The organism is Pseudoalteromonas sp. H105 (assembly GCF_001469215.1).
GTDB lineage: Bacteria > Pseudomonadota > Gammaproteobacteria > Enterobacterales > Alteromonadaceae > Pseudoalteromonas.
Genome location: NZ_LOFH01000008.1, coordinates 115343 through 230685 on the forward strand (window position 1 = coordinate 115343; position 115343 = coordinate 230685).

The 115343-nt window shown below is 41.5% G+C and carries 103 protein-coding genes and 2 tRNA genes (2 of these 105 running past the window's edge); 39 read left to right on the forward strand and 66 right to left on the reverse strand.

Features of this window, described 5'->3' with window-relative positions:
• On the forward strand, positions 1–3334 hold the 3' portion of the coding sequence (locus tag ATS75_RS14185) for a PAS-domain containing protein (protein ID WP_058561073.1). It extends 116 nt beyond the left edge of the window; 3334 of the gene's 3450 nt are visible here — the last part of the coding sequence; its start codon lies beyond the left edge, outside the window; the stop codon is at positions 3332–3334.
• Between the two features lie 19 nt (positions 3335–3353).
• Here the strand turns inward: ATS75_RS14185 and ATS75_RS14190 are convergent, their stop codons facing one another.
• Positions 3354–6302 carry a DUF3857 domain-containing transglutaminase family protein gene (locus ATS75_RS14190; RefSeq protein ID WP_058561074.1) on the reverse strand — a complete coding sequence of 983 codons (2949 nt, stop codon included), beginning with the start codon at positions 6300–6302 and terminating at the stop codon, positions 3354–3356.
• Between the two features lie 157 nt (positions 6303–6459).
• On the opposite strand from ATS75_RS14190, the gene ATS75_RS14195 reads away from it, so the two are divergent.
• The gene (locus ATS75_RS14195) at positions 6460–6969 is read left to right on the forward strand and encodes a DUF2569 domain-containing protein (RefSeq protein WP_058561075.1); all 510 of its coding nucleotides are present in this window, start codon (positions 6460–6462) and stop codon (positions 6967–6969) included.
• Here the strand turns inward: ATS75_RS14195 and ATS75_RS14200 are convergent.
• The 8 genes from ATS75_RS14200 to ATS75_RS14235 form a co-directional block, all read right to left on the reverse strand.
• Entirely contained in the window at positions 6966–8258 is a 1293-nt protein-coding gene (locus ATS75_RS14200; protein ID WP_058561076.1) for a sensor histidine kinase, read from the reverse strand. The genes ATS75_RS14195 and ATS75_RS14200 overlap by 4 nt on opposite strands.
• A complete protein-coding gene (locus ATS75_RS14205; RefSeq protein ID WP_058561077.1) occupies positions 8258–9637 on the reverse strand; it encodes a sigma-54-dependent transcriptional regulator in 1380 nt (459 codons plus the stop codon). Before ATS75_RS14205 ends, ATS75_RS14200 begins: the two co-directional genes overlap by 1 nt.
• Before the next feature lie 69 nt (positions 9638–9706).
• Positions 9707–12151, reverse strand: a complete 2445-nt coding sequence (locus ATS75_RS14210; protein WP_058561078.1) for an ABC transporter permease — start codon at positions 12149–12151, stop codon at positions 9707–9709.
• Between the two features lies 1 nt (position 12152).
• Complete coding sequence (locus ATS75_RS14215) at positions 12153–12905, reverse strand: ABC transporter ATP-binding protein (RefSeq protein ID WP_058561079.1); 753 nt, start codon at positions 12903–12905, stop codon at positions 12153–12155.
• Complete coding sequence (locus tag ATS75_RS14220; protein WP_058561080.1) at positions 12902–14179, reverse strand: HlyD family secretion protein; 1278 nt, start codon at positions 14177–14179, stop codon at positions 12902–12904. The genes ATS75_RS14215 and ATS75_RS14220 overlap by 4 nt, the downstream gene beginning before the upstream one ends.
• A 157-nt stretch (positions 14180–14336) precedes the next feature.
• Positions 14337–15821: a serine hydrolase domain-containing protein gene (locus ATS75_RS14225; protein WP_152996227.1), complete on the reverse strand. Its 1485-nt coding sequence runs from the start codon at positions 15819–15821 to the stop codon at positions 14337–14339.
• Positions 15822–16010: 189 nt separating this feature from the next.
• Entirely contained in the window at positions 16011–16673 is a 663-nt protein-coding gene (locus ATS75_RS14230; RefSeq protein ID WP_058561082.1) for a response regulator transcription factor, read from the reverse strand.
• 132 nt (positions 16674–16805) lie between these two features.
• Positions 16806–19091 carry a TonB-dependent receptor gene (locus ATS75_RS14235; protein WP_058561083.1) on the reverse strand — a complete coding sequence of 762 codons (2286 nt, stop codon included), beginning with the start codon at positions 19089–19091 and terminating at the stop codon, positions 16806–16808.
• 261 nt (positions 19092–19352) lie between these two features.
• Here ATS75_RS14235 and ATS75_RS14240 point away from each other — a divergent pair, with 261 nt between their 5' ends.
• From ATS75_RS14240 to ATS75_RS14270, 7 genes are all read left to right on the forward strand, one after another.
• On the forward strand, positions 19353–20654 hold the full coding sequence (locus ATS75_RS14240) for a GntP family permease (protein ID WP_058561084.1): 1302 nt from the start codon (positions 19353–19355) through the stop codon (positions 20652–20654).
• A 9-nt stretch (positions 20655–20663) separates the two neighbouring features.
• Positions 20664–21848, forward strand: a complete 1185-nt coding sequence (locus ATS75_RS14245) for an E22 family MetX-like putative esterase (RefSeq protein WP_058561085.1) — start codon at positions 20664–20666, stop codon at positions 21846–21848.
• A gap of 4 nt (positions 21849–21852) precedes the next feature.
• Positions 21853–22614 (forward strand): 3-hydroxybutyrate dehydrogenase, encoded by a 762-nt coding sequence (locus ATS75_RS14250; RefSeq protein ID WP_058561086.1) that lies wholly within the window; start codon positions 21853–21855, stop codon positions 22612–22614.
• Between the two features lie 8 nt (positions 22615–22622).
• Complete coding sequence (locus tag ATS75_RS14255) at positions 22623–23330, forward strand: CoA transferase subunit A (protein WP_058561087.1); 708 nt, start codon at positions 22623–22625, stop codon at positions 23328–23330.
• A gap of 10 nt (positions 23331–23340) precedes the next feature.
• Complete coding sequence (locus tag ATS75_RS14260) at positions 23341–24000, forward strand: CoA transferase subunit B (protein ID WP_058561088.1); 660 nt, start codon at positions 23341–23343, stop codon at positions 23998–24000.
• Between the two features lie 481 nt (positions 24001–24481).
• Positions 24482–26566, forward strand: a complete 2085-nt coding sequence (gene fusA / locus ATS75_RS14265; protein ID WP_058561089.1) for an elongation factor G — start codon at positions 24482–24484, stop codon at positions 26564–26566.
• A gap of 409 nt (positions 26567–26975) precedes the next feature.
• The gene (locus tag ATS75_RS14270; protein ID WP_058561090.1) at positions 26976–27383 is read left to right on the forward strand and encodes a hypothetical protein; all 408 of its coding nucleotides are present in this window, start codon (positions 26976–26978) and stop codon (positions 27381–27383) included.
• 85 nt (positions 27384–27468) lie between these two features.
• Here ATS75_RS14270 and ATS75_RS14275 read toward each other — a convergent pair whose 3' ends face one another.
• The 12 genes from ATS75_RS14275 to ATS75_RS14330 all read right to left on the reverse strand — a co-directional run bounded on the left by ATS75_RS14275 (position 27469) and on the right by ATS75_RS14330 (position 40052).
• Positions 27469–30204 carry an ExeM/NucH family extracellular endonuclease gene (locus ATS75_RS14275; protein WP_058561091.1) on the reverse strand — a complete coding sequence of 912 codons (2736 nt, stop codon included), beginning with the start codon at positions 30202–30204 and terminating at the stop codon, positions 27469–27471.
• A 142-nt stretch (positions 30205–30346) separates the two neighbouring features.
• Positions 30347–31354, reverse strand: a complete 1008-nt coding sequence (gene hemB, locus ATS75_RS14280; RefSeq protein ID WP_058561092.1) for a porphobilinogen synthase — start codon at positions 31352–31354, stop codon at positions 30347–30349.
• A gap of 9 nt (positions 31355–31363) precedes the next feature.
• Positions 31364–33211, reverse strand: coding sequence for a diguanylate cyclase (locus tag ATS75_RS14285; protein WP_058561093.1), 1848 nt, complete (start codon positions 33209–33211; stop codon positions 31364–31366).
• Positions 33212–33213: 2 nt separating this feature from the next.
• A complete protein-coding gene (locus ATS75_RS14290) occupies positions 33214–33996 on the reverse strand; it encodes a TatD family hydrolase (RefSeq protein ID WP_058561094.1) in 783 nt (260 codons plus the stop codon).
• On the reverse strand, positions 33996–34514 hold the full coding sequence (locus tag ATS75_RS14295; protein ID WP_058561095.1) for a hypothetical protein: 519 nt from the start codon (positions 34512–34514) through the stop codon (positions 33996–33998). The genes ATS75_RS14290 and ATS75_RS14295 overlap by 1 nt, the downstream gene beginning before the upstream one ends.
• Positions 34515–35258, reverse strand: a complete 744-nt coding sequence (tatC, locus tag ATS75_RS14300) for a twin-arginine translocase subunit TatC (RefSeq protein WP_058561096.1) — start codon at positions 35256–35258, stop codon at positions 34515–34517.
• Positions 35259–35303: 45 nt separating this feature from the next.
• Positions 35304–35636 carry a Sec-independent protein translocase protein TatB gene (gene tatB / locus ATS75_RS14305; RefSeq protein ID WP_058561097.1) on the reverse strand — a complete coding sequence of 111 codons (333 nt, stop codon included), beginning with the start codon at positions 35634–35636 and terminating at the stop codon, positions 35304–35306.
• A 4-nt stretch (positions 35637–35640) separates the two neighbouring features.
• Positions 35641–35880 carry a Sec-independent protein translocase subunit TatA gene (tatA, locus tag ATS75_RS14310; RefSeq protein ID WP_058561098.1) on the reverse strand — a complete coding sequence of 80 codons (240 nt, stop codon included), beginning with the start codon at positions 35878–35880 and terminating at the stop codon, positions 35641–35643.
• A gap of 68 nt (positions 35881–35948) precedes the next feature.
• On the reverse strand, positions 35949–37559 hold the full coding sequence (gene ubiB, locus ATS75_RS14315; RefSeq protein ID WP_058561099.1) for a ubiquinone biosynthesis regulatory protein kinase UbiB: 1611 nt from the start codon (positions 37557–37559) through the stop codon (positions 35949–35951).
• Between the two features lie 9 nt (positions 37560–37568).
• Positions 37569–38183: an SCP2 domain-containing protein gene (locus ATS75_RS14320; protein WP_058561100.1), complete on the reverse strand. Its 615-nt coding sequence runs from the start codon at positions 38181–38183 to the stop codon at positions 37569–37571.
• Between the two features lie 28 nt (positions 38184–38211).
• Positions 38212–38967: a bifunctional demethylmenaquinone methyltransferase/2-methoxy-6-polyprenyl-1,4-benzoquinol methylase UbiE gene (gene ubiE, locus ATS75_RS14325; protein WP_058561101.1), complete on the reverse strand. Its 756-nt coding sequence runs from the start codon at positions 38965–38967 to the stop codon at positions 38212–38214.
• 98 nt (positions 38968–39065) lie between these two features.
• Positions 39066–40052 (reverse strand): GGDEF domain-containing protein, encoded by a 987-nt coding sequence (locus tag ATS75_RS14330; RefSeq protein WP_058561102.1) that lies wholly within the window; start codon positions 40050–40052, stop codon positions 39066–39068.
• A gap of 335 nt (positions 40053–40387) precedes the next feature.
• Here ATS75_RS14330 and ATS75_RS14335 point away from each other — a divergent pair, with 335 nt between their 5' ends.
• Positions 40388–42178 carry a DUF885 domain-containing protein gene (locus ATS75_RS14335; protein ID WP_058561103.1) on the forward strand — a complete coding sequence of 597 codons (1791 nt, stop codon included), beginning with the start codon at positions 40388–40390 and terminating at the stop codon, positions 42176–42178.
• A 65-nt stretch (positions 42179–42243) separates the two neighbouring features.
• Here the strand turns inward: ATS75_RS14335 and mtnK are convergent, their stop codons facing one another.
• The gene (gene mtnK / locus ATS75_RS14340; RefSeq protein ID WP_058561104.1) at positions 42244–43461 is read right to left on the reverse strand and encodes an S-methyl-5-thioribose kinase; all 1218 of its coding nucleotides are present in this window, start codon (positions 43459–43461) and stop codon (positions 42244–42246) included.
• 132 nt (positions 43462–43593) lie between these two features.
• Here mtnK and mtnA point away from each other — a divergent pair, with 132 nt between their 5' ends.
• Positions 43594–44619, forward strand: a complete 1026-nt coding sequence (gene mtnA, locus ATS75_RS14345; protein ID WP_058561105.1) for an S-methyl-5-thioribose-1-phosphate isomerase — start codon at positions 43594–43596, stop codon at positions 44617–44619.
• On the opposite strand, the gene ATS75_RS14350 is transcribed toward mtnA, so the two are convergent.
• Genes ATS75_RS14350 through ATS75_RS14365 form a run of 4 tightly spaced genes read right to left on the reverse strand, consistent with a single transcriptional unit; the run spans position 44616 to position 46824 of the window.
• The gene (locus ATS75_RS14350) at positions 44616–44954 is read right to left on the reverse strand and encodes a gamma-glutamylcyclotransferase family protein (RefSeq protein ID WP_058561106.1); all 339 of its coding nucleotides are present in this window, start codon (positions 44952–44954) and stop codon (positions 44616–44618) included. The two genes, mtnA and ATS75_RS14350, sit on opposite strands and share 4 nt — an antisense overlap.
• A gap of 18 nt (positions 44955–44972) precedes the next feature.
• On the reverse strand, positions 44973–45515 hold the full coding sequence (locus ATS75_RS14355; protein WP_058561107.1) for a 1,2-dihydroxy-3-keto-5-methylthiopentene dioxygenase: 543 nt from the start codon (positions 45513–45515) through the stop codon (positions 44973–44975).
• A complete protein-coding gene (gene mtnC, locus ATS75_RS14360) occupies positions 45512–46198 on the reverse strand; it encodes an acireductone synthase (RefSeq protein ID WP_058561108.1) in 687 nt (228 codons plus the stop codon). Before mtnC ends, ATS75_RS14355 begins: the two co-directional genes overlap by 4 nt.
• Positions 46195–46824 carry a methylthioribulose 1-phosphate dehydratase gene (locus ATS75_RS14365; protein ID WP_058561109.1) on the reverse strand — a complete coding sequence of 210 codons (630 nt, stop codon included), beginning with the start codon at positions 46822–46824 and terminating at the stop codon, positions 46195–46197. Before ATS75_RS14365 ends, mtnC begins: the two co-directional genes overlap by 4 nt.
• A 98-nt stretch (positions 46825–46922) precedes the next feature.
• Between ATS75_RS14365 and ATS75_RS14370 the strand changes: the two genes are divergently transcribed.
• Positions 46923–48065: a methionine aminotransferase gene (locus tag ATS75_RS14370; RefSeq protein ID WP_058561110.1), complete on the forward strand. Its 1143-nt coding sequence runs from the start codon at positions 46923–46925 to the stop codon at positions 48063–48065.
• A complete protein-coding gene (locus ATS75_RS14375) occupies positions 48053–48829 on the forward strand; it encodes an amidohydrolase (RefSeq protein WP_058561111.1) in 777 nt (258 codons plus the stop codon). Before ATS75_RS14370 ends, ATS75_RS14375 begins: the two co-directional genes overlap by 13 nt.
• A gap of 516 nt (positions 48830–49345) precedes the next feature.
• Here ATS75_RS14375 and ATS75_RS14380 read toward each other — a convergent pair.
• The 3 genes from ATS75_RS14380 to ATS75_RS20500 all read right to left on the reverse strand — a co-directional run bounded on the left by ATS75_RS14380 (position 49346) and on the right by ATS75_RS20500 (position 49933).
• Positions 49346–49438: transfer RNA gene (locus tag ATS75_RS14380), tRNA-Ser, on the reverse strand.
• Positions 49439–49489: 51 nt separating this feature from the next.
• Positions 49490–49580 (reverse strand) — tRNA-Ser (locus tag ATS75_RS14385).
• Between the two features lie 212 nt (positions 49581–49792).
• Positions 49793–49933 carry a hypothetical protein gene (locus tag ATS75_RS20500; protein WP_167850806.1) on the reverse strand — a complete coding sequence of 47 codons (141 nt, stop codon included), beginning with the start codon at positions 49931–49933 and terminating at the stop codon, positions 49793–49795.
• 324 nt (positions 49934–50257) lie between these two features.
• Between ATS75_RS20500 and ATS75_RS14390 the strand changes: the two genes are divergently transcribed.
• Positions 50258–51115 (forward strand): diacylglycerol/lipid kinase family protein, encoded by an 858-nt coding sequence (locus ATS75_RS14390; RefSeq protein WP_082665492.1) that lies wholly within the window; start codon positions 50258–50260, stop codon positions 51113–51115.
• Between the two features lie 51 nt (positions 51116–51166).
• Here ATS75_RS14390 and ATS75_RS14395 read toward each other — a convergent pair whose 3' ends face one another.
• Complete coding sequence (locus ATS75_RS14395; protein WP_058561112.1) at positions 51167–52096, reverse strand: DMT family transporter; 930 nt, start codon at positions 52094–52096, stop codon at positions 51167–51169.
• Between the two features lie 138 nt (positions 52097–52234).
• On the opposite strand from ATS75_RS14395, the gene ATS75_RS14400 reads away from it, so the two are divergent.
• The gene (locus tag ATS75_RS14400) at positions 52235–53677 is read left to right on the forward strand and encodes a PLP-dependent aminotransferase family protein (protein ID WP_058561113.1); all 1443 of its coding nucleotides are present in this window, start codon (positions 52235–52237) and stop codon (positions 53675–53677) included.
• A 63-nt stretch (positions 53678–53740) separates the two neighbouring features.
• Here ATS75_RS14400 and ATS75_RS14405 read toward each other — a convergent pair whose 3' ends face one another.
• On the reverse strand, positions 53741–54538 hold the full coding sequence (locus ATS75_RS14405; RefSeq protein WP_058561114.1) for a YggN family protein: 798 nt from the start codon (positions 54536–54538) through the stop codon (positions 53741–53743).
• A gap of 390 nt (positions 54539–54928) precedes the next feature.
• Between ATS75_RS14405 and ATS75_RS14410 the strand changes: the two genes are divergently transcribed.
• Complete coding sequence (locus tag ATS75_RS14410; RefSeq protein ID WP_082665493.1) at positions 54929–55117, forward strand: PA3496 family putative envelope integrity protein; 189 nt, start codon at positions 54929–54931, stop codon at positions 55115–55117.
• Between the two features lie 35 nt (positions 55118–55152).
• Here the strand turns inward: ATS75_RS14410 and ATS75_RS14415 are convergent, their stop codons facing one another.
• A complete protein-coding gene (locus ATS75_RS14415; protein ID WP_058561116.1) occupies positions 55153–55635 on the reverse strand; it encodes a glutathione peroxidase in 483 nt (160 codons plus the stop codon).
• A 67-nt stretch (positions 55636–55702) separates the two neighbouring features.
• Complete coding sequence (locus tag ATS75_RS14420; protein WP_058561117.1) at positions 55703–56572, reverse strand: LysR family transcriptional regulator; 870 nt, start codon at positions 56570–56572, stop codon at positions 55703–55705.
• 169 nt (positions 56573–56741) lie between these two features.
• On the opposite strand from ATS75_RS14420, the gene ATS75_RS14425 reads away from it, so the two are divergent.
• On the forward strand, positions 56742–57896 hold the full coding sequence (locus tag ATS75_RS14425; RefSeq protein ID WP_058561192.1) for an iron-containing alcohol dehydrogenase: 1155 nt from the start codon (positions 56742–56744) through the stop codon (positions 57894–57896).
• A 10-nt stretch (positions 57897–57906) separates the two neighbouring features.
• Here the strand turns inward: ATS75_RS14425 and ATS75_RS14430 are convergent, their stop codons facing one another.
• The 3 genes from ATS75_RS14430 to ATS75_RS14440 are packed head-to-tail and all read right to left on the reverse strand — an operon-like array spanning position 57907 to position 59821.
• Entirely contained in the window at positions 57907–58206 is a 300-nt protein-coding gene (locus tag ATS75_RS14430; protein WP_058561118.1) for an AzlD domain-containing protein, read from the reverse strand.
• Positions 58203–58865, reverse strand: coding sequence for an AzlC family ABC transporter permease (locus ATS75_RS14435; RefSeq protein WP_058561193.1), 663 nt, complete (start codon positions 58863–58865; stop codon positions 58203–58205). The genes ATS75_RS14430 and ATS75_RS14435 overlap by 4 nt, the downstream gene beginning before the upstream one ends.
• 44 nt (positions 58866–58909) lie before the next feature.
• A complete protein-coding gene (locus ATS75_RS14440; RefSeq protein ID WP_414858290.1) occupies positions 58910–59821 on the reverse strand; it encodes an AraC family ligand binding domain-containing protein in 912 nt (303 codons plus the stop codon).
• A gap of 115 nt (positions 59822–59936) precedes the next feature.
• Between ATS75_RS14440 and ATS75_RS14445 the strand changes: the two genes are divergently transcribed.
• Entirely contained in the window at positions 59937–60593 is a 657-nt protein-coding gene (locus ATS75_RS14445; RefSeq protein ID WP_152996229.1) for a cytochrome b/b6 domain-containing protein, read from the forward strand.
• A gap of 60 nt (positions 60594–60653) precedes the next feature.
• On the opposite strand, the gene ATS75_RS14450 is transcribed toward ATS75_RS14445, so the two are convergent.
• Together ATS75_RS14450 and ATS75_RS14455 are read right to left on the reverse strand one after the other, a co-directional pair.
• The gene (locus ATS75_RS14450) at positions 60654–61106 is read right to left on the reverse strand and encodes a c-type cytochrome (protein WP_058561120.1); all 453 of its coding nucleotides are present in this window, start codon (positions 61104–61106) and stop codon (positions 60654–60656) included.
• Positions 61107–61229: 123 nt separating this feature from the next.
• Positions 61230–61700, reverse strand: coding sequence for a DUF2721 domain-containing protein (locus tag ATS75_RS14455; protein WP_058561121.1), 471 nt, complete (start codon positions 61698–61700; stop codon positions 61230–61232).
• Between the two features lie 249 nt (positions 61701–61949).
• Here ATS75_RS14455 and ATS75_RS14460 point away from each other — a divergent pair, with 249 nt between their 5' ends.
• Complete coding sequence (locus ATS75_RS14460; RefSeq protein WP_058561122.1) at positions 61950–66005, forward strand: S8 family serine peptidase; 4056 nt, start codon at positions 61950–61952, stop codon at positions 66003–66005.
• A gap of 140 nt (positions 66006–66145) precedes the next feature.
• Positions 66146–68341 carry a S9 family peptidase gene (locus tag ATS75_RS14465; RefSeq protein WP_058561123.1) on the forward strand — a complete coding sequence of 732 codons (2196 nt, stop codon included), beginning with the start codon at positions 66146–66148 and terminating at the stop codon, positions 68339–68341.
• Positions 68342–68374: 33 nt separating this feature from the next.
• On the opposite strand, the gene ATS75_RS14470 is transcribed toward ATS75_RS14465, so the two are convergent.
• From ATS75_RS14470 to ATS75_RS14490, 5 genes are all read right to left on the reverse strand, one after another.
• Entirely contained in the window at positions 68375–69868 is a 1494-nt protein-coding gene (locus ATS75_RS14470) for a sensor histidine kinase (protein WP_058561124.1), read from the reverse strand.
• A 3-nt stretch (positions 69869–69871) separates the two neighbouring features.
• Positions 69872–70600 carry a response regulator transcription factor gene (locus tag ATS75_RS14475; RefSeq protein WP_058561125.1) on the reverse strand — a complete coding sequence of 243 codons (729 nt, stop codon included), beginning with the start codon at positions 70598–70600 and terminating at the stop codon, positions 69872–69874.
• 48 nt (positions 70601–70648) lie between these two features.
• Positions 70649–71350 (reverse strand): spondin domain-containing protein, encoded by a 702-nt coding sequence (locus ATS75_RS14480; RefSeq protein ID WP_058561126.1) that lies wholly within the window; start codon positions 71348–71350, stop codon positions 70649–70651.
• A 10-nt stretch (positions 71351–71360) separates the two neighbouring features.
• Positions 71361–72062, reverse strand: a complete 702-nt coding sequence (locus ATS75_RS14485) for a spondin domain-containing protein (RefSeq protein WP_058561127.1) — start codon at positions 72060–72062, stop codon at positions 71361–71363.
• An 89-nt stretch (positions 72063–72151) separates the two neighbouring features.
• A complete protein-coding gene (locus tag ATS75_RS14490) occupies positions 72152–72673 on the reverse strand; it encodes a TlpA family protein disulfide reductase (protein ID WP_235591186.1) in 522 nt (173 codons plus the stop codon).
• An 81-nt stretch (positions 72674–72754) separates the two neighbouring features.
• On the opposite strand from ATS75_RS14490, the gene ATS75_RS14495 reads away from it, so the two are divergent.
• Positions 72755–73126 (forward strand): DUF4870 domain-containing protein, encoded by a 372-nt coding sequence (locus tag ATS75_RS14495; protein WP_058561128.1) that lies wholly within the window; start codon positions 72755–72757, stop codon positions 73124–73126.
• 66 nt (positions 73127–73192) lie between these two features.
• Complete coding sequence (locus ATS75_RS14500; protein WP_058561129.1) at positions 73193–73627, forward strand: YqaA family protein; 435 nt, start codon at positions 73193–73195, stop codon at positions 73625–73627.
• Here ATS75_RS14500 and folX read toward each other — a convergent pair.
• From folX to folM, 3 genes are read right to left on the reverse strand one after another with little or no spacing between them, the layout of a single operon-like run.
• Positions 73624–73983, reverse strand: a complete 360-nt coding sequence (folX, locus tag ATS75_RS14505) for a dihydroneopterin triphosphate 2'-epimerase (RefSeq protein ID WP_058561130.1) — start codon at positions 73981–73983, stop codon at positions 73624–73626. The genes ATS75_RS14500 and folX overlap by 4 nt on opposite strands.
• Before the next feature lie 3 nt (positions 73984–73986).
• Positions 73987–74541: a GTP cyclohydrolase I FolE gene (gene folE / locus ATS75_RS14510; RefSeq protein WP_058561131.1), complete on the reverse strand. Its 555-nt coding sequence runs from the start codon at positions 74539–74541 to the stop codon at positions 73987–73989.
• A gap of 22 nt (positions 74542–74563) precedes the next feature.
• Complete coding sequence (folM, locus tag ATS75_RS14515) at positions 74564–75283, reverse strand: dihydromonapterin reductase (RefSeq protein ID WP_058561132.1); 720 nt, start codon at positions 75281–75283, stop codon at positions 74564–74566.
• A 212-nt stretch (positions 75284–75495) separates the two neighbouring features.
• Here folM and ATS75_RS14520 point away from each other — a divergent pair, with 212 nt between their 5' ends.
• On the forward strand, positions 75496–76389 hold the full coding sequence (locus ATS75_RS14520) for a sulfite exporter TauE/SafE family protein (RefSeq protein ID WP_235591187.1): 894 nt from the start codon (positions 75496–75498) through the stop codon (positions 76387–76389).
• Here ATS75_RS14520 and nadE read toward each other — a convergent pair.
• Genes nadE through ATS75_RS14535 form a run of 3 tightly spaced genes read right to left on the reverse strand, consistent with a single transcriptional unit; the run spans position 76386 to position 81283 of the window.
• The gene (nadE, locus tag ATS75_RS14525; RefSeq protein ID WP_058561133.1) at positions 76386–77222 is read right to left on the reverse strand and encodes an ammonia-dependent NAD(+) synthetase; all 837 of its coding nucleotides are present in this window, start codon (positions 77220–77222) and stop codon (positions 76386–76388) included. The two genes, ATS75_RS14520 and nadE, sit on opposite strands and share 4 nt — an antisense overlap.
• A 59-nt stretch (positions 77223–77281) precedes the next feature.
• Positions 77282–77911, reverse strand: a complete 630-nt coding sequence (locus ATS75_RS14530; protein WP_058561134.1) for a YceH family protein — start codon at positions 77909–77911, stop codon at positions 77282–77284.
• 18 nt (positions 77912–77929) lie between these two features.
• Positions 77930–81283, reverse strand: a complete 3354-nt coding sequence (locus ATS75_RS14535) for an ATP-binding protein (protein ID WP_058561135.1) — start codon at positions 81281–81283, stop codon at positions 77930–77932.
• A 245-nt stretch (positions 81284–81528) separates the two neighbouring features.
• Here ATS75_RS14535 and ATS75_RS14540 point away from each other — a divergent pair, with 245 nt between their 5' ends.
• Complete coding sequence (locus tag ATS75_RS14540) at positions 81529–83817, forward strand: penicillin acylase family protein (protein WP_058561136.1); 2289 nt, start codon at positions 81529–81531, stop codon at positions 83815–83817.
• Positions 83818–83827: 10 nt separating this feature from the next.
• Here ATS75_RS14540 and ATS75_RS14545 read toward each other — a convergent pair whose 3' ends face one another.
• Positions 83828–84913: a GGDEF domain-containing protein gene (locus ATS75_RS14545; RefSeq protein ID WP_235591188.1), complete on the reverse strand. Its 1086-nt coding sequence runs from the start codon at positions 84911–84913 to the stop codon at positions 83828–83830.
• A gap of 422 nt (positions 84914–85335) precedes the next feature.
• Here ATS75_RS14545 and ATS75_RS14550 point away from each other — a divergent pair, with 422 nt between their 5' ends.
• The gene (locus ATS75_RS14550) at positions 85336–86868 is read left to right on the forward strand and encodes a carbon-nitrogen hydrolase family protein (protein ID WP_058561138.1); all 1533 of its coding nucleotides are present in this window, start codon (positions 85336–85338) and stop codon (positions 86866–86868) included.
• Positions 86869–87186, forward strand: a complete 318-nt coding sequence (locus ATS75_RS14555) for a DMT family transporter (RefSeq protein WP_058561139.1) — start codon at positions 86869–86871, stop codon at positions 87184–87186.
• A 301-nt stretch (positions 87187–87487) separates the two neighbouring features.
• On the opposite strand, the gene ATS75_RS14560 is transcribed toward ATS75_RS14555, so the two are convergent.
• Positions 87488–88369 carry a DMT family transporter gene (locus ATS75_RS14560; RefSeq protein WP_201020970.1) on the reverse strand — a complete coding sequence of 294 codons (882 nt, stop codon included), beginning with the start codon at positions 88367–88369 and terminating at the stop codon, positions 87488–87490.
• Between the two features lie 412 nt (positions 88370–88781).
• On the opposite strand from ATS75_RS14560, the gene ATS75_RS14565 reads away from it, so the two are divergent.
• Complete coding sequence (locus ATS75_RS14565; RefSeq protein ID WP_058561141.1) at positions 88782–89165, forward strand: MAPEG family protein; 384 nt, start codon at positions 88782–88784, stop codon at positions 89163–89165.
• A 92-nt stretch (positions 89166–89257) separates the two neighbouring features.
• On the opposite strand, the gene ATS75_RS14570 is transcribed toward ATS75_RS14565, so the two are convergent.
• From ATS75_RS14570 to ATS75_RS14580, 3 genes are all read right to left on the reverse strand, one after another.
• Positions 89258–90469 carry a TonB family protein gene (locus ATS75_RS14570; protein ID WP_058561142.1) on the reverse strand — a complete coding sequence of 404 codons (1212 nt, stop codon included), beginning with the start codon at positions 90467–90469 and terminating at the stop codon, positions 89258–89260.
• Positions 90470–90478: 9 nt separating this feature from the next.
• The gene (locus ATS75_RS14575) at positions 90479–90853 is read right to left on the reverse strand and encodes a BlaI/MecI/CopY family transcriptional regulator (protein WP_058561143.1); all 375 of its coding nucleotides are present in this window, start codon (positions 90851–90853) and stop codon (positions 90479–90481) included.
• Positions 90854–90914: 61 nt separating this feature from the next.
• Complete coding sequence (locus tag ATS75_RS14580) at positions 90915–91607, reverse strand: pseudouridine synthase (protein ID WP_058561144.1); 693 nt, start codon at positions 91605–91607, stop codon at positions 90915–90917.
• Between the two features lie 83 nt (positions 91608–91690).
• On the opposite strand from ATS75_RS14580, the gene ATS75_RS14585 reads away from it, so the two are divergent.
• Both ATS75_RS14585 and ATS75_RS14590 read left to right on the forward strand, forming a co-directional pair.
• Positions 91691–91996, forward strand: a complete 306-nt coding sequence (locus tag ATS75_RS14585) for a DUF6482 family protein (RefSeq protein ID WP_058561145.1) — start codon at positions 91691–91693, stop codon at positions 91994–91996.
• 40 nt (positions 91997–92036) lie between these two features.
• The gene (locus ATS75_RS14590; protein WP_058561146.1) at positions 92037–92441 is read left to right on the forward strand and encodes a GNAT family N-acetyltransferase; all 405 of its coding nucleotides are present in this window, start codon (positions 92037–92039) and stop codon (positions 92439–92441) included.
• Between the two features lie 53 nt (positions 92442–92494).
• Here ATS75_RS14590 and ATS75_RS14595 read toward each other — a convergent pair whose 3' ends face one another.
• From ATS75_RS14595 to ATS75_RS14605, 3 genes are all read right to left on the reverse strand, one after another.
• Entirely contained in the window at positions 92495–93796 is a 1302-nt protein-coding gene (locus tag ATS75_RS14595; protein ID WP_058561147.1) for a hypothetical protein, read from the reverse strand.
• Between the two features lie 178 nt (positions 93797–93974).
• On the reverse strand, positions 93975–94337 hold the full coding sequence (locus ATS75_RS14600) for a HopJ type III effector protein (RefSeq protein ID WP_058561148.1): 363 nt from the start codon (positions 94335–94337) through the stop codon (positions 93975–93977).
• Between the two features lie 13 nt (positions 94338–94350).
• Positions 94351–95418 carry a retropepsin-like aspartic protease gene (locus tag ATS75_RS14605; protein ID WP_161936906.1) on the reverse strand — a complete coding sequence of 356 codons (1068 nt, stop codon included), beginning with the start codon at positions 95416–95418 and terminating at the stop codon, positions 94351–94353.
• A gap of 344 nt (positions 95419–95762) precedes the next feature.
• Here ATS75_RS14605 and ATS75_RS14610 point away from each other — a divergent pair, with 344 nt between their 5' ends.
• Positions 95763–96800, forward strand: a complete 1038-nt coding sequence (locus ATS75_RS14610; RefSeq protein WP_058561150.1) for a hypothetical protein — start codon at positions 95763–95765, stop codon at positions 96798–96800.
• Between the two features lie 5 nt (positions 96801–96805).
• Here the strand turns inward: ATS75_RS14610 and ATS75_RS14615 are convergent, their stop codons facing one another.
• From ATS75_RS14615 to lptM, 6 genes are all read right to left on the reverse strand, one after another.
• A complete protein-coding gene (locus tag ATS75_RS14615) occupies positions 96806–97510 on the reverse strand; it encodes an HAD-IA family hydrolase (RefSeq protein ID WP_058561151.1) in 705 nt (234 codons plus the stop codon).
• A gap of 11 nt (positions 97511–97521) precedes the next feature.
• Positions 97522–98487 (reverse strand): tyrosine recombinase XerC, encoded by a 966-nt coding sequence (locus ATS75_RS14620; protein ID WP_058561152.1) that lies wholly within the window; start codon positions 98485–98487, stop codon positions 97522–97524.
• Positions 98484–99107 carry a DUF484 family protein gene (locus ATS75_RS14625; protein WP_058561153.1) on the reverse strand — a complete coding sequence of 208 codons (624 nt, stop codon included), beginning with the start codon at positions 99105–99107 and terminating at the stop codon, positions 98484–98486. The genes ATS75_RS14620 and ATS75_RS14625 overlap by 4 nt, the downstream gene beginning before the upstream one ends.
• A complete protein-coding gene (gene dapF / locus ATS75_RS14630) occupies positions 99104–99934 on the reverse strand; it encodes a diaminopimelate epimerase (protein ID WP_058561154.1) in 831 nt (276 codons plus the stop codon). The genes ATS75_RS14625 and dapF overlap by 4 nt, the downstream gene beginning before the upstream one ends.
• Before the next feature lie 63 nt (positions 99935–99997).
• On the reverse strand, positions 99998–101251 hold the full coding sequence (gene lysA, locus ATS75_RS14635; RefSeq protein ID WP_058561155.1) for a diaminopimelate decarboxylase: 1254 nt from the start codon (positions 101249–101251) through the stop codon (positions 99998–100000).
• A complete protein-coding gene (gene lptM / locus ATS75_RS14640) occupies positions 101252–101446 on the reverse strand; it encodes an LPS translocon maturation chaperone LptM (RefSeq protein ID WP_058561156.1) in 195 nt (64 codons plus the stop codon).
• Positions 101447–101580: 134 nt separating this feature from the next.
• On the opposite strand from lptM, the gene cyaY reads away from it, so the two are divergent.
• The 8 genes from cyaY to add all read left to right on the forward strand — a co-directional run bounded on the left by cyaY (position 101581) and on the right by add (position 111139).
• Positions 101581–101904 carry an iron donor protein CyaY gene (gene cyaY / locus ATS75_RS14645; RefSeq protein WP_058561157.1) on the forward strand — a complete coding sequence of 108 codons (324 nt, stop codon included), beginning with the start codon at positions 101581–101583 and terminating at the stop codon, positions 101902–101904.
• Positions 101901–102557, forward strand: coding sequence for an alpha/beta hydrolase (locus ATS75_RS14650; protein WP_058561158.1), 657 nt, complete (start codon positions 101901–101903; stop codon positions 102555–102557). The genes cyaY and ATS75_RS14650 overlap by 4 nt, the downstream gene beginning before the upstream one ends.
• Positions 102558–102579: 22 nt before the next feature.
• A complete protein-coding gene (locus ATS75_RS14655; RefSeq protein ID WP_058561159.1) occupies positions 102580–103416 on the forward strand; it encodes a DUF2914 domain-containing protein in 837 nt (278 codons plus the stop codon).
• Between the two features lie 38 nt (positions 103417–103454).
• Entirely contained in the window at positions 103455–104405 is a 951-nt protein-coding gene (gene hemC / locus ATS75_RS14660) for a hydroxymethylbilane synthase (RefSeq protein ID WP_058561160.1), read from the forward strand.
• A complete protein-coding gene (locus ATS75_RS14665) occupies positions 104406–106238 on the forward strand; it encodes a uroporphyrinogen-III synthase (protein ID WP_058561161.1) in 1833 nt (610 codons plus the stop codon).
• Positions 106235–107338 carry a heme biosynthesis HemY N-terminal domain-containing protein gene (locus ATS75_RS14670; protein WP_058561162.1) on the forward strand — a complete coding sequence of 368 codons (1104 nt, stop codon included), beginning with the start codon at positions 106235–106237 and terminating at the stop codon, positions 107336–107338. Before ATS75_RS14665 ends, ATS75_RS14670 begins: the two co-directional genes overlap by 4 nt.
• Positions 107339–107366: 28 nt before the next feature.
• On the forward strand, positions 107367–110048 hold the full coding sequence (locus ATS75_RS14675) for an ATP-binding protein (RefSeq protein ID WP_058561163.1): 2682 nt from the start codon (positions 107367–107369) through the stop codon (positions 110046–110048).
• Between the two features lie 89 nt (positions 110049–110137).
• Positions 110138–111139 (forward strand): adenosine deaminase, encoded by a 1002-nt coding sequence (gene add, locus ATS75_RS14680; RefSeq protein ID WP_058561164.1) that lies wholly within the window; start codon positions 110138–110140, stop codon positions 111137–111139.
• Positions 111140–111174: 35 nt separating this feature from the next.
• Here the strand turns inward: add and ATS75_RS14685 are convergent, their stop codons facing one another.
• From ATS75_RS14685 to ubiD, 3 genes are all read right to left on the reverse strand, one after another.
• Positions 111175–111585, reverse strand: a complete 411-nt coding sequence (locus tag ATS75_RS14685) for a CBS domain-containing protein (protein ID WP_058561165.1) — start codon at positions 111583–111585, stop codon at positions 111175–111177.
• 207 nt (positions 111586–111792) lie between these two features.
• Positions 111793–112506 (reverse strand): NAD(P)H-flavin reductase, encoded by a 714-nt coding sequence (fre, locus tag ATS75_RS14690; RefSeq protein WP_058561166.1) that lies wholly within the window; start codon positions 112504–112506, stop codon positions 111793–111795.
• A 75-nt stretch (positions 112507–112581) separates the two neighbouring features.
• Positions 112582–114048: a 4-hydroxy-3-polyprenylbenzoate decarboxylase gene (ubiD, locus tag ATS75_RS14695; RefSeq protein ID WP_058561167.1), complete on the reverse strand. Its 1467-nt coding sequence runs from the start codon at positions 114046–114048 to the stop codon at positions 112582–112584.
• A gap of 183 nt (positions 114049–114231) precedes the next feature.
• On the opposite strand from ubiD, the gene ATS75_RS14700 reads away from it, so the two are divergent.
• Positions 114232–115343: the 5' end (the start) of an EAL domain-containing protein gene (locus ATS75_RS14700; protein WP_235591189.1), read on the forward strand. Its footprint extends 1525 nt past the window's final position; 1112 of the gene's 2637 nt are visible here — the first part of the coding sequence; its start codon is at positions 114232–114234; its stop codon lies off the right edge, out of view.

Below are 115343 nucleotides of genomic sequence, written 5' to 3' on the forward strand. Positions count from 1 at the left end.
GCTATCGTTAGGTGTTTATTGTACCTCTTGGGCATTTTTTGGTACTACAGCGCAAGCAGCAAACAATGGCTGGTGGCTGGCGCCCACCTATGCAGGTACTATTTTATTGTTTATTTTTGGTTGGCAAATTTATTGTCGTATTGCGCATATCTGTCGTCAACAAAAACTAACATCAATGGCTGACTTTATTGCCACTCGTTATGGGCAATCTTCCAGTTTGTCTGGGTTGATCTCACTTATTTCAGTGATAGCAATTGTGCCATATATCTCTTTACAGTTGAGTGCTACGGCTCAAAGTATCAATCTGTTAACAGCGCAAAGGGCCTCACAAAACCCGCAAGTTTGGGCTGATAGCACCTTTTATATTACGTTGCTATTAGCGCTTTTTGCTATTTTATTTGGTGCCCGGCGCTTAAAGCCTAGTGAGCATAACCCAGGGCTTATTGCCAGTATTGCATTTGAATCAGTGGTTAAGCTGTTGGCGTTTATTATTGTAGGTTTGTATGTGTGTTTTGCACTATTTGACAGTCCTGTGGCATTGTTTAATAAGGCCACTGAACTCAATATAGATAAGCATGTTGCTGCAACGCAAAGCCCAACCTATGTGTATATTGCTCATACTGTTTTGGGTGTATTGGCGACGCTGTGTTTACCACGGCAATTTCATATGAGTTTTATTGAAAATAATAACAATAAGGAGCTTGCCACCGCCCGTTGGTTATTCCCTATTTATTTATTACTGATAAACCTATTTATACTGCCGATTGCTTATGCTGGGCTTATTTATTTTCAAGGAAGTGATGTCGGTTACGATACGTTTGTTCTGGCCTTACCTATGTCGGCTGATAATCCCTTTATTGCACTATTGGCGTTTTTAGGAGGGTTCTCTGCCGCGACCAGTATGGTGATAGTATCGGCCATTGTGCTCTCAGTGATGATCACCAATGATTTTATTAATCAGTTTATATTGCGCCGTTCACAGCTGACTTCTGGTAGCCGCGGGTTAGATAAAAACAACTTACTCCATGCCCGAAAAATTGTCATTGTGCTGATATTATTGCTGAGTTACTTTACGCACCGCGTGTTAGGCGAGACCAATACATTGGCGAATGTAGGCTTAATGTCGTTTACGCTTGTGGCACAGTTTGCTCCTGCAATGCTCATCGGACTATGGTGGCGACAAGCCTCATGTAAAGGTGCGCAACTGGGCATTTTGAGTGGCTTTGTTATTTGGGGTTATACCTTATTATTACCTAATTTAGCGAGCGGTTTAGGCGGTGATCACAATTGGTTAGTTAATGGCCCCTGGCAGGTTGCTTGGTTGGCGCCAACAGATCTATTTTCCCTTGGGCTGGAGAGTATTAGCCAAGCGCTAATTTTATCATTGGGTGCCAACTGCTTAGTTTATTTTTTAGTCCCCCTGTTTAGTCAAGCCACGTTAGCTGAGCGCTTGCAAAGTAATAAGTTTATTACCCAAGCAACGGATTCACGGTTAAATACAGCTTTGCAGCCATTAAATTACAATGACTTAAGCGCATTGCTACAGCGTTTTGCAGAAAAAGAGGCCAGCCAAGTACTGGTTAATGAACATTTCCCACCTGACAAAAACAAGTGGAAACAACCTGCTAATATTGAGCTTGAATTGCTAATTGAACGTGAAATGTCGGCAGTGATTGGCGGGGCGTCGGCGAGGCTTATTTTAGATGTGGCAAAGAATGAGCAGCGTCAGCCATTAGAGCAAGTAGCGGAGTTAGTTGACGAAGCCACCCAAGTTTTAAAGTTTAATCGTGACTTATTGCAATCCACCATTGAAAACATCCAACAAGGTATCAGCGTGGTTGACAGTGAATTACGTCTAGTTGCTTGGAATCAAGGCTATAAGCAGATGTTTGCCTATCCAGACGATGCACTTTATATTGGTCGTCCTGTCGCCGATATTATTCGCTTTAATGCTGAACGCGGCTTATTTAGTAGCAAAAATATTAATAATGAAGTTGAGAAACGGCTCGCATATTTAAAGCAAGGTAGCGCTTATAAATATCAACGCTCACACAATGATGGCCGAGTTTTTGAAATGCAAGGTAACCCCTTGCCTGGTGGGGGCTTTGCAACTACGTACACCGATATTACTGAGTTTGTTAAACAGCAAAAAGCACTCACCGAGGCCAATGTCAGTCTTGAAGAAAAAGTCGCGGCACGGACTACCGCGTTAACGCAAGCAAATCATGAACTATCACAAGCTAAGCAAGTCGCTGAGCAAGCCACGGTGAGTAAAACACGCTTTTTTGCTGCAGCGAGTCACGATTTACTGCAGCCATTTAATGCCGCTAGTTTGTTTTGCTCACTGATGAATGAAAAAGCGCAAAATACTGAGCTTAAAGAATTAGCACTTAATATTAAAAACTCACTGGGAAGTGCTGAAGAACTTTTATCCAGTATCTTAGAATTAACCAAGCTAGACTCGGGCTCGTTTAAAGTGCAAATCAGTGAATTTTTAGCGAGTAGCTTAATTGAACCACTACGCAATGACTATGCCGCGCTTGCTAAAGATAAAGGGTTGAGCTTTATTATTGAAACCTGTGATGTCCGTTTAACAACAGATAAAGCCTTGCTACGTCGAGTTCTTCGTAATTTACTGAGTAATGCAATTCGTTATACTGACCAAGGTGAAGTGCGGTTGAAAATGCAACTTCATGACGAGCACGTTTCGTTCATTGTTGAAGATACGGGTATTGGCATTGCAACGACCGATCAACAAAAAATATATCAAGAGTTTAAACAATTAGGCGCTAAGCATAACGCTGAAGGATTAGGTTTGGGTTTAGCCATTACTAAGCGTATTTGTGATTTACTTAATATCCCCCTCGTTATGGGCTCAGAGCTGGGCAAAGGCACGCAATTTACCTTAACTTTGCCTTGCAAAATAAACCATACCCATGATGCCGTTAGTAATAGCGAGCAAAGCCAAGAAACACAGTTAGGCCAATTACGAATTTGGTTAGTTGATAACGACAGTAATGTGCTCGAAGCGCTTAAGCAGCTACTTGAAAATTGGGGGTGTGCAATTGCCACCGCTACTAACCTAGCAGAGCTTGAGCAATTAAAAGTGAGTTATGACGTACCTCAATTACTCATAGTCGATTACCAGTTAGATAACGGGGTGACTGGGCTTGACGTTATTGAGCAGGCAGGTCTTGACTCGTTGCCCGCCATAGTTAATACAGCTAATCATGATGAAAGTATTCGTGAGCGGGTGCTAGATGCAGGCTACCCGCTGCTCTATAAACCACTCAAAGCGCCCGCCTTAAAACGGATGATAAAACGGCTAACATAAGTCATGTTAGCCGTATACTCTACTGATTTATTCTTTGCTTAATTTGTTGAACTAACCGCTTATCTTGGCCATTATCAGGGTCTACAAAGAGTAAGAAGTCATTGCCATCATTGGTAATAACATTGATGGTTGTATTGGTCAGTTTATTCTTGGAATAGTTTACTTCAACCTCTTTCACATCTTCAAAATGACTCATGCTAGACTCAATTTGACCTTGTTCATTCTTCCAGTAACTAAAGATAAAATTATCACTTATCCCATTACCATCATCGCGTATATCAAATACCGCATCACTGTAAAAGAATAAAACAGCTTCGTTACTGGGAATTAGTTGTTGGCGTTTTAGAAAGTTAACTTGGTGCGACCACAGTTGCTCTCCTTTTATAACTTTGGTACTGGGGATCAAGTAGCTTTCCTCAAGCAGGCCTAAAAACAAAAGGGGGCATAAAACAATAGAAATAATAATATTTCTGACTCGCCATTTTGAGTTGTATTTTACTGCTTTATCAGATTTATTTTGATGTTGTATATAATTAACAAGCGGCAGCCAAATAAGAGGAGCCAAACAGATGCTCAATGTTGAAAAATGATCTGAGCGTGAGGCAAGCGATAACAACAGCAACAAAATCCATGCACCAATAGCGATACCTGTCGGCATGATTGTATTTTTATTGAAATTCGTTTGGCTGTGAGTTTGCAAATGTTGAAAAAGTGAATAATAAAACAGTGGAGCAAAAATCCCCCGTGCAATAGGCATTATATTACTGTTTTCTTTGCTTTTAATTAAATGCCAAGTTCTGTAATTCCAATAACAGGTAAATAAACCAAGAGTAAATACGCTGTATAAGGTAAATTTAGTGTTTGAAATTGGATAAAACTCAGCGTCATCAAAGGTCGGGCGTTTTGCCGACTCTATGCGCCATGCAATAATGAATAGTATCAGTACTAGCGCATAGGCAGCTAGAATGATAATAACCCAATGACTGCTGTCAAACTCAGTCGACTCATCATTTGAACTTTCTAAATTAGGACCATATTTAACAATGCCAAACTGTGAATCTGTCATTAATTTATCTCGCTCAGAGAGGTATTCTTTGATTTTATTGGCAGGAATGTGATCAGTTTTTGCCTGAAAAAAATAGTGAAGTGTGAGCGTGTTATCGTCAAATTTAATGTCTTTTTTAAAGTTAAAAAAAGCATTGTTAATTTCACTTTTTTCATTATCAAAGTGCCAATTAGGCTCGTCAAACTTTATATTTATTGTTGTTTCGAGATTGTTTGGGTATTTAAAATACAGAGGTGCAGTACGATTAATTTGATCAGGTTCATAAACGCTATTTTGAATCTCAGAGGCGAAGAAGTCAGCTCTGTAATCCTTACCGTTGGCCTGCCAAAAATCATTAATTAAATAAAATTCATTCGTTCTAAGCTCACCTGTCTTTGCTATTTCATCAACCGTCATGGGCTTATCACGCGCAATATTTTTAAACTGCCCTTGGTAATATTCAAAATAGTTTTGCGCGGTCTTATCTAAACCGTTACGCGCAATGGCGCTGCGTCTATTAATCGCATCAAACCCACTGTATGTGTAATGTGTTTGGTAAAGTGTTGCTTGGTCAATTGTTTTGGCAACATGGTATAACTCATTAACCGAAAGAGAGGCAGTATTAACTTCGGTTTTCATTTCTGTCAGTTGTTGTTCCGAGGGGGCTACAATCAAAGCATACCCATAGTTAGGTTGTGCTAGATGCTGTAATTCCCCAGTTTGATAACTAATTGTTGGGTCTAGCCAGAAACGCTGATCTTTATGCTCTAAAGTAACAATGACATGGTCGAACTGATTTGCTGATGGTGGCAGTTTGGCAATACGCTTACTTTCTTGTGTGTTAACTAACGCTGGGTACGCTGTTATTCCCATTGCTTTTAATAATGAAATTAACAAAACGGTTTTGTCTTTACAGTCACCGTAGCGTAATTCAAGCGTTTCCAATGCAGGGGTCGGTTGATGAGAGTTGGTACCCATTTCTAGCCCTAAATAGCGCACTTCATCTTGAGCAAACTTAAGTGCCGCAGTTATACGATCAGGGATATTTTGATGGCGTGATGAGATATCTTGAGCTATTAATGCGACTTGATCATGTGTTTCAATAGCTGTTTGATATAAAGGGGTTGCCCAATCAACAACATCCGCCCATGTTTTAAACTCAGAGAAAAATACGTGTTTATGTGGGCTGTACCATCGAGGTGCTTGGCTTGAAGAAGCAATGGTAGGTTCGTTTGTTAATTGTATTTGGTAGTCATGGCCCAGCGTCAAAGGAGTGTCTTTTATTTCAACATCACCATTAACTGTGGAGATATGCAGAGGAGTGTGTTTTTGCCATAACACACGCATAAATTGCTGAGCCACAGGCACAGACCAGTTTAAGGTGCGAGAGACGCTAAAGTGTTTATAAACCGGATTTTGCCCCGTAATGGTGTAGCTATAATCAAGCTTATCCATCGTGCGCATATCATCGATGATGATATTTAAACTCAAACTACCATTATAAATACCATTTGCGAGCTCGGTTTCGCGCTGCAGCATTTTAAACTTGGCGCTGGTTAACTTATCGGTGTATTGACCATCACGAATAATTCCTAGGCTATTAAGCACAAGCGTTTCGTAGCTGGGATCAAACTCTAAATTCAGTTGGCTTATGTAGTCAATGCCCGTTTGATTCGCGGCTTGCATTACAGTTCGAGTAAATCGTTGTGTAGGCTGCGTTGTTGAAACTTTTATTTGAGTATCAAGTAATAAATAGTATGTGCCGTCGGCAATTTTCTCTGTGGGTATATCAGTAGTGATAAGAGATTGTTGGTTAACCCATTTGCCTGCTGGCTGTATTTGATAGTCTTGGCTGGTACATAGAAAGCTTATCGAGAGTAAAAAAATACAAAAAGTGTAGGCGGTTAATTGAGTCCATTTCATTATTATTCTTCTTATTGGTAATACTGGGGGCGTGCACTTAATAGAGGTAGATTACCAAGCAACGTGTTATAAGCCAAATAAGAGTCGTGCTTTTTGTTAAATTAAACGCTGGAAAATCGCCTCTAAATCTGCGATTTTAAAGAAAAAAGGAATTACCATGGAAGAAACAAAAATAACACCTGCAATACAAAGTAATATAACAAACGATTTAGCGGGTATTAAAGGGTGGCTCATATTGGTCGCTATTGGCGTCGTAGTCGCGCCATTTCGATTAATCACCTTTATGCTGAATACCTACCCTGATTTGTTCACTTCAGGTACGTGGCAATCTCTGACGTCTCAATTTGGTGAGTTTTATAACCCTTTTTGGGCTCCTCTACTGATCAGCGAAATGCTTTTCAATGCCGTGTTTATAATTGCATCTATGTATCTGATTCTTTTGTTTTTCAAGAAAAAAGTAGAATTTCCTAAGTGGTATATTGGCATTGCCGTATCGAGTTTGCTGTTTATTATTGTTGATGCTTTTGCAATTAGACTAGTCATACCGGATGCACCTATTTTTGATAAAGAAACAAACATGGAGGTAATACGAGGTGTAATCACTGTTGTCATTTGGGTGCCATATATGCTTATTTCTGAGCGGGTAAAGGCCACCTTTGTAAACTAACTCGGTTGTATCGATAACGTAATAATTGCTTGTGTGCCCACAGCATGTGGATTGGCCAGTAATTGCAACTCGCCCCCTTGGTTACGTATCAATTCACGACTGATTACGAGGCCGATTCCAGCGCCTTGTGCTTTGGTTGAATAAAACGGCACAAATAGGTTGTCAGGATTAGCAATGCCGGTTCCGCAGTCGGTCAATTTTATCACAATAGCGTGCGTATGTTGCTGCCAGCTTAGCGCAGGAGGGGTATTACCGCCCGCTTCAAAGGCATTCTTTATCAGGTTGATCAGTGCTTGCTCAAGCTGGCCTAAATCGGCTGTAAAATTAACTGGCTGAGATGAGTGAATCACGAGTTCTGGGAATATTGCCTGTAGCCGTAAGTTTACTTGCTCGTTATTGATTTGCTGTTTATTTGGCGTGGGTAGTTTTGAAAACGCACTGTAGCTACTGACAAAATCGAGCAAGTGTTGGGCGCGCTTTTCTATTACCTGAAGCATATCTTGGGCAAGGTCGGGCGAAGTGGTTATTTGCCCTTGTTGTTTCATGGTTTGCAGTGACTGACTCATGGAATAAATAGGCGTTAAGGAGTTGCGCACTTCATGGTTGAGTACGCGGATCAAACGTTGCCAAATGTCTTGTTCATTTTTACGCAGTTGCTGCTCAATCGAAAATAAAGTGAGTAATTCAAAGCACCGACCTGCACGCCAAAACACCTGAGACGAGAGTTGAAAACGCTGTTTAAACTGTGATTCTTCATGTTGCTGCCAACCTGTCGCCTGTTGAATTAAGCCAAGTTCTTCTGCGCTGAGTCCATCGATATTAGGGGTCGTTAAGCAGTTTAAGAATGCGTGATTGGTAAAGTAAACTTGCCCGTGAGGGTCTAAAATAACAATAGGTAAATCAAGCATGCTGGCAAACTCAAACACGAACTCTTCGGTTTGCATATAATGGCGCTTATTTTGCGCTATTTTATTACTCAGCTTAGTAAAGTCTTTTTTAAGGGTTGCAACACGTCCGCCTTGATATTGCGCTAAGTGCCAGCTATTACTCTCATTATTCGCCAATGCGTCAAGTTGAATGCCAAATCGTTCGATAACATCAACAGTCAATGTATAGCTTTTGACCAGCGCGGTTACCGTTATAGCTGCGATAGGCAGTAAAAGGCTGAAGCTTGCAAACCAATCGAAATCCCAGCTAAATGCGAGCAATATACATAATGTAAGCACGATAAAAACAATTAAAAAGCCGATGCGTTTTAGGCGCTGCTCTAAAGAGCGAACCGTTGGCATTATAAACCTGAGTCTTTTAAATCGATTTGATGTTTATCAATTCGTCTGTAGATGGCTGATTTACTTAGGCCTAAGAATTCACCCGCAGCAATCACGTTGCCATTAAACTGAGCCAATGCCTTTTGAATCATTTGTTTTTCTAATTCTTCAAGGGGCAGCAGCGGCAAAGTATTAGTGGTTGAATGGTTGATAGGGGCTTCGCTGCTAGGTTGTTCAAGGATCAAATCAGCAGCTAGAATGGTGTTATTATCGCTCATGATTACTGCACGTTCAATACAATGACTTAGCTCGCGAACATTGCCTGGCCAAGGGTATTGAGTTAGAGCAGTGGTTGCCTCAGATGAAAGCGACATGCCTTGGCGTTGGTATTTTTTACTGTGGGTTTTAATTAAGTGATTAGCTAGTTCGACGATATCTTCTATTCGTTCGCGTAGCGGTGGAATATGCAGTTCAATGGTGTTGAGCCTGAACAGTAAATCGCGACGGAACTCACCATTGTCAATCGCTTGTGCTAGTTCTGCATTGGTGGCAGCAATAATACGTACATCGGCTATTTGGGTTTGGCTTGAACCTAATACTTCGAATTCTTTGCTTTCTAGTACGCGCAGCATTTTACTTTGTAATGCTAGAGGTAGCGTGGCTATTTCATCTAAAAACAAGGTGCCGCCATTGGCTATTTCAAAACGACCGAGCCGGTCTTCTTTGGCGTCAGTAAAGGCGCCTTTTTTATGACCGAATAGCTCGCTCTCAAAGAGTGTTGGCGCAATCGCACCAATATTTACGCTCACATAGCGTTGCTCGCAGCGGTTAGAGTGTTGATGAATGTAGTGCGCGAGTAAGCTTTTTCCGGTTCCATTTTCGCCCGTGATCAGTATGCTGGCATCTGTTTTTGCAGCACGTTTAGCACGCTGCAATAACTGTTGCATGGCTGGGGAATAGGCAATGTAATCGGCAGTTTGTGGGTCGTTTAACGCTTTTAAGCAGGCATTATCATGATTGCTTTTTTTCAGCTTCAATTGTTGCTGTACCACAGCGCTGAGTCGCACGTTATTCCACGGTTTTTCGACAAAGTCGACCGCACCAAATTGCATGGCTTTTACTGCTACATCAACACTTGCCCATGCGGTCATAACGACGACAGGGATTGTAGAACCACGTGTTTGAAGTTGTTTTAAAAATCGCAGCCCTTCTTCCCCTGAGGTGGTGTCGAGCCGAAAGTTCATATCGAGTAAAATCAGACTGATAGCATTGCTATTAATCATGTCGAGTGCCTGCTCAGGGCCTTGTGCTTCTATGCACTGTAAGCCGAGTTGGTTTAATGCCACTATGGCGGCCATACGAACATCGGCTTGGTCGTCGATAACTAAAATTGAGTCCATTTTTTATTTTTACTCTATCTCAACCAAGCAAAAGCAGCGTGCTTTTGCTTGGTTGTGGCCTTACATTACTTAGTCGTTACGAAGCGCGGCCATGGGTTTGGCTTTAATTAACAGCAATAGTGGCCTAAAACAGGCAAACATTGCAATAATCAAGGTGATAAACCAGGCCATTAATTGCAAGCGCACGTCTAGAATTAACCATGAGACAAGCTCTTCTTGCAAGATAAAGTAACCTGCTACTACGATAATAAGCGCTAGCGTAAAACCGATTAACACAGGAGTGATGGCCTCTTTACCCATGAGTTTAAATAAACGTGCCTTTTTAGCCCCCAGTGCCATACGAATTCCAAACTCATAGCGGCGCAGACCTAGGTTGTAGCTAAGTACTCCAAATATCCCAATGGCCGCTAATAGTAAAGTGAATAGTGCCAAGGTACTACACAGCGCAACAGTTAAACGGCTCATGTAGAGTAGGCCATCATACTCTTGCTGTAAGTCTTTAAATTGCCATAACGTTAAATGGCTATTAGCTTCTCTGAGTAGGTTTAATATTTTTTCATTATTAAGTGTGGTACCGGCGTCCATTTTGATCGTAAACATGTAGCTCCATGGTGTCGCTGGCCACCACATGTGCCGACCAAACGACTCATCATAGTACTTAGGGTGATTGAAATCTTCGGTTACCCCGACAATTTCAAACATTTTATCTTCTAAGCCTTGGTAACTTTTACCGATAATATTTGTGTAGTCTTGATCGGGCAATAACCAATTCGCAACACTGATAGACACCAATAGCTCATTTGTTTCCCCGCGCATAGCTTGTTCACTGAAAGTGCGGCCAGCGAGTATCTTGGTGTTTACTAAATCAAAATATTCAGGCCCGACCCATTGGCTTGGGAAGAAGATAGAGCTTTTTCCTTCAACATCGGTCAGCGTATTGGCATTTTGCCTTGGCGTTACTGGGCTGTGGCCGATAGCCACATCTTTGATTCCGTCGCTATTTTTTAGTACTTGTTGATATTGCTTAAGTTGCTCATAGCGCTCAGGCAATGTTGCATTATTATCTGCTTGAAAAAGTTGGGCAAAGTATAGGTTTTCTGTATCGCTACCGAGTGGGCGGTTGATGGTTTCAAGAGACTTGCTGACAATCATCACTGAAAAACTCACTAATAAAGCAGCAACAAACATTTGGCTACCGATCAATATGCGCACGGTGCGACCTGAGACCTGTGATACACCGCCTTTACCGCTACTTTGCATTTGGCCACTGAGGGTTTTGTAGTTAATTAAGCGGGCTGTAATGATTGAAAATACATAAGCCAAGGCAATACAGATGGCAATGGCAATGAGCACCAAGCTGGTGTCGACGGCTAGGCTGTTTACCAGCGGTAAACGGCCTTGTGCTAATACTTTAAACAGCCTAATGCCCCAGACTGACAAAAACAGCGCAATGCTAACTGAGATAGTCATCAATATAAGTGATTGCAATAGAATACTATTAAATAAAACGTTACGTTTTGCGCCCAGTACAGCTTGCAGTACTAATGTTTTGTGTTGCGCCAAGGCACGAGAGAAAAATAACGTGCTTACGTTAAGTACAGCAATAATAAATAAGCCTAAGGCACCGGCAAGCATCATTAAACTCAGTTTATCATTATTACCCAGTTCAACCTCGCGATACGGTGTGACAACAGGGTTCACATCTGTGATGCCGCCATTGTTTAGCCACTCAGATTTAATGGTATCAATTTGGGTTTTTAAGTCGGTTTTTACTTGCTCGTTAGTGACGCCAGGCTTTAATACGGCGATCAATTTTAAATTTCTAAAGGTATTAGTCCACGGGCTTTGCCATTCATCATTGTGGAAAAACCGACGGTCAGTGCTCATTGGTAGCCATACATCAACCAGGCCTGTTTTTATCATATATGACGGGCTAAATTCTTCCGACACAACGGCCTTTATGGTGTAGCTAATACTGCCGAGTGTTTGTAGTGACGTGCCAATTACATCAGGGTCACTGTTTAAATGTTCACGCCAAAATCGTTCTGAAATAACCACACTGTCATCAACCTGCTCTAGTGTGTCACCGCTACTAAAAGGCTGCCCGAGGATAAATTCTGTATTGAGTAGCTCAAAATATTCGCCACTGACATATAAAATATCTTCTTTGGGCTCCCCTGCAATGTTTTTAAAAATCATTTCACTGGCATTGATAATAAATGCATTTTCAAAGGATTTATTGTTCTTAAGCCAGTGCACTATGGATTGATAACTTTGAAAGCCAACCGCATCATAATCATCATAAGTGAGGCTTTGCTCAACCACCACCATGCGGCTCTCATCAAATACATCGAGCGGTTTTAAAAAGTAGCTATTCACTAAACTTAGTACGACAAATAATGCAGCTAAAGTCAGTGCGAGTGTTGAGACAACAGCACTGACGAATCCCGGTGCACTCATCAGTGATGCCCATGCTAAGCGTAGTTGGCTACGCGTTTTAGTTAAACGACTCATATTAAACGACCTCGACACTGTCTGTTGCTAAGTTGGCTTTAGGTCTTGCTTGGTTTTCGCGCGCGTGCGAGTAAGAGACAATTTCGCCATCGAGGAGTTTTAGTTGAGTTTTTGCTCGCCCTGCGTAGCGCAAGTCATGGGTTACCATGCAAATGGTGGTGCCTTTTTGATTAAGTGCATCGAGTAGGTCCATCACTGCATCGCCATTTTTAGAGTCAAGGTTACCGGTTGGCTCATCGACCAATAAAATGCTGGGTTTACCGGCAAGTGCGCGAGCAATGGCAATACGCTGTTGTTGACCACCAGAGAGCTGGTTGGGCTTATGTTGTGCGCGGTGGCCCATTTCAACTTCATCAAGCGCATGTTTTACTGCATTGTTAATGTCAGCTTGGCTCATCGCAGGCTCGCGATAAGTCAGCGGCAGGGCGACGTTATCAAATACTGACAGTTCATCGATTAAGTTAAATGACTGAAAGATAAAACCAATATGTAGATTACGCAGCTCGGCTTGTTGGTCCATATCAAGGGTTTTGGTGTCGACATTTTTTATTGCATATTGACCATCAGTGGGGCTGTCTAGCAAACCGAGTAAAGACAAAAGCGTTGACTTTCCGCAACCTGAAGGGCCGCTAATACAAATATAATCACCTTCATGAATAGTCAGGTCGATGTTTTTTAAGGCATAGGTTTCAACATTTTGGCTGCGATAAACCTTGGCGATGTTCTTTAATGAGATAAGCGTGTTGTTGTTCATAAACTTTCCTGTTCGATTTTTATAGTTGCCAAATGCTGCCATTTAGAAAGATCTGAAATGATCAGCTGCTCGCCCACTGTCGCGCCGTCTAAAAGTTGAATCGTATTGTCACTGAGTGTACCAAATTCAATATTTATTGGGGTGGCTAAATGAGTGGTTGGATTAAGTTTAAAAAGCGTCGCTTTTGAATGCGCTTGTGCTTTTTGCGGTAATTTGATGGTCAGTGCGTTTGGAATGACATTGCTTATAACATGTCCCTCAATGCTTAAGTCGGGGCGCGCATTAGCAGGTAATTCGCCAATGAGATCAAGCTCAATCATGACACGACCATCACTAACAATAGGATCGATACGGGTGACTTTAGCCTTAACCTCACCTTGTTTGGAGCGACTAAATGTATTCACGCTGGCGACCATGTTGAGTGCTATTTTTTCAGCATCACTTTGTTTTATGCTTAGCTCCGCTTTTAGAGCCGTGTCTGAACCGACTACGGCTAAGCGGGTTCCGGGAGTTAGATTTTGACCAAGTTCTACATTGAGTTCTTGTAACATACCGTCAATGCCTGCTGTCACTTGAAGGTCATCAAAAGCCTGTTGTTGTACTTGATAATTTAATTCAAATTGGCGTAATAGCTCTTGTTGTACCTTGCTGCGCTGTAGGTGCATTTGCGCGAGTTGTGCGAGGCGTTTTTTTTCAATCTCAACCCGTTGCTGAAGTTGTTTTACGGTGAGTAAGCTGCGTTTGTAATCTAAGCTCGATACGATACCTTGTTCGATTAATTGACTCTCCGCTTCACTTCTAAGTTGGGCGCTTTCAAGTTCACTTTGCAAAATGGTTAAATTGGCTTCACGTTCAAGTAACTGACTCTGTTGATTGATTTCTTGCTCACTAACACTGGCTTTTTGTCGTGCCAGTTCCAGGCGTGCAACAGATAGACGCTGAGCCTGCAGAGGGTTTACAAGGCTAACGATAATCGTATCTTTATTCACTCGTGTGCCGGGATATACATGAATGGCCTCGACCATGGCAACATCGGTATTAGTTAAATAGCGTTGATATTTTGATTTTAATCGGCCAAAGCCTTTCACTTTCACAACAAAATCAGCTTGCATCACGCTGGCAATTTGCAACTGTGTGGCAGGCAATGATGTGGGAGCAAGCCACGATTTTATCAGCCACATGGCCAGTATGAGGCTAAAAAGCAACGCGCCAATAAGGAGCTTTTTACGCTGACTTGGCTTGCTGCTAGGTTTTAAGGTGCTATCTAAATCCATTGGTTGTACTTCATTGTGTTCTACTTAGTAAGCACTGAAGCGAGGAGTATGCCAATTATTAAGGTGTTGAATTTATAGTGTTTTTATTTTTTGGGAATAAAGTGTTTCCCACTTTTGGGAGAGTGAAATCAAAAGTGGGACGAGAGGTGTGCTAAGCTTATTGATCAAGCTTGGCTAATTTTATTAATTGTTTTCGCGCATGTGTGTTACCAGGTTGGAGTTTCAGTACCTGATTATAGTTTGCGATGGCGTGTTGGTAGTCTCCAAGGTGCCAATAGGCTTCAGCTAAGCTATCAAAGGTGTTGTAACTTTGTGGGAACAAATGCGTGTTAAGTTTAAAGATAGCCAAGGCTTTATGTAGTTTTTCTTGGCTAATCAGTGAGTAGCCCCACAAATTAAGATTGTTTTCATTAAACTGGATATGATGTTTTTGGCTTAAGGTGTGCGCAGCTGCAATAGCATTGTCATAGCCCTGAGCTTCAAGAGCCTGCCATAATAGCTTTATATTTTTAGCTAAACCAAAACCATTCTCGCGTTTCATTTGTGGGATATAAAATCCGGCAATTTCATCAACAAACTGTGAGGGAAGTGCGCCAGCTAAATTGGTTAAAATAACGATAGACATATTATCTTCTGGGTAAATAAATACACCCGCTCTATTTCCACCAACGGCCGCGATTGCCGGGTGTGCTTCTCGTCTTATGACTGGCCAACCCAAGCTATAACCATTTAAGAGCCTGTTAAACCCTTGCGTATTACCATTATTTAACCGGGCTGGAGTCCACATTTGGCGTACACTGTTATCATTGATCAATTGGTTAGTTTGTAATGCAATTAACCAGTTTGCTATTTCAGTGGCTGTTGATGCCATACCCGCTGCTGTTTGTAACATAGGAGAGAAAGTGGCTTCTCTTAAGTTTATAAGTGTTGCGCCATGGCTTTCGTATCGCCTTGCTGATTGCTTAACGACGTTATTAAGGTTGTTAAAACCAGCGTCAATGGTTCTGTTCATTTGAACCCGCTGTAACTGATTTTTTACGATAAACTCCTGAAATGGCATACCTGATAGCGTATTAATTAGCTGACCAATGACAATATAATTAGTTTGGTTGTATTTAAAACGGCTGCCTTTTTCAAACTCTATAGTTAATGATTGTACTTTTTGCCAGGCATCCTGCGGCGCAAGATCAGAGATTAAGTTACCCACATCGTCTTTCAAAATAGCCGGTAAACCCGAAGTGTGACTCATCAATTGTTTAATCGTTACGCCATGCCACGACTTAGGTAGCTCAGGTAGATATGTGGAGATAGGGGCATCTAGGTGTAGTTTTTCCTGTTCAACTAATTGCATTAAAGCAACGCCAACAAAGGCTTTAGTGACTGAATTAATTGAAAATAAGGTGTTTGAGTCAACCGTAATATCATCTTCAATATTCGCGTGCCCATAATGGGCTGCTTTTATTATTTTATTATCTTTGACAATGGCGAGTTGTAAGCCGGGAATATTGCGTTTATCCATAAGTGTTTGCATCCACTGATCAAGCTCATCAGCATTGACGCTAAACGTATTTAAAATAAAGATGAAAAAGGTAAAACTGTGCAATATCCGGTTTTTACCCAGTGCTTTGCTCGCTGTATACACGTGATTGTCCTTAGTGTTTTGTTTGATTTATGTGTGAGATAAAAATTTTTAACTTACGTTATGAGCAGGGTAGCGAGGAATGTGCCAACTTTAAACTATTGAAAATTATGCTTTTTGATTTTTTTATGTGGTGCTAATTCCCAAATATGGGAATTGCTACTTAATACTCGGAGGCGTATGCGTAGCTTGTTAGCTACCTTCTGTTTTTCCTATTTGAGATAGCTGGTTAAATAAAATGCCTGCTTGGGTGCGATTATACACATTTAGTTTGCGCAAAATGGCCGATACATGTTGTTTGATAGTGGTTTCTTGAATCGACATTTCAAACGCAATTTGTTTATTAAGTAGGCCGTCAGCAATCATAGCCAGCACGCGATATTGTTGTGGTGTGAGTTTTTCGAGGTTAAGTGCAAAATTACTTTGTTCGTCGTTAACGACCACGTCGGTTAAATCAACCGACGGAGGCAGCCAGGTATCGCCATTGAGCACATGTTCGATGGCTTCACTGATAACATCTAATGATGATGACTTTGGAATATAGCCTGCTGCACCTAAACTCATGGCTTGTTTAATAATGGTCGGTGTTTCGTTTGCAGACACCATAATAACTAAAATGTCAGGGTAGCGATTTCGCAGTTGCGACAGTGCTTGTAGGCCATTAGCGCCGGGAATTGTGAGATCTAAAAAAATCAGCTCAATTTCAGGGTGCTGCGCTAATAAAGTGAATAAACCATCAATATCGCAGGTTTCTTTTATATGTTCTTCGGGCACTGACGTGGCTGCTGCTTGACGTAATGCGCTTCTAAACAAGGGGTGATCGTCGGCAATAATGGTATTCACAGCGAAAGACATTCCTAAAACTCCAAGGCAATAAGTTATAAGTGATTTCTTGGGTTGAAACAAGGTTTACCTGTGAGGGAAATACCAGATAAACCTTGGTACTTAAACCAACCGTATATTGAGTGATTTGGGTGTAACACCCACTTAGAAGCGGTAGCCAACCGTTAATGACACGGTACGAGGATCGCCGTAGTAGCCTATCAAGGTATTGTCTCCGCCAAGGCCAGGCGTGTACTTGCTCACATCATTAGGGGCCGCTGGATCGGGGGTGACAAATTGATAGCCACCAATCATGTATTGCTCATCAGTAAGGTTTTTACCGTATAAGCCAGCGCTCCATTGGCCATCTGTGCTGTACCAAGTAATACCAAGGTTGAGTAGTCCATATGCATCTTGGGTAAGTAAGCTATCTTCTTCGAACAATGAGTAATCGCCACGGTGATAGTAGTTACCGTTCATAACAAAGTCGCCCATGTCAGTATACATACGATAGGTTGCGCCTAAATTAAAGGTGAGATCGGGGGTATTCGAGACACTAAAACGGTCTGATTTATCGAATGTTTCACCGGTATCAGGGTTAGTATCAATCACGTTTTCAAAACTACTGTCGATATAACCGATTGATGCATCAAACGTTAGGGCATCGCTTGCAACATAACTGAGCTCTAATTCAACCCCATCAGACTTAGATTCGCCAATATTACCTAATCGTTGATTTAAATCAGCGGCACTATCGCCAGGTAAAATAGAGATATATTGACGGTCTTTATGATCTAGCGTGAAGACAGTGATATTAGCGCGTAGGTTTTTGTTCCACTCACTCTTCATACCCACTTCTATTGAATCAACCACTTCAGGTCTTGCGGCAGGTTCTGCTGTGGTTGCTCGTGGGTTAAACGTGCCGGATTTAAAGCCTTGTGAGTAACTTGCAAAGAACATAATGTCATTGCTGTATTGGTATTCAACACCAGCGCGTGGCGTAAAACGAGACCAGTCTTCACTGTCATCCAGGACAGTCGGAACCAAGTCGCCCTCTGGACGAACATAGCCAGGCACCCACCCTGATTCAGGGTAAACAGTATCGAAGATGAGGCCGTTATTAACCGTCGCCTCTTTGCTGTCCTGGGTGTAGCGAGCGCCTAAAGTCATTGACCATTTATCGCTAAAGTCATAGCTACCTTGGATGTAGGCAGCTTTACTGGTGGAATTGCTGCACCCACTTACTTCACGCGTAAGACCCGGTGCACCTAAGCTTTTACCGAGTTCTTCTAAAATAGCTTCAAACTGACCACATGACTGGCCATCATAGTAGTACAACCCAGAAACAAGTTTGTAGTTATCGCCTTGATGATTTAGTTGTAACTCATGGGTAGTTTGCTCGTCATCATAAATAGCGGGTACATCAAAAATACGGATAGAGGTATTATCAAAATCAATATTTGTTGGTGAGTAGCTTTCGCGGCTAGCACCAATGTACTTCAAGCTGGTGCTGTTACTTATATCCCAGCGCGCAGTAAGACTATAGCCTTCAAGTTCCACTTTATTCCATGTTGGCATGCTGGTGTAAGAGTCGTATACGCTATCTGGCACAGGTGCATCAGTGAGTAAGCTTGGTAGTAAACGATAGCCGCCTTTGGCGTTAGATTTATCTTCAGTTTTGTCCCACGCGAGTCTAAAAAATAAGTCGTCTGTGGGTGTGTACTCTAACGTTACGCGTGCTGCGGTGACGTCTTTGTTGTAGTTTTCGCGGTCTTGATTATCAAGGTCTGATGTTAAAAACTCACCAAAACCATCGCGGTTCAAAGTGGCAAAACCAAAGCCAACATAGAGCTTTTCATCAACAAGTGGCAGTTGTCCGGTAATTTTTAAATCTTTTTGATTGTAGCTACCTACGGTGCCTTGCACATTGAGTGTAGCATCGCCACTCATTTCCTTGGTTACATATTTAATTGCGCCACCAATGGTATTTTTGCCATATAGCGTGCCTTGTGGGCCGCGTAATACTTCAATTTGTTGTACATCGAGCAAATCCAGTACCGCACCTTGCGGGCGCGCTAAATATACGTCATCAATATAAATACCAACGCCGGGTTCATAACCCCACAGTGGGTCTTGTTGGCCAACCCCTCGAATAAATGCCGTGATGGTTGAATTGGTACCGCGGCTGGCTTGCAACGTGGTGTTAGGTGAAAACTGTTGCACTTCGGTCATCACGCTAATGCCGTTTTCGGCCAATTCTTGTGCGCCAATAGAGGTCACTGCCACAGGGACTTCTTGTAAGTTTTCTACAGTTTTGCGTGCGGTTACTTCGATGCGCTCTAGTTCGCCTTTCACTGCGCTAGCTTGTTCTTGTGCAGTACCGTTAGCACTCAATAGTGCAAGAGAAACGGCCAATGTAACCGGGGTAATCTTTTGATTGAGCTTAATCATGGTGTGTTCCTGTTTTTGTTGTCTTTGTTGATTGTTTAATTGCTCATGTCACCTGCATTTAATGTAGAAGATAGTTATAAAAAAGGAATTAGTACCATAGTGCTATACGCAGCCAATACCTTGACTTATTTGGGTTTTAAGCCAGATTTAATCAGTGTAGTACCTTAGTGTTATGTCATTTGTACTGTTTTAACGTAAGACTAAATCCAATTACTGCGATGTCACCTCATCTGTGTAATAACAATAATTATAGGAATGTCTATGCTGAGCATGATAGGGCTGTTAGGCGGTTTAATACTGCTGATTATATTAACGCTGCGTGGCGTAAATTTGTTTATTGCTGCGCCAACCTGCGCACTGCTTGTTGCATTGAGTAGTGATATGGCGGTATTTCCAGTCACGGCAGATAGCAATTTTATCACCGCGTATATGGAGGGGTTTGCAGGTTTTTTGAGTGCATGGTTTTTTATGTTCTTACTGGGTTCGTTATTCGGTAAGTTTATGGAAGACACAGGCGCGGCAGATAGTGTAGCAAGCTACATAGTGGGCAAGCTAGGCATGAAACATGCGGTACTCGCGGTGGTTATTGCCTGTGCTGTACTTACTTATGGCGGCGTAAGCGTGTTTATTGTGGCGTTTTCGGTTTATCCGATGGCGCTTAGTTTATTTAAAGACGCTGATTTACCCCGGCGCTTTATTCCTGCCACCTTGGCATTTGGCTCGGTGACATTCACCATGACCTCGGCGGGCTCACCTGAGATACAAAACTGGATACCGGTTAAGCATCTCGGTACGTCACCTTATGCCGCATGGGAAGTCAGCCTTGTTGTCGCTATTTTTATGGCGATAGTGGGCTACGTATGGCTGAGTAAAATGATCAAAAAGGCAGTGGCAAAAGGGGAGCGTTTTGAAGCGCGTGATGATGATCCTGTTATTTTAAAGCGCGCACGCCCGCACCCTATTACTGGGGTTATCCCACTCATAGTGGTGTTGCTTTTATCCTTTATGTTGCACGATATTTTACAACAAACCGCCTTAATTGTGGCGTTACTGGGTGGCGTGTTAAGTATTGTGGCGATTAATTTTAAGTATTTTCATAACATGGAAAATGCCATTAACGTAGGGACAACCGGCGCCTTAGTTGCGATTGGTAATACGGCTGCGGTGGTAGGGTTTGGCGCTGTGGCTAAAGTATCGCCTGCGTTTATTGCTGCGGTTGACTTAATGACCCAGATGCCCGGCAATGAGTTGGTTGGTGCAGCGGTGGCGGTGAGCGTTATTGCTGGCTTAACAGGTTCCGCATCCGGCGGACAAGCCATTGCACTGCCGCTTGTCGCTCCGGGGTATTTAGACATGGGCGTTAATCCAGAACAGCTGCATCGCGTTGTTTCAATAAGCTCAGGTGCCCTTGATAGCCTGCCGCACAATGGCTACGTGGTGACAACAATACGCGCAATTTGTAAAGAAACACATCAACGTGCTTATTGGCCGCTGGCTGCATTAACCGTAGTTATTCCACTGATTGGTGTCGCATTGGCATTGAGTCTATTTATCACTTTTTAAGGAAGGGCAATGAAAACAACATTCATAATCATCGGATTGCTTTTATTTTATAGTAACGTCGCGTTTAGCGTAGACCACACCACTCCTATGCTGGTGGAAAAGCAGCACTTCACTACGGAAGACTTTACCACTGTATCGGGCAAAACTATCGCCAAAGTCGATATTGGTTGGGAAAGCTATGGCACGCTGAATGAAGCCAAAAACAATGTGATTCTAATCACCCATTATTTTTCAGGTACCTCTCATGCGGCGGGTAAATATAACGCCGATGACGCCCTGCCAGGATATTGGGATGCGATTATTGGCCCAGGTAAAGCCATTGATACTAATAAGTACTTTGTGATCAGTTCAGATACCTTAGTCAATGCAAACTGGCATGATCCAAATGTAATTACAACGGGCCCTGCATCAATCAATCCTGCTACTAATAAACCCTATGGGCTCGATTTTCCTGTGGTGACAATTACTGACTTTGTAAATGTGCAAAAGCGGTTGCTCGATAGCTTAGGCATCAAAAAGCTACACGCAGTGATGGGTGCATCAATGGGGTCATTCCAGGCGCTTGAATGGGCAGTGCGTTACCCGGAACAGGTAGAGCGGCTTATTCATGTGATTGGTGCTGCAACAATGGATGCATGGACGGTGGCAGCTCTTGAAAAATGGGCATTACCTATTCGGTTAGATAAAAATTGGCAGCAAGGTAATTATTACGAAAAAGAGCGCCCCCTCAATGGTTTGGCTGCAACCATGCTAAACATTACGCAAGATGCTATGCACCCGATTATGTATAACGCCAGCTTCCCTAACTTTACCGTAGTTGATCAAGGAGCAATGAATGACATTCGCACCTTGCCACAGCTTAGCCAAACATTAGCAACACGCGCTATGGCACGCGCGAAAACCCAAGATGCCAATCACGTGTTGTATTTAGTGCGTGCATCACAGCTTTTTACCGCGGGTATGCAAGGCGATTTAACGAGTGCGCTGAAAAACGTGAAAGCAAAAACCTTATTGCTGCCTGCAACAAACGATTTATTACTGCGCCCTGAAAATATGCGAACAGTCTATAGCGTCATGAAAACAGCAGGTAAAGAAGTTGAAATGTCAGAGATTGAAGGTGGCTGGGGGCATTTAGATGGCCTTTTTTCTATCTCACCAAAGGCTCAACTAATCAGTGACTTTTTAAAGGAGTAATCGCATGAGCAAAACAGTATTAATTACTGGGGCTGCAAGTGGCATCGGCTTTTACATTGCTGAGCAACTCGCTAAAGCGGGTCACCATATTATCGTCACTGATTTACATCAGCACAGCGCCGAACAAGCAGCTGCTAACATTGTTGATCAAGGTGGGAATGCGCAAGGTTTTGCACTGAATGTGGCTGATAGTACCGCAATTGAGCTGTTCTTTAATGAATTTAAAATGCCGATTGATGTGTTAATTAATAATGCAGGGGTTCAGCACGTAGCAAAGCTTGAGGATTTCCCCGCTGATAAATGGCAGTTTTTACAGCAAGTGATGTTAGTTGGGCCTGCGATGACGACCAAAGCGGTGTTACCGCGTATGCGGGAGCAAGATTTTGGTCGCATTATTAATATTGGCTCTATTCATGCGATGGTCGCGTCTAAATATAAGTCAGCTTATATTGCTGCCAAGCATGGCTTAATTGGCTTTGCCAAAACCATGGCGCTAGAAACAGGGGATGCCAACATTACCATTAATACGGTATGTCCTGCGTACGTAAAAACGCCGTTAGTTGAGCAACAAATTGCATCACAAGCTAAAGAGCATGGTATTTCAGAGCAGCAAGTCATCGATACTATTATGCTTGCGCCTATGCCTAAAAAATCTTTTATTGGTTTGGATGAAATACAGCATACCGTCGCGTTTTTAATGGCAGATGCGGCTCGTAATATTACCGCACAAGCAATAGCCATTGATGGCGGCTGGACAGCGCAATAGGAGGTATTATGGCAGGTTTTGATAAAGTGGTGGCTAGTTACGATGAGGCCATGGCTGGCCTTGAAGATGGCATGACGGTGATTGCTGGTGGCTTTGGCTTATGCGGGATTCCAGAAGGGCTTATTGCGCAAATTAAGTGCCAAGGCACGCGAGATTTAACCGTCGTATCAAATAACTGTGGGGTTGATGGTTTTGGCCTTGGGGTGCTGCTTGAAGATCAACAAATTAGCAAAATGGTAGCCTCTTATGTGGGTGAAAACGCACTATTCGAGCAGCAGTTACTCAGTGGCGAGCTTGAAGTAGAGCTAACTCCACAAGGCACATTAGCCGAAAAAATGCGTGCTGGTGGAGCGGGTATACCTGCATTTTACACCGCAACCGGAGTGGGTACTCCTGTGGCTGAGGGCAAAGAAACCCGAAACATCAATGGCCGTGATTATTTACTAGAACCCAGTATTACCGGAGATTTTGCCATTGTAAAAGCGTGGAAGGCTGACCGCTACGGTAATTGCATTTACCGCCATACGGCGATGAACTTTAACCCCATGGCCGCTACAGCTGGGCAGATAACCGTACTGGAAGTTGAAGAAATCGTTGAGCTAGGCGAGCTTGAGCCCAGTCAAATTCATACCCCAGGTATCTATATCGATAGAGTAATAAAAGGCGAGTTTGAAAAGCGTATCGAAAAAATCACTACGCAAGCAGCAACGCTTTAAGGAGTCAATAATGGCGTTAACACGAGAGCAAATAGCAAAGCGCGTAGCAATGGAGTTACAAGATGGCTATTACGTTAATTTAGGGATCGGCATACCAACGTTAGTGGCGAATTATGTGCCTGAGGGCATCGAGGTAATGTTGCAATCGGAAAACGGTTTGCTAGGTATGGGGCCGTACCCAAGTGAATCGCAAGTCGATGCTGATATGATCAACGCCGGAAAAGAAACCGTTACGGCGGCGAAAGGCGCTGCCATTTTTAACTCCGCAGAGAGCTTTGCCATGATCCGCGGAGGTCATGTTGATTTAACGGTGCTCGGTGCGTTTGAAGTGGATCAAAACGGCAATATCGCCAGTTGGATGATCCCTAATAAGTTAGTTAAAGGCATGGGCGGGGCGATGGACTTAGTGGCAGGGGCAAAAAACATTATTTGCACCATGACCCATGCAAACAAACACGGTGAGTCAAAGCTTTTAACTGAATGTAGCCTGCCGTTAACAGGCGTGGGCTGTATTAATAAAGTGATTACCGATTTAGCCTTGATAGAAATTAAAGACGGCGCTTTTCATTTGTTAGAGTGTGCACCTGGTGTCACAGTCTCAGAAATACAAGAAAGAACGGCAGGTAACTTGATAGTGAGTAAAAAGGTAAAAACAATGAGCTTTGCTTAACTTTAATACACATGAGTGCTGATTGGATAGGAAGTGACAGTCCTTATTGTAGCTACTATAACCTTCTATTTAAAATTGTAAGTCCGTGAGGGTTTACAATTTTTTGTATTTTAACAGTGGATGTGTTGTGTATATAAGATCAGCAATGATGAAAAGGTGTGATGTGAAAAAAGCCGATTGAGATATTGATTGTGATTGCTAAGAGACTGATTTAAAAAACAACTATAAAACATGATGTATGGTGTGCACCCGCATAACACACACTGTGTTTTCAGGTGCTTTTTATATGAATGAGTAGGTTTAAAATAATATTATCCCCTTTGTGGATTTAATCGACAGGCTGAAAAAACAAGGTCGTTAATGCTTTGAAAAAATATTTTATAGAATTGATTGCATTTTAAGCGACTTCTATGGTGATGTTCGCTTGAACTAATGCTATACTCCCGCCGAATAATTTATCGACTTTATTAAGAGTAAAATAATGGCAGATTTATCGAAGTACAGAAACATTGGTATTTTCGCGCACGTTGATGCGGGTAAAACCACGACTACTGAGCGTATCCTAAAGCTTACGGGTACTATCCATAAAACAGGTGAGGTTCATGATGGTGAATCTACTACAGATTTCATGGATCAAGAAGCTGAGCGCGGTATTACTATCCAGTCTGCGGCAGTAAGCTGTTTCTGGAAAGATCACCGTTTCAACGTTATCGATACTCCTGGGCACGTTGACTTCACAGTTGAAGTTTACCGTTCACTTAAAGTATTAGATGGTGGTGTTGGTGTATTCTGTGGTTCTGGTGGTGTTGAGCCACAATCAGAAACTAACTGGCGCTACGCGAACGAATCAGAAGTTGCACGTATTATCTTCGTAAACAAATTAGACCGTATGGGTGCTGATTTTTACCGTGTAACTGAGCAAGTACGTAAAGTACTTGGTGCAGTGCCTTTAATCATGACATTACCAATCGGTATTGAAGATGATTTCGTTGGTGTTGTAGACGTACTTGAGAAAAAAGCATACGTTTGGGATGACACAGGTCTTCCTGAAAACTACGAAGTTAAAGACGTTCCAGCAGACATGGTTGACAAAGTTGAAGAATACCATGAAATGCTTATCGAAACTGCTGTTGAGCAAGACGATGACCTAATGGAAGCGTACATGGAAGGTGAAGTACCTTCTATTGAAGATATCAAGCGTTGTATCCGTAAAGGTACTCGTGACCTTGCATTCTTCCCTACATTCTGTGGTTCTGCATTCAAAAACAAAGGTGTTCAATTAGTACTTGACGCAGTTGTTGATTACTTACCGGCTCCTACAGAAGTTGATCCTCAACCTCTTATGGACGAAGAAGGTAACGAAAATGGCGAGTTTGCAGTTGTATCTGCTGACGAACCTTTCAAAGCGCTTGCATTCAAAATCATGGATGACCGCTTTGGTGCATTAACTTTCGTACGTATCTACTCTGGTAAGCTGAATAAGGGTGACACTATCCTTAATGCGTTTACAGGTAAAACTGAGCGTGTTGGCCGTATGGTTGAGATGCAAGCTGATGAGCGTAAAGAATTAACTAGCGCACAAGCTGGTGACATCATTGCAATCGTAGGTATGAAGAACGTGCAAACAGGTCACACTCTATGTGATCCTAAGCATCCAGTAACACTTGAGCCAATGGTATTCCCAACGCCAGTAATCTCGATTGCTGTACAGCCTAAAGATAAAGGCGGTAATGAGAAAATGGGTATCGCAATTGGTAAAATGGTTGCAGAAGATCCATCTTTCCAAGTTGAGACTGATGAAGATTCAGGCGAAACTATCCTTAAAGGGATGGGTGAGCTTCACTTAGATATCAAAGTTGATATCCTTAAGCGTACTTACGGCGTAGACCTTATTGTTGGTCAACCGCAGGTTGCTTATCGTGAAACGATCACTCGTGAAATCGAAGATAGCTACACGCACAAGAAGCAATCAGGTGGTTCTGGTCAGTTCGGTAAAATCGACTACCGCATCAAGCCAGGCGAAGCGAATTCAGGCTTCACGTTCACGTCATCTGTTGTTGGCGGTAACGTACCAAAAGAATTCTGGCCTGCAGTTGAGAAAGGCTTCAAGTCAATGATGAACGAAGGTGTTCTAGCTGGCTTCCCAGTACTTGACGTTGAAGTTGAGCTTTTCGACGGTGGCTTCCACGCCGTGGATTCATCTGCAATTGCTTTCGAAATCGCTGCTAAAGGCGCTTTCCGTCAGTCTATCCCTAAAGCGGGTGCACAACTTCTTGAGCCAATCATGAAAGTAGACGTGTTCACGCCAGAAGATCACGTAGGTGACGTAATCGGTGACCTTAACCGTCGTCGTGGTATGCTAAGTGACCAAGAAGCTGGTCTAACAGGCGTTCGCATCAAAGCTGACGTTCCGTTATCAGAAATGTTCGGTTACATCGGTTCACTACGTACAATGACATCGGGTCGTGGTCAGTTCTCTATGGAGTTCTCACACTACTCAGCATGTCCACAAAACGTAGCTGACACTGTAATCGCTGCAGAAAAAGAGAAAAAAGCAGCTAAATAATTAGCGCTTTAACTTTAAAAAAACCCGCACTTGTTGCGGGTTTTTTGTTGCCAGTATATCGGAGTATAGCTACAACCCTATCATCATGACTCTTTAAGCTGCAAATAGCGTTACACAATAAGAAAATATCAAAGCTATTATTGAGTACATCCTTTATTCTAGGTCCTCTCTCCTTATTCTGCTCTTAAGTATGAGTCTTTATTGTATATATCAAAATAATATATATAAAATGTTTTTTATTAATTCTATGTATATTAACGAGTTACTTTAAATGCTTTTGTTCTAGTTAAAAAGTAGTGTTTTTGCGCTTGTTTAGAATTTTCTTATAGGTAAAATTACGCCTTATTTTCTAAAAGAAGTACAAAAAAGGACACCTTTTAAATTAAGGGGTGGGCGTAAAAGGACCGCAATGAACGTAGTAAAAATTTCACCTAATTGGACGTTACAACTAATCAAAATTACCTTGGCTTTACTCATCACTTATATCTTAAGTATAGCCACGCCAATGGAATTTAAATCTGTTGGTATTATTATCTTTCCGCTGTTTTTGGTGATCAGTCTTTTCAATATAATGCAACTCAGGTTTTTACATTGTTATAAAGCGGGCATTAATTATTCCCGCGGGGTGGGCAAGCAATATATAAATGCAGACGAGATAAAAAGTCTAAGCTTTAGGCGTTATGCAATTATTACTGAGTTTTGCGTTGTTACTTTGACAGGGCAATCACATCGCTTTATAAATTGGCAGATCTCAAAAGAACAAAACGAAGCGATATGTCATTTATATGAAGGGAAGTGTGTGAGTGCTGATAAATAGTAATTATTATTTTTACTCATTCCCTGTGAGTTAATTATATACAATGCCACTTTATAAGCTAAAGTGGCATTTTTGTATCAGCAAATTATTTTTTAACTCTTCGGCGAGCTAATAATGGTAATGCTAATAAGCTTAACCAACCTAATGAACCTGAATCATCTTCGTCATCGGCTTCATCATTAATGATATTGATGTACACAAGTTGAGCGGCTGATAGGTTTCCAGCGGTATCTTGTGCTTGAACCATCAGAGTGATTCGACTTTCAAACTCATAATCAAGCGCTGCAGCGACAATTAGCTGGCCTTGCTCATTAATGGTTACGCCTGAGTGGCCTGATACAATAAAGCTATTCACAGGGGTGTAATCACTATCGGCATCTGTAAATTCAAGCTGTCCAATAACGGTACCCATGGTAGCACTTTCAATAATATTGAAAGTTTGTTCAGGCGCTAATACTGGCGCTTGAGGCTCAGGTGTTGGCTCAGGCTCAGCGACTGACTTGATATCAATGATGACTGGGTCATGATCAGAGGCACGGTAAGCACTGTCAGAGTATAGGCTAGCTACTTGCGTATCTGACTTATATTCAATGTTATAATCAAGGCTGATAGGCTCATCAGCATTGATATGCCAATCAGTCGCGGCCACTACTTTATCAAGCATGCTTTGTGTTGCTACAGCGTGGTCTAGGCTACCTAAGCGGCCAGAGAAGCTATATGAATAACCTCGAGTGTCACCATCAATTTCAGCGACAACGTTTTTATAACCTTTATCAGCCAATGCAAGAATAGGGTCTTCCATCGCGTAGGCGTTCATGTCACCGACTAAGATAATATCTTCATCTTCAACACCTGTAGGTTTGCTGTCTAACCAATCAGCGAATGCATTTGCACCAGCAACACGGATTTCGTTCCAGCACGCTTGACCATCACCTTGGTCTGCATTATTGCCTTCAGCACTACTACAGCCACCTTTAGATTTTAAGTGTGCAACTGCAACAGTAAATACTTCACCTGAGCTAAGTGCTTCAAAGCTTTGTGCGATAGGCGCACGGTTGCTGTAATCAAACGGGTACTCAGACGTTGTTGCAGCAGTCCCTACTTCACTTATCATATTTGAACGATAAATTAGTGCCGTTGTAATTGCATCAGTACCAATTTGATCCATGTTGAAATCAACATAGGCGTATTCGTTGGTGCTGTCTGCGTCATTTAGTGCAGCCACTAAACTTGCTACAGCGCTTAGTTCACCAAATCCATCATTTTCGATTTCCATCAAACCAATCACATCAGCGTCGAGTGCTGTGATTGCACTAACTAGTTTAGCTTCTTGACGGATTAGTTCTTGCTCAGAGTCTGCGCCACGGCTAGTTGGGAATCCACCACCTTGCCCATCACCATTAAAGTAGTTTAGTACGTTGAAACTTGCGATACGTAAATTTGCTTCAGAGTGAAGTGCTGGAGCGTCTGTTCGTGGATTTGTAGCAGTAAACTCCGGTTGAACCGTAGGGTGAATACGGTAGCGGTTGAAGCTATAGCCTAGGACACCTGTGACTGCGTTTACTGAATCACCTAAACGTAAGGTGTTGTATGCATCTAAACCGACACCTGGGTACGAAATCGGATCAAGGTTTTGCTTTGTTGAACCATCATCAAGTAGGATTTGTTTTTTTTGGTTTTCAGCTTCAACAGCGTTAGCAGCTTCACCAGGAAGAGCTATCTGTGTGCCTTGGTACAAGCGTTCAGTGCCTAAATCCACTTCACCATAGCGGCCTAAGCCATAGTTGTTAGTGACCATTAGTGTTTGATCTAAAGTGACTAACATGCCTTCAAAGGCTTCTAAGTCGGTAACATCTGCAACCGGTAACGAAATTTTTGTCGCGGCTGTGGTCAGGCCCGATGCACAGATTTCTACTTGGCTTACATCGCCAATCTGTGTTGAGTTATAGTATTCAGCGACACTGCCTTTAACACGCACATGGTCGCCCACAGCGACATCAGTTGCAGAGAAATACACGAACACGCCTTCAGATGTGAGTGCGTTTGCGTCGATGTCGGCATCAAGAGAGGTGATGAAGAAGCCATTTAGTTGCTCGTCACCCTGTAAATCAGCAGTAACAACACCTTCAAATTCTACTTCCTGGTTTAAAAGTGGGCTGTCACCTCCTTCACCTTGTATTTCACTAATGAGTGTTTTAGCTGCGCCACACTCAAGTGGTGTAACTGGATCTGGATCAGGTGTTGGTTCAGTGCTTTCACCATGAAAGCCAATACCTGAGAAATCATCTTTATCAAACTGTTCCCATTGCTCGCTAGGGTCAAATGCAGCCGTTGCATCAGTGCGACCAACAGTAATATCAAGTTTACGACGTAAGGATTTGTCTTTTGAAGACACGCCACCCGCTGACCACTCTTTACCTGGGTCAACGCCTAACTGACCAAAACTGTCAACGATGACACCCTCTTTTGTTAGCACAAGTGCATCGTCGCCATTAAAGTAGGTAACCGTTGCTTCAATGTCAGCTTTCGCTTTAAGCTCATCAACAGAGCCACCATTTACGATGACATAAGTACCGTTGGCAGGTAAGCTTCCAGATAGGTCAAGGGTGTTATTTGGGCTTGCTAAGTCGCCGTTACCGTTTGAGTAAAGGCTAATATTGTATCCATCCAACGATAACTCAGCGCCTGAGTTATTATAAAGCTCAACGGCTTTATTGTTGGAACCACCTTCAACATATTCAGAAATAATCAGATTAGCTGAGGCTGGCGCACTAAGGCTTGCAACGACAAGCGCCAGTGGCGTAAGAGTTGTTTTTAACATTATTATTTTTTCCCGTGTATTGTGTCCCAAATGGGACAAACAGTGTAAGGAAAATTTATGACAAATAAAATAAGAATTGTTAACAAAATGGAAATAAAAAGAGCGTATCCGCTCTTTTTATGAAACATGAGGAAAGAGGCGGTTATTTGTTGAGAAGTTGTGCCGCTTGCTTAGCAAAGTAAGTGAGAATACCGTCTGCACCTGCGCGTTTAAACGCCAACAGTGATTCCATTATTGTGGCTTCTTCATTAAGCCAGCCATTATTAATTGCGGCTTTATGCATTGCATATTCACCACTGACTTGATAAGCAAAGGTCGGAACGCCGAACTCATCTTTGACGCGACGAACAATATCAAGATAAGGCATGCCAGGTTTCACCATGACCATGTCAGCCCCTTCTTGTAAATCTAATGCGACTTCGCGAATTGCTTCATCTGAGTTGGCAGGATCCATTTGATAAGTCTTTTTATCAGCCCCTTTCAAATTGCCTGCAGAACCGACAGCATCTCTAAATGGGCCATAATAACTTGATGCGTATTTTGCCGAGTAGGCCATAATACGTGTATGTATGTGACCATTTGCTTCGAGTGCTTCACGGATTGCACCAATCCGACCATCCATCATATCTGATGGGGCAACAACGTCAGCACCGGCTTGCGCGTGCGATAATGCTTGTTTAACTAATATTTCAGTGGTGACATCATTAATAACATAGCCTTCATCGTCAATGATGCCGTCTTGGCCATGGACAGTAAAAGGGTCTAGTGCGACGTCAGTGATAACCCCCAGTTCTGGAAATGATTCTTTTAATGCGCGAACAGTACGTTGTGCTAGGCCATCATCACTGTAGGCTTCTTCCGCTAAAAGAGACTTTTTATCAGCAGGTGTCACAGGGAAAATAGCGATTGCAGGTACACCAAGCTCTACCAGCTCTTTAGCTTCGTCTAATAATAAGTCGATAGATAAACGTTCAATACCAGGCATTGACTCAATTGCTTCGCGGCGATTTTTGCCTTCAAGTACAAATACTGGGAAAATGAGATCATTCACGCTAAGTTGGTTTTCAGCCATCAAACGACGAGAAAAATCATTGCGGCGCATTCTGCGCATCCGCGTGTAAGGGAAAAGATCAAGACCTGATTGGGCCATTATTTGCTCCTAGTCTACTATTGGAAAACTAACTACGCGATTTCTGCCTGTTTGTTTAGCATGATAAAGTGCCTTATCAGCGCAGTCAGTAAAAAATGCTGGGTTATTAATATCTTCGGCAATTGCGCTATAAACACCGGCGCTTATTGTAAATGTAATCTGAGAATTGGCGACAGTAATGATGGAATCCATAATGGCTACGCGAATTTTTTCTGCTATCTCAAGCGCTCCAGGCAGCTGTGTATTAGGCAGCAGTACTACAAACTCTTCACCGCCATAGCGAGCGACTTCATCAAGCGGACGCTTTAAATGGCTTTTTATTATATCCGCAACCGCACGAATAGTTTGGTCACCAATTAAATGGCCATAGTTATCATTGATCAACTTAAAATGGTCAATATCCAACATAATCAGACTTAACGGTGTTTGTTCTCGACGAGAACGGCGTAGATCCATTATTAACTTTTTGTCAAAGTAACGACGGTTTTTAATTTGTGTGAGTGGATCTTCCATGTTGAGCTGTTCTAATTCACGGTTTTTTTCTTCGAGCTCCCGTAAAGTAACTTGAAGCTCAAAAGTACGCTCTTCAATATTTGCTTCTAAATCTAGGCGGGCTTGTTCTTGTAGTTCAAGGCGCTCTTGTAGTAGTTGATCTTGCGCTTCGCTTTGTGCAATTTTGGCGTGTTGTGCGGCTACTTGTGCATCTCGCTCAATTAAAAAATGCTTTATCGTGGCAAAGCTTAAACTTAATGCGCAAATTAAAAAGCTACCAAACATAAAGGGGAGGTTGCGGGAGTCAAAATCAAAAATGCTAAATACAACGATGTTTATGTATACCAAAAATGCACAATAGATAATGGCACCAACTAATAAAGCGCTTAAAGGTTGGCTGCGTTTGTGCTTAATATTAATAATGATAACGGTAATATGCATGAGCATTATTAGCAGGCTTGATAGCAGGCTATAAATGATAATAACGCTGGTAGGTAGAGCCCATATGACAAATATACTAATAAATATTAAGCGGTTAAACCAGGTGTGTACCTTATCAAGCGGTGTTTTTAGTGTGCTTTTTAATTGTTCAAACAAAGGTTTAAATAAATAACAGGTCACTAGTAACATGCTGGGAATAGCAAGTTGTTGAAGGCTCGGTAACGAGGGATGAAAATAACGATAGCCAAAGCCGTATAAATAGATAAGTAAAAACCATAGGGTAAGCAGAACAGCGCCGCTTAATGTAAAATAATGCTTTCTTGAGAAGCCAAATAATACAAAGCAAGTCAGCGCGAGCGATAAGATAAAACCAGCAAGCAAACCATATAAAAGGTTAAATTTACTTTTATATTTTAAATATTCATCGCTTTGCCAAATACTTAGCGGTGCTCTTAAGCCTGCTTCGTTTTCAATTCTCAGTAGTAATGTGGAGGTGCTTTGGGGTGGCAAAGTAAGCTTTATCAGTAGTGACTCATTTTTTATTTGTCTGTTCTTGAGTGGTAACGCATCACCAATTTCTTTAAAAAGCACAATCTCATTATTATGATATTGATAAACTGAAACCTTATCTAATAAAGGGTTATCAACAGACAACATAATCGGCAACTCAAGTGTCTCTTGATTCGCCACACTAACGCGGATCCATGCAACTGTTTCAGACATCCCTAAATTTAAAATTTGGTTGCTTATTGGCTGCCACTGCGTTGCTGCCTCAGCTTGCGTTAGCGTCAGTGGTTTCCCAATGTACTCAAATGGTATGTTTTGTAACTGCTTAACGTCTTTGTTAAGCGTTATATTGGATGCAAACGAACAGAGTGACGTAAAAAAAAATAAGCAGAAAAGCACCCTCCAAGCAAACGTCATTGTTAGGCCTTATGGCTGAATAACTGTTGAAAGTTAAGTGTAGTTTGCTTTGCAACGGTTGCAAATTCGAGCTCTTTAAGCGTCGCAATCGTTTGGCATATGTAGGGGAGGTAACCAGGCTCATTTTTGCGAGATTTCGGTTTGGGCTTTATCGTGCGAGGGATTAAAAATGGCGCATCGGTTTCAAGCAATAGTCGTTCGAGAGGAATGCTAGGGATCAGTTGTTGTAATGCTTCGCCGCGGCGCTCATCACACACCCAACCTGTAATGCCTATATATAACCCAAGTGATAAATACTGCTCTAACGCATGCCTATCCCCCGTAAAACAGTGTAAAACCCCCTTTACCTTGTGCGCTTTAAGTATCGAAAGCATATCGTCACTTGCGTCTCGTTCATGTAAGTAGACAGGTAAATCAAGTTGCTCAGCGAGTTTTAATTGACGTGAAAAAACACTGCGTTGAATGTCTCTTGGCGAAAAGTCACGATTATAATCTAAACCACACTCGCCGATGGCGACAACTTCAGGGTGCTCAGCAAGTAAGCCCAACTGTGTTTCTAACTGATCATCAGCGGCTTTAGCATCATGTGGGTGAATACCTGCAGTGGCAAGTAAATGATACTTTTTTGCTAAAAGTAAGCTTTGCTGGCTACTGTCAATGTCGCATCCAATTAATAACATTTGAGAGACATTTTGAGCAATTGCGCGGGCGATGACAGCCTCATGCTGGCTGTCAAATTGATGGTTCGTGAGGTTTACACCCGCATCGATTAACCTCTCACTCATTAATTTGTTCGCTTCACGCGAATTGAGCGATTTTGCCCTTCTTTTTTCAGCAAGAACGAATTGAACATACCGCGGACAATAGTCACCGAATCACCAGCTTTGATACTTAGTCGATCAGACCCGATTTGACGCCATTGCTGGGTATTATCTAACGTGATGATTAGTTCACCGTAAGGGGCTTCTTTTACACTGGTGACACTGGCTGTAATTTCATCATCATTATCTTTTACGGCCTCTTTGTGTTCTAGCCCAAAGTCTTCATTTTTTGTTTTTATTACTTGGTTGCTCGCAGCAGCTGTACTTGCAGTCGCTACCGCAGGCTTGGCTGAAGAGCTTTGTGTTTTGTTATTATTGGGTCTACTTAATGATTTGCCCGCCATGGTGTTGTCATAACAAAGTAGACGGTTAAAATCATTTTCAACAAATGTACATGCTTGCAGTGCTTGTACATTAACCTCATTAGCGTATGCCGTTGAGATACTTAATAATGCAACTAGTGGAACGAGTTGTTTTTTCATTTATTCCTCTGACTCATCTTGCTGAGGTTTAGCGCTATAAAAAGCGGCTAAAATTAACCCCAATTCAAATAACAGTAGCATAGGAAATGCTAATAATGTTTGTGATAGTACATCAGGGGGGGTTAAGAACATTGCCACCACAAATACACCAACCACGATATAAGGTCGTTTTTCTTTTAAGCTTTGAGTAGTTGTCGCACCACTCCAACAGAGCAACATGATTGCTACTGGAATTTCAAATGCAACGCCAAAGGCAAAAAATAGCTTTAAGGCAAAACTTAAATAGCTACTGATGTCTGGGGCGAGTGTCATCATTTGCGGCCCAACACTGGTAAAAAAACCAAGAATAATGGGTAGCACAACGAAATAACAAAATGCGATTCCGCTATAAAATAACACAATGCTTGATGCTAAAATGGGCATCAACATTCGCTTTTCATGTTTATACAGGCCTGGAGCAATAAACCCCCAGATCTGATGTAAAATGACCGGTATAGCGGCAAATAAGGCAACAAACAAGGTTAGCTTAAATGGCGCAAAAAAGGGCGCTGTTACATCGGTTGCTATCATGGTCGCTGTACTGGGTAAGTGCGCTACCAAAGGGGCTGCAACAAAACTATAAATATCATTTGCAAAGTAAACGAACGCAATAAAAAATAATAAGATAGCCAACAAGGCCTTCATTAATCTATTACGTAATTCAATTAAATGACCCACAAAGCCAGATTGAGTTTGTTCGGTCATTATTACTTGTCACCTATTAATTGACCACAGATTACAAAAAAGATTTCATTTTTGTTCATCAATATTCACTTTATCTGTTTGCTTGGGAGGTGTTTTTTTATAACTGTGGGTAACAGAGTCTGCAGCACTTTTTAATTCATCGACAGACTCTTTTAATGCAGGACTTAGGTCTTGCATACTTTGCTGTTCTGCTTTTTTTAAGTTTTGGTGCAGTTCGTGTACACGAAGCTCTTCATTTACTTCAGCTTTAACCGAGTTGGCTAAAGACTTTATAGTTTTAATCCAGCGGCTTACTGTTCGAATAGCCACAGGCAGTCGCTCAGGCCCGAGTACCACAAGGCCAACAATTAAAACGATAACAAGTTCCCACATGCCCATTTAATTAAGCCTTATGGTCTTCTTTGTTTTTTTCAGTCGTGTCTTTGTTTTGCACAGAGTGGCTAGCTTGCTCTATGTTATCAGTGGTTTTTGTTTGTTCTTCTTCAGAAACTGCTTTTTTGAAGCCTTTTACGGCATTACCTAAATCGCCACCAATACCACGCAATTTCTTAGTACCAAAAAGTAATACTATGATTGCTAATACAATTAATAATTGCCAAATGCTAATACCACCAAAACCCATGAGTTACTCCAAAATTTATAATTGTGTTAACGCTGATTATACTCAGCAATATGTAAATAGCACTTAGTTTATGCGCTTCGCCACGCTAAAATAAAGCCAATTAATGAGCAACTTGCTGCAATACTGCTCGCAATCAAATCGTTTTGCAAATAACACAAACTTGACACAACCATCGCCGCGCCTGCAAATATACTCATAATAAGTGGTTTATGTGACACTGGTACTTGCACTGTAGGTAAATGTGACGACTTATGCTGTTGCTTTAGATTCTGATAAATCAGGTCCGGTAGTTCAGGCATTTTCTCTGCCCAAAATGGGAGATTTGCATACATTTGTTTGAATACCGAGAGGGGGCCTACCTGCTGCTTCACCCAGTCTTCTAAAAATGGTTTTGCTGTTTTCCATAGATCAAGTTGCGGGTATAACTGACGGCCAAGGCCTTCAACATACAGCAGTGTTTTTTGTAATAACACGAGCTGAGGCTGCACCTGCATATTAAAACGGCGTGCAGTATTAAATAAATTCACCAGTACATGACCAAATGATATTTCAGCGAGTGGTTTATTGAAAATAGGCTCGCAAACGGTACGAATGGCAAATTCAAACTCTTCAACACAGGTATCTCTAGGTACCCAGCCCGAATCAACATGTAACTGCGCGACTTGACGGTAATCCCGGTTGAAAAAGGCAATAAAGTTTTCTGCTAAATAGCGTTTATCTTCTTTATTTAATGTGCCGACTATGCCGCAATCAATACCAATAAATTTAGGGTTTTCAGGCGTGTCGTAAGAAACAAAAATATTACCTGGGTGCATATCCGCATGAAAAAAGCTGTCGCGAAATACTTGCGTAAAAAACACTTCAACTCCGCGCTCGGCAAGGAGTTTCATGTTAGTGTTTTGCGCTAGTAGTGATTCAGTATCGGATACAGCAATACCGTATATACGCTCCATCACTAAAATGTTTGCACGGCTATAATCACTATAAACGTAGGGGATATAAAGTGAATCAGAGTCTTCAAAATTTCGTCTAAGTTGAATGGCGTTAGCGCCTTCACGCATTAAGTCGAGTTCATCAAGGAGTGTTTTTTTATATTCTTTTACCACTTCAACTGGACGTAATCGTTTGGCTTCATTAACGATTTTAGCCACGATTTTCGCACATTGTTCCATTAATGCGAGGTCGGCATCAATTTGTACTTTGATATCAGGGCGAATTACTTTGATTACTACATCTTGTGGTTGGTTATTTTCATCAATTAACGTAGCAGTATGTACTTGTGCGATAGATGCGGAAGCCAATGGAGTTTGTTCAAAATCGCTAAAACACTCACTGATATCGTTTATATCCAGTGCATTCTCAATTAGCTTCTGGGCAAGGGCCCCCTCAAAAGGCAATACTTTATCTTGCAACAAAGCTAGCTCTAAAGCGATATCGTGTGGCAGTAAATCTCGTCGCGTTGAGAGCATTTGGCCAAACTTTATCCAAACGGGGCCAAGTTGTTGCAATGCTAGGCGCAAGCGAAGGCCTGCTGTTTTTTCTTTGTGTTTGTTTTTCAGCCAAAACAAACACACGCGACCTGCTTTACCATACCAAGGAATTTTTTTTGGCGGGATTAACTCATCTAAACCATAATTGAGCAGGGTTTTGGTAATGTAATAAAGCCGAGCTGCTGACACAAATAATCCTTACTGATTGGAGTGGTTTTGGCGTAATCGGTTAATACGTTGTTCTAATTGAGCAACGTTCCCTTTTAGTTGACGCGTATGCTGTTTGAATTGTTCAAGTTCAATGGGGTGAATCGTTACTTTTAGTTCATCTTGGCACAAATGACTGAGTGTTGCGGTGAGTTTTTTATCAGCTGTTTGACCTTTTTTTTGCGCACTTTTTAGTGATTGCCATAATTGCTGTGCTGGGGCGTCACCTAAATAACGAGCAAAGTGCTCAGGCCAGTCTATGTCTATCGCCGCAAAGGCATTACTAAATCCTTGTGCAATATTTAAATCACCTTGAAGATCGAGCTTATCTTGGCGGATTAGTTGGGTTAGCATCGCGGGGTTTTGCAGTGCCATTAACGTATCAATGTCACCGCTTATCATACAGTCGTATTGATTTTCAATGGTGTTATAAAGATGCAGCTGTTGACCTGAAAAAACCAATAAAAATTGCTGTTGCCAATCGCGTATTTCAACAAGAAGATGCTTGTGAGCGATTGGTGCAAGTTTATCGCTCAAGGTGCTGTCCAGTTTTAAGCTGGTATTTAAAATACGTTCTACCATCGCAACTAAAAAGTTAGTAACCATAACAAACACCTTAATTTTTTAGCAATGCTTAGTATTTAAAACCACGATGTAGAGCAACAATCCCGCCTGTGAGGTTTTGATAGGTCGTTTGTTCAAACCCCGCCTCATTCATCATTGCTTTTAGTGTGTCTTGATCAGGGTGCATACGAATAGACTCAGCTAAATATTTATATGACTCACTATCATTCGCGACTAATTTACCCATGGTTGGCAATAAATTAAATGAATAAAAATCATAGGCTTTACTCAAAACTTCATGCTCAGGTTTGGAAAACTCTAAAACTAATAAGCGGCCACCGGGCTTTAAAATACGGTACATTGAGCGCAGTGCTTTATCTTTATCAGTTACATTACGTAAACCAAACGCGATAGTGATTAAGTCAAAACTGTTATCTGGGAATGGTAAGGCCTCGGCATTCATTTGCACATAATCAATATTACCGACTAAGCCTAAGTTATGTAGTTTTTCACGGCCGACTTTGAGCATTGAAGAGTTAATATCACCGAGTACCACTTGGCCTGTTTCACCGACTAGTTGGCTAAATTTAGCAGTTAAGTCGCCCGTTCCACCTGCTAAGTCAAGTACATGGTGGCCTTTTCGCACGCCTGAGCTGGCAATGGTTTGACGTTTCCATAAACGGTGAATACCAAAAGACATTAAGTCATTCATCACATCGTATTTAGCTGCAACAGAGTGAAATACGTCGGCAACCATCGAGGCTTTGTCGGTTTCGGCCACTGTTTGATAGCCAAAATGCGTCGTCTTTTGTTGATTCTCGTTCATGATAAATCTCTTTCTTGGTTATAGAGACTAGTGTACTTGATAGTGGCCCTGAGGTGCAATTTGATTATGGAAAAAATGCTTGTGGATCAAGGTGCCGGTTATTGGCCTGCGATGAAGCTACTTTGCCCTAGTGAGCGCGCTTTGTGCGCTGCATTGGATGCTTTGCGGGCAAGTTTATTGAAGTCTTTTTCGTCACTGTGTTTTGCTATACCCAATGAAAGGTCAATGGTTGGTAATTTAATGCCGCTTTTTGAGCTTACAAAGCGGAGTTTTTCAACACCGTTACGGACTTTTTCGGCAATGACGTTGGCCGTTTCTGGATCGATATCAGCAAGCAAAACGGTAAATGCCGCTTTACCTGTGCGCCCAGGCAGGCCGCTTTCGAACACATACTTTTGAATTTGCTTGGCGACTTTGTTTAAGATCACTTCCCCTATCATGTCACCGTAATTATCAATAAAATGATCTAAATTATCGATTTGAATGGCAATAGCGCATACCGATTTTTGCTGATCTAACCATAACTGAGTCTGCTGGTTAAGATAGTGACGCTTGTATAAACCAGTTTGTTGGTCGGTGATGTGTTTTTTACGAAGCTGGACAAGTTGCTGTTGGGTTTTTTCTTGGAGTCTTTTGGCTTTTATAAGCTCTTGTTTGAATTGTTGATGTTGTGTGAGTAGGTGTGCCGTTTGTTTACTTAAGGTGTTTAATGCGGTGCGGCTTTGTTGGATATTGCTTTCATCTAAGGAGTGAACACAATCACTGACGTGGTTAGCAAAGCGCATAATATCTTTTTCTGTTGAGTTTGCGCTGCGCGACAACGAACTGATGATTCCATCAACATTACGAACCATAGATGTTTCTGCTTGGTGGGCTTTATCCATGTAGTCAAAGTACAGCTGTTCAATATATACGCAGTCAATTGTTTGCCCGAGTGTTAAGGCGCGATCAATCGTTGCATTTAATTCGGTGTTGGCTTGGCTTATGTAGGTATAAACAACATTATAATTTAGCGGCGACGGTGGTAATGCGTGATGCTCTAAAAAGATACATACTTTTGTCATTTTTTCTTGAGCAATAGCCATGGAGTCATGGAACATCATTTATATATACCAACTAAATACGCAAAATAGCTAAATTAATTGCCCCACTCCATAAGGCATCAATGCTTTCCTAGCATACGACATTCTCACTACATTAATCTGTATCGCGTATTTTTAAAAGTAAAAAAGTCATTTTTGGCACGGATCCTTCGATTTTTTTTGCTCTACCGCCTATTTTATCATCAATATTAAACTACTGATTAAGTACTAGACATAGCGTGGTTGATAATTGAGCATCGTCTTTGGTCGCATTTATTTTGGTAAAGGAGTTGCTATAAGGTAATTTACACACCACGTAAAGATTGCAGAACTTTAAAATGAAAATAAATACTAACAAAAAACCAAGCGGCGCTTTGCGTCACTCATTATTGAGCATTGCATTTGTTTGCTCGCTTAGCGCGTGCCAAGTTACCACGGTTGATAGCGATCAGCAGTTTACTACTGTGGCGCAATCAATTGTTGATTATCGCCAAAGTATAAGTCCCTATAGTAATCCGCAAGGAGTTGATGGCTATTTGTTAAGTAACTTAAGTGCAGAATTTTTAGACTCACAATATCAAAAAAATACCGCACTTTTAGCACAACTTGATGCAATAGATGTAAACAAGCTAAGTGAAGAAAACCGTATAAATTTGACAATTATTCGAGCGCAAGTACAAAACAGTGTCGATGAGTATGTTTTTAATAGCCACTATATGCCGCTGACCTCAGAATACGGCTTTCATTCAAGCTTATCATTTGTAGTAACGCAATCGGATTATAAATCGTTAGCCGATTACCAGTTATATCTAGAGCGCTTGCAACAAGTGCCACGTTTCTTCGCACAAAATATTGGTTGGATGCGTAAAGGCCTTGAAGTTGGTTTAACTCAACCTAAAGCGGTACTTGAGGGCTATCAAGATTCAATAACGGCCTACATTGTAGATGACGTTACACAGTCAGAGTTCTATAAGCCGTTTTTAAAGAACACAGCGGGTTTAAGTGAAGATGAATTTGGGCAGTTGCAACAGCAAGCGCAAAACGTCATAAAAGCCCATGTCATCACAGCATATCAAGGTTACTTGACCTTCTTTAACGAAGAATATCAGCCAGGTGCACGCAGCGACATTGGCATTTCATCAACGCCAAATGGCGAAGCATTTTATGCAAACCGTGCAAAGTATTACACCACTACTGATATGACGCCAAAAGAAATTCATGAGCTGGGCTTAAAAGAAGTCGCGCGTATTCGTGCAGAGATGGATGACGTTATTAAACAAGTTGGTTTTGAAGGCACATTCGCTGAGTTTGTGCACTTTTTACGTACCGACCCACAGTTTTATGCGACAACGCCAGAAGAGTTATTAAAAGAAGCATCTTACATTGCCAAGAAAATGGATGCACAATTACCTAAACTATTTCATACCTTACCGCGCATGCCATACGGTGTAGCCCCAGTGCCTGCGAGTATTGCACCTAAATACACAACGGGTCGTTATTCTGGCTCTCGTCGTGATGATCAGGCCGGGTTTTATTGGGTAAATACTTACGCACTTGATAAGCGCCCTTTGTATGTATTAGAAGCACTGACATTGCATGAAGCAGTGCCGGGGCATCACTTACAAATTGCATTAAATGCTGAGTTAGAATATTTACCAAGTTACCGCCGTGATGCGTATTTATCAGCGTTTGGTGAAGGCTGGGGTTTATATTCTGAATACTTAGGCCTTGAAGCCGGTTTTTATCAAGACCCATACAGTAATTTTGGCCGTTTAACTTATGAAATGTGGCGTGCCGCGCGTTTAGTTGTTGATACGGGCATGCACATGTATGGCTGGAGTCGCGAGCGCGCAATGAACTTTATGAGTGAAAACACAGCGCTTTCATTACACAATGTTAAAACAGAAACTGACCGTTATATTTCATGGCCAGCCCAAGCGCTGTCATATAAAATTGGTGAGCTGACGATTAAGCGTTTGCGTAAAGAGGCTGAGCAGGCTTTAGGGCAAAACTTTGATATTCGTGAGTTCCATAATCAAATTTTGCGCCATGGCTCGGTGCCACTTTCTGTATTAGAAGAGCAAGTTCGCTTATACATTCAATCTGAACTGGCTAAATCTGACGCATAACGCATTTTGCTAGGTCAGTAGCGTATTGCTACTGACCTTAGTATGCTTCAGAGACCCCCGCAATATTAATTTAATAAGCTGATCAATAAAGCAAAAAAGTCATCTTTATCGTTACAACCTTGCGCATTTACCATTAATTGTTCACCAAGAATAAGGGTTTGCTGCTGCACAGCTAAGCGGGCTTTCTTGTCTTCAATTCCATCAACGTCTGCAACATGGGCCAAACCAATTGTGCGGCGAATGAGCTCTGCGCCACAGTAACCGACAGCATCTTGCAGCACTTGTTGTAAGTAATAGCGTGCAAAGTCAGGATTTGCCAAACTTACATCATGACTATGTTGAGTAATAAGGCGACTCCACTTTTGCTCAAATAAAGTGTAACAATCTTGTAGGCAAGTTAGTAAGTGGGTTTGATATTGGCGGCGTTTAGCCTGTTCCTCTATACGTGCGTTTTGCGCACAATAATTCAATAAGATGTTACCCATAAACGAGCCGATATCAAAGCCTACAGGGCCAAAAAAGCCAAACTCAGGGTCGATTATCTTCGTTGTTCGTTGATCAACAAAAATGCTGCCGCTGTGCATGTCACCATGTAACAGTGTTTGCGGGCATGCTAAAAACTTGGCTTTTAATTTTGCAGCGGCTAATTTAAGTGCTGAGTTATTACGAATGCTGGCAACATGTTCGCTAAGCTCGGTAGGGAAATTATTACGCTCATGGATAACATAGGGGTCACTAAAAAATAGATCTTCGGTGATTTGGCACAACTCTGGGTTACTAAATTGACTCACTTTCGCTTTCTTATTTTGTGCGGCTAGATAAAAATCTGAATTATAAAAACCTGTATGGCTTAGGTAATGTGCTACATGTTCTGCAAGTAAAGGAAAGTGCTCAGCGTTAATTTGTGCGCCACGTAATATTTGTAAATAGCCTAAATCTTCAAGCACCGTAAGGGCAAGGTTAGGGTTGTAATGCACGACTTGTGCAGTGTGTTCTGAGCAAATAGCACCGTGGTTAATGAGTACTTCAGCCTCAATGCGGGCACGGTCTAATGTAAGCGGCCATGATTCTCCAACACAACGTGCATACGGCAGCGCCTGCTTTAAGATGATGCTGTTATTATTTTCATCGCTTATTCTAAATACAAGGTTTAAATTGCCATCACCAAACTCATAGGCTGTGAGTTCAGCCTCTTTTTGAAAACATCTCAGACCGTCATTTTCAATAAGGTATTTAATATAATCAATAGCGTGTTGGGCATTGAAAGCAAAGTATTCGGCCATAAAGAGAATCTCATAAAATAAGCATTTGTAGCATTCTATACTCTCAACCGTTTAGATGTCTATACTTCTTGGTTGTGTGATTTAAAAACTGCTGTAGAATAAATAACAGCGAAAATTTTGTCAGGATTAATGATGCAAGATCTCATAGCGAGCAGCTTAAAATATCAAAATAAAACATTAAGCGTGTTAGATCAGTACTTATTACCACATCAGCAAACATGGCATGTGTGTGAGGATGTAGCCACGATGCGAGATTTAATTTTAGGCTTAAAGATACGTGGTGCACCGTTGATTGGTTTAGGTGCAAGTTTACTGGTTGCGCATTTAGCTGAGCAGGGGGCTGAAAAAGCCACATTGGCGGCGGCTATTGATGAGCTAGAAGCCACACGACCAACAGCGGTTAATCTTATGCATAGTATGACAAAGTTACGTGTTGCTTTACAGCAAGATAATTTTGTTACAGCGATTGTAAGCAGCGCGGTCAGCTTATTTAATGAAGATATTGCCTTGTGTGAGAGTATGGCAAGTCATGGTGCAGCATTGGTGCAAAGTGGTGATAATATTCTTACCCACTGTAATACCGGCGCACTCGCAACTGCAGGTATTGGCACTGCTTTAGGTGTTATTTATAAGGCCCAGCAGCAACATGGTGATATTCATGTTTGGGTTGATGAAACTCGGCCGTTATTACAAGGTGGGCGATTAACCGCGTATGAACTTGAGCGTTGGCAAATACCTTACACGCTGATTTGCGACAACATGGCGGCAAGTCTAATGGCTGCAGGCAAGGTTGATAAAATTTTTGTTGGGGCTGACCGCATTGCTGCCAATGGTGACTTTGCTAATAAAGTGGGAACGTATAACTTGGCAGTGCTGGCTCACTTTCATAACATTCCATTTTATGTGGTGGCGCCACTAACCACATTAGATATACACACTGAGTGTGGTGAAAACATTGAGATTGAACAGCGTAATAGTGCCGAAGTACGTGGTGTCAGTGGTAGTTTTGGTGAGGCACAGTGGGCACCGAGTAATGCCCATGTGTATAACCCTGCATTTGATGTAACCCCCGCTAAACTCATTACTGGCTGGGTATTAGATACTGGCGTGTATCATCAATCGCAAGTGCTAGCGGGTGAATTAAAAGAGTTGGTTTAGCCTTTTTTAGCCACATATACCCAGGCATTGTTTCCGGTGCTAAATAACTCCTCTACTCGAATATAGTCATCGACTTCGTAGCTATCTGCATTCGCTAGTTCTTGCTCGGTAATGCTAAAAATGGTGCCTGTTACGGTATCAGTTGTTTGCCCTGTTTTTATTAAAGCGGGGTGAAACCGTTGGCCACTGCTTTTAAGCACTACGGCATCGGTTATTTCAACTTCACTGACAACATACCCAGTAAGCGTTGCCGGTTCGCCTTGGAGCAAACGACCAAATGTGTCGAGCTGTACTTGCTCTAGTTGCAGTGTGCCGTATGAAAATAGCTTTTCCATTTAAATTCCTGTCGATACTTAACCTAATAACGGAAATTGCTTAGCAATCCCAGACTCCGTACTCTGTGCCACCCAGCCTTCAGTGTTATTGAATAAACGAATAGCGGTAAATTCAGGATCGCTGCCCATATCAAACCAATGTGGAGTAAGCTCAGGCACTGAAATTAAATCGCCTTGCTGGCAAAGCACTTGATAAACTTTGTCATTAATATGCAGGCAAAATAGGCCTTGGCCCTTAACAAAAAAGCGTACTTCATCTTCGCTGTGAGTGTGCTCAAATAAAAATTTAGCCCTGAGTTCTGCTGCATTCGGGTTGCCTTTTGCTAGCGAAATCACATCTACAGTTTGATAACCACCTTGTTGTTTTAAGCGCTTTATATCGCTGCTGTAGGCGTTAATTATATCATCCTGACTGGTTGTCTCGGTAATGGTTGCGTTTGCCTGCCATTGTTCAAATCGTACATTTACTTTATTCAGCTCAGCTGCAATTTGTGCTGCATTTTGGGTATCTAATAATGCATTAGTGCCGTTACAATCGGCAAAAATAGTCAGTTGGCTCATGCTAAATGCTCCGCAGTAAATTGGCTGAAATCGTTAATATAATTATGTGCAGGCGAGCTTGCTTGACCATCGCGAATTAAGAGCAAGGTTTTTAAGCCTGCATTTTTAGCAGCATCAAGCTCTGCAACTACATCACTTAAAAAAAGCACTTCGTTGGCGACAAATGGAAGTTGTGAAATAATGTTTTGATAGGCTACGGATTCTTGTTTAGCACCCATCTTGGTATCAAAGTAATCAGTAAATAGCGGGCGAATATCGCCAAAGTCTGAGTACTGAAAAATTAACTGCTGGGCTTTTACTGAACCCGACGAGTAAACATACAACTGTTGCCCAGCTTGTTGCTGAGTTTGCAAAAATTGGTAGGCATCGGGGTATAAATGGCCAGTAAAATCGCCATTTTCGTAGCCAGTTTGCCAAATTAGCCCTTGTAGCTGCTTAAGTGGGGTAATTTTTTTATCTGTTGCTATCCATTCGAGTAACGTATTAATTACGGTGTCTATATCTGCATTTGGTTGATCAATTAGCGTCTTAACTGCATCAATTTGTTCAACGACTATAGTATGTTGCTGGTTGGCTGTTACAAATGTAGGCAATTGCGCTGCGGCATAAGGAAAAAGCACCTCTTTGACAAATGAAATGCGGGTGATGGTGCCTTCAATATCCGTTAATAATGCTTTGATCATAATGCGACCTCTGTGTGAAGACCTTCTAATTTTAAGCGTTCTAATTCGCAGCTAAATAAAAATTCAAGACCTTCTAATTGTCGGCGTACTTCGCGTATGTCACGGCCAACTACATATAATCCGTGGCCTCGAATAAGCACACCGTGCTCAATAGGGGTGTGTAGATGATGGTCACTGACTAATAAGCTTAAGCGGTCAATATTTTGGTCGTTATCAAAAATAGGAATGCTTAAAACCTCTAAATGCGAGCTTACGCCGCGCAGTGATTTTTGCATCTCGTAACCCTGTAAGTTTAAGTTGTGGCCTTTAATAATACGAGATAAAACCGTCGCCGCGACAGAGTGAGTATGCAAAACAAAATTAGCGCTAGGAATCAACTTATACATGCTTAAATGTAACTCGGTTTCAGCTGAAGGTTTAGAGCCTCCTGCTTGTTTATTCCCTTGATGATCAAGCTCAATAAAGGTGTGAGTACCTAGCTTACCTTTATCGAAGCCGCTGGCAGTGACAACAAAACCTGTACTGGTGCGCGCTGAAAAGTTTCCACCGGTTGCGGGTACCCAGCCTTGTTGGCTGATCCATTTTCCTGCTTCTATAAGTTCTGAAATAGCGGTATTGTTATGCATATATTCCTCAAGCTACCAAAGTTATTTAGACGGCTATACTTCTGCTATTTGCAATGATAGCATCGCTTTGGGTGCAAAACCATCATTAAGGGTAACCAGTGTTTGAAAGTAAATTGCCAAATTTAGGCACCAGTATTTTTAGTCAAATGAGCGCGCTTGCAAATCAGTTTTCGGCGATAAATTTATCCCAAGGTTTCCCAGAGTTTGATGCGCCAGAGCTACTTAAAAAACAGCTTAATCATTATGTACTCGAAGGACTTAATCAATATTCACCATCAAGTGGAGTACCACGCCTACAGCAACAGATAGCTGAACTAGCACAGCGTAAATATGATGCGAATATTAATGCGAGTGAGCAAGTTACCGTGACTTCGGGTGCTACCGAAGCGCTGTTTGTAGCGATTCAAGCAATTGTGCGTAAAGGTGATGAAGTTATTGTATTTGACCCCGCTTACGATTCGTACCAACCAGCCATTGAGCTTGCAGGTGGTCGCGCTGTACATGTTGCATTGCATGCGCCAGATTATGCAATTGACTGGTCAGTAGTCACAAATGCAATAACCACTAACACCCGCGCAATTATTATAAATACACCCCATAACCCAAGTGGTAAAACGTTTAAACAGCACGATATAGAGGCACTCAAAGGGTTAGTACTTGCACATAATTTGTATGTAATAAGCGATGAAGTCTATGAGCACATTACGTTTGATCAGCAGCCGCATTTAAGTGTACTACGTGATGAAGAATTGTTTTCTAAGAGTTTTGTTATCTCAAGCTTTGGCAAAACGTTTCACAGTACAGGGTGGAAAATGGGTTATTGCATTGCGCCAGCTGAGCTTGCGGTGGAGTTTCGCAAAATTCACCAATACGTGACGTTTTCAAGCTTTACCCCGGCGCAACACGCATTGGCTGATATGTTAGAACAGCAAGGCGAGCATGTGGATCAGCTTAGTGAGTTTTACCAACAAAAGCGTGACGTGCTCATTAATGCACTAAAAGAAAGCCGCTTTACTATATTGCCCAGTGAAGGCACCTACTTTTTATTACTCGATTACAGCGATGTTTCAGATTTAAATGATGTCGAGTTTTGCCACTGGTTAGTAGAGCAAGCAGGTGTTGCGGCTATTCCACTCCGTGTGTTTTACCAGCAACCCAGTAATGATAAAGTCATTCGCTTATGCTTTGCTAAAAATAAAGCCACACTGATTCAAGCAGCGGAAATTTTATGTCAACTTTAACTATTGCCTCTATTCAAACATCACTAAACTGGATCGATAAAGAAGCTAATTTAGCCGTATTTGACGATAAAATGGCTCACATTGATACTGCTGTCGATCTCATTTTATTACCTGAAACTTTTGCCACTGGCTTTGCTATTCAACTAGACTGCGCAGAGCCCGAAAATGGTGAAGTACTTAATTGGATGATTGCGCAGGCTAAGTTAACTAGTGCAGTCATTGCGGGTTCGGTGCTGGTGCAACAAGGTGATAAAAAAGCGAATCGCTTTTATTGGGTTTGGCCTAATGGCGAGGTGAAATTCTACGACAAGCGCCACTTATTTTGTTTAGGTAAAGAAGGTGAGTTTGTTAAAGCGGGTGAGCAACGCGAAGTGTTCACTCTTAATGGCTTTAGAATTTTACCGCAAGTGTGTTACGACTTACGTTTTCCGGTATTTCAGCGCAGCCGTGATGATTATGACGTGATGATTAATGTTGCCAATTGGCCAGCAGCACGGCGCAAAGTATGGGATACCTTGTTAATGGCGCGTGCTATGGAAAATCAATGCTACGTGATAGGCGTTAACCGTGTTGGTGATGATGGGAATGGTGTTGCGCATAGCGGCGGTAGTGCTGTGTATGATTTTAAAGGTGATACGTTGGCTAAAGCGAAGGACAATGAAAACTCTGTTTTGATCACGACACTTGATAAAGAACCTCTTGAGCAATTCAAACAAAGCTTTCCAGCGCATTTGGATGCGGATGGATTTAGTTTAGATTGCTGAATTAAAATGCAGAGATATACTCCGTAGCTTGGGCTAAGTATTACAAAATACGAGGAAAAAGAACGCTGCGAATAGGAAGGTTGTTTGCTTTGATTCTCATCCTCCTTCATTGGTGTAAAGGTTACGGACATAAACCGATAGGCTTTTCATACTGATATTAGTGTCAAACGTGGGGATGGGCTTGTTTACGTCCATGTAATCAATCGCGGGAGGCGCTTTGCAGCGGGCCCAAATGTTCCTGACATTTTATCGAACCCTAGTCGAGGGTTCTCACCCGCCTTCATCGGTGTAAAGGTTACGGACATAAAACGATAGGCTTTTCATACTGATATTTGTGTCAAACGTAGGGATGGGCTTGCTTACGTCCATGTAATCAATCGCTTCGCGACGCTTGCAGCGGCCTAAAATGTTCCTGACATTTTATCGAACCCTGGTCGAGGGTCCTCACCCGCCTTCTGCCATTTTAACAACAAAAAAAGCCCCACAATAAATTGCGGGGCTTTCTTCGTTATTAAATGGCGGAGAAGGAGGGATTCGAACCCTCGATAGAGCTACAAACCCTATACTCCCTTAGCAGGGGAGCGCCTTCGGCCACTCGGCCACCTCTCCGGCGCATAAACTGTCATTTTGATGATCGAGTGAACCACCAAAATCTAATAATGGTGGAGAGATAGGGATTTGAACCCTAGAGGGGCTATAAACCCCTGCCGGTTTTCAAGACCGGTGCATTCGACCACTCTGCCATCTCTCCGTTGGAAAAGAATAATACGCAGGTGATTGGGGTGTGTAAATAGTAAAAAAGATCGTTTGCTGGTTTTTTGTTCTAAAAGGGGCGTTTTTTTATAAAAGAGGAGGTTTTTAATTGTTTTAAGAAGAGGTTGCAGCAAACGAGGGAGCTAAAGAAGTATCTTCGTTTAGTGGTTGGGTGTTTGCTGCGCCGCTAAAATAATCATGGTTGGGTGATTATTTGTATTGTATTACGCCGCCTAGCGCGAGTGCTTTACCGTACTGGTTAAGTCGCTTGAGTATTTTTGCTTTGCGATTGGTTGGTTTTACGGCAACATGGGCTGCTGTATTTTGATTTAATGTATTTACTGTGTTCATTACTTTTGCTCCGGGTTATGTCTGTCTTGAAAACGTGGCTATTCTGACGTTTAATTGCACAAAAATAAAACGATAAAAAGTAAGGTGGCCAGATAAAAATAACTAATGCATTTAGGGTTTATTAACTTGGCGTTAAGTTTTTTATTTTGTAGTGTATTGCATGGTTATGAATTTTAATAATGCTATAAATAGCTTTTTTACAATGCTTTAAACTGTTTTTTGTTTTTAGTATGCATTTACTTTTGAATAAAGTGATTAATTATTCAGATTAATTTATTTTTTGTTTATTGCTATTTTGTTAGCAGCTTAATGGATGTTTAATCAATGCTAATAATAATAAAGCCAAGTACAAAAAAAAAGCACAAAAAAATGTGTACTTGGCTGTATAAAGAGTGCGAAAAGCGGTGTGTTTATGTTGATTCATTTGTAACAACAGGCAATTTCGATGTTGATTGTGCAAAAATAGCGCAACTCGCTAAGTCGCACGTGCGTGCTGTTGTACTAGGGGGAGATGGTACGCTCCACCTTGCTGTAAATGCATTACTCAAAACAGGTTGCTCACTGGCGTTATTGCCTTTAGGCACGGGGAATGACTTCGCAAGAGGTTTTGCATGCTCACAAGTAGCATGGCAGCAAGCTGTGTTTGCTGAACATCAGCAGGCAATTGATATTGGGCAAATCAATAATCGCTACTTTATTAACGTGGCGGGTGTTGGGTTTGATGCGCATGTTGTGAAAGCGTTACAAGATAAGACTAATTTATCGCCTTTAGGTTATAGCCTCGCAGGCTTTCAACATTTATTAAAATATAAACCAGCTAGACTGAATGGGCGTTTTGCTGATAAAAAAATCAGTCATAATAATTTAATTACAGTGTTTGCGAATCATCGTTATTTTGGTGGTGGATTAGCCATCGCCCCAAAAGCGCAGTTATCGGATGGTAAACTGGAATGTTATGCCATGCCAGCTCATGGATTGTTTTCAAATTTACATAGCTTTATCCGCTTGTTATTAGGGTGTCACCATACAATGAAAGGGCTGAGTTACCAGCGCTTGCACTCTGCTTGCATAACTAGTGAAGGGTTGCCCATTGAAGCTGATGGAGAGTTGATAGGGAAAACACCGGCGACGGTTAGCGTTCACCCGCGTGCCTTATTGTTTTGTGCGCCTTCAAAAAAATAAAAAAGCGCCTAACTAATAGGCGCTTTGGTGTTAGCTACGCTAATGCGTATTCTAACTGGGGAGGGTACTTTTTTGCTGGAGTGTCTTGGCAGCAAAAAATGCATGTATTCGTTTTGTAGGGGTGAGTACAATAGCATTACCAATCAGTACTAAGCTGAATCCTAAAAATGTATTGGCCTGCCACATAAAGCCTTCAAACACTGTGCTTAAGGTTACTGCTACCAATGGGAACAGCACAATAACGTAGCTTGCTCGCTCTGGGCCGATATTTTTAAGCAGTGCAAAATAGCAAGCAAACGCGATAACAGTGCCAAATACAGCTAAATAGATTAATGAATACCAGTAACTAGCTGGTGCACTAAAGCGCATACTTGCATCGCTTACAAGGAGATAGCAGAATAAGCCAACGGCGCTGTACAGCATGCCCCAAGCATTGCCTTGCATTACGCCAATATGTTGTTTGGAGTTTCTCACGCTCACCATATTACCTAATGAAGCCACAAAGGTGCCAGCAAGGGCAAGTAGTAAACCGACCAACACCTCATTATTCAAGTCGAATTGCTGTAGTTGTGGCCAAAATAGGCAGCCAATGCCTATTACTCCCAAGAGCGCACCGAAATAAATACGTTTTGCGATTGGTTTGCCAAAAAATAAACGCGTATTAATAATGTTCATTAATAAGAGTAATGAAAAAGCGATTGAGGCCATAGCTGATGTTAAGTGATTTTGTGCCCAGTACAGCATTAAGTAATTTAAACCAAAGTTACACAAGGCTAATAAAGCAAAGAACATATGATCTTTACTGGTGTACTGCATGGGTAACTTTTTAACGCTTACCCAGCACCACATTATAATGGCGGCAAGTGCAAAGCGGTAAAATAGCGATGTTTCAACGGCGACTTCACCTAATTGAAATTCAATAGCGAGCCATGTTGAGCCCCAAATAAGTACAGTAACAAGATAAAGCGCGATACTTTTCATTACATTGGTCCAGAGTTGATGGAGTGTGTAGGTTAAGTGTGTATTTTAGAGTGAATGTGTATACTTAACATATACAGAAAACCATAAATGTAACCTATACAGATTTTGTGGTTATATCGGCTAAACAGGATGAATGCTATGTCGTTAGTAGTCAGTAAAGGTAATCAGGACTTTTTATATCAACAAGTTATGCAGTTAGTGCGCGAGCTCTGTGAGCAAGGTACTTTACTGCCTGGTGAGAAGTTACCTTCGCTGAGAAAAATGGCAGAGAAACTTACAGTGAGCATCCCAACAGTTAAACTTGCCTACCAAACGCTTGAGGTGCAAGGGTTAATAGAAGCGCGTGAAAAATCTGGTTACTTTTTAAAAACAGCGGCAGTGCAAGTTGCAAGACCAAAACGCGTTAAATTAAGTCGCGAACCGGTGTCAGTCAATATGCAGGTGCTGATTGAGCAAGTGTATGATGCCATTCATCAAGTTGATATGGTGCCTTTTGGTATTGCTAACCCTGTTGCGGCAGCACCAACAGATAAAATGTTAGCGCGGACAATGCGTCGTGTAATGTCGATGGCAGGCAGTCGAGCTATTAATTATGGTGCTATGGATGGCTATGCGCCACTGAAAAAGCAACTCATTCATCGTTACTTAGATTTTGGTATTGGGATTGATAACCAAGAGTTAGTGATCACCAATGGCGCGCAGGAAGCGCTAACGATCGCATTAAAGTGTGTTGCAAAGGCGGGGGATGTAGTCGCGATCGAAACCCCGTGTTACTTCGGTATCATCGAATTGATCGAAAGCTTGGGCTTAAAAGCATTAGAGATCCCCCTGTGCCCTGATGATGGGATCTGGCTTGATGATCTCACTCAGGCATTGCACGATCATGATATTAAAGCATGTGTCTTTTCAACCGCGATCAATAACCCTGTAGGCAGTTTTATGCCTAATCATAAACGCAAGCAATTGGTTGAGTTATTAGAATCACGTGATGTTGTACTGATTGAAGATGATGTATATGGTGACTTGTACTTTGGCGCTGAGCGTGGCACACCTGCGCAAGCTTACTCAAAAAAAGGATTAGTGCTTACTTGTGCGTCATTCTCGAAAACTGCGGCGCCCAGTTATCGTGTCGGCTGGCTTATTGCGGGTAAATTTGCGGCTAGAGCTCGTCGTTTTAAGCGCGCCTTTAGTTGCTCTACTTCATTGATTAATCAGTGGACGCTGTATGAGTTTGTTGCCAGTGGTGAATATGATCGCAATTTAAAGCTGCTTAGGCAAACGCTTCGTGGTAATAAAGAGCGAATGATCTGGTGTTTGCAACAGGCACTACCGAGCACCGTAAGAATTAGTGATCCACAAGGAGGGTGTGTTGTGTGGATCGATTTAGGCAAAGATTACGATAGTGTTAGGTTATTTCATTTGGCATTGGATGAAGGCATTACAATTACTCCGGGTTATATATTCTCAGCGACAAATAAATACCGAAACTGCATACGCTTAAGTTATGGTTTACCATGGAGTGAACGTCTTGAAAGTGCAATTGCTAAGTTGGGTGAGTTGTTACATTTAGCGAAAAAATAAAAAAGCAGCAAAGAGGTTAAGGCCACATTGCTGCTAAAGGGATATCAAATTTTAAAATATCAGTTAGTTATTTTGTTTATAACTAAATAATTGGTAGCCTTTAAGTTCAGGAACTAGTTTAACAAGCTGCTGTTCTTGTTCTGCGATGGTTGAAAAGTTTGAGCATAATGCATCGGCACGTTTTTCTAATTGATCAGCCTGTACTTGTACTCGCTCCTCAATTTGTGCCCCCATATTTTCCATACGGGTTTCAAACTCCTGCATGTCGCCGCCAGAGCCCATTAACTCTGAGCCTAGGGCCATTAAAATACTGCCCATTGATTGCATCATAGCTGATTGAACTGCGCTTTCAATTTGTTCATCAAAGTGGTGTTCAAAGTTTTCACCGAACTCGTTAAAGCTTTGTTGACCCATTACAAATGCGCCTTGTTGGTAAAATGTCTCTTCAACTTCGACCTGAATGTCAGCCATTAGATCATTAATGCTATCAAAACCTTGGATGTTGAATGCACTGGCGACTTCTTCTATCGCTACACCCGCGATTTTTACACCATCAAGCGCAATATTGGCGACTTCAGGTAACTGACTACGCAAGCTATCTGAGTAATCAGTCATTGCTTGGCGCTGTTGGCTACTCAATTGCATTGTTTGACCGTTAATGATTAAGTCAGCATTTCTGGTAAAGATCATTTTTTGATTATCAGCGGTGAAAATTTCTAGCTCACTGGGTAAAATTCTTACATCGTTTTGAAACTCGACTTCACACGAATCACCACTAAATGAGATGTTGGTATCGTGATCATCATGTGCCATTGCGCCTGTAGCAATAAATAAAGAACCGACTAAAAGTAACTTTTTCATTTTTGTAATCCTGTTAACTGTTGATTTTAACGATTGTATAATTCTATGTATCAAGTTTGATGCCAACTTTTTATTTGTTATAAAACATGTTGTTATGGTTTTTCTGGCAATATGCTAATGACCGGTTTTTTTAATAAAAGCTAACTTTTAGTTATTTTGACCAAAGTTTATAACTCTATAAAAAATACTTATCGTATCGATAAAAAACTCTCACTTTCCAGAATTCAAATTTAGCGCTATTTATTCACATTACTGACATATCCCCTTTGTACGATAGGGTATGACTTTATTTTGATGTTTTTTCATACAGTGGAATCGCATCAAACATTTTAATCCTGCCAATGACAGTAATCACACTGCTTTGGTCTAAAACACTTTATGGAGTGGGTTGTGGGTAAGACATTTAGTTACGATGCGCTAGATGACGATTTTGTTGAAGATGAGTACGAAATGGTTGGGCGCAATCAGCACGACAAGAAAAAGCAAAAGGTGAAGAAAAAGTTGGAAGACTACCTTGAGCAAAAACGCTTACGTAAAAATTTAGGTGACGAAGATTTTGATGAATACCTAAACGATTAATTAAAGTAAAGAGGCGTTTGCCTCTTTATTGATTTTCACGCACCGAGTGCTTTTCTTATATTATCTTCAATTGCTTCTGGTTTAGTAAAAGGTGCAAAACGTTTAATTGCTCTGCCATCTTTGCCGATTAAAAATTTAGTAAAGTTCCATTTTATTTTTCGCGTTATAAATCCAGGTAACTCTGATTTTAAATGCCTAAAGACTGGGTGGGCATGCTCGCCATTTACATCCACTTTGCTCATGATTTGAAAATTAACGCCGTAATTTATTAAACAGCCTTGCTTTATTTGTGTCGCATTCCCAGGCTCTTGTTTACCAAATTGATTGCAAGGGAAGCCAATAATAACTAAGCCTTGTGAATGGTATTTTTCATGAAGTGCCTGGAGCCCTTCGTATTGACCAGTAAAGCCGCATTGACTCGCTGTGTTGACAATTAGAACAACTTTATCTTTAAAGTTATTAAATTCAATGTTTTGCCCTTGAAGGCTAGTGGCGCTAAGGTGGTAAAAATCATTCATAATAAATACTTATTATTGTTGTTATTTAAATTCTATCCTGAGTAGCGAAAGACTTAAAGGATAAAATTTAAGCGTTGTTAAAGCTGCCCAGTAAATGTTCTATTAAAAGTCTTACTCGGTACGGCATTAGATCTTTACGCGGGTACACTAACCAAGAGGCATTATCACTGACTTGAAATTCATCAAGCAATGTAACTAATTTACCCGAAGCTAAATAAGGTTGCACGATATCGCTCGCTAAATGTGCAATACCTAAGCCCATTAATGTTGCATTGAGCAGTGCTTGAGGATGATTGCTACGCCAGTTTCCGTTGACTTTTACCTCTTTAATATCTCCGTTAAAACTGAAACGCCAACGTTTGTTCATAGCAATCAAGCAATTGTGTTCAATTAATTGTGAGGGGTTATGTGGTGGAGCATTGGTTGCTAAATATTCCGGACTGGCTACCAAGGTCATAACGCGTGGGCATAGTGGCCGTGCAATTAAATTGGAGTCTTGCATACGACCAAAACGAATGGCTAAATCAAACCCTTCTTCAACTAAGTCTACATTGCGGTTATTGAAGTCCATATCAATTTCAACCTCTGGGTAGCGCTTAACAAAATCAACTATTTTAGGGGCAACGGTGGTTGCAACAAACTCACCTGCACCGGTAATGCGAATGAGCCCTTTTGGTTGCCTTTGCTCACCTTGTAGTTGGGTGTTCGCATCGAGTAGCTCTTGCTTAATTGTTTTGAGCTTTATGGCATATTCTCGTCCTGCATCTGTGAGACTTATTTTTCGTGTGGTTCTTTGAAATAACACGGAACCTAGCCGGTTTTCTAGTTGTTGTATTTGGCGGCTGATATGTGACGTTGAAACTTCCATCGCTTTTGCTGCGTGAGTAAAGCTGCCATGCTCGACGACATGTAAAAATTCATCTAAACCTTGCCACATTATTTTGACTCATAAAGTAAGTAATCGCACTATATTGTATTAATTGTTGCAGCTGTGCAAAAGTGATTGCCCAATTACTGCCTTTAATTTAGCATTTAAAGGCTTACAATTAGCTGGTCAGATTATTTTCGCTCACGTTAATGAGCCTCTATCAAGCCATGGAGCAAGCATGTTAAATTTTAGTTTTTCAAACCCAACCAAAATCCACTTTGGCGAGCAGCAAATCGCATCAATTAAGCATGAAATTCCAGCCGATGCCAAGGTTCTGGTGACGTACGGCGGTGGCAGTATTAAAAAGAATGGTATTTATGAGCAAGTTGCAGCTGCTTTGAGTGAGCACTCATGGTTTGAATTTGCGGGTATTGAGCCAAATCCAAGTTATCAAACATGCATGAAAGCAGTTGAGTTGGTTCAAGAAAAGCAGATTGATTATATTCTTGCTGTTGGGGGAGGCTCTGTCATTGATGGCAGTAAATTTATTGCCGCAGCGGCGCAATATGACGGTGAACCATGGGATATTTTGGCCAAAGGTGGCGAAATCAAATCTGCTATCGCTTTAGGTGTAGTGCTAACATTGCCAGCAACTGGCTCTGAGTCAAATTCATTTAGTGTGGTTTCAAACCTTGAAAGTCACGATAAATTACCGTTTGCCAGCCCATTTGTGCAACCGCAGTTTGCAGTACTCGATCCTGCTGTAACTTATTCGCTACCTAAACGCCAAGTTGCAAATGGCATTGTTGATGCGTTTGTTCATACCATGGAGCAATACCTTACATATGATGTCGGTGCTAAATTACAAGATCGTTTCGCTGAAGGTATCTTGATGACACTTATTGAAGAAGGCCCTAAAGCGTTCAGTGAGCCTGATAACTACAAGGTACGTGCGAATATTATGTGGTCAGCAACAATGGCGTTGAATGGTTTAATTGGTGCTGGTGTGCCACAGGATTGGGCAACGCATATGTTAGGTCATGAAATGACCGCAGTATACGGTTTAGACCATGCACAAACATTAGCGGTTGTTTTACCACGCATGATGGCTGAACAAAAAGAAACAAAGCGCGGTAAAATTCTACAGTATGCGGATCGTGTTTTAGGTTTGGATATCAGCGATGAAGAGCACGCAATAAATCAAGCGATTGCTAAAACGGAAGCGTTTTTCCACAGTGTGAATATGCCAACACGTTTAAGTGATTATGAGCTTGGCGAAGACGTTGCTGATAAAATTGTTGAGCAACTTGAGCGCCATGGTATGACTGCACTAGGTGAGAGAGAGCAAGTCACACTGGATAAGAGCCGTGCTATTTTACTAGCCAGCGTGTGAATTTAGTCACCTAGTTTAATATTAAAAACAAACCCATACCAACCACTGTCGTGTAGTAAATGTTGTGTGTTTTGTACGCGACTAAAACCGCTGCAATTGCAGCACTCAGGTATGGGTTTTGCCAATCTAAATTAATCCCTTCATCATTTACAAATACAATAGGCACCCAAATTGCGGTCAGTACTGCGGGTGCACTAAAACTGAGAAATTGCTGCATTTTTGGGCCGACCTTAAATGGCAAGGCGCGGTGCAAAAATAAATAGCGGGTGAAAAATGTAATGCAAGCCATAAGTAAGATAGTAGTCATCATTGGCTGTGCTCCTGTTTTGACTGTAAACGACTGACACCATAGCCTACGGACATTGCACTCAGGGCCGCTGCAACAAGCCATAATTCAAAATGTAGACTTTTTAAAACGGTTGCAACAACACCCGCAGTAAGCACTGTTAACAAGGTCGCAAGATTTTTAATGCCGGGGATCACTAAAGCAATAAAGGTTGCCGCGATAGCAAAATCTAACCCTAAGTTTGTTAAATCTGGTAATAAACTGCCTGCTACAATGCCAATTAGCGTCCATAAGTTCCATGCTATATAAAAACTAAACCCCGCACTGAGTGCATAAATTAAACGTGTTTTAGTTCGATAGGCTTTACGATGGTGAGAAAAAGCAAACAATTCGTCAGTAAGCACAAAGCTCACCGGTAACCGCCATCTTAACGGTTGATCAATCACTTTGTGGCGCACAGCCAAACCATACAAAAAGTGACGAGAGCTAATAATGAAAGTGGTAAATAAAATTGTGAGCAGTGGCGTATTACCCGCTATAAGTTCAATAGCAACCAATTGTGCAGAGCCTGCAAACACTAATAATGACATGGCTTGCGTTTCATAAGCGCTAAAGCCATTTTGAATTGCTAAAGAGCCGCATAGAATGCCCCATGGGATCACCGCTAAACACAGTGGTAACATATCTAAGAACCCTTTAAGTAACGCTTTCTTCACTGTTTTACCCTTTATTTTTTTGAGCTAAAGAGATTTCGATATTGACCCGGTGTTATGCCAAGACGAGCTTTAAAATGATGGTGTAAGTGGCTTTGATCATGAAAGCCACACTCATGTGCTACTTGGCTAACGTTTAAGCCATGTTTTAATAATGTTTTTGCTTGAAAAATACGGCGCTGTATTTGATAGGCGTGTGGCGTTAAACCATATTGTTTTTTATATTGGCGAATAAAATGAAATGGACTCATATGGCTAAGTGCTGCAAGCCTCTCAAGGCTAACTTCTTCACAACAAAAGGCATCTAGGTACTGTTGTGCGTAGGTAAGGTTTGATTTTGATTTAAGTTTTTTTAATTCTCGATAGTCTTGTTTAAACGACAGCATTAATTGGGTCATCACACTGTAAAATAGGCTTTCGGTGTGAAGTTGGTTGTTTGTTTTTGTGGTTAAGCAGTTTAATAATTGATGTAACTGAAGCTTTAAAGAGTGATTGTTATAAACAGCGCTATCAAAATAAGGGGCGCCGCAGCGAATACCATTTAACTCTTGCGATAGCTCTGCAAACTGCTCTGGACGTGGGTACATAGCGCGATAAGCCCAACCCGTTTCTGTAGCCGTTTGACCGTTATGAATTTGATCAGCATTGACTAAAATAATACTATTTGTCGGTGCGATATGATTACTGCCGCTTCGATAAAACTTTTGAGCTCCTGAATCAATTAGACCAATGGTATAACCTTCATGACTGTGGCGCGAAAAATTTTGATGCGTAAAGCGTGCTTGTAAGACTTCTAATCCACCTAACTTTTCATGGTAAAAAAAAGTTGATTGTTCATCTTTCATTTGCACTACTTCTGCTATCTTACGGTTATTTAATTCGAGTATATCTAAATTGATATACAAAGCTTGTAAAAAATTGCTCATAGTAGGACATGAAAAGTCACAATTCGACGAGTTCAATAGGCGTATAAAGTTGTATGTGGCATTATCACGTAAGAGACACATTTAAGGGGGATGAATTTCGATGGTTCAGCAAGTTTTGCAGAAAGTTAAAGTATGGGATGGCTTTATCCGCAGTTTTCATTGGTTGTTAGTTGTTGCGATTGCGACGCTGTATTTTAGTGCTGAAGAAGGCATGATGGAATTGCACTTTATCGCTGGGTATTTCACATTAGCCTTGCTGTTAACTCGGCTTGTCTGGGGAGTCATTGGTAGTCAAACTGCAAAGTTGAGCGCGCTCCTGTACTCACCTATTGCTGCAATAAAGTCATTCAAGCTTGGTGATACAAAGCCAGGCCATGGAGCAGCTGGTAGCTATATGGTCATCGCATTTTTTATTTTAGTTTTGACACAATTAATTAGCGGTTTAATGACCACAGATGACATTTTAACAGATGGGCCCTTAGTACAATACGCCTCCAGTAATGTGGTTGAGTGGGCTGGTTGGGTCCACCATAATAACTTTGACCTGCTGTTTTATGCGATTATTTTACACGTTGCGGCTATTATTGTTTATCGTATAAAGGGCAAAAAGCTGGTTAAAGCAATGATCACAGGGCGAGCTGATAATGCACAATTGAGCGATGATTCTAATGTTGTTAAATCGCCTTTGCTCGCTTTTATTATTTTTGTGATTTTGCTCGTTGTGTTAATGGCAACGTGGGGAGCTGAACCACTCAGTTACTTATTTAGTTGAGCAAAATAGTGATAAAAAACGGGGCCCTATTGGCCCCGTTTTTTATAGCGTGTGTGTATCTTAGTCTTTAAAAGACTTATGACAATCTTTACAGCCTTTAGCCCACGGACCAAACGCTTTAGCGATAAGCTTTTTGTCACCGGTTTGTGCAGCAACAGCTAATTCATCAGCATATTGCTGAAATGCAGCCGCTTTTTTCATGAACGTTTCATTATCGCTCCAGATAGCAGGTAAAGCAGACGTATCACCTTTGTCTGTGCCTGCACCAAATGCTTCCCATGGCATCTTTGACAATGCTGCCGCATTATTGGCGCGATGTTTAAAGCGCTCAGCATCAAAGTCTACTTTGCCTTTAAGCATGTCACCCATATCGCCGATTTGTACGCGGATCATAGAAAATGCAGCTTTGCGATACTCAATCGCATCGCTAGGCTTTTCAAATGTCGCGTTAGCTGATGCGCCCAATGTCAGGGTCGATAATACCGCCCCTAAAAAAATATGTTTTAATTTCATTCCTTTTGCCCCTTTATAGGTTATATAAGCAGTACCAAGTAAGTTGTATCTTAGCCTTAATAATAATACAAGTGTATTGCGGTTAAACTAATAGTGCACTAATCGCTTTATTTTTACTCATTCTCAATCATTGATATCAATGTCAGCAAATATCATACCTCGGCGCATGCTGCGTGTGGCCAAGAATACTTCACCTAATAAAGACATAAATGCGCAAATTAACAATGCCATTGCACCAACAAAACAACTACCAATAGTAACACCGAGGTTAACAGCTTGAATATGTGACAAAAAAAGCAACATCACTACGGCACATACAAGCACAGCACTTAACACGCTCAAACTAAATGCGACATGAATACATCGCGAGCGCTTCAGTAAGGCTCTAAGTTCTGTCGTAAGCGATATATTAAACTCTTCGTCGATACTCACTTTCAATTTTCGTTCCAGTTGCCTAGCACGGTCTGTGATTCGGGCTAAACGATTAGAAAGAACGCCAAGGGTTGCTGCAATACCCGTAATTAAAAAAACGGGCGCTACCGCAGTTTGTATTACTTTGGCCATTGTTAATATGTTAATAACTTCTGAGTTCATTTATTCACTTTTCCTCGCGACTTTGTGTATTTTTCATTTTTATTTACAAACTTTCACAAATGGGTTTTTTGGTTTAACTTCTTTTATAACATAGTGTTAGTGCAGTGCCTTGAGTGTATTTCATTCTATTTGTAATTGGATTGTAACTGTGTTGTTGCCATTTTCAGTGTGGTAGTTTTATATTAGGCATCAGTATATGTTTATACTCACGTTAGACACCATAAAACATAACACATCCCAGGGGAAATCATGTCTAAGAATTTAATAAAAAGAACCGCAGTTGCAACAGCTGTTACCAGCGTACTTATTGCAGGTGCTGCAAACGCAAATTCAATTAACCAATCAGCACTAAAGCACCAAGGTTACACGCCAATTTCTCAAGCTGACGTCGCTGATAAAAAAGAGCCAACGTCTTTCCTTGTTGTATTAAAAGCAACCACAGCCGCTGATATGATGGAGCAAGGTACATATAGTGTATCTAGCGCTCGCGCGAGCTACGACAATGTTCAAACTTTACAAAGCCAAGTTAAAGACAAGTTATTTTCGCTTGACTCAAACGTAAGAATTCTTGGTGAAACAAAAATATTAGCACCTACTTTGATTATCCAAGCAAGCCCTGGCGCACTTGAAAAGATTAAAAATGACCCACGTGTAGACCGTGTTTTACCAATGTTTGATTACGACCTACATGTAGCAGCTACAGCAGATTACATCAAAGCAACACCAGTAGTGAACGGCGGTATGTATACTGGTTCAACACAAAAAGTGGCCGTGCTAGATACCGGTATTGATTACACTCACGCAATCTTTGGTGGTGCAGGTACCGTTGAAGCTTATGATGAAGCGCAAGCAGATCCTACTATGGTTACATGGCCGCAAGGTCAGGTAATGGGTGGTTACGACTTTATGCGTGACGACGCGGATCCAATTGAAAATGATCCTGAAAACCCTACAGATGAAGACTCTCCAACAAGCCATGGTACATCGGTTTCTCACTCTGTAACGGGTATTGCGCCTAATGTAGAGCTATATGTTTACTCTGTGTGTGGTGGCGGTTGTCCTAGTGCAGCACAATCTGCAGCACTTGAAGCGGCAATGGATCCAAATGGTGACGGTGATACATCTGACCGTGTAGACGTTATTAACATGTCTCTAGGTGGTGAATTTGGTGACACTTGGGTTGGTGGTGGTACACAGTATCTAATCCAACAAGCTGTTGAAGCTGGCGTAAACGTTGTTATCTCTGCAGGTAATGATGGTGATAACCCATTCCGTATTGGTGGCCCATCTACTACACCTAATGCGCTTTCTGTTGGTGCGATGACTCACCCTGCAAATGATGTTGGTGTGGCTTCAGGTTCTGTGGCTGGTACTGAAACAGTTATTCAACCTTCAAACTTTGGCCCACAGACAGCGTTTGCAATGACTGAAGCAGATGCAGAAGTTATTTACCCTGAAGCAAATCAAAATGGCTGTGAAGCATTCGCTGATGAAATTGATTTCACCGGTAAAGCAGTGTTGATTGACCGTGGTGCGTGTGCGTTTACACAAAAAGTACTTAATGCTCAAGCACGTGGTGCAGCATTTGTATTTATCGCAAATAATAATGATGATGGCACACCTGCGCCAATGGGTGGCTTTGATGCTGACGTTACTATTCGTAACGTCGGTATTAACTTTGCTGCGGGTGCAGCGATGAAAGCTCAGTTAGAAGCCGGAAATGCAGCAACATATAGCATCATGGTTGAGCGCAGAGTAACAGCCGGTGCCGTTGCTTCATTCTCATCTCGTGGTCCATCAATGGATGGCTTACTAAAACCTGAAATTACAGCTCCTGGTACTGATATCATGGTTGCTGCAACAGGCACGCAAGATGGCCTTGCTCCAGCGACAGGTACCTCATTCTCAGGTCCGATCACTGCGGGTGCAGTTGCACTTGTTCGTGAAGCACATCCAACACGCTCAGCGCTTGAAATCAAAGCAACAATCATGAATGCTGCTGACCTTAACGTTACTGTAGACCCTCTTACAATCAACCCTGATTCACCACTTGCGCCTATTAGCTTAATTGGTGCTGGTTTAGTTGATGTAGAAAAAGCGGTTAACCTACCTGTTGCTGCATGGGTTGTAGATGACGAGTACCAAACAGCACAAGCTGCATTGTCATTTGGTCTTGAGCGTATGACTGAAATGAGCAGCTTCACTAAAACTGTTACATTGAAAAACTTCTCAGACGAAGATAAAACATATGATCTTCGTATTGAAGAGCGCTTCATGAACGACGCTGACTCAGGTGCAGTTAGCTTTGATATCCCACGTAGTGTTACAGTTGCTGCAAACGAAGAAACCACATTTGAAGTAACAATGACAGTTGATCCAACCATGTTGCATGACTGGACATTGGAAAACCCGTTCAGTGCTGACGATTTAGCTGCACGTAGCCCTTCATTAACAATGGCAGAATTTGATGGCGCATTAGTATTTGATGATACATCAACGACTGATACGGATCATGATTTACATGTTGTCTATCACGCACTGCCTAAAGCAGGTGCAGAGCTTGAGTTTGCTTTCGAAGACGTTGATGGTGTAACTGAGCTAGTTGTTGAAAACGTAGGTGCAGTTGATGTTTCACCAATCGCTGAGCAAGTAGTTGCTAATAGCCCTCAAAACGATGAAGCTGACTTTGATATCTTAAGCACAACATTTGCTGCTTATGCGTCTGAAAATTGTGATTCAGGTGTATTTATCACCTCTTCAATCCAACTACGTGACGAAATTACTCATATGCGCCAAGTTGGTGTTCGTATGAACTTGGACACTGATAACGATGGTGTTTATGATCACTTCATGATGAATTTAAACGATGTAGGTCGTTCAGCTGCCATCCCAGGACGTAGCCGTACATTAATTGGTTCAATTGACGCTGATGGTAATGACGGATGGATGTGGGGCACACCTATGTTCCATGAAGCTGGTGAAAGTACAGTAACATTCTCTGGTTGTAGTGAATTAATGGGCTTAAATGCAGATATGCTTGGCGGTCAAATCAACATCCAAGCTTCAGTCGGTTACCCGAGCTACCAAGCAGGCGTTTATTTTGAAACAGATTCAGCTGTAGGTTCAACAACCTTTACTGGTAACCCTACAGTATCAATGCTTGCAACTGATGGCAGTGGCGACAAGTTAGATTCTCTAGCACCAGGTCAAAAAGCTGTTGTAGAATCTATGGGTGCATTCGCACTAACTTCACCTGCTGGAACGCAAGTTTATCTAACTGCGCCACGTGATATCGCCGATGCTCCTAAGGTTCCAGCTTTAGTAATCGCTGACTTTGCAATTGACGAGTCATTATTTAATGGTCTAACCGTTGGTTCAATTGAGTTTGAAGATGAGACTGGTTTAGATATTGCTTACTTTGAAACGTTGAGCATGTCAGCTCCTGGCTTAATGGTTGATGCTGAAACGGGTGATATTATAGTTGAAGATACAGACTTAATTGACTCAGAAGCAGGCTTAACAGAAATCATGATCACTGTTAAAGCGGTTGATGTAATTGGTACTGAATCAGCGCCAGCGACATTCACTGTCACAATTAACAACGTGCCAGATGAAGCGCCTGTTATCACATCAGGACAACATTTCAGCGTAATCGAATCAGCTGAAGAAGGCACTGTGATTGGTCAACTTGACTTTGAGCTGTTTGAAAGTGCAGCGACGATGATGAGCTCTGCAAGTGTATCTGGTACAGATGCGATTTCAGTAAATGAGCTAGGCGAACTAGTCGTAACTGGTAGTTTAAATCACTATGCAACACCGACGATGGAAATGGAAATCACGATTACAGATGATACTGGTTTAGAGTCTGAAGCAGTCCCAGTTATGTTGAACGTTGAAATTGATCCAATGTCTCACGCACCAATGATTGAGATGAACCAACGTTTCAGAATCGACGAAAACGTTGCACTTGGTACAACGATTGGCATGCTTGATTTCTCTGACCCAGATGCTGATGTTTCTCCAGTTGAAAGCTTCATTGTTTCTGGTAGCTACCTAGTGTCAGTTAATCCAGACGGTACAATCGTAACTGCTGGTGAAATTGATTATGAATTTGACCGCGAAATTATCTTCAGCGTTCAAGCTGTAGATAGCAAGGGTTATGTATCTAAAGCTGTTAGTGTTGAAATTGGCGTAAATAACTTACGTGCAAATGATGACGATGACAATGATGATTCAGGTTCATTAGCTTGGTTAACGCTACTTGCTGCACCATTTGCGTTTATGCGTCGTCGTAAACAAAAATAATTGCAGACTAGTAAATTAGTTATGTTTTAAAAGGGAGCTTCGGCTCCCTTTTTACATTGCTTTACAAACATATATAGGTAAGTAAGCAAGATTTATATATATTAGCCATGGTGGAAAAATAACAACATTTAGGGAAACTCATGAAACCAACCCATTCTTTTGCAATTGCCGCACTTTCCATGGCGATCTTAACGGCGTGTGGTAAAGCGCCTGAACATAATACGCAATCAGTTGATGAGACCACTCAGCAAGCATCAACATATGCAGATGACGCTGCAAACATTTCTGCGCCTGAGGCAAATAAAATCCCCTTTGAAATGACGATTCATGGCGATACACGCATCGATAACTATTACTGGATGCGTGATGATGAGCGAAAAGATCCTGCAGTGATAGCGCATCTTAATGCTGAAAATGCTTACACTGATCATCAACTTGCTCATACTGTACAACTTCAAGCAACGTTGTTCGATGAGCTAAAAGGGCGTATTCAAAAAGACGATGACTCAGTGCCGACAAAGAACGGAAGCTATTACTACTCCTCGCAAACACGGGGTGATAATGAATATCCGACTTACGTGCGTGCTAAAGATGCAAAGGGCACTGATCAAGAAGTCATCTTGGATGTTAATGAATTAGCGCAAGGCCATGATTACTTTGCTGCTACAGGTTTAACCGTGAGTCCAAATGGTAACTTGCTTGCTTATGGGGAAGACACGGTAAGCCGCCGCATATACACCATTTTAGTCAAAGATTTAACCACCGGTGAGCTACTAAAAGATAAGCTAGAAGGGACTAACGGGGATGTAGTCTGGGCGAACGATAATAAAACGTTTTATTACATTAAAAAAGACTTACAGACATTGTTAGGTTACCAAGTTTATCGTCATACGCTTGGTACGCCGCAATCGCAAGATGAGCTGGTATACGAAGAGACAAACACAAGTTACTACACCAGCCTTGGTAAAAGCAAAGACGAGCAAGAAATCTATATTTGGCATGGGAGCACCAGTGCGTCTGGCGTCTCAGTGATCGATGCAAATAACGTAAAAGCGCAGCCAAAGCGATTGATTGAGCGTGAAGAAAACCTTGAATACGACATTGCCAAGCATGGTGATTGGTATTACATAGTAACAAACCTTAATGCAGTGAACTTTCAATTAATGAAAGTCCAAAAAGACAAGGCGTACGACAAAGCGAATTGGCAAACAGTGATTGCTGCGCGTGATGACATTAAGCTTGAAGGTATTGATTTATTCGCCAACCACCTTGTGTATAAAGAACGTGAAATGGGGCAATCTCGTTTAACTGTTCGTAATTTAACGTCTGGCGATGAACAAACTCTGGGCTTTAACGATAGCAGTTATATGATTCATGCTTACGGTAATAATGAACTAGATAACCCTAGTTTACGTGTCTACTATGCAAGCATGACTACGCCGGGCACCTCGTATGATATTGATTTGAATACTACTGAGAAAACCTTGTTGAAGCAACAAGCCGTGGTAGGGGACTTTAATGCGGATAACTACGCCTCTGAGCGCTTATTTATTACGGCTCGCGATGGTGTCGACGTTCCTGTCAGCTTAGTTTACCGTAAAGACAAGTTTAAAAAAGATGGCACAAATCCATTGTTGCAATACGCGTATGGCTCATATGGTGCAACGATGGATCCGCGCTTCTCAAGTTCGCGTTTAAGTTTACTTGATCGTGGTTTTGTCTTTGCTATTGCGCACATTCGTGGTTCGCAAATGTTGGGGCGCCCTTGGTATGAAGATGGGAAGTTACTGAATAAAAAGAACACATTTAATGACTTTGTTGATGTCACTAAAGGGTTAGTATCACAGCAATATGGTGACGAAAGTAAAATATTTGCTATGGGTGGCAGTGCAGGTGGCTTGCTAATGGGGGCGGTGGCAAACCAAGCGCCTGAACTGTATCAAGGTATGGTGGCAGCGGTACCGTTTGTCGACGTTGTGACAACGATGCTTGATGCCAGCCTTCCACTGACTACGAACGAGTATGGTGAATGGGGTAACCCTAACGAGAAAGTGTATTATGACTATATGTTGTCTTACTCACCGTATGATCAGGTTAACAAACAAGCGTACCCCAATATGCTTGTAACCACAGGCTTACATGACTCGCAGGTGCAGTACTTCGAACCTGCTAAGTGGGTTGCTAAGCTACGTGAGTATAAAACTGACAATAATAAACTGTTATTCAAAATTGATATGGAAGCAGGGCATGGCGGGGCATCGGGGCGTTTTAAGAGCCTACAAGACACCGCGTTTAATTATGCATTTATACTCGACTTAGCGGGTATTAAACAATAGTCAACACTGTTATCAATCAAGGCGTGATTTGAATCACGCCTTGATTTTTTGCGTTAAGTTAAACCTAAACTGTGTGCCCTTTCCGATTTCACTATGTACATTAATTTCACTGTTCATTAGCTTGAGTAATCCTTTACAGATTGCTAACCCTAAACCGCCTTGCTGGCGGCCTGCTTTGTTAGCATTACTGGCTTGATAATGAGGTTCGAAAATAGCGGTCAGTTCCTCTTTGTTAATCCCTATTCCCGTATCGCTTACATCGACATACAATTGTTCAGTATGCGTTTTAGTTACACGTATATTAATGCTGTCACCATGATTTGTATGGCGTATAGCATTATCAATTAAATTGCTGAGTACCCGTTCAAGCTTTGCAATATCGGCAACGACAGTAAAATCACAAATTGCCGGTTCTACTCCTAAATTGATCCCTTTATTTTGAGCGGCTAGGCTAAACTTGGCGATGCAGTCATAAATCAGCTCACCTAAATTAAATGTTTCGGTTTTAATTGTTATTTGCCCATTTTCAAGGTTTGCTAATTCAAAAATTTGCTCAATTAAGCGCTTTAGTTGGTGGCAATTATTATTTGAAACAGCTAAATAATGTTGCTGCTCTTGGTTGGATAAATGCCGTGCAGGACTTGTTAATACCTCTAAAAAGCCTTGTAAAGACGCAAGGGGGGTTCGTAAATCGTGAGATAAATGAGTCAGTAACTCTCGTCGGCGTAAGTCACTTTGTTGTAAGGCTTTAAATTGTTCGTCGATACGATTTAACATCGCTTGTATACCTCGGCTTAAATGACCAATTTCATTATTTTTATTGCTATAGACTGGTAATTTAAAATCAGTTAACTGATAGTTTGCCGCTTCAATTTGGCTTATATCATTCGCTAAGCGCTTAATGGGGGAAGTAAAAAACTTAAACAGTAACAACATGGCAATAAACAAAAATAACAGTGCTGCTATAAGCCATAACCCTTTAACGTACAGACTGTCATTGGCTTGGATTCGACTTAATGTGGTGTCATAAGCTTCACCCCCAATAATGATGTACATGTAGCCTTGTAGGGTTTCTTGATTATACACCGCGACGGCTGAAAATATTTTTTGTTTATTTTGATCTCGTGGGTCATCGCCATACAGCGGTGTTAATGTTGGATCCTTGATTAACCGCTTTAAAGGAGATAGGTTGATATGTGTGCGTTTAACTTTACCTGCTTGTGCAGAGTAAGTCAGTATTTTCCCGTCTGGATCAACAAAGTAAAATTCAAACGCAGGGCCCAACAGCATCAAAGTATGGAAGAGATTTTCAAGCGCTTTATAGTCATAAACTCCCTTTTTAATTAATGGGTTATCTTGCACTAAGTGCTCGGCCAAATTTAAGTGTAAGTTTTGCTCCGCATGGTGTTGTGAGCTATGTTCTAGCTGTTTGCTCCAGTTATAAACGAGTGCACAAATGAAACAAAAGATAACCACCAAAGACCAGGCTAATTTTTGATATAAAGATAAGTTAAAAGTGGCTTTCATATTTTAATTACTCAATTGGCTGGGGTTTAGTTTATAGCCAACCCCCCACACGGTTTCGATAAAAGGCGCTTGGTGGTGTTGCTCTAATTTTGATCGCAGCCGATTTATGTGTGAATTGACGGTGTGCTCATAACCGCTGTGTTGATAACCCCACACTTTATCAAGTAGCTGTTGGCGGCTGAATACATGGTTGGGATGGCTGGCAAAGTAAGCGAGTAGGTCAAATTCGGTTGCAGTGAGGTTGATGGCTTGTTTCGCTAAAAATGCTTGGTGACTAGCAAACTCGATGAGAAGAGAACCCAGCTGAATGTTTCTTTCACAGCTAAAATCATGTTCGTTATTTATACTTGCCGCTAGCAATTGGGCTCTGTGACGTAACTGGGTTTTAATTCTAGCTTGTAGTTCACGAGCAAAAAAAGGCTTACAAATATAGTCGTCAGCGCCCATTTCAAGGCCTATCACTCTATCCATATCAGAACTTAGCGCGGTGAGTAAGATAACTGCAACCGTTGGATAATGCTCTTTAACCTTTCTACATAAGCTTAAGCCATCCATTCTCGGCAAGTTAATATCGAGAAGTAATAACCCATATGATTGAGAAGCCATTTTTTTTAGTGCAGCTTCTGCGCTATCAGTGTGATCTATGTGAAGATTTAGTGGCTCAAGCTGCGTAGTTATGAGCTGTCTAATTGCTCTATCATCTTCTATTATAAGTACTTTTTCATGTTGCATACAGTCACCTTATGGGAGGGCGCATCCATGCACCCTGTTACCAAAAAATTACTGTGTCCGCGTAATGACCACTTTAGCGAGTGGGTTATCAAACTTATGCTCGCTATTTAATACCGAGCGCGTTAGACCATCGTGTTGGCTTACCACGCCAGGGTGCATTGCAACGACATTCACGTCATCTCTGGCTTCATTAAAGCCTTCTCCGCCGTCAGCAGGACCAGGAATCGTGCCTGATGATTCAGAGTTACTCTCTGTTCCTGCATCATAAGCGAGTGTGAAGTGCGTTAATGTTTCGTTTACAGCTAACGAGGACACATCCATAGCATTAAGACCGGTAAAACCATCATTTGTATTCACCATCATTGTGCTAAGTGATAACTTTAATGATTCTAAACTATCCGTTGTGAGGGTTAATGTTGTCTGCGCGCCCGGTGCAACAGGGGCTTCGCTTGATATATTGGCAATCGCTGAACCAAATTGTAATAGCACACTGTTGTCACCCCCTTCAGCCATTCTTTCTAAGGCTGTTGTCGCGGGTTCGCCAATTTTCCAAAGTGATCCTTCGGTGTGAGCAATGACTGCGATGGGAGAAAAGGGTTGCCCAGCCGTTAGATTACTCACTTCTACGGTAAACGTATAACTGATTGGTTCGGGGAGCGGCGTACTTTCATCATTATCATTAGAATCGCTACAAGCGGCTAAAGTACCCGCAAGAGCAATCATTATTAAGTGTCGATTAAAGGCTAACATAGCACTGCTCCTACTTAACTGTAATGGTTAGTTTTGCTACTGGGTTTAACCATCTATGTACGGTATTACTTAAATCACTTGCTCCTGCCGCTAAATCGTCATCGCCAAGGTTACCTGGGTGGATGTGTACCATGGTATTGCTCTGCGAGCTTGATAAACCACTGCCGCCATTACCTGCGTTGCCTCCAGGGGCCGCAGGGATACCTGGCGTACCCGGCGCACCAGAACCTTCAACAACAAGCTCATCGTTGGCTTCAGTGCCTGCGTCATAGGCATTTAAGTAGACCGAATAGGTGCCAGCTTCTGTAGGTATTTTCCAGCTATCTAGGCCAACGAAACCATCATTGGTGGGTAACAACATGGCTGCGATTGATAGGTATTCATTTGCGTCTGTTGACATGAGGGTCGTCATTGTTGACGTGCTAGGCGCTAAAAGCCCCTCAGCAGGGTTGGCAACGACATCACTGCCTGCTGCGTCTGCCTGTGCTATTAAGGGGGTTAAGTTACCACCTTCAGCCATCGTCTGTAGTGCCGTCGTTGCAGGCATTGCGACTTCAAATAAGTGCTCGTCGCTATTATGTGCGGTGATTAAAATGGGTGTAAAGTGTAACCCTTGTGTAAGATTGGTCAGTTTTAATTCAAGTTCTGCAGCGGAAAGTGATTGACTAGCAAGCGCAGTAACCACTGCAAGAGTGAAGGTTGAGGCTTTCATTGTATATTCCTGTTATTGATGAGTCAGGGTTAGTATCAAATAGCAACATCATGAAAGCCTCACAAAGTTATCACTTTTTTATCACAAGGCTACCACCTGACTTTTTGCAGCGAATTGGGGTCTTCACCAATGAGTGTTTTTACGACTTGGTTATTTTCATCTAACAGGATTAGGCGGGGAACTCCTTTGTTAGCATACTGGTTGTATATAGCACGATCCGGGTCAGCAATCAGTGAGTAGCTGATATTATATGCTTGCTGAAATTGCAAAAGTGATTGCGTGTTCTCCTCGCGTCCAATGGCGATAATTTGTAATTGTGAATCTTGGCTCAGTGAGGACTGTTGGAGTTGTTTTATTAGGCGTTGTGAGTCTGAACACCAAGTCGCAAACAGTATCACTAGCTTCTTTTTTTTACCCAGACTAACGTCGTTATTATAAATATCGATAAAATGGGCGTGTGAGAAGAGGTCGCCTGTTTTTATATAGGTTTCATAGCCTACAGGCGCATTTAGAGCGGATTGTGTCGCTTGTGTGTTAGCAATTTGTGAGCATGCCGCTAGCCCAAGCAGTGAAGTACACATAAGAGCGACGCGAAAAAATGAAGATGTCATTACTAAATTCCTTTTTAAGGTGAGTGATTAATAGACATTATGCCTTAAAACAGTCACTATAAATAAAAAAAGGAGATGATAATGGAAGAAAATCATAAGGTTGAACCAGTGATAGCCGATAAAGAGCAGCGTACATGGGCGATGCTTTGCCATTTAAGTGCATTGGCAGGCTTTATTGTGCCAATGGGCAGCGTAATTGGGCCGCTTATTGTGTGGTTGATTAAAAAAGAAGACATGCCACTTGTCGCAGAGCATGGTCGTAAAGCACTTAACTTTCAAATCACGATGTTAGTCGCTTACATCGTGTGTTTTATTTTAATGATTGTCGCAGTTGGCGCTATTTTATTACCAATAGTGGCTATATTCTCATTTGTTATGGTGGTTATTGGCGCGATTAAAACCAATGATGGAAAACCCTTTAGCTATCCATTTAGTATAAATTTGATAAAATAATTCATGCGATTTTAATTAAAGCCCAGCGATAAGCTGGGTTTTTTATATGTATCATTTAAGGCTTGAATGGCTTATTTAACATTACTTTTTACGGCATTTATATCGGCCACTTTATTACCAAGTTCATCCGAAATAGTGCTCACAGCCATGATCACCAAAGGCGAATATATACTCTGGCTATTATGGTTAAGTGCAACGATTGGAAATGTGTTGGGTAGTTGTGTTAATTATTGGCTGGGAACACAAGTGATGCGCTTTAAAGATCGTAAATGGTTTCCTGTTTCTCAGCGGGGAATAGAACAAGCGCAAACACGCTTTCAAAAATACGGTGTTTATAGCCTGCTATTTGCGTGGTTACCACTCATTGGTGACCCTTTGACGGTAGTCGGAGGGATTTTTAAAGTGCGCTGGTGGACCTTTTTATGGTTAGTTACCTTGGGCAAAGGAGCACGTTATTTGGTGGTGCTAGCCTTTGCCGTCGGATTAGACAATATGCTTTAAGATTTGACCCAATCAAGTGTAAGAGACACCGAATCAGCAAAACGTAATGCATGTGGTTTATCTACACGTGCTTTTGCATAATTAACACTACTGTGGCTGTGACATACAGCGAGTATCTCGGCGACTAGTTTTTCCAATAGCAAGAAGTGTCCATTTTCAACCATACTTATCACTTGTTTGGTGATTGTTTTGTAATTTAAAGCTTGCTCTACTTCATCTGTTTCACACGCTTGATCCGCTGGATAGTGAATCTCTAAATTAATCACCACATCCTGCTTTTTTTCACGCTCTTCTGGATTAAAACCAATAAAAGTACGCAACCTCAGATTAGTGACATGTATAATCGCATTAGCCATTCGTTACCCTTTTATCAATTGTAAAAACTCATTACGGGTTTTAGGATCAGCTCTAAAGTTACCCAGCATAACCGACGTACGCATACTTGAATTTTGCTTTTCCACGCCGCGCATCATCATACACATATGTTTTGCCTCAACGATAACACCCACCCCTTTAGCACCCGTTACTTCTTCTACGGCTTTTGCAATTTGATGAGTTAGTTGTTCTTGTATTTGAAAACGGCGAGAAAACATATCAACGATGCGTGCAAATTTAGATAATCCAAGTACTTTTCCATTGGGGATGTATGCAATATGGCAGCGACCAACAAAAGGTAATAAGTGGTGTTCACACATAGAGTAAAGCTCGATATCTTGAATTAACACCATATCGTCTGCATCCGACGTGAACACCGCATTGTTTGTTATTTCTTCAAGTGTCTCTCGGTAGCCTTTCGTCAGGTACTCCATTGCTTTTGCTGCGCGCTTTGGGGTATCAAGTAGGCCCTCACGTTGTGGGTCTTCACCTACGGCACTGATAATTTCTTGGTAGCTATTTTTTAGTTCATTGTGCATAAAGTTCTCAATTTTTAATTCGTTATTTTAAATGTCTGCCGCCATCGACAGGTATTGTGCGCCCAGTGATGTACTGACTTTTCAGTAATAGCTCGACGCTGTTAATAATTTCTTCGCAGCCAGGTTCAATCCCCATGAGTGATTTTTTAAGGGTTTTAGCGCGATAGAATTCGTCATCGTCTTGATTAAAGATTATTAATGAAGGGGCGATGGAGTTTACTTTTATACGTGGTGCATACTTGGCTGAAAATGATTTTGTTAAATTATCTAAAGCCGCTTTACTGGCAGCGTAAGCGAGGTGTTTTGGGCTGCCTGTTTCTACAACATAGTCTGTAAGATGAATAATATCTGCTGGCCTTTGGGTGCTTTGTTGATGCTCAAGCAAAAGTGGGGCACAGTTTAAATTAATTAAATAGGGGGCTTTAGCGTGAATACGCATCATGTTATCAAATAAATCTGCACTGTCTGGATTATTCGCTTCACAATCCCAACTTGAGGCGTTGTGTATTATTGCTTGCAAGGATTCAGTGTGGCTCTTTAGTGTTGAAATAAATGCGTATATTGCTTCACTACTATTAAAATCAGCCACCAAGCATGTGGCTCCTAGCGATTCTAACTCATCGATGGCGCTGTGGCGTGTGCGGTAAGTAATGATCACTTTTTGTCCTGCATTAAGCAGGTATTTTGCAAGCGCTAAGCCTATACGTTGGCCTGCGCCAGTTATCAAAATCGGCGATGTCATAAATGTGGCAGCTCTCTACTAAACGCGATGTTTTAATTTTAGTCACTATAAACTAAATTACAGTAATATTTCACCTATAGTCTCATAGGGTTATCCACTTTTTTACGAATTAACGAATTTATTCGATCAATGTATTAATTCTTATCACTTTGCGGATGCAATGTTTATTAGCATAATAAATATTGCAATATTAAGCATAGTGGTGCGTTAGAGTGATTACAAACATTCTTAAAGTGAAGTCGTGGCTATTCCCCCTCTCATTTATTGTCTTTATTTATAGTGGTTTATTGTTAAGCCAAGGCTTTATCGACTTATTAAATAATTTAACGTCGCAGCTGGCTATTGCATTGACGATGGCTGTTGGTTCGTTTGTGGCCGGAGGAACCGCTTTAGGTGGTGGTGCGGTTGCATTTCCAGTCATGACTAAAGTGTTGGCTATTGAGCCGGTGACGGCAAAAACGTTTTCGCTTGCGATACAAAGTTTCGGGATGAGTGCGGCTGCGCTTACTATCATTTTTACTGGTATTCGGTTCTATCGCACAGTGGCATTCGTGGCAGCTCCTTTTGCAATTCTAGGGGCAAGTATGAGTTTAATCTTTATTGCTGAGCATGTGCCAAGGTTAGTCGTCAAAGGCGTATTTAGCTGCCTTTTGCTGTGTTTTGCGCTAACACTATTATGGCGTATTTATCGGCGCGCGCACCACGTTTGTAGTGACACGTATATACAGACAAGTTTTGTTGTGATTGCGATGGCGGCATTTATAGGGGGCGTGGCATCTGGGCTTGTCGGCTCGGGGGCTGATATTGCTGTTTTTGCTGTGTTGATTATGGTTTATAACGCTAACTTACAAAAAGCAACGGCGACTTCAGTGTTGATTATGGCGGTGACTTCAGTCGTCTCGAGCCTCATTTATTATTATTTTTTAGAAGCAGTTACTACTGAAATTAAGGCTTATTTACTGGCGGCAATTCCGGTGGTTGTGGTGGGAGCTCCGCTTGGTGCATACGTATGTTCAAAAATGAAAAGCGGACAATTAATTGCGTTATTACTGCTTTTAATTGCCCTTGAGGTCGCGTTCACTTTTTATGAGCTATTGCAGTATTAAAGTTCATCATACACGGTTGGGATAGCTTGGCGTTTATGCTGCGTTCGCAAATAAATCGCAATCAATTTTTCACTGATCTCGTCACTAACAGGTTTACCCTCTAAAAAGTCATCTATTTGTTCATAGCTAAGGCCAAGGGCCTCTTCATCTGTTAAGCCAGGGCGCTCACACTCTAGATCGGCCGTGGGGGCTTTTATGACTAATAACTCTGGTGCGCCGAGTGCTTTAGCAAGTGCCCTAACCTGGCGTTTAGATAGCCCAAATAACGGGGCTAAATCGCAGGCGCCATCACCAAATTTTGTGTAAAAGCCGGTAATGTTTTCAGCGCTGTGATCGGTACCCACAACTAAGCCTTGGGTAAAGCCGGCTATTTCGTACTGGGCTACCATGCGTTGGCGTGCTTTTACGTTTCCTTTGATGAAGTCTATTTGGGATTGTTCCGGTAGCGTTTCACCACTGCCGACAATCGCTGCAAGTGCTTGCTCATGCATGCCATCGGCTGCTGGTTTTATGTTTACTGTTAAGCGTTTACTAGGCTGAATAAAATCAACAGCTAGTTGCGCTTCGTCTTCATCGGCTTGCACTCCATAGGGTAAACGTACCGCGATGAATTGATATTTATCCGTGTTTTGTTCTTCATTTAATTGATTCACGGCCAGTTGACATAAACGGCCACAGGTTGAAGAGTCAACACCGCCGCTAATGCCAAGTACCAAAGAGCGCGAATGTGCCGCTACTAGACGATTTTTGATAAAATCAACGCGACGGTTAATTTCACTTTTTATATCTATATTCGGCTGAACTTTCATTTCAGCGAGTATGTCGGCACGCATTTAGGGCTCCTAATAAGTTTTGGGTTGTCATTGATATTATGTTATTCGCAGTGATTAATTTAAAGCCCTAAGTGTTGCTTTATTTTTTCAATCTCGGCTTTTAAGTCATTAATTTCTGCAAGTAGCTCATTGAGCTCGGTTGCTTTGAGTTGTGGTTGTTCAGGCGTGTCCGCTGTGGTTAAGGTCGTTATGTCCGCATCTGTGAATAAGTGACTGTAGCGACTTTCTCGTTTGCCTGCTTCTCGCGGGTGTTTTATGACGTATTCTTTTTCAATAAGGCCGTTTAGCGCCGTTTCAACGTCTGCAACATTATTAAAATCAGCTAAGCGGCTACTTCGCGTTCTTAATTCACCGGGGGTTTGGGCGCCACGTAGCAGTAAAGTGCAGATAATGGCACGTTGTTGTTCGCTAAATTGCAAGCTACTAAATTCGGTATTACAAAATCGATGTGCATATTTATTAACTCGCCCTGATAAGCCTTCGTCTAATGTTACTAACCGCAGCGCGACAAGTTCATCTAACGTATCCTGTACTTGCGCTTCGGACAAGGAAAGTACGGGCTCTCGGTTAGATTTTTGATTGCATGCATTTGTCAGGCTATTAAGTGACAGTGGGTAGTGCTCAGGCGTTGTGCTTTGTTTCTCTAATAAACAGCCGACCACACGTTGCTGATGAATTGTTAGTTGCATAATTTATCCTTATTATTTTTATTTTAACCAGTGTTCGAGCTTAGGGTTTAAGGCATCAAAGTCGAGGGGTTTTGATAAATAATCATCCATGCCTGCTGCTAAGCATTTATCTCTATCGCCTTGCATCGCGTTAGCCGTTAAGGCGATGATAGTAATGTTTTTATATGATTCCCCACCGTCACCGTTACGAATCGCTTGCGTGGCTTGGTAGCCATCCATTTCGGGCATTTGACAATCCATTAGTATTAGCATGTAAGGCGATTTGGTCGCATTTTTTAATTTTTTGAGTGCGTCTAATCCGTTTTCCGCAATATCAAATTTCAATCCTGCTTGCTTGAGTAATGCAGAAGCCACAATTTGGTTTACTTTATTGTCCTCAACCAAGAGAACCTTAGCATGTTCATCGTTAAGCTGCTTTGAAGGCTGCGCTACCGGTGTGGCGAAAGCATGGTGTTGCTGCTCAATGAATTTTTCATTTGCTAATGAATCAAACAAATCAGACGGTGTAAGAGGTTTGAATATTATACAATTAGGTTCTATGGGGAGCTGTGCGTTTTCGATTGAAAAACTCATAGGCGCCATGAGAATAAATTTGAGTTGGTGCTGTTTTAAGTATTGTTTGAGTGCGTCTATGCTCGGTTTATCAGCGATTGAAAAATACATATAATCAATTAAAATGGCATCTATAGGTTTATCGCTATTGATGAGGGTATCACCTAGCAGTGGGTATTCGCTAACAACCTGTGAGTTAGCTCCCCAAACTGTAAGCTGTTTGTTCGCAATCATGCTATTAAGTGGGCAGCTATCAACAATAAGGATGTGTTTACCCTTGATTAAATGACTCGGTAAATCTTGCTCTTTGCTCAGTAGTGTTTTTACTTTTATTGAGAATGAGAAAGTGCTTCCCTCACCAGGTGAACTGGCGACGCTGATTTCACCCTCTAAAAGCTGGCATAACTGCTTTACAATAGCTAAACCAAGTCCAGTGCCACCGTATTGGCGAGTTGTGGATGTGTCGGCTTGAGTGAATGAGTCAAACAGTGAGGCTTGTTTATCTGCCTTTATGCCAATGCCAGTATCAATGATTGAACACATTAAAAATGTGCCTTCAGTCGTTTCTTTTAGCTGAGCAACCACAATGATTTCACCGTCTTTGGTAAATTTCACCGCATTACTAAGCAAATTCATAATAATTTGACGCAGTCGGTTGGGATCGCTAACAACCTTATTTATTTTGATCTGGGTGGCGTCTAAAACCAATTTAGTGTTGTTTTGTTCAGCTTTTAAAGCAAAAGATTCAATCGTTTCACCCAGTAATTTGGGTAAATTAAAAGGGATGTGCTCAATATCGAGTTTACCTGCCTCAATTTTAGAAAAGTCCAAAATATCATTAATGATATTGAGTAACGAATGACCGGATGACTGAGCCAGCTGAATATGATGCAATTGCTGAGGGTCTAGTTTTGTGTGTTGAACGATGTCAAGCATACCTAGTACGCCGTTCATGGGTGTACGAATTTCATGACTCATACTTGCCAAAAATTCGCCTTTAGCAGCTACGGCTTGCTCAGCTGCTTCTTTTGCTTTTACTAATTGTTGTTCAGTTTCAATACGCTGCTCACTAGAATGCAGACTGCCAATGAGTGCAGCAACCGCAATTAAAAAACTTTCTTCGTTAGACGACCAGGTTCGGGGTTGATGGCAGTTTTCAGCACACACAACACCAACAGGGCTACTGCCACTGACAATGGTAACACTAAGGATTGACTCTATAGCCAGTGGTTTTAAGTAAAATTCACACAGCGGGGCTGTTAATTCATTCTGCTTTGCATTGGGCGCCTTAATGATCATTTGATTATCAATCGCTTTGAAGAAGGTGTTTAACTCATGTTTTTTCCATGTATATAGCATTGAGCTTTCAGGTGAAATCGTGCCGTGATAGGCAAAAGAGAGTAGTGCGTCTTTTTTATCATTAAACAACCAAATACTCGCTCTTTCAACTTTTAGCGCCTGGCAAATAGCGTGTGTAATAACATCTTTTGATTGCTTTAGGTGGCCAGTCAAAATGGCTTTATTAACAGTAAGCGAAGCTAACACTTCATTGTGTAGCGCAATTTTATTATTCTCAAGTTCAGTGCATTTGCGGGTATTAATATCTTGCAGTGAACCAAATATACGCGCACAACGACCATTATGGGGTTCTGTTTCTCCATGCACTAACACCCACAACGACTCGCCATTAACATCGACAATTTCTAGCTCCGTTTCAAAGCTCTGCGCTTTTTTGATGGCACGCTCTATTAACTCTTTAATTTTATTACGGCTACTACCTTGTTTAAAATAGTCAAAGTTATTGGGCCATGTGGGTTGCTCATCCAGTGGAAATTTAAAGATTCTTTTGGTTGTATCTGACCAATAGACCTGTTGCGTTTCTAAGTTGTAAGACCATGCGCCAATTTGCGCAATACTACTCATCGAGGAGAGTACTTTTTCATTTTGTTGTTGTAGATTGTGCATTTTTAAAAAGAACCTAAATGCCCAAGCAAGAATGCATAAAATGACTAAAATAGCTAAACGCAGCGGCCATACAGAGGACGCAGGTGGTGACCAGCCAGCTTTAGGACTAACGTATAACACCCATTCTCCACCTTGAATGCGTATTTTTAGTGCCAATGGATTAGTTGATAATATAGTGTCACTACCATAAAAAAACTCGCCATTAGCGCCTTGACCATTACGACCTTGTATCGCTACATTATAGTTTTTTTCAAGTTCGTAAATGCCAGAGTTGGCGTAGACTTTATTGATATCTAATACGACAGATAATAGTCCCCAAAAGGTCTTATCTGGCGGTAGAAATACTGGCACTCGCGCTATTAATGCTTCACCCCCTTGCACAAGAGTGAGCGGGCCTGCCATCACTATTTCGTTGTTATCTCGGGCTTTCACCGCGCCAGCACGTTGCGCCTTGTTTTCTAAAAAGTTGAGACCGATAGCTTTCTCATTACCTTTGAGTGGGTAGGTCATGCGGATCACCATATCAGGTGCCCCACCAATATTTCGTAACTCAGAGGAAGTATCGAAAAGAGGCCCTGCAATTTGTGCAAACCTGTGCTGCTCTAGGTTGGGCTCTGCTGCAACGGCCACTGCCAAGCCCCGTACGAGCTGAATGTTGGATATTAAAGTTGAGGAAAGTTGCGTCCTGTAAGTATCAACCTCTGAAAGAATGAGCAAGCGATGAGCTTGTTTGGCACGGTTATAGTTTATTTGGTCGAGCATGAGGCTGGTTATGAATACAACCCCTAGCGATAGCCAAAATGTCAGCTTATATCTATTGGCTTGGTTATGTTCTTTTTCTTTTGACCGCTGCATTAGAACGTTTACTTTTTAAATAGGCTAGACAACTATAGTCAATTTATCATGGAATTAAAAATACATTTAATAAATTAAGAAGGTGATTTGCGTTGGATTTAAGCTGTCGTAGAGGTACTTATTAATGAGCAAATAACATTATTCTTTCACAAAACTGTGTGTACTATATAACCAAGTTTAAACGTGCAGCATAAAGCGTGTTGGTTTGTTGAACTTTTAGTCAATATTATGCAAGGAAATTGAGTATGCTCAAGATTATCAAGTGGTTAGTTTTAACATTGCTTATTGTAGGCTTAGCTGTAACTGCGCTCATTTATGGTGCACTGTCGCTGAGTTTACCAGCGCTTGACGGTAAAGGCGTGAGTAAAGCAATCACAGAGAATGTGTCTGTGTCTCGCGATGTATTAGGCCAAGCTGTGATTGACGCGACTAGTCGTAACGATGCGGCATATGGGCTTGGGTTTGCTCACGGGCAGGACCGTTTTTTTCAAATGGATTTATTGCGGCGTAATGCGGCCGGCGAACTCAGTGAGTTATTTGGTAAAGCGGCACTAAATTTAGATAAAAAAATGCGTTTTCATCAATTACGTAAGCGAAGCGAAAAGATTGTTAAGCAATTACCACTGGCTGATCAAGTTTTACTTAATAGCTATAGCGCAGGAGTTAACGAAGGATTAGCGCAAATTGGCTTTTCTAGCTTTGAATATTTATTGACGGGCGCAAAGCAAAAACCGTGGAAAAGTGAAGATAGCTTGCTGGTTATTTTTAGCATGTATTTAGATTTGCAAACAGCCACCTTTGAACGTGATCAAACCTTAATTCAAATCAATGACCTGTATGGCTCAGATATGCTGGATTTTTTGACCCAACCAAGTCGTTATCAAGCTGCACTGGATGGTAGTACGCTACCGCCTTATAAATCTGGCATCCCTGTTTTACCTGAACAGTTAAATTATGTGTATAAGCATATTGAGCAAACTCAAGAGTTTGGTAGCAATAACTGGGCGGTGTCTGGGGAGTTAACAGCAACAGGCTCGGCCATGTTGTCTGATGATATGCATTTGTCTATGGCGGTGCCTGTTATTTGGTATCGCGCGCAACTTAACTATCGTAAAAATAATGAAACCCATCAAATCACGGGGGTGTCTTTGCCTGGCGCGCCAGCTATTGTTGTGGGGACAAATAATCATATTGCATGGGGCTTTACCAATGGCTACTTAGATACAGCTGATTGGGTTGCACTCAATGAAGAAAGTAAAACTTGGCAAGAAACAGAGCATATAATCCTGGCCGATGGTAGTACAGAGTCTTATGAGTTAACAATGAGTGAGTACGGCCCCGTGCGTAAGATAAATGCAAACCACTATGCCCTGAGTTGGGTCGGCCATCAACCCTATGCGGTGGATATGGATTTACTGCAACTAGAACAAGCTCATGATGTTGATGGTGCACTCGCTTTAGCCAGTGAGGTAGGTATTCCAGTGCAAAATTTAATGGTGGTAGATAGCCAAGGCAATGCGGCCTGGAAAAACATGGGGGCTATCCCTGCACGTGAAGCGCCTAGTGATGTTGCGGTGAATCAAGCTCGTTACTCATCGTTATGGCAACAAAATGAGCAACAAAGACCTAGCGTTAAAAATCCAGCTGATGGACGTTTATGGACGGGAAACTCGCGAGTGGTGTCAGCGCAAGATCATAATCGTTTTGGTAATGGGGGTTATGCATTGGGCGCGCGGTCAACACAAATAAGAGATCGACTGTTAGAGAAAAGTCAGTTTAATGAGGCTGATTTTAACGCCTTACAGCTCGATAATGAAGCGCGGTTTTTAATGCCGTGGCATGCATTACTTTTAGCGCAACTAAAGAAGCAACCTGTTGACAATAAGGGGTATATTTCAGTTGTTGAAAATTGGCAAGCGTGTGCGTGCCCTGATTCTGTAGGTTATACATTAGTCAGGCGTTACCGCGATGCGATTATTGATAGCGCATTTAGCGGTATGCAAAATACATTGGAACACAGTGGTGGCTCTTTAAAATACATCAAACGCGATTTAGAGCCAGCTATATGGCAGCTTATTGAACAGCAACCAGCAAGTTGGCTTAACCCTGAGTATAACAGTTGGGACGAACAGTTAAGTGGTGCGTTTGCACACGTTATCAATAGCTTAACGGATCAATTTGGTGGGAATATGCAAAGCTGGCGTTGGGGGAATGTTAATGAGTTGGCAATAGAACATCCATTTGCCAAGCAAATACCGCAATTAAGTCAGTTTTTAAATATGCCAAAAGCCCCTGGGTTTGGTGACAGTTTCATGCCAGCAGTACAAGGGCAAAGCTTTGGTGCATCTCAGCGTTTTATTGCACAACCAGGCTACTTAGAGCGCGCTGTTATGGCAATTCCCGGCGGTCAGTCTGGGCACCCTTTATCACCATTTTATAGAGCTGGTTTTGATGAATATGTAAATGGAGCACTGACACCCTTATTGCCTCAGGCGATTAGTCATAAAATAGTTATTAATCCAAGTAAGCTGTAGCGATGGGGATTTAGACTGGCTTGAAGTTGTTCATGTAGTCTTGTTCAGGGGTCGCGATAGTGGTTTTATTGCGGCCGCTGTGTTTGCTCTTATAAAGTGCAATATCTGCTTGGTGAAGTGTATCTTTGAGCGACGCCAGCGGTCGCCACTCAATTAAACCAAAGCTCATAGAAATGGATATTTTAGGATCATTGGGGCAAGGTGCCAGGCTGTGTATCTTTTCGCGCAGTTGTTCTATGCGTTTATATGCGGCAGATTCGTCTGTGTCAGTGAGTATAATCAAAAACTCTTCACCGCCCCAGCGAACGATGATGTCTTTTTGGCTAAGATACTCAGTAATTGCATTTGCTACGCTCATCAAAATCGTGTCGCCCTTATCATGGCCGTAGGTATCATTGATTTTCTTGAAGAAGTCGATATCCCCCATAACAATGCACATTTTACTATCAGATTCGACACACCTTTGTCGCATATCAATAATTAACTTTTTTGCAAACCGGCGGTTATAAAGTTTAGTTAAATGATCTTTGGCAGCCATCTCTGTGAGTGCTTGTCGTTGAGAAATACTTGTTTCACGGATATAAACAAATGCATAAATCATGGGTAAGCCAGCAATAATAATATTGGTAATATTGATATATATTAGGTACTCAGCATAAGGGTAGTTATACGAAACATCGCCAAAAAATAAATACAAGGCCGCAAATATTAATATCAGTGAGATGCTGTAAATAAAGGCCCGCTGTAACTTTAACTGGTAATCAACCAGTAACATCGATGATATTGTCCATAAATAAAATTGAAAACCTACGTCTAAGCCTAATGTTGCACAAACTAAAATGGAGTGTAAAACCACTTCACCACAAAATACCCTTAGTGCTAACGCATTGAGACCCTGTGTTATTAGGAAGATGCCAGAGGCCCAGGCTGCGACGCTAAATAGGTTGGTTATCGCTAACGTGATTGCCCCTATATGTGCAAAAAACAAGATAAGTAAAACGTGTACGGCTAACGCAAAGTAGGCCACTTTTTTAACGATTTGAAATTTTACGACTTCAATTTCGGCTAATTCCACATCTGTATTTGTTGATGACAAAATAACTCCGATCAGTGGGTGGATTAGTCAAAGTATAGGTGATAAATATCACATGCAAAGTTTAAGTTGATGCGCGCATCGCCAGAGATGTTTATCAATATAATGTAGTGTAGTGATATTTTTTACGCTAAATTGACTTTATTCAAAGACGTTATGCTTCAGTCAATTGCTGTCTATTTCTTATAGATGCTATAAAAAATAAGTAAGCGTTCACAGAACGGCGTTTATAATTGCTATTTGAAGCTTAGGGTCTGTTGACCTTTTGTGTTCTGCCTAGGGGCTATTTACTCTTTGTTGCTCGGTTTTGACTTAGTCCACTAGGTTACAAACTTCGCGTCGCGGTTAAATTGCCCCTAGTTTGAACGAATTTTAATTCGCACAGGTCAACAGACCCTAATGTCTTACGCTTAACGGAGTTGTGTATGTCGGCAGAAAAAACTCATCTAGAGATTTGTAATTTAACGAAAGAACAATACCCGCAAATTAAAACATTAATGGATCAAGCCTATCCAGATTTAGGCGGGGCTTGGCCAAGCCATACCATTTTTAGGTTAATAGATCAGTTTCCAGAAGGGCAACTCGGCATGGTTGATGATGGTTTACTGGTTGGCCTTGCGCTAAGTGTGCAAGTTGATTATGGTCGTTTTTCTAACCCCCACACTTATGAAGATATTGTCGATGGGCATGATCGCGTTTTTAGCGATCCTGAAGGGGATGCGTTATATGGTTTAGATGTGGTGATTTCCTCATCACACAGAGGAATGCGTTTAGGGCGAAGACTCTATGATGCGCGAAAAGAGCTCTGTCGTCAGTACAACTTACGCGCTATTCTGGCTGGTGGTCGTATTCCACGTTATTACAATTACAGCGATGAGATGACACCCACGCAGTACATTGAAAAAGTTGATCATAAAGAGTTGTATGACCCTATATTAAGCTTTCAACTATCGAATGATTTTCAAGTGAAGCGGTTGCTTAAAAAATACCTGCCTGAAGATCAAAACTCGGTTGGTTATGCCACTTTACTTGAGTGGAATAACATTATGTTTGAACCCACGGATACGGTGCTTGAATCAACGAAATCGATTGTGCGAGTAGGGGCAGTGCAATGGCAAATGCGCAGTGTTGCATCCGTTGAAGAAATGCTTACGCAAGTAGAGTATTTTGTTGATACGGTCTCTGACTATAAAAGCGACTTTATTTTATTCCCTGAATTCTTTAATGCGCCATTAATGGGGCTAACAGAACAAAGAAACCAAACAGAAGCGATTCGTTATTTAGCCGAGTATACAGAGACCTTTCGTGATGCAATGTCGCGCATGGCGATTGAATACAATGCAAATATTATCACTGGTTCAATGCCACTGGCTGAAGGTGATAAAATTTACAATGTGAGTTATTTATGTCATCGCAGTGGAAAAATAGATGAGCAGCGCAAGATTCATATCACCCCACATGAGCAAAATGACTGGGTGATTCAAGGCGGCGACAAAATTGCGGTATTTGATACAGACGCAGGTCGCGTGGGTATTCAGATTTGTTACGATGTGGAATTCCCTGAATTGTCGCGCATATTGGCAAAGCAAGGTTTAGACATATTGTTTGTGCCATTTTGGACGGACACCAAAAACAGTTACTTACGTGTGCGTCACTGCGCACAAGCACGTGCAATCGAGAACGAATGTTATGTCGTTATTGCAGGCTCAGTGGGTAACTTACCTGAAGTTGAGAGTTTGGATGTGCAATATTCGCAATCAGCGGTACTGACACCATCTGATTTTTCATTCCCTCACGATGCAACACTTAACGAAGCGACGCCTAATACTGAAATGTTATTATTCAGCGATTTAGATATGGATAAATTAAAAGTACTTCACAGTGAGGGCACAGTGCGTAATTTAAAAGATCGTCGTGGTGATTTGTACGACGTCATCTTAAAGAAGCGAGATAGCTAAATGGCATGGGTATATTTAATCATCGCGGGCTTGCTTGAAATAGGCTGGCCTGTTGGGTTGAAAATGTCACAAGAGGGTGAAAATCGTTGGCTGGGCATTGCTATTGCGGTGGCGTTTATGGTCGCCAGTGGTTTTATGTTATGGCTAGCACAACGTGATATTTCAATGGGCACCTCGTACGCTGTATGGACAGGTATTGGTGCCGCAGGCACCTTTATCGTCGGTATTTTGTTTTATAACGATGCCGCCACATTTGGCCGTATTGCAGGTGTTTTATTGATTATAAGTGGTGTTATTACTTTAAAAATTAGCCATTAATACTTAACTAGCGGTTACTTTAGGGTCTGTTGACCTTTGCGGATTAAAATTTATTCAAACTAGGGGCGGTTTAATCGCGGCGCGAGGTTTGTAACCTAGTGGGCTAAGTCAAAACCGAGCAACAAAGAGTAAATCGCCCCTAGGCAGAACCCGAAGGGCAGCGCCTGTTTGGCATTGATGCTGCGTTATCACCTATTTATGGGGAATAACCACACTACATAGGCGCTGCCTTGCCTAAATACCAAACAGACTGCAGTAAATTTAACCTTGAAAGGTCAACAGACCCTAGTAACCGCCTATTTTATGTAGTGGGTAACATAACAAGTATTGCTGCAACAGCAATCAGTACAAGCCCTGCTGTGTCTTGGCGCTTGAGTGGTTGCTTTAGCCATAAAACCGATATCAGCATAGTAAAAAATACTTCCACTTGGCCTAGCGTTTTTACATAGGCAACATGTTGTAAGCTCATGGCACTAAACCAGCCAATTGATCCTATGCAGCTAAAAAAGCTCACTAACGAAACCATTTTTTTGTGGTGCCACATTTGCTTGAGTGTATGGGGCTCTTTAATAGCTAAATATATCAGTAAAATAACACTTTGCAGGCTGATAACAAACAACAGCACCCACGCTGCCGAGTGAGGAAATAAAAGGCCTGAATTTAAACTCGCCTCACGCACCCAGAGCGATGTTAAAGCGAAGCAGGTACCGCATGCCAGCCCGAGCAAGGCCGTATTGGCGTTAAACTGTTTTACTTTAGTGATACCACTTAATAACAAGACAGCGATAGCACCTAAAAATACACCTAGCCAACCAAATAAGCTTAATGCCGAACCAAAAAATAGCACGCCTAGAATAGCGGCAACTAAGGCTTCACTTTTAGCAAGCCCTGCACCAACAGCGTAATTGTTCATTTTGAACAACTGGACCATTAAGCCTGTGGCAAATATTTGCATCACACTTGCACCGACAATAAAGCCCCAAAAAGCGGCGTTAAAGGTTGGCACAGTGCTAGGTTGATAATGGTAAAGTGAGTACAAATAAATAGCTGCAATAGGGCTGGCAACAATAAAGCGAGCTAAGGTTACGCCGGCTACGCTCATATCATTACTCAACTTACTTTGTAGTGCATTTCGCCATGCTTGCATAAAGGCGGCTAAAAAAGTGAAAAATATCCAAGTCATGGCTTAGGGAAGTTAATGAATTTAGATGGGTAAATTAACAGTCCCGGCCAGATAAAGCTAATCGATTTTAGTTATAGTGACTATACCTACACAACCTCAAAATGAAAGTAAGTTACTGCTTAAAAGGGACTGTCATTCTTGCAAAGGAACGCCTTGATAATAAGTTCCTGTGAAACGCTGAACGCTATGTCTTGAGGTGGTTTGGGTTTTTATGTTAACTGCGACAATATGCCACAGTTTAAAATGCCTTATTCTACGCTATAGTCAACGTGATGTTATTGTTAGCCGCAATGATTGACACCCTTTATGTCAGTCATTGCGGCTTTTTTATGGTCAACATGTATTCCCAAACAGTTTAGCTGTGCTAAGTTTGAATGTGACTTATCGATAGATAGATTAACTAGGAGTAAACATGACCACGCTATTAGTTTGTGCGTTACTGGCTGTACTGATGCCGTATTTAGCCAAAGCCCCCGTTGCGTTTGCGATGAATAAGCTTGATGGCTATGACAATAAACATCCTCGTGATCAGCAAACTAAATTAACAGGGTTTGGCGCACGGGCACTTGCAGCACACCAAAACTGTTTTGAAGCCTTGGCTGTATTTGCTGTGGCTCTAGCAGTGGTGCTGGGCAGCGGTAATGTTCATCAAGTAACAGAACTACTTGCTATAACGCACATTATTGCGCGCGTTTTATATTGTGTGTTTTATTACTTAAATTTAGACGTGCTGCGCTCGTTAGTCTGGTTTGTGGGGTTAGGCAGTGCGGTGGCAATGATTGCGGTGAGTATTTAATGCTCGAAAGAGGACTAGCTGTTAAATAGCTAAAACACCAAAGCAAGCGGCTTAAATAAGGCGCTTGCTTTGGGGTCTTTTGATACGAATGCTTACTTAGAAGCGACTGTAATTTTTTCTACTAAATCTTTTGATTCGTAATTGGCATCGATTGCGAAGTCTAATTGCACAAGTACGTTTTTGAAGCCTGAATCAGACGGCTTGTATTCCCATTTTTTTAGCGCTCTTTTAGCTTCTCTATTAAATACGTTTTCAGGGGACGCACTGACAACGGATACATTTTGAGTTTTACCTGTTGGGCTAATATCGTATTTCAATACCACTGAGCCACTTACATTTTGCTCAGCAGCTTGTGTAGGATATACCGGTTCAATGCGGATGATAGGGCTAATTTTATCTACTTTATTTATGCCATCAGTTTGTTTTGCGGTTGCAAAGCTGCTAAGCATGCCTGCGGCAAAAATGAGTATAACGCCCTTGGCAACTAGAGAGCTGTTACCGCTGTGTTTAATGTGCTTGAGTCGTTGTAGCATTGTATTTTTATCTCCATAGTGTGAATAGGCCATCAAACTTGCGCGTGTATTTGCGGCGCAATTAATGAGGGCTTTGCTGTATAAAATTCGTTGTTGTGTATTTTTATTGGCCAATACCGTTTCGTCGCAGGATAGTTCTTGTAGGCGCCTAAAGCTCATATAGCCAAGCCATGCCAAGGGGTTAAACCAAAAGGCGAACGTGATGGTTAGCTGCATCATATTTAGTAAGTTATCAGCGCGCTTCATATGGACGTGTTCGTGCTCGATGATCATGGCGAATGATGCACTATCGATTTTTTGTATATACCCAGTAGGCAGCACAAGCTGAGTGCGCAATAGCCCAATGACCATGGGGGTCTTTATGGTATCGCTTTGAAAAAGCTGAATACCCGAATACGTGTGTACAAGCTCACAACTTTCAAGGCGAGTGAGCTTCAGTTGTTTCACAAAGCGTCTGTGAGTGACCGCTGCAATGGCAGCTAAAAGACTAAAAACCAGTGTGTACAATACGGCCCAACTAACACTGAAATCAGCCACTAATACTTGTTCGGGTGTGATCAGCATTTTACTGATAGCTGCATTATGTAATGGTTTTAGATGCGTCGGTAAATTAGTAAGTACCAGTGAAATGGGTATTAACAGCCATAGCTTATAGACAAAGTTGGCACTGAGCCATTTAAGTGAGTAGCGCTCTAAAATTAACAAGCTCAAAACCAGTGAGCTAATTAATAATTGCTGTTCAATAAGCCAGTTAAAGAGTGTTTCAAACATAAGCAATCCTTACTTTTGTTGCTTTTCCCAGTCATCAATCACTTTTTTTAGTTCATTGATATCTTGTTGAGACAACTGTTCAGATTTTGCAAAGCCACTCACTAAAGGCGCAATGCGGCCACTGAAAAAGCGCTCAATAAAGTTTTGGCTTTCCTTTAGCGTATATTCAGCCCGCTCCATACTGGGGGTGTAAATGTATTGGCGACCTTCTTTCTCAAAACTTAGCGCGCCTTTTTTAACTAAACGACCTAATAATGTTTTGATGGTTTTTTCATGCCATTGTTTTTCACCGCTTAGGCGCTCAATAATTTGGCTAGCCGTAGCGGGGTAGTTTATCCATAATGCGTCAAGCACCTCAAATTCTGCCTTTGACAGTTCAATCATCTTATATAGCCTACAAATGTAATCCTTAACTTTAGATTACACCTGTAATCATATTTTGCAACTAATTTTTTAATATGTCGGATTTTTGAATTTGACGATAGTTATTTTCACTGAGGTTAAGTGACGCCAAGTTAAGACTACTAATTTGCTCGCGATATAAATCAATCACACGGTATCCACAGTAATGTGCCATTTTGCGAATCTGTCTATTGAGCCCTTGCTTGAGAATAATACTGAACTGGCAAGGCGCTATTTTTTCAACGATACACGGTAACGTTATGTGCTTATCGATAGGGACGCCGCGTGCCATTTTACAACAAAAGTTTTCATCAAGTGGTTTATCTACCGTGACTATGTAGCGTTTTGGCTGGTGGAAATCGGGGTGGATTAATTGGTTACAGAACTCCCCATCGTTGGTTAAAATAAGGAGTCCTCGGGAGTCTTTATCAAGTCGACCAATCGGATAAACGCGTGTTGTTGGTGGTAAGTGGTGGATTAAGCTGCTGGCATCGGCTTGGTTTAGCTTACAGTCTATTCCAACCGGCTTATGGTAGGCGTAATAAACCAGTTGAGCCTTTCCTTGTACGCGAACGCCATTGACTGTCACGTAGTCGTTATCATCAACGTGGTCAATGTGATTTGCAGCACGGTGATTAACGAGAACAACACCCTCGTCAATCAAGCGAGACGCTTGTTTTCGTGAGCACACACCCGCATGGGCGATGTACTTTGCTAAGCGGATTTTATCAGCCATGCACTCTATCTGCAGTTTAAATTGATCAAAGTATATCAAAGCTGCGTACGAATACTTACAACACTTTGTAAAAGGTTAAGACCATGGCGATTAAATTATCTGAACTGAGTAAACATCAGCCACTACAAAAAGTCATCGTACATTCATTGGAAATGGCGCTGTACCAGGTGTCTGTGATGATCAACAATGTAGAGTATTATGTGACAGACGAGAATGGTGAGTTTGTTCGGGGTCTTAGCCCTTTGCATATTCAAAAACGCTTGGATCACCTAAGCTACGCACAGATGGTACTGCGTCATACTAGTGCTTATGATGAAATGTGTGGCCAGCCAGAAAAGCTTTCAAGTAATATGCTTGAAGTCCCTTACGGAAAAAATCATTTATATTAATTTAGGTATATACTGAGTTATCCTAATTTATGGTGTGATTATGTATACCGTACAAATAGATAACTCAATTGAGTTACATAGTGATTTAAGGTCACATGTTGTTGACTTTAATGCTCGGCACTTTGATGCAGAGCGTATTCCACTGGGTTTTAAAGTCGTTTATGACGAAGAGCTGATAGCGGGCATTTCTGGTCATGTTTTTGGTAATTGGCTGCTTATCAATTGGCTTTGGTGTGACGAGAGAAAGCGTAGCCAAGGGTTAGCAACGCAGTTGTTAGCTGCATTAGAGTCAGCTGCTAAAGCACATGGGGCTAATGTTAGCCAACTTGATACGTTAGACTTTCAAGCAAAGCCGTTTTATGAAAAAAACGGCTATGTAGTTAAATACCAAATGGACAGCTACCCACTCAACGGCACGCGTTATTTCATGGAAAAGCGTTTATAGTGTTTGGTGTCTTCATTTTCGTTGAGAGTCTTCTTTTATGCTTCTTATCTCAGTTAATATGCATGATTAGGCGTCAGTGTTGCGCTGATAAGTTTATTTTCCATAATGTAAAAGTATCCATCCCAGTCTTTAGAGCTGAATTCCGCACTATCAAGAAAAGAATCATAGCTACCTAGCTCAGTAAGCTTTGTAATGCTGTCGCCTTGTGACAATGAATAAAACTGCCACTTTTCATTTTTAAAGTAACTCTTCAATGGATCAAGGTTTAAATCGGTAGTATCTATGGGGGGGGCTAATTTTATTTGCGAAATATAACCCCTACTAAAATACACCATTTCATTACACGGGCTAACAAGCACTTTTTTCCCTTTAGTGGTATACATTTTTAACTTTGCTTGAGCATTTAATTGTGCCGATTGGTTATTCGATTTATCGTCGAAATTAAAACAAGGCGCAGATATCTCCATGTCGGAAATTAATGAACCGAGCTGCAAACTAATAATGCGATGTTTGCTTTGAGAAGAGCTAATTTTAAATAAAGCGGTTTCAAAATTTTTATAGCTGTTCTTTAACGTAGATAAGTCGTTTAGTTCTAAATCTTGTGATAGCAAATAGCTTTCCTGACTTTTGGTTTCTATATTGATCGATTGATCTGAAAGGTTAAGCTCATTACCTAGGGACATAGGTAAGAGTTCGCGATGGTACTGGTAACCTATTAGCTTATTATCAACAAAGTGAAATGCATGGTTTCTAAAATAGACCAAGATTTGTTGGTTGGCAGATGCGATCTCTAAGCTCGCAAGGCCAAGCTTTTGTTCTACATCTTGTTTAGAGTCATTAAGTTGAGCCCCAAAAAGAGAAGAGTGAGATAGTGTGGGTATTGCAAAGGACGATAAAGGGCGCTCTTTATTTTTAGTTTTTACAATGATTTCTTTTTCAGGTACTAAAATTGTGTTGTATGTTCGCTCTCCAGCTATGAATTCTGCTGTTGTAAGTGCATACTCTTCATCACAGTCAGTGGCTAAAGTAACATCTAATGTGTAATGAAGTTGCCTGACGACCCAATCATTACCGGCGGTGGAATTACGCTGTGAGTTACTAATAACAAAGCGCTCTTTAACATAAGCCGAATGTATACCTTTTTGGTCATTAGTCGCTAGATATTCAGTGATAAGCTTTTTTCTGAGCATCACTTTTTTTTTATCCATATCATCTATTGTTGGACTTAATCTAACATCGGTTTTAAAGAAGTGACTATCACCTGAAAGCGTACAACTATTGTCATCTAAAAATACACTGATAGCACTGGCAGCTCCGTGCCAAAGTAGTAAGCTGAGAATAAAGACGTTGCGCATATTAAGTCCATTTATGAAATCATGTTCCCCAAAGTAAAACATGTGACGAGTTTTTCATCAAGCTTTGATCTGATATTAAATTCAGAGCATTAGAAGAGGGTTTGTATAATTCTGAGGGGTTATAAACAGTTTTCAGGTAGGTTAAAAGGGGGCCTATTTAAGAAGCCCCCAATGCCTGCTATGTATTTGCTCGCAATACGTGTGGTTCGTTAAATGTGATACCTAAAAATGGGGTTGCTTCAGGGGCAAGCATGAAGGTACGTATATTCATATGATCCTCACCACTGGGGTTGCTTAACACGTCATCACGATAAAATGCGCCAAAGCAATCTAAAGTATTTTGTTTACTCAGCCCGTTTAGTTTAGCGAAAGCAAATATTTTACATGAGCCATTATTCTCATTCGCGCTGCTGATGAGTCCGTGATTATTAAAGTCTGACGGAGTAAATGTGTAGTTTGTATCAATTACAGCCATGGTATCGTTGAATGCAATATTTTGTGGGTCATTAGCAAGACGGGTTAGAAAGTCGTTGAGCGTCATCATTATCCTTAATTTACTGTTTCTTTAACTCTAGCTGATTTGTTTGCTGATTAATATTAAATTTAAAATGTTGTAAAAAATTCATACCCAATAAACCATGACCTGTGTTTTGACGAATAGCCAAAACATTAAAATCAGTCAGTATGTGTTGGCCTATTTTAATTGATTCAATTCTATAGTGTTGAGCAAGCGCTTTCCCATTTGCAGTATTCACTGTAATGCTGCCTAAGTAGTCAGGCGTTGGGTGTAGTGAATCAATTAATGTGTGTGGCAGCACAGTGGTACTTGCCCCTGTATCAATCATCAATTGCGTGTTTATATTATTATTTACTGTAATGTCTACAAGGTAATGGGCGCCATATTTTGTAAGCGGGATATATGCTTGCTCAGCATAAATTTGATTAATTTTATTTTGTAATTGTGTTGCTTGAGATTTAAGAGGGTGGTTAGGGTTAAGCCTATCTAAACTATTTTGAGCGTTTATGTAGTCATCAAGCTGATAAAATGCATTAGCTTGGGCAAGTAAATAATATGAATTACTACTATCGAAATCTAGCCAAATAGTCGTTTTCTCAATCAGTTCTTGCCAAGCTTGTTGCTCACTTAATGTCTTTACGTGTAACTGAGTTAAGTGCTTCAACTCAATGATAATAGTATGTTGCTTTGTGTTATCTGCTAAAGGTTTTAAATTATACAGTGCGACAATTGCCTGATGAGGTTGTTGGCTTTTTACAAGCCTTTCGGCATTCATTTTCAACATACTTATATCATAAGGGTAGCGGTTTAAAAATACTCGCAAAAACTCATCCGCAATACTTAGCTTATTAGTTGTTAACCAGTGTTTTAAGTGGGCTAGCCAGTCGCTGTAGAGCTGTTCAGCTTGCTGAGGATAGTGCTTTATAAGTACGGCGTAGTTTTGAATTGCTAAATCAAATTCTTGCTGGTTAAAATAATCTTTGGCTTTTAACAATTCAGTAGCTTGTTTAGCTGAGTTAGGTGCTTTGGCTCTTATATTTGGCGCATTGTTTTTTAAAGTTGTTGTCGTGCAGTGAGGTGATGAAGCAGTGAATTGTAAAAGCAAATAGGCGTTACAAGCTAACGATAATACAAGAGAACTTATCAATACTTTAGTAACGCTTCTCATAATCTCAGGCAGCACTTAAACATAGCAAGGTTTAATAAAATAACAGTTCACCTTGAATAATCAAGAACGAAGCTGGGTGTAAATCAAGAAAATAAAGTATCACGTTTCACTTTAATCGCTTGTAAAAAGTTATTGATAATTACGTGTAGTGCGTATTCAATATTATGGTAACGCTTGCATAAATGATGAGCGAATGGCAAGTTATATAAACTACATTGGGATATTTTCGAGAGTATGCATCACGAGAAAGGGAGTTCGGCTCTAGCAGCAAGGTGAGTAATATGAAAAAAATAAGTTTGTTACTAATGATATTATTAGCAGGTTGCTCGCCCAGCGAAACTCAGACATTACAAGCGACCTATAGTGAAGCCAAATTGCACGGAGATATTGTCACGTTAAGCCAGGTTTTAGCAAAACTTGCAGATATTAACCCTGAGGATTGGAAAGAAGAACATTCCAGTGTATTGCAGGCACACGAATACTACATTCGGGCTAAAAAATCACTCGATGAAGGGAATTTAAATGAAGCTATTACTCACGCCAATAAGTCGTTTTTGCTGTCTGAAAGTCAACAAGTTTTAACTCTAGTTAAACAAATCAAACAGGAACTTAAAGATTTTCAAAAAGCAAAAAATGTATGGATAACATTTGATCAGCAGCTTGATGAGTTAAATAATAGAATTAATGACTTTAGTTTAGTGGCAACTCGAGATTGGAGTATCATCAACTTTAATCAGTTGCTGGTAGAGCTCATCGATTTTAGAAAGCAATTTTTACGAGCCAAGCTAAAAATTGAAGAATCACAACGTAAAACACAATTACATGCCCAAACCTTAGCTAAAATCAATCAACAACTCGTTATTTTAGAAGCGTGTATAAACTCGTTATTAGGTAAAGTGGTAAGCTCTGCGGGGAATGAGTTATATGTTTTCACGAATACTATTTCTGAACAAACGATTTCACATTTAACTTACTTTTCAGACGACAGTGTGCCAGGTATGGTTGGTCCATTTTATAAAAAATTTCTTGTTAAATATCGACCTTACTATGAGCTCGTTGAAAATACACATTTTGTGACATACCAAAACGATTTTAGTGCCTTTATGGATTTAGATACATTCACACAGTTACAAAGTAAATTAGTATTCCAGCCGAAGGATTATGAAAACTACAAAAGTGACATTAAGAAACATTTGAATCAGTTGTCAGATAATATAAAAAACGCGAAGTTAGTTTATAAAGATGATCAAATGCTAATAAGTACGTCATCATCACTCTTAACCTCACTCGATATGTATTTAAAACCATTTAGTGGATAACACCCTTATAAAAAATATTTAAGCGCATGAATTGATGCAATCTCTACATCAGGTAAGCCTCGGTATGCATAGCGAGCTTGCTGATCGTTTAGCCACAGTGATTGACAGCCTGCGTTGTGTGCGCCGTGAACATCTGTATCTAAGCTATCACCGATATGCAGTATGTGCTTTGGTTCAATGTTTAGCTGTTCGCAGGCCTGATCAAACATAGTTGGGTGCGGTTTGGCTTTACCATGTAGCCCGGCTTGTAAAACAAGGTCAAATACGCCATTTAGATTAAATCGTTCAACCTCGACATTGCCATTCGTGATAGCAATAAGTTGATATTTTTTAGCTAGTTGAGCCAGGAGTGACAATACTTCATCACTGACCACAATATTACTGCGTGCATCAGCAAACGCGTGATAAGCGCCGCTAACATGTTGCTCAAGTTGCGCGCCTTGATAGCCTAATTTAGCCAAGCCAAGTTGTAAGGTGTCTTTTCGCCATTGGGTCACATTATCCACTAAAGCAGGGCTTCGTTTAACGGCGAGCTCTCTACAGTGTTGCCAATAATGACGCCCTTGCGCTTGCCAGTCAGGTAATGCGTTTAAGTAATCAATTTGTGCCTGCACAGCCGCTTTTATAATGGGGTGATTATTGTAAAGTGTGTCGTCTAAATCAAAGCTGAGTACTTTTACTGGCGTAATGGCACGGTTAAAGCGGATCATAAAATTCCTCGTTAGTCTGGGTCGTGACGTTTTTTAGCACGCGGGTGCGTGTTGTCGTACACCTTAGCCAAATGTTGAAAATCTAGATGGGTATACACTTGCGTTGCAGATAAACTGCTGTGGCCTAATAGCTCCTGAACTGCGCGTAAATCACCAGATGATTCAAGAATATGGGAAGCGAAGGAGTGGCGCAACTTATGCGGATGAACTTGGCTACTAATACCTTGTTTAATACCCCATTGTTGCATTCGTAATCGTACTTGGCGCACTGAAATTCGGCATTTTTTACTGCTGACGAATACAGCAGGCTCGTCAGGGCCTGCAAATTGTGGTCGTAACTTTAACCAACAATTTAATACATCAAGGGCTTTGCCACCCACAGGTAATAAGCGTTCTTTATTCCCTTTACCACGAACCAATATTTCGCCTTCGTGACGATTAATATCTTGCATGTTAGCGCCAACTAACTCGCTGATACGCAACCCTGATGAATACATCAGTTCCATTATGGCTTTATCGCGAATAGCCAGTGGGTCATCTTCTTTTATTTCTAGTAGGCGTGCCATCTGATCAACATCGAGGTTCTTTGGCAGAGGCTTGGCAAATTTAGGGCCTTTAATTGCTTCAGCAGGGTTGTGATAGTGATCTTGCTCGGTAATTTTTTTTGATTTTAGAAATTTATAAAGACTACGAATACAGCTGAGCTTTAAACTTATTGTACGGCCACTGAGTTGTTTACTGCGCAGTGCCATGCTGTAGCGTCGAATATGCTCGCCTTGAACATCCTGCCAGCTATCACACAGTTTGCTAAAGTAATGCGCAGCAAATTGCAGTTGACTGGTATATTGGGTAATAGTGTGCGCTGAGTATTGTTTTTCAAACCGTAAATATTCACTAAACAGCTGAATAGGCGTGAGCCATTGCGCGTTTAATTGCGCTGTTAATTGTTCTAAACCAGGAGGTTGCTCCTCGCTCATGCCAATTCCAGTTGGAGTTCCAATAATCTAAGTTGCAAAGAGCGTACAAATTCGAGCACAAAAAAACTGTCTTTAGCGGGTTCAAAATGATTGGCATCAAGGCTGCCAAAGGCAAGTATGGCAACAGGGTGTTGGTTGTTACCGATTAAATATAATGCGGTTGATTGGGTTTGATCTGCAAATAATAAATCACGCTCTTGTTGACTGACTCGGCCAAGATAAGTGCCCGTGTCTTTTAGGCGATGTTCGATTAATGCATCATATTTAGCCTCATAGCGTACTAAGTGGCACTCACTGATAGCAGGGTTGGTACAAATAATATTACGTAAGTTTAGTGCGAGTGTTTTAAAATCGTAATTGGTCCAAAGCTGCCTGTGGCATTGGCTAAATAATCGATAAATAGATTCATTTTCAGTCGCTTGCTCAATAAGCTGTTCAATTTGCGCTTTTAATTTAGTGTTATGTTCACGCAGCTGGCGCTGCTGAATATGCACCAGAGACGTTGCCCCCTGAGCTTTTTGCTGTAGCTCTAACTGCGCTAAAACGTCTGGGTTTTGCAGTAAATACTCAGGGTTACTACGTAAAAAATCGCTAACTTGTTGTTCTGTTATTTCGCTCATAAGGCAACTTGTCCATCAAATACATGTTCAGCAGGGCCGGTCATACGCACAGGGTGGCCTTCGCCTTGCCAGCGAATCTGCAAACTCCCCCCTGGAAGATCAACTTGTACTGTGGTTGCTAACTTACTTTGTGCTTGGCCAATAACCATGGCGGCACATGCGCCAGTACCACAGGCGAGTGTTTCATTGACACCGCGTTCCCATACTCTTAGCTTAATATGCTCTTTGGAAATAACTTGCATAAAACCCACATTAACACGCTGTGGAAAACGTTCATGATTCTCAAGTAGTGGGCCTAGTGTATCCACCTCGGCGGTGTCGATGTCATCGACTTCAAGTACACAATGAGGGTTCCCCATCGAAACCGCACCACTAAATACGGTATGCTCTTCAGCACGAATAATATAAGTGAGCTCACGCTTGCTGGCTTTGAGCGGGATTTTATTTGGCTCAAAGTTAGGATGACCCATATTGACTGTGACCTGGCCGTCTTTTTCAATGTAAAGAGTGAGGTTACCCGATTTGGTCGAAACGGTTATTTTATGCTTATTTGTCAGGCCTTTCATTCTTACAAAACGCGCAAAGCAGCGCGCGCCGTTACCACATTGTTCAACTTCGTTGCCATCGGCGTTGAAAATACGGTAATGAAAATCAAGATCAGGAGAATAAGGTGCTTCAACCATTAACAGTTGGTCAAAGCCAATGCCAAAGTGACGGTCAGCCAATTTTTTAATTTGATCTCGTGATAAAAAAACGTTTTGCGTAATGTTATCAATTACAACAAAATCGTTACCTAAGCCGTGCATTTTAGAAAAATTAACTAACATAGCGCTCTAATTCGGATTTGCTCTGCGCTAATCATGCCACAGAGCAGCCGTGTTACAAAAAGTTTATGGTAAAATTTTCTCGCCTTGCCATAGGCTTTCAATTGTTTCACGTGCGCGGATCAAATGACTGTGCTCACCATCCACCATTACCTCAGCTACGCGAGGCCTTGAATTGTAGTTTGAACTCATCGTGAAGCCGTACGCACCAGCGCTGCGTTGAGCAAGTAAATCGCCTTGTTGTAGCGCAAGCATACGATCTTTACCTAAAAAATCACCGGTTTCACAGACAGGACCGACAATATCAAAGTTACGTGTTGGCGTGTCATCTGTGCGAGGGGTTACAGGGACTATGTTTTGCCAAGCTTGGTAGAGTGAAGGGCGCAACATATCGTTCATCCCTGCATCAACGATGGCAAAGTATTTGTTTTGATTTTGTTTGATAAACTCAATTTTAGTAACCAAAATACCTGAGTTAGCAGCGATAGCGCGGCCAGGCTCAAAAATAAGCTCAAGCTCAGGGTGGTTACTTAAACGCTGCGTTACTTGAGCAACATATTCGCTTGGGTGTGGCGGGGTTTCACCATCATAAGGTACACCTAAGCCGCCACCGATATCGAGATGACTCAATATGATATTTTTAGCTTTTAGCTCATCAATTAAAATGAGTATTTTATCCAACGCCTCCAAGAAGGGTTTAACTTCGGTTAATTGAGAACCAATGTGGCAGTCTACGCCAGTAATTTTAAGGCCTGGTAATGACGCTGCAATTTCATAAACACGGGCTGCGGTAAGAATATCGACACCAAATTTGTTTTCTTTTAATCCTGTTGAAATATAAGGGTGTGTTTTAGCGTCTATATCTGGATTAACGCGGATTGAAATAGGGGCCGTTAAATTCAGTGCTGTTGCAACGTGAGAAATACGTTCAAGTTCAGGGACTGATTCAACATTAAAGCATTTAATACCTAACTCTAGTGCATAGGCAATTTCATCTTCTGTCTTAGCAACACCCGAAAAAACAACTTTGCTGGCATCACCACCGGCTTTAATCACGCGAGCTAACTCACCTTTAGATACAATATCAAACCCTGCCCCTAAACGTGCCAAAATGTTTAACACTGCAATGTTTGAATTTGCTTTAACCGCATAACAAACCAAGCTCTTATGACTTTTAGCCGCGTGTGCAAATGCCAAATAATGTCGTTCAAAGGTTTTGCGTGAATACACATAACACGGTGTACCATATTGTTCGGCTAAAGTGCTGACAGCGATGTCTTCAGCGTGAAGCTGATTATTTTTATAGTCAAAAAAATCCATCTATTGATCCTGTTTCGTTTGGGTTGTTGATGCAGGTGAGGTGTTCTCAGAGGTCATCGGTTTTTGTTGTGTATCCTGCTCCTCTTTATCTTCTGGCAAGTACAAAGCACCACTTTGTCCACAGCCCGCTAAAAAAATGAGTAATACACCCATAGAAAAAAGTTGTTTTAATTGTTTAAGATGCATCTCTTTCATTAGATTAATCGCGTTGCTGGCTTTATAATCGCAGATTAACAGAATATCTAAAAAATGCAGCTATTCGCGGATGATTTTATTCCTGTTACACTACCTGCATGCAAATTGTACCCAATGCCGTAAAGGAAATAATGATGACAGACCATGAGTATCACCAATTAGCCGAAGCACTTATGTTCACAATCGAAGAGCAAGTTGATGATTGTGAAGCAGATCTAGATTATGAATCTGCGCAAGGGATTTTAGAAATTATTTTTGCTGATCGCTCTAAGATAGTGATTAACAAGCAAGCACCTTTGCATCAAGTGTGGGTAGCAACAAAATTTAATGGCCATCACTTTGAATTACAAGGCGATAAGTGGATTGATAACCGCTCAGGTGCAGAGTTTTGGCAATTCATGAACGAAGCGACTACGCGTCAAGCAGGTCAAACTGTTGAGTGGCAATCAGTACTATGAGTTTAGAGTTCGTAGAGTACCCAGCAAAAGCAGCGCATAAAGCAACGATTATTTGGTTGCATGGCTTAGGTGATTCTGGAGAGGGGTTTTTACCCGTAGCGCCACAATTATCCTTACCTGATGAATTAGGTGTTCGGTTTGTTTTCCCGCATGCGCCAGTGCAACCTGTCACAATCAACGGTGGTATGGCGATGCGCTCTTGGTACGATATTAAATCGATGGATTTAGATAAACGTGCAGATGAGGCGGGCGTACGTGAGTCGGCAGCAAAGGTTGAAGGGCTCATTAACAAAGAGCTTGAAAGTGGTATTTCTGCGGAAAAAATTATTCTAGCGGGTTTTTCACAAGGTGGTGTAATTTCACTACACTTAGCGCCTCGGTTGGCACAAAAGTTAGGGGGCGTCATGGCGCTTTCAACGTATATGTGTGCTCCAAACAAACTGTCGGACGAAGCTAAGCACACCGATTTAAACGTATTTATGGCGCATGGTCGTCATGATGATGTTGTCCCGCATAGTGCTGGGCGTAATGCGTTTGACGCTTTATCTGCATTGAACATGGATGTAAGTTGGCAAGATTACCCAATGGCTCATCAAGTCTGTGGGGAAGAGCTAATGGCAATTCGCCAGTGGTTAATTGCTCGCTTAAGTTAATTATTAAAAGCATGAGGCTATTATGAGTCAAAGAATTGTGATCACCGCAAATGTGAAGAAAACGGCGAGTGAGGCGTTACCAGCGATAACTTATCAGTGGCACTGGCGTCGTATCGTAATGGCTGCATTATTCATCAGTCTTTTATTAGTGGTATGTGTATATAGCCTTATGGGTTCAGTGAATGCCGAGCAAAATGATTCATCAACCGACAGCCCTTCTAAAACTACTTTAAATCTTGACGCGGCAGAAAGTGAGCCAGAAGTTATTCGTGAATCATTCAGCGCACCGGCGACACAGAATAATTCCGTGCCGATGGATAACGCTGTAATAGAGCAACAACCAGACGAACCTGAGCCACCAGTACAGAGCGAAGCCAACGAGCCGCTTTTGTTACAAGAGCGAGAGATTACACCACAGGACATGACTGAGCCCACTGTTGAAGTTCAATTAACAGATACTAGCCCTGCAGAAGACTTTGCTGAAACAGCCCATGTAGCCAGTGTTGCGATTGGGGCCAAAATAGACACTGATAAAGTGAGCCGTGCAGTGCTTACCCGTAAAGTCGTCGAACGTGAGCCAGTCAATGTTTTTAAAGCTGATGTTCGGTTAACTGAATTCGCCGATACACTGACATTCTTTAGTGAGCTAAAAAATCTACAAGGTCAAAGTATTAAACATATTTGGCATTATGGTGACCAAGTAATGGCGAGCATTGAATTAAAGGTGACTACGCCGCGTTATCGTACTTATTCAAATAAGCATATATTGCCTGAGCAAACTGGGTATTGGCGCGTTGATGTGGTCGACGAGCAGGATCATTTATTAGCCCAGAAAGAATTTCGTATTTTAGATAATTAAGCGTTACGTTTGATTAGCAAAGAGAATTGGACTTATCCATGACAAATGAAGTAACTGAAAAAAAACATATTATTCGCATCGCAACGCGTAAAAGTGCATTAGCACTTTGGCAGGCTGAGTTTGTAAAGGCGCGGCTGGAACATTTTCATAGCGATCTGTCAGTCGAACTTGTGCCGATGTCGACTCAAGGCGACATTATTTTAGACACCCCGCTGGCTAAAATTGGTGGAAAAGGCTTGTTTGTTAAAGAGCTAGAACAAGCCATGCTCGATGGTCGTGCCGATATTGCTGTGCATTCGATGAAAGATGTGCCGGTTGACTTCCCTGAAGGCTTAGCGCTGCATACCATTTGTGAGCGAGAAGATCCTCGGGATGCGTTTGTGTCTAACACGTATGCAAATATTGATGACCTTCCGCAAGGCGCTGTCGTGGGCACGTCAAGTTTGCGCCGCCAATGCCAAATTCGCGCACTGCGCCCTGATTTAGATATTAAAGATCTTCGCGGTAATGTTAATACCCGTTTGGCAAAGTTAGATGATGGTCAATATGACGCCATTATTTTAGCCGCAGCAGGCTTAATTCGACTTGAAATGCATGACCGCATTAAAGCATTTATTGAGCCTGAAGCATCATTGCCTGCCAATGGCCAAGGTGCAGTAGGGATTGAATGCCGCATAGATGATGAACTAACAAAAGCATTGCTTGCACCGCTTGAACACAATGAAACACGCATTCGTGTTAATGCTGAGCGTGCAATGAATCGCCGATTAGAAGGGGGTTGCCAAGTTCCCATTGGTGCTTATGCATTAGTGAATGGTGAACGTGTTCACCTTCGAGGGCTCGTCGGTGCCGTTGATGGTAGTGAGATTTTACGCGCTGAGATTAGCGGTCTTACTGTGGATGCTGAGCAGCTAGGTACTCAATTAGCTGAGCAATTACTTGGTATGGGCGCAGATAAAATTTTAGCTGAAGTATACAGAGACGCATAAATGTCACATATCCTGATAACTCGGCCACAAGGAAAAGGTGTTGAGCTTGCCAAGCAACTTGAGCAAGAGGGTTATCAGGCAACCTTATTTCCTGTTTTATCAATTGACTATCTTGAACCAAATCGTGCGCAATTAACGCCGTTATTAAATGCCGATAAAATCATATTTATCTCACAAGATGCAGTGAATGCATTGCTGGCACTCAAACCCGATATTAACACTAAAGCTCAGTTTTACGCGGTAGGAGAGCAAACCGCTGATGCGATTTGGCAAGCGTTTGGTGTGCGGGCTGCGGTGCCTAAAGCTCACGATTCTGAAGGCTTATTAGCGCTTAATTCACTGCAACACGTAGCACAGCAAAATATAGTATTAGTGAAAGGTAAAAATGGTCGACCAACTATTGCAAATGCACTCAAAAAGCGAGACGCTTTTTTAAATAGCTTGGTGGTATACCAACGTCAGCCTGTTGATGGTGCACAGAGTGACTGGCTAGACCACTGGCAAAGTATTGATGTTGAAGGTATAGTTATTACAAGTAATGCGGCTGTTGATGCTATTTTTCATCAACTCTCGTCAACACAACTACAATGGTTAGAACGCTGTCAGTTTTATGTTGCCAGTAAGCGAATTGGTGAATATTTAAAGCAACATTTAAGCTCGGCAAATATACACATTGCTGCAGGCGCAAGCGATAGCGCGATGTTTACCTGCATCAGCCAAGGTAATACTATGAGTGAAAATGCAAAGCCATCGGCCTCTGTTGAGGTAAAGTCAGCTGCTAAAGCGGCGCAAAAGCCGGCCTCGACATCAGCTAAAAAACAAGAACCCGCCATGAATCAAAACAATAAAAGAAGTATTAGTAAATCGGGGAGTGTAGCGTTACTGATCTCCTTAATTGTCGCCTCCGGTGTGGGATATCAGTTTTATCATAAACTAACAACTGGGCAGCAAGAAAATGTCATTATTGAGCAGTTAAAATCAAATAACGAAGCTTTAAATGCTGAACTAGCTTCTGTAAAAAGTGCGCAGCAAACATTGCAACAAGCATTGTTTAACAGTGAAAGCAAAGTGGCTGAGGCGATTGAGAAAAATACAGCGCAAACCCAACAGCAGTTAGAAAATGCCTTACAACGGGCAGAGCAACAAGCATATAGCTTGAGTCCACAAGAGGTCACTAGTTTGCAGCGAATGGCTGAATTTAAGCTGTGGGCTGAGAAAGATTACCAAGGGGCAAGTGCGGTATTGTTTCGCTTAGATTCTTTGCTTGCAGAACACCCAGGCACCGGTGCTATTCGTCAAGCTATCCATCAAGACTTACAAACGCTTAGTAGTGTACAACGTGTGCCTGTCGAAGCTATTTACTTAAAATTGCACGGCCTTGTTGAACAAGTTGAAAGTCTTGAGTTCAATGCCGTTTCTTTACCTCAAGAAGTGGTAAAAGAAGAACGACACGCGTTGAGTGAAAATGTGAGTGATTGGCAGCAAAATTTAGCTAATTCATGGCATCAATTTAAAGATAATTTTATTAAAGTGCGTCAGCGCGAAGGAATGGCTATTGAGCCATTATTAACTGAGCAAGAGCGTCATTTAATTCAACAACGTTTGAGCTTGTATTTAACACAAGCACAAGACGCAGTATTAACTGAGCAGGCAAGCGTTTATTTTACTGCACTTAGTCAGGCAAATAACTTAGTAAAAGCGTACTTCAAACGTGAGCACCCCCTAACAAAAAGTACTGTTAAGGGGCTGGATGAGCTAAGTAAAGAAAGCATGCAATTTAAACACGATATTGCATTAATAAGCACCGAGCAGGTCAAGGAGTGGGCAAAATGATCCGCTTAATATTGGTTATTTTAGCCATTGCCGTGTTGCTTGCAGTATCGCCTATGCTGATTGGTGAAGTAGGTTACGTGCTAATTTCATTTAATCAAACGACCATAGAGGGCTCTATTGTCGCGTTCTTCGCTACATTTATTGTTATCGCACTAGGACTATACTTAACCTATAAGCTTATTCGGTATGTGTGGTCATTATACAGTCACACGCGCCATCGTTTCTTCGCACGAAGTGAAGAGCGTAAACACGCAGCATTAGAACAAGGTGTTTGGGGGTTAGTTAATGGTGATTATGAGCAACTTGAGCTCGCGTTAGACAATAATAGTGTTGCAGAACCTTGGCAAGATGTGCGTTATGCCATGCTTGCAAAAGCAGCATTACAAAGCAATAACGCAAGTAAAGCAATAGACTGCCTTGATAAAATTAGTCCAGCTAATCAGCTGAAAGCGGCTAAATTATGGCTTGCCAGTGGCGACAGCAGCGCTGTAACGGGTGAGTTAAAAGCATTAGCTGAGTCGAAGAAAGCCACCGCTTTGGAGCTTAAATCATATGCAGAAGTGTTAGTTCAGCAGCAAAAGTGGGCTTCTTTAGAGCAATTTATGCCTCGTTTACTAAGCAAAAAAGCACTCACAGAGTCACAGTGGCAAGTGTTGTTCGCAGCCTACTTTAATGCGCAGTCAGCGTTAACTGAAAAATACCACGCATTAAGCAAACACTTAAGAGCGAAAGCGCACTTTGCGTATTTATCTGCCATGGCGCAATCCGGTAGGTTAAGTGAAATAGAGTTAACGTTGTTAAAAATGCTTAAAAAGCCAAGTGATCAAGATCAGCTAGCACAAATTTTGAAGGTATCTGCACCGGGAGATGCATTAAAGCTGCAAGCTAATTTGCAAGATGCATTGAAAAAACAGCCGGAAAATCAGAGTTTGTTATTAGCACTAGCATGTTTAGCAAATGCACATGGTGAGTATGATTTGGCAGCGCGCGTGTTTGATAAAGCGTTGACAGTGGATAATCAAAAAGAGTATTTGATACAAGCCCAACTTAGCTATAGCAAAAGTGCACAGCCTCAAAAGGCACTTGATTTATACCTGTAACCTATCACCGGCAAAGGAGTGCTAGACATTGAAGAATACAGTTGTTTTAACCTTCAGTCTGGCGGCTGCGTATTTTTGTACAGGTTACTTTAGTAACTTTTTACTCTCGATTGATGGTTATGCTGTTGCATCATGGCCTCCTTCAGGTATTGCTTTAGCTAGCTTTTTACTCTTTGGCTATCGCGCTGTTTTTGGTGTCTTAATTGGTGCGATGCTAACTAATTTAATTCACCTGGGTGGTATTGCAGATATTCTCCACTGGCAAGTTGCTTTGCAGGCTCTATGCGTCTCTTTTGCCGCATTATTACAGGCTTCAGTTGGGCGCTACTTTATTGTAAAAGTGATAAAAGCCCCTTTGGATTTATCATCATTACAGCGCAGTGTGCAAAGTTTAGTTGTCGCAGGGCCTGTTAGTTGTGTTATTTCAGCCACAATTGGCACCAGTTTATTGGTTACCAATCAGGTTATTCCTGCACATGCAGCGCTCAATAATTTTATAACGTGGTGGGTCGGCGACAGTATTGGTGTATTAATATTCACCCCCCTCCTACTTGCTGCTTTTAGCTACGAGAAAGCAAGGCATAGGTTACAAGTTATTGTGCCTGCGCTTATTATTTACACTGTTATTAGCGTGTGCTTCTTCGCTGCTGCTAGTGTAAAAAAAGAAAAGGATATTCAAAAACAAGAAGCTAAAATAGCTGAGGTTCAATCAGAAATTAACTACAAAGTCGATGAGATTACAGGCCACTTAACGCTGCTCTCGACGTTCTTCGCTAGTAGTAATCAAGTCAGCTCAGCCGAGTTTCAACGTTTCACCTCAAAGTTACTTGAATATAATAAGGAAATCCTCGCCTTTAAGTGGGTTCCAATAGTGCCCGTTGAGCTGACAGAGCAGTTTGAAAAAAAACTACATGCGACGGTACCTACTGCATTTATAAAAGAAAAATCAACTCATATGTTTTGGCAAAAAGCGGCAAAGCGAGCATTTTATTATCCTGTGCAATATATTCATCCATTCGTTGGGAATGAAGAGGACATTGGCTTTGATGTAGCATCAGTGCGAACTCAAAAAGAGGCACTGTTGATGTCAAAAACCTTAAACGAGTTAGTGATTACCAAACCTATTCAACATATTCGCTATGGCCATGTAGTCTTATTTTTTATGCCTGTATTTGGTGATTTAGACACGTTAAGCGACTATAAAGGACATGTTGTCAGCGTGGTGAGTTTAGCTGAGTTTGTTGAGCGCTTACGTTTTAAACATTATGAACAAGTGAGTGCGAACTTTTATGATGTAACAGATAAAAATAAACACATTATTTATAATAAATCACCTGTTGGCTTAAATACTTTGATTGATTACCAACTACTTATAGGAAAGCGCCTATGGCAGGTTGAATTGCTTGAGCCTCAAAATCAATCCTCATGGTTACCCTATTGGCTGGCTCAAATACTCGGTATGCTGTTTGTATGGTTGTTAATTACTTTTTTGATCTCGGTGACAGGGACTAATATTCATGTCAGGGAGCAAGTCGCTAGACAAACCCGAACACTCAGAGAAGAAAAGCAAAAAGCAGACAAGGCAAGTCAAATAAAGAGTCAGTTCTTAGCAAATATGAGTCATGAAGTGCGAACACCCATTAATGGCATTAAGGGGTTGCATTACTTAGCCTTGCAACAAGACAACTGGCCACAGGCAAGGCGTTACATTGAGCAAGCTGATGGGGCATTAAATGTGCTATTGCGAGTACTGAATGATGTGTTAGATTTTTCAAAAATGGAAGCAGGCAAGCTTGATCTAATACAGGAACCTATTGCGATTAACCAATTAACAGATGAAATTATTAATTTAGTACAGTTCGATGCAGGTGTTAAATCGCTAGCACTGCATTTGGAGTTGGAAAAGCACGTTGAATTAACAATAAATACCGATCCCATTCGTTTAAAACAGGTGTTACTCAATTTATTAAATAATGCGATTAAGTTTACATCTTCAGGTTCAATAACAATTAAGGTATGGCAACAGAACCAGCATACTTTCTTTAGCGTTAAGGATACGGGTATTGGGATTAGCGACAGTGCTCAGTTGCAGTTATTTCAACCATTTGCACAAGCTGATAGCTCTACATCGCGAAAGTTTGGTGGTACAGGGTTAGGGTTAAGCATTTGTAAAAAGCTAGTTGAGCTAATGGGCGGAGAGATTTCCTTGCAGAGCACGCAAGGTCAAGGCGCTACTTTTACCTTCTCACTACCTAATGATTCCCCGCTGCCTAAGGCCGACCATTTTCAGCCTGCGTACCACAGTCTTGACCTTGGTAGCTTATCGCTTGCTGATGTGAAGGTGTTGTTAGTTGAAGATAATCCTTTGAATCAACATGTCGCATCAGCCATCTTAAAAACCAAAGACTGTGTCACTGATATTGCAAACGATGGTTTTGAAGCAATTGAAAAAGTGGCGCAGGGCAAATATGATTTGGTATTGATGGATATTCAAATGCCAAATATGGATGGGCTTGAGGCCACTGAGGTGATTCGAAATGAACTCGGTATGACTGAGTTGCCTATCATTGGATTATCAGCAAATGCACATGATGAAGATGTAAATAAAGCGTTGGCTGTGGGTATGAGTGGCTATTTAACGAAGCCAATTGAAGCAGATAAACTGTTTAAAGCAATTTGGCTTCACATAACAGCTCATGATGACAAATGACCTCTCTATTAAAAATAGAATCAGCTAAACTTGAATTACCAATGTAAATGCGTATGATCCGCGCAAATTCAATAGACTGAGCACTAATCATGATAAATAAAAATATTCCATTGCTAGATATTCATCGCCACCTTGATGGTAATGTTCGTGCGCAAACAATCTTAGAACTAGGTCGTCAGTTCAATATTGAATTACCTGCTGATAATATTGAGGCGTTGACTCCACACGTTCAAGTGATTGACCCTGAACCAAATTTGATGGCTTTTTTACAAAAGCTGGATTGGGGAGTGACCGTGCTTGGGGATTATGAAGCATGTCGTCGTATCGCGATTGAAAATATTGAGGATGCTCAGGCGCAAGGCCTTGATTATGTGGAATTGCGTTTTAGCCCGTATTACATGGCACAAAGCCAAGGCTTACACCCTCAGGGTGTTGTAGAGGCGGTTGTAGACGGTATTAAAAGTGCAACGCAAAGCAGCACTGTCAAAGCAAATTTAATTGGCATTATGTCACGTACTTATGGCACTAAAATATGCCAGCAAGAGCTTGATGCATTACTGGCTTTTAAAAACGATTTAGTTGCAGTTGATTTAGCGGGTGATGAAATTGGCTTTCCGGGAGAGCTGTTTGTTGAGCACTTTAAACAAGTTTCTGATGCGTATTTAGCCGCAACGATTCATGCTGGTGAAGCGCTTGGTTCTGATAGTATTTGGCAAGCAATTAATCAATTAGGGGCCAATAGAATAGGCCATGGCGTTAAAGCCATTGGAGACCCTAAGTTGATGGATTACTTGCGCGACAACCGTATTGGTATCGAGTCGTGTTTGACCAGTAATATTCAAACAAGCACGGTTGCAAGCTTAGATGTGCACCCATTAAAACGCTTTTTAGATCATGGTATTTTGGCGAGCATTAATACGGATGATCCTGCTGTTGAGGGCATTGAAATTGAGCATGAGTATCATGTTGCCGCGCCGGCTGCAGGCTTAACGCAAGCTGATATGGAAAAAGCGCAGGTCAATGCTTTGGAAGTGGCTTACTTGAGTGATGCAGACAAGCAGCAGCTAAAAAATGCTGCCGCTGCACGTTAGTTAACAGCGGCAAATAGGCGCGCTTTGTTGCGTGCCTAATGTTCTTGGCAGCTAATATAATTATCATATAGTGCTTTTAAAATATCGCTGCGACCAATCATACCAATAACTGTTGTGCCATCCACAACTGGGTAGTTTTTGGGTTTTCCTGGCTGCATTTGCTCTGCCAGTTCAATAATGTTCATGTCGCCACTCACTGTCACCACATCTGTGCGCATTAGCTGAGATACTTTCACTACCCCATCACAAAAATAGCTATTTTGCATTAATGGCTTTAAGAGTTCTTGCTCTGAAATAAAACCCACCAAGCACCTGTTATCATCAAATACTGGCGCGCCGAGTAATTTAAATTTCTGTAATTCAGCAATGGCCGTGGTCATTTCGGTGGTCGGGGTGATGTGTGGCAACTTGTGTTGCATAAAGTCTCTTACTTTTGTATTTAGCATTTGGGTCTCTCCCAATTATTAAGTTACATAAAGTATGGTTAAGGAATGGGATTTTGTGAAATTGTTTATGTTGATTAACGTGATAGGTTTAAACAATCAGCTTTCGATTCTTATGGTGTTATTTGGATTTTCGGTAACCTGATAAACCGCAGGTTAGGATGAGAGAGGTGTAAAAGCACCGTGCGGTGCTTCTACAGCGATCTATTATTATTTGATAAACGCGAATGCATCAGCATACATATTTTCTCGAACGGCGCCATGTGTAATAAAATCATCACGTACGATGCCGATCATATCAAAGCGACCAGCCATATAAATATCGTAGGGTGAAAGGGATGAAATATCTGTCATGACGGCTTTATGCACATAGCCTGTATGGCCATTCCAGCTATCAGTCGGGTTTTCAACAACAGGGATAAACTTAAAGTTTTCACGGCTGTTAGCCCATGTTTGCATTTCGGCATGTGCATACAAGGCTGACTCTTCACGTACGCCCCAGTAAAATAGCACTGGTCGCTCGCAACCGATTTCACTTAAGTGATCAGCCATGGATTTTGCATATGAAAACCCCGTACCGCCAGCAAGTAAGATAATAGGACGCTCACATTGTAGACGTAACTGTGAAATACCTAGACCAACCTCAATTGCTACCAGGTCGTTATTTTGATGTGCTGAACGCAAGTGTTCTAACGTTTGCATTGCGTATGAATCAGCCGCAGAAGCACCAATATGAAGTTCTAATTCGGTATTTTGCGAAGGGCGGCTGGCAATTGAAAAGGCACGTTTGTCTTTTTCACCTAGCACCACTTGTAAATATTGACCAGCTTCGAAAGTGACGCTTTGCGCTGGTTTTAAAATTACTTTATGAACAAATTCAGTTAATGGGCTGATAGTAATAACTTCAGCATTTAATGTTTGCATGTTTTACCTTAAATTTGCGGATACGCACTTTATTTGCGCAATAGTAGCATATCCGAACAGTCAGTTTACAGCGAGTTAAAGAATATCTAGGCTGTCCCAGAGTTCATCTACGCGATCTTTAGTTTCTTGATTCATCACGATAGGCTCACCCCATTCGCGATCAGTTTCACCGGGCCATTTATTGGTTGCATCCATTCCCATTTTCGAGCCAAGGCCAGAAACAGGGGAAGCAAAATCTAAATAGTCAATTGGTGTATTCTCAATTAATGTTGTGTCACGCGCAGGGTCCATTCGGGTGGTAATTGCCCATATGACGTCATTCCAATCTCGGGCGTTGACATCATCATCGCAAACGATAACAAATTTGGTGTACATAAATTGACGCAAGAAAGACCACACTCCCATCATTACGCGTTTAGCGTGACCGGGGTATTGTTTTTTCATCGTCACAACGGCCATACGGTAAGAACAGCCTTCTGGTGGCAAGTAAAAGTCCACAATTTCGGGGAATTGCTTTTGTAAAATGGGCACAAATACTTCATTAAGTGCAACGCCTAAAATAGCAGGTTCATCAGGCGGACGACCCGTAAAGGTACTATGATAAATAGGGTCTTTACGGTGTGTCATATGCGTAACGGTCATAACGGGGAAGTCATCAACTTCATTATAGTAACCTGTGTGATCACCATACGGTCCTTCCGGTGCTGTTTCCCCTGGTATGATGTGACCTTCGAGGACTATTTCAGCATTGGCCGGGACTTGCAAGTCATTTGAAACAGACTTTACAACCTCTGTTTTGCTACCTCGTAATAAACCCGCAAACGCGTATTCACTGAGGGTGTCAGGCACGGGGGTTACAGCCCCTAAAATCGTTGCAGGATCCGCGCCTAGTGCGACTGAAACAGGGTAGGGTTGACCAGGGTTTTCTTTACACCACTCTTGAAAGTCAAGAGCTCCACCTCGGTGCGATAACCAGCGCATGATGATTTTATTTTTGCCAAGGAGTTGTTGGCGGTAAATTCCTAGGTTCTGACGCTTTTTATAAGGGCCTCTAGTAACGGTGAGTCCCCATGTTATTAATGGGGCTGCATCACCTGGCCAACAATGTTGAATCGGTAGTTTTGTTAAATCTACATCATCCCCTTCAATAATTACTTGCTGGCACACCGCTTTTTTGACTTCTTTAGCCGGCATATTCAGTACTTGCTTGAACACAGGAATTTGTCCGATCGCCTCTTTTATGCCCTTTGGTGGCTCAGGCTCTTTTAAAAAAGCAAGTAGTTTACCGACTTCACGAAGTTCACCAACATCATCTTGACCCATTCCCATTGCAACGCGTTTCGGGGTGCCAAATAAGTTGGCGAGTACAGGGATACTGTGTCCTTTTGGGTTTTCAAACAATAAAGCAGGGCCTTTTGCACGTAACGTGCGATCAGCAATTTCGGTCATTTCTAAATAGGGATCAATTTCTTGATGAATACGTTTTAATTCACCTTTTTTTTCCAGTAAATCAATAAAATCACGAAGGTCTTTATATTTCATTGTTGGCCGCTATCAGCTTAAAAACAGTGCCTGTATTATACGCAATAAAGTTGGCTAAGTGAATTATACTAGACACTCTCATAGCTTAATCTAGAGAGTGTTTGCGGTATACATGAAATATTTAAGTTATGGTTTTCATTACAATTTTATGAGTTTAAGCTATAGTTCATACAATTGTGTCTTATGAGCTTTCAAATAATGGGTGGGTTTATTATTAAAGGAATACTGAGACTGTGCGTAGTATGTGCGCTTATGATGCCATTTAGTAATGTGCAGGCCAACTATTCATTAGCATCAATTATTGACGGTCAAATCTTTGCCGATCATAGCGCGGTGATGTTAATTATTGAACCTAAGACAGGTTCGATCGTGTTTGCTAATAAATCAGCCGCCAAGTTTTATGGGTATAGCATTTCACAATTGCAAGCAATGAAAATTCAGCAAATTAATATTTTTACGGAGCAGCAGGTAGCGCAGGAACGAAAAGCCGCATTGAATAAAGGACAAAACTATTTTGTTTTTAAGCATCAGTTAGCCAGTGGTGAGACGCGAACTGTGAGTGTGTATTCAGCCCCATTTGAACTTGATAATAGGCGACTTTTATTTTCTGTTATTCATGATATCTCATCTCAGCGAACACTTGAGAAAGAGCTTTGGCATTACCAAGAAAACCTTGAGGAATTAGTGGCAATCCAAACGCAAGAAATTGAACAAAAGCGTTTTGGGCAATTCATCTTGTCGTTAATATCAATCATATTACTAACGGGTTTATTGGCTATTTTGACTCTTTTAGCAACGCGATTACGCACCGCGAAAAGGTCAGCACAAAAAGACAGCGCTACTTTAAAAGCGATCTTTAATGGTATTGATGACTTACTTATTTTCACTGATAACAAGCACACGATATTGAATGCAAATAGGATGGCAGCACAAAAGCTGACGGATATAGAAACCCTTAAAGGGAATAATATTCATACTTATATGAATAACGTTTCGTCTATTGGACAGCTTGATAATGAGTGCCAGTTTAGCGGTATGAAAGGTGTTTTTTGGGGGGAGGTAAATGTCACTACTGTGACAGATGAAGCCGATAAGAAAATAGGTGAAATACATTTAATTCGTGATATTACGCAAAAGTTAAAAATACGTCAGCAGCAACGCCTCGCCAGCACAGTATTCTCTGCAACCAACGAAGGTATTTTGGTGTCGGATAATACGAATAAAATTCAAGCAATCAATAGCGCTTTTACACAAATAACGGGCTACCAAGAGGATGATGTATTAGGTGAAACGCC

Excerpts from the sequence above, each read along its gene's own strand:
- ATS75_RS14190 (WP_058561074.1), bottom strand. The coding sequence starts at position 6,302 with ATGAAATGGACTCAATTAACCGCCTACACTTTTTGTATTTTTTTACTC.
- ATS75_RS14195 (WP_058561075.1), top strand. The coding sequence starts at position 6,460 with ATGGAAGAAACAAAAATAACACCTGCAATACAAAGTAATATAACAAAC.
- ATS75_RS14200 (WP_058561076.1), bottom strand. The coding sequence starts at position 8,258 with ATGCCAACGGTTCGCTCTTTAGAGCAGCGCCTAAAACGCATCGGCTTT.
- ATS75_RS14205 (WP_058561077.1), bottom strand. The coding sequence starts at position 9,637 with ATGGACTCAATTTTAGTTATCGACGACCAAGCCGATGTTCGTATGGCC.
- ATS75_RS14210 (WP_058561078.1), bottom strand. The coding sequence starts at position 12,151 with ATGAGTCGTTTAACTAAAACGCGTAGCCAACTACGCTTAGCATGGGCA.
- ATS75_RS14215 (WP_058561079.1), bottom strand. The coding sequence starts at position 12,905 with ATGAACAACAACACGCTTATCTCATTAAAGAACATCGCCAAGGTTTAT.
- ATS75_RS14220 (WP_058561080.1), bottom strand. The coding sequence starts at position 14,179 with ATGGATTTAGATAGCACCTTAAAACCTAGCAGCAAGCCAAGTCAGCGT.
- ATS75_RS14230 (WP_058561082.1), bottom strand. The coding sequence starts at position 16,673 with ATGTCTTTCGCTGTGAATACCATTATTGCCGACGATCACCCCTTGTTT.
- ATS75_RS14235 (WP_058561083.1), bottom strand. The coding sequence starts at position 19,091 with ATGATTAAGCTCAATCAAAAGATTACCCCGGTTACATTGGCCGTTTCT.
- ATS75_RS14240 (WP_058561084.1), top strand. The coding sequence starts at position 19,353 with ATGCTGAGCATGATAGGGCTGTTAGGCGGTTTAATACTGCTGATTATA.
- ATS75_RS14245 (WP_058561085.1), top strand. The coding sequence starts at position 20,664 with ATGAAAACAACATTCATAATCATCGGATTGCTTTTATTTTATAGTAAC.
- ATS75_RS14250 (WP_058561086.1), top strand. The coding sequence starts at position 21,853 with ATGAGCAAAACAGTATTAATTACTGGGGCTGCAAGTGGCATCGGCTTT.
- ATS75_RS14255 (WP_058561087.1), top strand. The coding sequence starts at position 22,623 with ATGGCAGGTTTTGATAAAGTGGTGGCTAGTTACGATGAGGCCATGGCT.
- ATS75_RS14260 (WP_058561088.1), top strand. The coding sequence starts at position 23,341 with ATGGCGTTAACACGAGAGCAAATAGCAAAGCGCGTAGCAATGGAGTTA.
- fusA (WP_058561089.1), top strand. The coding sequence starts at position 24,482 with ATGGCAGATTTATCGAAGTACAGAAACATTGGTATTTTCGCGCACGTT.
- ATS75_RS14270 (WP_058561090.1), top strand. The coding sequence starts at position 26,976 with ATGAACGTAGTAAAAATTTCACCTAATTGGACGTTACAACTAATCAAA.
- ATS75_RS14275 (WP_058561091.1), bottom strand. The coding sequence starts at position 30,204 with ATGTTAAAAACAACTCTTACGCCACTGGCGCTTGTCGTTGCAAGCCTT.
- hemB (WP_058561092.1), bottom strand. The coding sequence starts at position 31,354 with ATGGCCCAATCAGGTCTTGATCTTTTCCCTTACACGCGGATGCGCAGA.
- ATS75_RS14285 (WP_058561093.1), bottom strand. The coding sequence starts at position 33,211 with ATGACGTTTGCTTGGAGGGTGCTTTTCTGCTTATTTTTTTTTACGTCA.
- ATS75_RS14290 (WP_058561094.1), bottom strand. The coding sequence starts at position 33,996 with ATGAGTGAGAGGTTAATCGATGCGGGTGTAAACCTCACGAACCATCAA.
- ATS75_RS14295 (WP_058561095.1), bottom strand. The coding sequence starts at position 34,514 with ATGAAAAAACAACTCGTTCCACTAGTTGCATTATTAAGTATCTCAACG.
- tatC (WP_058561096.1), bottom strand. The coding sequence starts at position 35,258 with ATGACCGAACAAACTCAATCTGGCTTTGTGGGTCATTTAATTGAATTA.
- tatB (WP_058561097.1), bottom strand. The coding sequence starts at position 35,636 with ATGGGCATGTGGGAACTTGTTATCGTTTTAATTGTTGGCCTTGTGGTA.
- tatA (WP_058561098.1), bottom strand. The coding sequence starts at position 35,880 with ATGGGTTTTGGTGGTATTAGCATTTGGCAATTATTAATTGTATTAGCA.
- ATS75_RS14320 (WP_058561100.1), bottom strand. The coding sequence starts at position 38,183 with ATGGTTACTAACTTTTTAGTTGCGATGGTAGAACGTATTTTAAATACC.
- ubiE (WP_058561101.1), bottom strand. The coding sequence starts at position 38,967 with ATGAACGAGAATCAACAAAAGACGACGCATTTTGGCTATCAAACAGTG.
- ATS75_RS14330 (WP_058561102.1), bottom strand. The coding sequence starts at position 40,052 with ATGGCTATTGCTCAAGAAAAAATGACAAAAGTATGTATCTTTTTAGAG.
- ATS75_RS14335 (WP_058561103.1), top strand. The coding sequence starts at position 40,388 with ATGAAAATAAATACTAACAAAAAACCAAGCGGCGCTTTGCGTCACTCA.
- mtnK (WP_058561104.1), bottom strand. The coding sequence starts at position 43,461 with ATGGCCGAATACTTTGCTTTCAATGCCCAACACGCTATTGATTATATT.
- mtnA (WP_058561105.1), top strand. The coding sequence starts at position 43,594 with ATGCAAGATCTCATAGCGAGCAGCTTAAAATATCAAAATAAAACATTA.
- ATS75_RS14350 (WP_058561106.1), bottom strand. The coding sequence starts at position 44,954 with ATGGAAAAGCTATTTTCATACGGCACACTGCAACTAGAGCAAGTACAG.
- ATS75_RS14355 (WP_058561107.1), bottom strand. The coding sequence starts at position 45,515 with ATGAGCCAACTGACTATTTTTGCCGATTGTAACGGCACTAATGCATTA.
- mtnC (WP_058561108.1), bottom strand. The coding sequence starts at position 46,198 with ATGATCAAAGCATTATTAACGGATATTGAAGGCACCATCACCCGCATT.
- ATS75_RS14365 (WP_058561109.1), bottom strand. The coding sequence starts at position 46,824 with ATGCATAACAATACCGCTATTTCAGAACTTATAGAAGCAGGAAAATGG.
- ATS75_RS14375 (WP_058561111.1), top strand. The coding sequence starts at position 48,053 with ATGTCAACTTTAACTATTGCCTCTATTCAAACATCACTAAACTGGATC.
- ATS75_RS20500 (WP_167850806.1), bottom strand. The coding sequence starts at position 49,933 with ATGAACACAGTAAATACATTAAATCAAAATACAGCAGCCCATGTTGCC.
- ATS75_RS14390 (WP_082665492.1), top strand. The coding sequence starts at position 50,258 with ATGCTAATAATAATAAAGCCAAGTACAAAAAAAAAGCACAAAAAAATG.
- ATS75_RS14395 (WP_058561112.1), bottom strand. The coding sequence starts at position 52,096 with ATGAAAAGTATCGCGCTTTATCTTGTTACTGTACTTATTTGGGGCTCA.
- ATS75_RS14400 (WP_058561113.1), top strand. The coding sequence starts at position 52,235 with ATGTCGTTAGTAGTCAGTAAAGGTAATCAGGACTTTTTATATCAACAA.
- ATS75_RS14405 (WP_058561114.1), bottom strand. The coding sequence starts at position 54,538 with ATGAAAAAGTTACTTTTAGTCGGTTCTTTATTTATTGCTACAGGCGCA.
- ATS75_RS14415 (WP_058561116.1), bottom strand. The coding sequence starts at position 55,635 with ATGAATGATTTTTACCACCTTAGCGCCACTAGCCTTCAAGGGCAAAAC.
- ATS75_RS14420 (WP_058561117.1), bottom strand. The coding sequence starts at position 56,572 with ATGTGGCAAGGTTTAGATGAATTTTTACATGTCGTCGAGCATGGCAGC.
- ATS75_RS14425 (WP_058561192.1), top strand. The coding sequence starts at position 56,742 with ATGTTAAATTTTAGTTTTTCAAACCCAACCAAAATCCACTTTGGCGAG.
- ATS75_RS14430 (WP_058561118.1), bottom strand. The coding sequence starts at position 58,206 with ATGATGACTACTATCTTACTTATGGCTTGCATTACATTTTTCACCCGC.
- ATS75_RS14435 (WP_058561193.1), bottom strand. The coding sequence starts at position 58,865 with ATGTTACCACTGTGTTTAGCGGTGATCCCATGGGGCATTCTATGCGGC.
- ATS75_RS14440 (WP_414858290.1), bottom strand. The coding sequence starts at position 59,821 with ATGAGCAATTTTTTACAAGCTTTGTATATCAATTTAGATATACTCGAA.
- ATS75_RS14450 (WP_058561120.1), bottom strand. The coding sequence starts at position 61,106 with ATGAAATTAAAACATATTTTTTTAGGGGCGGTATTATCGACCCTGACA.
- ATS75_RS14455 (WP_058561121.1), bottom strand. The coding sequence starts at position 61,700 with ATGAACTCAGAAGTTATTAACATATTAACAATGGCCAAAGTAATACAA.
- ATS75_RS14460 (WP_058561122.1), top strand. The coding sequence starts at position 61,950 with ATGTCTAAGAATTTAATAAAAAGAACCGCAGTTGCAACAGCTGTTACC.
- ATS75_RS14465 (WP_058561123.1), top strand. The coding sequence starts at position 66,146 with ATGAAACCAACCCATTCTTTTGCAATTGCCGCACTTTCCATGGCGATC.
- ATS75_RS14470 (WP_058561124.1), bottom strand. The coding sequence starts at position 69,868 with ATGAAAGCCACTTTTAACTTATCTTTATATCAAAAATTAGCCTGGTCT.
- ATS75_RS14475 (WP_058561125.1), bottom strand. The coding sequence starts at position 70,600 with ATGCAACATGAAAAAGTACTTATAATAGAAGATGATAGAGCAATTAGA.
- ATS75_RS14480 (WP_058561126.1), bottom strand. The coding sequence starts at position 71,350 with ATGTTAGCCTTTAATCGACACTTAATAATGATTGCTCTTGCGGGTACT.
- ATS75_RS14485 (WP_058561127.1), bottom strand. The coding sequence starts at position 72,062 with ATGAAAGCCTCAACCTTCACTCTTGCAGTGGTTACTGCGCTTGCTAGT.
- ATS75_RS14490 (WP_235591186.1), bottom strand. The coding sequence starts at position 72,673 with ATGACATCTTCATTTTTTCGCGTCGCTCTTATGTGTACTTCACTGCTT.
- ATS75_RS14495 (WP_058561128.1), top strand. The coding sequence starts at position 72,755 with ATGGAAGAAAATCATAAGGTTGAACCAGTGATAGCCGATAAAGAGCAG.
- ATS75_RS14500 (WP_058561129.1), top strand. The coding sequence starts at position 73,193 with ATGGCTTATTTAACATTACTTTTTACGGCATTTATATCGGCCACTTTA.
- folX (WP_058561130.1), bottom strand. The coding sequence starts at position 73,983 with ATGGCTAATGCGATTATACATGTCACTAATCTGAGGTTGCGTACTTTT.
- folE (WP_058561131.1), bottom strand. The coding sequence starts at position 74,541 with ATGCACAATGAACTAAAAAATAGCTACCAAGAAATTATCAGTGCCGTA.
- folM (WP_058561132.1), bottom strand. The coding sequence starts at position 75,283 with ATGACATCGCCGATTTTGATAACTGGCGCAGGCCAACGTATAGGCTTA.
- nadE (WP_058561133.1), bottom strand. The coding sequence starts at position 77,222 with ATGCGTGCCGACATACTCGCTGAAATGAAAGTTCAGCCGAATATAGAT.
- ATS75_RS14530 (WP_058561134.1), bottom strand. The coding sequence starts at position 77,911 with ATGCAACTAACAATTCATCAGCAACGTGTGGTCGGCTGTTTATTAGAG.
- ATS75_RS14535 (WP_058561135.1), bottom strand. The coding sequence starts at position 81,283 with ATGCAGCGGTCAAAAGAAAAAGAACATAACCAAGCCAATAGATATAAG.
- ATS75_RS14540 (WP_058561136.1), top strand. The coding sequence starts at position 81,529 with ATGCTCAAGATTATCAAGTGGTTAGTTTTAACATTGCTTATTGTAGGC.
- ATS75_RS14550 (WP_058561138.1), top strand. The coding sequence starts at position 85,336 with ATGTCGGCAGAAAAAACTCATCTAGAGATTTGTAATTTAACGAAAGAA.
- ATS75_RS14555 (WP_058561139.1), top strand. The coding sequence starts at position 86,869 with ATGGCATGGGTATATTTAATCATCGCGGGCTTGCTTGAAATAGGCTGG.
- ATS75_RS14560 (WP_201020970.1), bottom strand. The coding sequence starts at position 88,369 with ATGACTTGGATATTTTTCACTTTTTTAGCCGCCTTTATGCAAGCATGG.
- ATS75_RS14565 (WP_058561141.1), top strand. The coding sequence starts at position 88,782 with ATGACCACGCTATTAGTTTGTGCGTTACTGGCTGTACTGATGCCGTAT.
- ATS75_RS14570 (WP_058561142.1), bottom strand. The coding sequence starts at position 90,469 with ATGTTTGAAACACTCTTTAACTGGCTTATTGAACAGCAATTATTAATT.
- ATS75_RS14575 (WP_058561143.1), bottom strand. The coding sequence starts at position 90,853 with ATGATTGAACTGTCAAAGGCAGAATTTGAGGTGCTTGACGCATTATGG.
- ATS75_RS14580 (WP_058561144.1), bottom strand. The coding sequence starts at position 91,607 with ATGGCTGATAAAATCCGCTTAGCAAAGTACATCGCCCATGCGGGTGTG.
- ATS75_RS14585 (WP_058561145.1), top strand. The coding sequence starts at position 91,691 with ATGGCGATTAAATTATCTGAACTGAGTAAACATCAGCCACTACAAAAA.
- ATS75_RS14590 (WP_058561146.1), top strand. The coding sequence starts at position 92,037 with ATGTATACCGTACAAATAGATAACTCAATTGAGTTACATAGTGATTTA.
- ATS75_RS14595 (WP_058561147.1), bottom strand. The coding sequence starts at position 93,796 with ATGCGCAACGTCTTTATTCTCAGCTTACTACTTTGGCACGGAGCTGCC.
- ATS75_RS14600 (WP_058561148.1), bottom strand. The coding sequence starts at position 94,337 with ATGACGCTCAACGACTTTCTAACCCGTCTTGCTAATGACCCACAAAAT.
- ATS75_RS14610 (WP_058561150.1), top strand. The coding sequence starts at position 95,763 with ATGAAAAAAATAAGTTTGTTACTAATGATATTATTAGCAGGTTGCTCG.
- ATS75_RS14615 (WP_058561151.1), bottom strand. The coding sequence starts at position 97,510 with ATGATCCGCTTTAACCGTGCCATTACGCCAGTAAAAGTACTCAGCTTT.
- ATS75_RS14620 (WP_058561152.1), bottom strand. The coding sequence starts at position 98,487 with ATGAGCGAGGAGCAACCTCCTGGTTTAGAACAATTAACAGCGCAATTA.
- ATS75_RS14625 (WP_058561153.1), bottom strand. The coding sequence starts at position 99,107 with ATGAGCGAAATAACAGAACAACAAGTTAGCGATTTTTTACGTAGTAAC.
- dapF (WP_058561154.1), bottom strand. The coding sequence starts at position 99,934 with ATGTTAGTTAATTTTTCTAAAATGCACGGCTTAGGTAACGATTTTGTT.
- lysA (WP_058561155.1), bottom strand. The coding sequence starts at position 101,251 with ATGGATTTTTTTGACTATAAAAATAATCAGCTTCACGCTGAAGACATC.
- lptM (WP_058561156.1), bottom strand. The coding sequence starts at position 101,446 with ATGAAAGAGATGCATCTTAAACAATTAAAACAACTTTTTTCTATGGGT.
- cyaY (WP_058561157.1), top strand. The coding sequence starts at position 101,581 with ATGACAGACCATGAGTATCACCAATTAGCCGAAGCACTTATGTTCACA.
- ATS75_RS14650 (WP_058561158.1), top strand. The coding sequence starts at position 101,901 with ATGAGTTTAGAGTTCGTAGAGTACCCAGCAAAAGCAGCGCATAAAGCA.
- ATS75_RS14655 (WP_058561159.1), top strand. The coding sequence starts at position 102,580 with ATGAGTCAAAGAATTGTGATCACCGCAAATGTGAAGAAAACGGCGAGT.
- hemC (WP_058561160.1), top strand. The coding sequence starts at position 103,455 with ATGACAAATGAAGTAACTGAAAAAAAACATATTATTCGCATCGCAACG.
- ATS75_RS14665 (WP_058561161.1), top strand. The coding sequence starts at position 104,406 with ATGTCACATATCCTGATAACTCGGCCACAAGGAAAAGGTGTTGAGCTT.
- ATS75_RS14670 (WP_058561162.1), top strand. The coding sequence starts at position 106,235 with ATGATCCGCTTAATATTGGTTATTTTAGCCATTGCCGTGTTGCTTGCA.
- add (WP_058561164.1), top strand. The coding sequence starts at position 110,138 with ATGATAAATAAAAATATTCCATTGCTAGATATTCATCGCCACCTTGAT.
- ATS75_RS14685 (WP_058561165.1), bottom strand. The coding sequence starts at position 111,585 with ATGCTAAATACAAAAGTAAGAGACTTTATGCAACACAAGTTGCCACAC.
- fre (WP_058561166.1), bottom strand. The coding sequence starts at position 112,506 with ATGCAAACATTAAATGCTGAAGTTATTACTATCAGCCCATTAACTGAA.
- ubiD (WP_058561167.1), bottom strand. The coding sequence starts at position 114,048 with ATGAAATATAAAGACCTTCGTGATTTTATTGATTTACTGGAAAAAAAA.